Origin of the sequence: Bradyrhizobium sp. HKCCYLRH2015 (assembly GCF_051168215.1) — a bacterium.
In the GTDB taxonomy this organism is placed as follows: domain Bacteria; phylum Pseudomonadota; class Alphaproteobacteria; order Rhizobiales; family Xanthobacteraceae; genus Bradyrhizobium.
Map to the genome: position 1 here is coordinate 284,262 of NZ_JBNPUO010000010.1, position 96,964 is coordinate 381,225.

Genomic DNA, 96,964 nt, shown 5'->3' on the forward strand with positions numbered 1-96,964 from the left:
AAGGAGCCGCGATTCGGTCTTGCGGCCGCGATGGCCGATCTGCGCCTCGACCCCAAGGATCGCATTCCCTCCGACAACGCGCCCAAGAAGTCCGCTGCAAAGAAAAGGCCGGTCGAGCCGGACGACGAGGACGATGTGCCGGCGCGCGCGCCGAAAGCCACCCCACCGAAACCGAAGCCTGCCCGAGCCAAGTCACGCTGGGGGATGTCGGTCGGCCGCATGTTCTACTGGGCACTGGTCTGCGGCCTGTGGGGCGTGATCGCGCTGGTCGGCGTCGTGATCTGGGCCGGCGCGCATCTGCCGCCGATCCAGTCGCTGGAGATCCCGAAGCGGCCGCCGACGATCGAGATCGTGGGCTATGACGGCAGCATGCTGGCGCAGCGCGGCGAGATGGCGGGCGCCAATGTCGCGCTGAAGGATCTGCCGCCCTATCTGCCGAAGGCCTTCATCGCCATCGAGGACCGCCGCTTCTATCAGCATTTCGGCATCGATCCGATCGGCATCGCCCGCGCCGTGGTCGCCAACGTCCTGCATCGCGGCGTGTCGCAGGGCGGCTCGACCCTGACGCAGCAGCTCGCCAAGAACCTGTTCCTGACCCAGGAGCGTACGCTGGCGCGCAAGCTGCAGGAGGCCGAGCTGGCGCTGTGGCTGGAGCGCAAATATTCCAAGCGCGAGATCCTGGAGCTGTATCTCAACCGGGTCTATTTCGGCTCCGGCGCCTATGGCGTCGAGGCGGCGGCGCAGCGCTATTTCGGCAAGTCGGCGCGGCAGGTGACGATCGGCGAGGCCGCGATGCTCGCAGGTCTCGTCAAGTCTCCGTCGCGGCTGGCGCCGAACCGCAACCCGGAGGGCGCCGCCAAGCGCGCGCAGACCGTGCTCGCGGCGATGGCCGACGCCAAGTTCATCACCGACGCCCAGGCGCAGGCCCAGATCGCGCACCCTTCCGTCGCGGTGAAGCCGGCCGGCGCCGGCACCATCAACTACGTCGCCGACTGGATCGGCGAGGTGCTCGACGATCTCGTCGGCCAGGTCGAGGAATCGATCGTGGTGGAGACCACGATCGATCCGAAGCTGCAGAGCGTCGCCGAGGCCGCGATCATCGACGAGCTCGCGGCCAAGAGCGTCAAGTTCAACGTCAGCCAGGGCGCGCTGGTGGCGATGACGCCGGATGGCGCCGTGCGCGCCATGGTCGGCGGCCGCAACTATTCCGACAGCCAGTTCAACCGCGCCGTCACCGCCAAGCGCCAGCCCGGCTCGGCGTTCAAGCCGTTCGTCTATCTCACCGCAATCGAGCAGGGCCTGACGCCGGACACGGTCCGCCAGGACGCGCCGCTCGATCTGAAGGGCTGGAAGCCGGAGAACTACACCCGCGAATATTTCGGCCCGGTGACCTTGACCCAGGCGCTGGCGATGTCGCTCAACACGGTCGCGGTGCGCGTCGGCCTCGAGGTCGGGCCGAAGAACGTGGTGCGGACCGCGCACCGGCTCGGCATCGCCTCCAGGCTCGATCCCAACCCGTCGATCGCGCTCGGCACCTCCGAGGTGTCGATGATCGAGCTGGTCGGCGCCTATGCGCCGTTCTCGAATGGCGGCCTCGCCGTCTCGCCGCATGTGGTGACGCGGATCAGGACGCTCGACGGCAAGCTGCTCTACATGCGCCAGACCGAGCAGCCGGTGCAGGTGATCGAGCCGCGCAACGCGGCGATGATGAATCAGATGATGCAGGAGACGCTGATCTCCGGCACCGCGAAGAAGGCCGAGATCCCGGGCTGGACCGCTGCCGGCAAGACCGGCACCAGCCAGGATTTCCGCGACGCGTGGTTCATCGGCTACACCGCGCATCTCGTCACCGGCGTCTGGCTCGGCAATGACGACAACTCGCCGACCAAGAAGGCGACCGGCGGCGGCCTGCCGGTCGAGGTCTGGACGCGCTTCATGCGATCAGCGCATCAGGGCGTGCCGGTGGCGGCGCTGCCGAATGCACAGAGCCCCGGCGTGGTCCCGACACTGGCGCAGATCGCCTCACAGATCACGGCGCCGACGGCCCCTGCCCCCAATGCCGCCTACTCCGCGCGCTCGGCGCCGCCGCCAAGCCGCAACAATGTGCGGCCGGAGCCCGCCGCCGGCCTCGATGGCTGGCTGGTCGACCGGCTGTTCGGTGGTCGGCGCTGAGCTGAGCTCATCGCGTGACGACTTGCGCCACGCCCACCGTCATTCCGGGGCACCGCAGGCCTTGAACCCGGAATATCGACATTGCCTGGTGTTCTTTTCCAACAAGCTCGGAATTCCGGGTTCAATCGTCAACGCGCATGCGCGCGTTCACGATTGCCCCGGAATGACGATGGCTCGGCTGAGGATGGATGCAACCCGGCTGGCTCAGCCAGCCGCCTTGGCGATCGGAAGCGGAGCCGGATCAACCGCCCCAGAACCAGCCGTCTGCGCCAAAACGCGTCCGATCTGCCGCAGCATCAGGCTCGCGCGGTGGGCGCTGTAGTCCAGCAGCCAGCGGCTGAAGGCACTGGCGGCCATCGGCCGCGCGAACAGGAAGCCCTGCATCGCATCGCAGCCGAGCTCGGCCAGCAGCTTGCGCTGCGGCTCGGTCTCGACCCCTTCGGCGACCACGGCCACGTCGAGGCTCTGGCCGACGCGCACGACCGCGGTCACGATCGCCCGCGTGCCGCTGTCGTTCTCGAAATCGCGCATGAAGCTGCGATCGATCTTCAGCTCGTCGATCGGCAGCTGGGCCAGCCGGCTCAGGCTGGAATAGCCGGTGCCGAAATCGTCCAGCGACAGGCCGACGCCCATGTTGCGCAGCTCGTTCATGGTCGCGATCACGGTGGCGCGCTCGTTGAGGATCACCCCTTCGGTGATCTCCAGCATCAGCATCTTCGCCGGCAGGTCGTTGGCGGCCAGGATCTGCGCCACCATCGCCGCCAAGTTGACGTTCTGGAAGTTGATCGGCGACAGGTTCACCGAGATGCAGGGGATATCGAGACCGGCACGCCGCCACGACGCCATCTGCTGACAGGCCAGCTTGATCGACCACACACCGATCTGCTCGATCAGACCACATTCCTCGGCAAGCGGAATGAACTTGGCGGGCGAGACCTCGCCGAGCACCGGATCGTGCCAGCGCGCCAGCGCTTCGACGCCGTGGATCGCGCCGTCGCGGGTGCGGATCTGCGGCTGATAGTGCAGGGTCAGGGCCTCGCTGGCGATCGCCTCGCGCAGCGCGGTCGAATGCATCAGCCGCTCTTCGGCGAGCTTGTCGATGTCGGCGCTGAAGAAGCGGTAGGTCGCCCGGCCACCGCGCTTGGCCTTGTACATCGCCGCGTCGGCCTGCTTGATCAGGGTCTCGATGTCCTTGGCGTTGTCAGGATAGAGGCTGAGCCCCATGCTCGCCGACATCGGCACCTGCCGCTTGCCGATCGTCAGCGGCATGGCGAGCGCCGCGGTGATCCGCGCCGCCGCCAGCGAGGCCTCGAGCGGATCGCGGTTCTGCAGCACGATCACGAACTCGTCGCCGCCGAGCCGGCCCAGCATGTCGCCGGCGCGGATCTGCGCCCGCAGGCGGTTGGCGAAGCCGACCAGGAACTCGTCGCCGGCGGCATGGCCCAGCGTGTCGTTGACGTCCTTGAAATTGTCGGCGTCGAGGAAGGCGACGGCGACGTGTCCGCCTTCCGGACAGGCCTTGATGGCTTCGGCGATCAGCGACGGGATGCGGGCACGGTTGGGCAGGCCCGTCAGCATGTCGTGATAGGCGACCTGCGAGATCGTCGAGCGGACCTCCTGGCGCTCGATGGCGAGCGCACCGAGCTGGACGCAGGCGGCGACGATCTGCTCGTGCCAGGGGCTGGGGCCGCGGCATTCACGGAAGTAGAAGGCAAAGGTGCCGATGACGCGGCCGTCCTTGCCCTTGATGGGCGACGACCAGCAGGCGCGCAGGCCGGCGGCGAGCGGGCCGGCCTTGTAGGGCTGCCAGCGCGGATCATTGTCGATGTCGCGCGACAGCACCGGCTCGCAGAGATAGGCGGCGGTGCCGCAGGAGCCGACGTCCGGCCCGATCGGGATCCCGTCGAGGCTGGCGGAAAAATCGGCCGGCAGGCTCGGGCCGCCGAGCGGATGCACGTGCCCATCGGAATCGACGTGCAGGATCGAGCAGACGACGTCAGGGGCGAGCTCTTCGACCCGGCGGCACAGTTGATCGGCGATGGTCGTGATCGAAACGTCGGACGCCAGCGACGCCATGATCAGCTGCTGCAGCGAGCGCAGCTGCTTGGTCTCCCGGATGTCCGTGAGCAGCCCGAACAGATATCTGACCTTGCCCCGCCTGGTCCGGTGGGCCTTGACATAGGCGGTCGTCCAGATCTCGCGGCCGTCCTTGTCGTAGACCAGCACGTCCTCCTCGATGCCGCGGTCGTCCTCGAGGCATTGCCTCAGCCGGTTGACGATGGCGGGATCGGTGCAGGGGCCGGTCAGCAGTTCCTCGGCGCGGCGCCCGATCGCCTGTTCAGGCGTGTAGCCGAACAGGCTGGCAAAGGCGGCGTTGGTGTACAGGACGTTGAGATGGCGATCGGTGACGATGACGGCCCGGTTGGTCCGATCGGCGACCGATGTCAGCAGCGCATTGCGCTCGCGCATGTCGACTTCGGTGGTCACGTCACGAATGAACAGCAACGAACGGACCGGCTCATCCTCCCGGCCCGGCGGGAGCGCGCACAACGACAGGCGGAGGCGGGTCCGCCCGCCGTCGGCATGACGCATCGTCATTTCGCGGGCGTCGGACTGATCCGGCTCCTGCTGCGTGTCGGTCGCCTCGGCGCACGGGGTCGCCGCGATCAGATCCGCGGGGAGACCCAGGCTTTCGAGGTCGGCGCCGACCAGAGCGGCCGGCTCACGCCGCAGCAGCACCGACGCCGCCTGATTGGCGTGCTGGACGTGGCCCTGCGCGTCGAGAAAGAGAATCGCCTCGGAGGCACCGTCGAGCGCGGCAGAGAGCAATTGTGTGGATGCGGCCGGTTGAAACTCGCTTGCAAACATCGTTCGATTCGAGGCGCGCTGCACGTTTCGAGAGAAACGATCGGCGCTTTGGTTGCAGCGAACGGCCCGGCAGCTCGCTGGGACGTCACCTTGGGTTGATTGCGGTAAATCTGGCGAGCGCAGCGTTACAGCCACGTTAAGGCGCCGCCGATTTGGGCAATATCCTGCGACTGCAGGCGAGAAGGCTTAAGAATTCGATAGTCCGCAGGCGGGTTCTGAGTTCATCGATGCAGATTGGAACCCGACGAAGAAATGGCCCGGACCAGAAGGCCGGGCCATTGGGACTCACATCGTCGAGAGGTCTGTCGTCGAGACCTCAGTCGTCGATGCCATAGCGATGCAGATCGTTGCCGCAGGTGTCGAGCCACTTCTTGGCGCGCTCGACCGAGGCGCAGATTCTGCCGCACACCTTCCAGAACCGCGGCGAGTGGTTCATCTCGATCAGATGCGCGACCTCGTGCGCGGCGAGATAGTCGAGCACGAAGGGGGGCGCCAGGATGAGACGCCACGAGAACGACAGCGAGCCGGCCGAGGTGCACGAGCCCCAGCGGCTCGACTGGTCGCGGATCGACAGCCGCTTGACCTTGACGCCGAGCTGCTCGGCATAGCCGTCGGCGGCCTTCTGCAGGTCACGGCGCGCCTCGCGCTTGAGGAAGTCGAGCACGCGGCGTTCGGTGTGCTCGATCCCGCCGGCCACGCACAGGATCTTCTCGCCGCTGTCGCGCGTCTCGGTCCACACCGTGCCGCGCTCGCCGGCGCGATGCACGATCTTGTGCGGCACGCCGCGCAGCGGCACCAACGTGCCCGGCAGGAATGGCGCCGCCTTCGGCAGCCGGCCGAGACGCGCCGCGATCCACGCGCCGTGACGCTGCGCGAAGTCTTTCGCTTCGATGATGGTGCCGCGCGGAGGCATCGTCAGGATCGCTTCGCGATCCGACGGATGAATTCTCAGGGTATAACGTCGCGCACGACGGTGACGCCGCAATCTAATCGAGTAGATTTGCGAGCCGTGCTTGACGAGAAGACGCGAGGGTTCGGCGGGCCGCCGATAAAGTAGCGCGCGAGTGGCCATTTCTGTCAGTCCGGGGGGTAAGAACTCGCCCGGATTTTGCCATATCCACCGCCAGGGAAAGCGCTCGGCGCAAAAACAAATCATTTGCCCAACATACAGGGGTTCCGAAGGTTCCGTACCCCAGCAGTTGGGCCTCTCAGGCTCCCGAAGATATGAATTCAGATTCAAAAGCATCGCTCAAGGAGCGACGCCACATTCACTGCTTGAGTCACTCCTGAATTCCGGTTTCTACCGTCCCTTCAAAGAGTTACCGCGCAGCCGGATTCGGATGCGCGGTGAATGTGATTGTCGCTCATTCAGCCGCAATGGCGAGCAGCGACTTGGGATCGGCCGCCGACAACATGAAATCGTTGATGCGCGGCACGATCTCCGACTTGAATCGCGAGCCGTTGAACACGCCGTAATGACCGACACCTGGTTGCACGTAGTGAACCCGGCGATGATCCGGGATCGACGAGCAGAGTCCATGCGTCGCTTCGGTCTGACCGAGACCGGAGATGTCGTCCTTCTCGCCTTCGACGGTCATCAACGCCACACGCGTGACCTTCGACGGGTCGACCAGCGTGCCGCGGTGGGTCATCTCGCCCTTCGGCAGCGCGTGTCGGATGAACACCGTCTCAACCGTCTGCAAATAATATTCCGCAGCCAGGTCCATGACGGCGAGATACTCGTCGTAGAAGTCGCGGTGCTTGTCGACCTGGTCGCCGTCACCCTTCACGAGGTTGGCGAACAGCGCCTTGTGGGCGTCGACATGGCGGTCGAGGTTCATGCTGATGAAGCCGTTCAGCTGCAGGAAGCCCGGATAGACGTCGCGCATCACGCCGGGATGCGGGAACGGCACCTTGGTGATGACGTGGTTGCGGAACCAGTCGATGCCGCGCTCCTGGGCGAGATTGTTCACGCCGGTCGGATTGCGCCTGGTGTCGATCGGGCCGCCCATCAGGGTCATCGAGATCGGTGCGAACGGATCGCGCTCGGCCTCCATGACCGACACCGCGGCCAGCACCGGCACCGCCGGCTGGCACACCGCCATGACGTGCATGTTGGTGCCGAGGAAGCGCAGCATCTCGATGACGTAGTCGATGTAGTCGTCGAGGTCGAAACGGCCCTCGGCCAGCGGAACCATCCGCGCGTCGGACCAGTCGGTGATGTAGACCTCGTGGGTCGGCAGGAACGCCTCGACGGTACCGCGCAACAGCGTCGCGTAATGGCCGGACATCGGCGCCACGATCAAGAGCCGGGGCTGGGGCGCGCGCAGAGGGCGGGTCAGCTTGCGGTCGAAATAGAGCAGCCGGCAGAACGGCTTTTCCCAGATCGCGCGGACCTCGACCGGGGTCCGGATGCCGTTGACCTCGGTCTCGTCGAGACCCCATTCGGGCTTGCCGTAGCGGCGCGTGGTGCGCTCGAACAGCTCGCAAGCCGCTGCGACCGACTTGCCCATCTCGGTATGCGCCCAGGGATTGAGCGGGTTCTGAAACAGGATCTTGGTGGCATCGGTGACAGCGCGCGCCGGATTGAGCGATGCATGCGCCATTTCGTACATCCAGTACATCGGTGTCGTCAGGACCGGACTGCCTTCCGACGCCAGGGGCGGTGCACCGCCAAACTCACCTATCGGCATTCTCGTTCAACCTCTCTGCAACGCAGCATACTGCCGAATGCGTAATTAAGCGTCAATGCGGTGTTGTACGTGTCAACGCCGCAAAGCGACGAAATGAGCCCGGAAATCCACGGGAAAAGCGCAATTATTCCCCTGCCGCCAGCAGCGAGCCGGCGCGGCGCGCGCTGCGCAAAAGAGCAATGAATGCCGCAAACGACGCCAGCAGCAGGGCGGCATTGAGCCCGAGCGCGGTCAGCATCAGGTCGGACCGGAAGACGTGATCGGCCAGCAGCGCGCGCATGCCCTCGAACACGTAGGTCGGCGGCAGCGACCAGGCGACGAGCTGCAGCCAATGCGGCAGCACCTGGACGGGATAGTACACGCAGGCCAGCGGCATCAGCGCGAACATCAGGGTCCAGACGATGCTCTCAGCGCCAAGCCCGTTGCGCAGCACCAGACCCGACACGAAGATTCCGACCGCCCAGGAGGTGAAGATCAGATTGCAGAAGAACGCGATCAGCGGCAGCCCGAGGCTGTAGAAGTTGAAGTCGAAGAACCAGACCGCGATCAGGGTCATCGGGATGATGCCGATGGCCAGCCGGATCAGGCTCATCGTCATCAGCGCCAGCAGGAATTCGATCGGCGTCAGCGGGCTCATCATCAGGTTGCCGATGTTGCGCGCCCACATCTCCTCCAGGAAGGAGATCGAGAAGCCGAGCTGGCCGCGGAACAGGATGTCCCACAGGATCACTGCGCCGATCAGCGTGCCGCCAGCTTTGGCGAAGAAGCCGGCATTGGCGGTGATGTAGGTCTGCAGGAACCCCCAGGTGATGATCTGCAGGGTCGGCCAGTACATCAGCTCCAGCAACCGCGGCCAGGACGACAGCAGCAGGTACCAGTAGCGCAGGATCATCGCGCCGATCCGGTGCGGCGAGATGTGGAGGGAAAGATCGTTCATTGCGCCGCCTCCCGGTCGCGGCCGCGGGCGACGTCGAGAAACACCTCCTCGAGCGTCGAGCGGTTGTAGCGCGCCATGATCTGCGCCGGGCTGTCGTCGTCCTCGATGCGACCGCGCTTCATGATGATGACGCGGTCGCACAGACGCTCGACCTCCAGCATGTTGTGGGAGGCGAGCAGGATGGTGGCGCCGCGGCGCGCGCGATAGCGCTCGAGATGGCCGCGCACCCAGTCGGCGGTGTCGGGATCGAGCGAGGCGGTCGGCTCGTCCAGGAGCAGCAGCTCGGGATCGTTGATCAGCGCCTTCGCCAGCGCGACGCGTGTCTTCTGCCCGGCCGAGAGCTTGCCATTGGCGCGATCGATGAAGTCGGTCAGGTCGAGCTGCGACGCGAGTTCGGCGATCCGCTCCTTGAGGTGGTCCACCGCATAGAGCCGGCCGAAGATGGTGAGGTTCTGCCGCACCGTGAGACGCATCGGCATGTCGACATAGGGGCTCTCGAAGTTCATCCGCCCCAGCACGGCCGCCGCCTCGTCCGGCATGCTGTGGCCGAGCACGGCGACCTCGCCCGAGGTCGGCTGCACCAGCCCCATGATCATCGCAATCGTCGTGGTCTTGCCGGCACCGTTGCCGCCGAGCAGCCCGGTGATGCTGCCCCGGCGGATCGCAAAGGAGATGCCGTCGACGGCCGTCGTCGTCTTGTAGACCTTGGTCAGCCGCGACACGGCAATCGCGGGCGAAACCGAGCCGGAATCGGATGAGAGGGTCGGCACTGCGTCATCTTGCGTCATGGGAGGGGTTCATTGAGGCATTGTGCCGCAAACCGCAACAGGCCACCAACGGCCGCCCAGATTTGTCGCCGCGCCTGCGCGGCATTAGGTTCCCGTCATGACCGACGACGCCCTGATCATCGACACGCCCGACACCGACTATCGCCATCCGCGCCAGCGCGTCCGGCTCGACACCATCCTGCGGCTGCGCTGGCTGGCGGCGCTCGGTCAGTTGAGCGCGATCTTCATCGTGGTGCAGGGGCTGGAGTTCGACCTGCCGGTGGTGCCCTGTCTGGCCGTGATCAGCATCTCGGCGCTGCTCAATCTCGGCCTGCAGATCGCCTTCAATCCGATGCAGTTGCTGGAGCCGGCCCACGCCGGTGGCCTGCTCGCGCTCAACATCATCGAGCTGACGGTGCTGCTCTATCTCACGGGAGGGCTCGAGAATCCGTTTTCCTACATGTTCCTGGCGCCGGTGCTGATCTCGGCGACCGCGCTGCCGGTCCGCCTGACGATCATGCTCGGCCTGCTCGCCGTGGCCTGCGCCACCGCCTTGTTCTTCATGCACCTGCCGCTGCCGTGGGAAGGCGAGGAGCCGCTGATCTTCCCGCCGATCTATCTGTTCGGCGTCTGGCTTTCGATCGCGCTCGCGATCGGCGTCACCAGCCTCTATGCGTTCCAGGTGACCGAGGAGGCACGGAAGCTGTCGGACGCGCTGGCGGCCACCGAGCTGGTGCTGGCGCGCGAGCAGCACCTCACCCAGCTCGACGGTCTCGCGGCGGCCGCCGCGCACGAGCTCGGCACCCCGCTCGCGACCATCGTGCTGATCTCGCGCGAGTTGGAGCGCGCCCTGCACGACAACAGCCAGGTCACGTCCGACATCAAGACCCTGCGCGAGCAGGCGCAGCGCTGCCGCGACATTCTCGGCAAGATCACCCAGCTGTCCTCGATCGGGTCGATGTACGACCGGATGAAACTGTCGACCTTGATCGAGGAGACGGTCGCACCGCATCGCGACTTCGGCGTCGACATCAAGGTGCGCGTCGCGGTGGCCGCAGCCAAGGAACCGGTCGGCTCACGGAATCCTGCGATCCTCTATGGCGTCGGCAACATCCTGGAGAATGCCGTCGATTTCGCGCGCAACGCCGTCGAGGTGAACGCCTGGTGGAACAACGAGACGGTCGAGATCGTGGTGTCCGACGACGGCCCCGGCTTCGCACCTGATATCCTGAAGCGGATCGGCGAGCCCTATCTGTCGCGGCGGCCGAGCGTCGAGGACGGCCCGGGAGGTAACCAGGGCGGCGGACTCGGGCTCGGCGTGTTCATCGCCCGCACCCTGCTGGAGCGGACCGGGGCCAAGGTCTCGTTCAGCAATCGCACCTTCCCCGACCACGGCGCCGTGGTCCAGATCGTCTGGCCGCGGCGGCGCTTCGAGGCCAGCGAGGACGACGATGGCGAGGCGGAGCCGGAATGAAACCCGCGGGGCAGCCGCCCCTGGCGTGCTCCTGGCATACAGCGCACCCGCCCCTGCGCGGCGTCACGCCGCAGACTGCGGCAACCCGCGATCTTGGCAGCGGCGACTCGGCAGACCATATGAGGATGGACCAGATCGTCTCGCAACCATCGAGCCTTCTTCTCAAGGATATATGACCGTGGGCGCCATCGCCGAACTGACGAACCACCCGGACCGCTCTCTCCTCATCGTGGAGGACGACAAGCCGTTCCTGGAGCGCCTGTCGCGCGCCATGGAGACTCGCGGCTTCACCGTCACCTCCTGCGAAAGCGTCGCCGAAGGTATTTCACAGATCGGCAAGGCGGCGCCGGCCTTTGCCGTGGTCGACCTCCGGCTCGGCGACGGCAACGGCCTCGACGTGGTGTCGGCGCTGAAGCGCAAGCGTCCCGAAGCCCGCGCCATCGTGCTGACCGGCTACGGCAACATCGCCACCGCGGTGACCGCGGTGAAGATGGGCGCGGTCGACTATCTCGCCAAGCCGGCCGATGCCGACGACGTGGTCGCCGCGCTGCTGTCGACCACCAGCGAAAAGTCCGAGCTGCCGCAGAATCCGATGTCGGCCGACCGCGTGCGCTGGGAGCACATCCAGCGCATCTACGAGATGTGCAATCGCAACGTCTCGGAAACGGCGCGCCGCCTCAACATGCACCGCCGCACCCTGCAGCGCATCCTCGCCAAGCGCGCACCGAAGTAAGCGAGCGCTTGCTCGCTCCGGCGTCAGTGCGTCTTCACGAACGCCTGTAGCGCGTGGAAGACCGTGCGCCGCGGGTTGCGGCTGCACCAGTTGCGCATCCAGCTGTCGACCTCGGTCAGATCGAGCTTGATCTGCCGGCCCTCGTCGCCGCGGTCCGCATTGATCGCGGAGACGTAGCCCATCATCCACTGCTGATATTTTGATATGGCGTTGACGTAGGGTTCGTCGCCATTGCTGATCGCCTTGTAGGTGCCGGGCGGCTGCTCCTCGGCGGCGGCGATGAAGCGCTCGCAGGAATCGGCCCCCACGCCGAGGACGTAGAACGCCTTTTCCTCCGCGCGGACTCCAGTCGCGAAGAGCAGTGCCAACGCCAAGACCACCCGTCGCATCTGTCGTCCCTGTCCGCACCCCTGGGCTGGATACTGCTCGAACCTTAAAATTGTTCCGGCATGTTGCGCCCTATGCGGGGCAATTATCAGGCAAAGCCGGGGAAATTGCCGGGAGGCCAGACGGGTCGATGCTGTCGCCCTTGGCAACAGTCCTGAATCGGGCGCGGGTGCACGATAGGCTGATAGGCGCCACGATTCGCCGCTCGCGTCAGCTCTCCCCGGCCAGCCGGGAGAAATCGGCCAGCACGGCGGCGATCAGCTCTCGGTGCCTGGTATCCTGTTCCGCAAGACTCGCGGCGTAGAGGTTCAGCAGATAGCGCGCCTTCGCGGCAGCTTCCGGCCACGACGCAGCCGCGTGGGCGAGCAGGTGCTGCTCGAGAACCGCCTGGCGCTCGCGCAGGTCCCGTGCGTGAGTTTCGGCCTCCGCCAACGCGCGACGCAGGTCCACGGCCTTCTGCGCGCTCATCCCGCGGTGGCTGTCGAGATCGAACGGTTCGTCAGTCATCCGATGCACTCGCGTCGATACGCTGCGCGTCTGCAAGATCGGCCGAACTGATGGATACCATCTCGACGGCACCAGAGTGCGGACGGTCGGCGGGCAGCATCATCATCGTCGCAACCCGGCGGTAGGCAGCAAAGGACAGCCCCTCGATCATCTCTTCGTCCGTGACCACCTCATAGGTGCCTTCCGGCAGGAGACGCTCGATGCTTCTGATCCGGAACGGATGTCTGAAGGTGACGAATTCGCGCCGCGAGCGAATGCTCATCTGCGCCTACCTTTCGCAACAGGCCCGCTGTCGCTGTCGCAACCTCAAGGCTTCTACGAAGCATGCGCCTTGCGGCCGGCAATAGCCACCGCTTTCTCGTCAGCACGACGGATGAGCGGCTGGGCCGTCATCGCACCGTGTCGCTGCGCTTTGGTGCTCGCTATTACAGGAGCCAGGGTGTATCAATGGTGATCACCGCCATTCCGACGGCATTCACCGGTGACTGAGGGTCACGAGCGCTCCCGCCGCAAACCACGCGAGGGATAGCCAATGCCGCAGTTTCGTCTGAGCGAGTGGATCGTTCCACCCATCATCGTGCCGCTGCTGCTGATCCTTCTCGCGCTCGCAACTGCCGCGCTGCATTCGTAGGTCACACCGCCGTGCGCCCCGTCGGCGTTGGTGTACGATGGCCACCCGCCGACAAGGCAGTGGCGCCGCGCACGCAGGATCGAGACAGCGCCTTCGTTCGATGCGCTGAACCAGCTCCAACCCGAGTCGAGGAGACCGACATGGCCAAAGGTCAGCAAAAAAGCAATCGGGAAGCCAAGAAGCCCAAGAGGGAGAAGCCCAAGAGCATTGCCGCAGCGCCGAGCCAGAAGGCCGGAGCATGGCAGCCGGATTTTTCCAGCGACAAAAAGAAGCGCTAGGGGCTTTCCGGTCTCATCAGTCTGGATGGTTCTCCCGCACGCAAGGCCGCGCGCAATGCGGTGACGATGCGGCTGACCGTACTGGCAGCGCAAAGGACAGAGCATGGCGCGCGAAACGATCTATTTCGTCCAGGCGTTCAGCACCGGCCGGGGCGGACGCCCGAAAGCCGAGACGCCGATCGCCTGCAAGACGGAATCGAGCGCGCTCCGAACTGCGGAACGACTGGTGTCGAGCAAGGCAGGCGTCGTCGCCTTCTCGTCATCGGGCGATCCCGACATGGGCGACTATGACGATGAGCCGACGGTTTTCTTCCGCCACGGCGAGTTGCCGTCGGCTTTCGATTGAGATGCGCACCCGCTTTGCCGCCGGCAACCACCGCCGAGCGCCCCCTTGGATGACGTCCGCCCATCTGCGGCGCCCTCCGAACCTGATCGGACACACACATGATTGAGTTTCCAAATCACAGCCGCTCCTATGATCGCACGCGACGTGCCGTACGGTTCTGGGGCTACGACAGCGCGATCGAAGCGTCGTTCTTCGTCGACGAGGGCGCGTTGAGACGCCTTCAACCCGACACCTGTCCGGACGAGTCGGGCTTTCTGACTGCGTTCGATTCCAACCGTGAGCGCATCTGCGCCGCCGCCGCCAAGGTCTATGTCCGAGGAAGCCGGGGATCCTACGATCTCGTCGCTGCAAATTTTTGACGGCGCTGCCTGCGGATCGGCTCTCAGCGATGCGATGTCTCTCATCTCGAGAGTCGTGACCTGACGGAGCCTGCGTCACCTACCTAGGCAGGGAACCCCGTCCAGTGGAGCGCGCTTAAGGATTCTCTAGAGGTCCGCGTGGCCCTGCGGGTCGATCAGCCGGTTGATCCGTTGCGCCGCCGCGAGCCCGAAGCGCACCGTCATCAGCTTGCGCGTCGGCGCCGGCAATCTGTGCTCAGGCGCCTCGCAATGCAGGTGGGCGCCATAGGCATCGGCCACGATCAGGCCGGTGTCCTGCGGAAAGATCTCGCACGGCAGATCCTGCGTGAAGGCGAAGAACAGCCGGTCGCAATGCAGCCGATAGTCCTCCCATTTGTGATCGGCGCGCAGATCCTCCAGCGACGACTTGATCTCGACGATCCAGATCTCGCCGCGCTCGTTCAGCGCCACCAGGTCGGCGCGGCGGCCCGACGGCAGCGGCAGCTCGCTGATGGTGGCAAAGCCGAGCGAGCGCAGCAGCCGCGAGGTGCCGCGCGCGATCGAAAGCGCCGTTTCCGACTGGCGGCGGTCGACTGGGACGAGGCTGATTCTGGCGGCTGACGAGTCCATCGCTGCAGCATAGCCGATTCCAGGCGTCTCCCAAGCCCTGTTGACGCCCCGATGCGGGCCGCTGCAGCGCGGAGCCGCGGCGGAGCTCCGCACCGACAGCCGCCTTTTCACTTGGCGCATTGCGAAAAATCGGCATGCTGGCGGCATGAGCGAACAGAACCAGACCAGGGCGAAGGCCGGCGCGATGATCGTGCCCGTGACGCCGTTCGAGCAGAACTGCACCATCCTGTGGTGCGAGGCGACGAAGAAGGCGATCGTGATCGATCCCGGCGGCGACGTGCCGAACATCCAGGCGGCGATCGCGCAGGCCAAAGTCACCGTCGAGAAGATCTGGCTGACGCATGGCCATATCGATCACGTCGGCGGCGCGGCCGATCTGCGCGACCAGCTGAAGGTGCCGATCGAGGGACCGCATGTCGCCGACAAATTCCTGCTCGACAACGTCGTCGCCAGCGGTGCGCGCTTCGGCATCACAGGCGTGCGCGACGTGACGCCCGACCGCTGGCTCGAGGAAGGCGATACGGTCGAGATCGGCGAGCTCGTCTTCGACATCCTGCACTGCCCCGGCCATTCGCCGGGCAGCATCGTGTTCTTCAACAAGGACATGCGCTTCGCCCATGTCGGCGACGTCCTGTTCAACGGCTCGGTCGGCCGCACCGACCTGCCCGGCGGCAGCCACGACACGCTGATCCGCTCGATCAAGGACAAGCTGCTGCCGCTCGGCGACGACGTCGGCTTCATCTGCGGCCACGGCGCCGGCTCGAGCTTCGGCCAGGAGCGGATGACGAACCCGTTCCTGACGGGGATGGCCTGAGACGAACTACTTCAGGCCGGCCGCCTGCAGCGCGCGCTCGATCACCGCGGCCACGTCGATCACACGGCGCCGCTTCTGCGGCGGCGCCTGCGTCGGGACGGCGGTCGCGGGCTTGAGAACCGGCGGCGCGTCGGCCGGCGTCATGTCGACCGCCTTCGCGCCTGACGGCCTTGGAGCTGAAGGCTTGATTTCGACCGGCGTAACGGCCGGCTTCGCGGCCACCGCTTGCGCGACCACCGGCGCCGATGGCCTGGATCCCGGCAACTCGGTTTTCGGCTTCGCGGCCTTGCCGGAAGCAGACCGCGTCCCCTTCGCCCGCGCCGGCGGACGCGCCGGTGTCGGCTTGACCGGCGCCGCCTTGACCGGTGTCTCCGGCACGGGCTTGGCCTCGGTCGGCTCGACCGCGGCCGGCGCATCCGGCCGCCGCAGCATTTTCGTCAGGGCCGGCAGCGCCGAGATCGGCGACACCTCGGGAATGAGCTTCGTGCTCGGCGAGGTCGCGGCCGGCTTCGGCTGACGGATCCAGTCGGTCACGCCGAAGAACTTCGCGATCAGATAGGACGAGGAGATGCCGGCTTCGAGCAGGAACGGCCCGGCCTTGCCATAGCGCTTGTCGTTGGCGGCGACGCCGATCGGCGTGCCATGCGCCATGTTGGAGATGGTGAAGGATTCGACCATGGTCTCGCCATCGGCGTTCCACCACTGCTCGTGCGGATAGCCGTTGACCTCGCCTGCGGCCATCGGCGCCAGCGGCAGATGATGCAGGTCGAGCCATTGCTTGACGATCTCGCCGGCATTGTCCGGATGCACCGTGTAGTCGGCGGTGCCGTGCCACACCGACAGCTTCGGCCATTTGCCGCGATGGCTGGAGGCGCGGCGCACGAGATCGCCGAGCTCGCCGGCCGGCCGCGCCGGCGGCATCCGCATCTGCAGGATGGCGTCGCGCATGTTGCGCGCGGTGCCGAACGGCAACCCGGCGATCACGGCGCCGGCCGCGAACACCTCCGGATGCGCCGCCAGCATCGCCATGGTCATGGCGCCGCCCGCCGACAGGCCGGTGACGAAGATGCGGTTCGCATCGATGGCGTAGTCGGCCACCATGCGGGCGATCATCTCGCGGATCGAGGCGACCTCGCCCTGGCCGCGCGTGATGTCCTCGGACTGAAACCAGTTGAAGCAGCGCTGCGGATTGTTGATGCGCTGCTGCTCCGGCATCAGCAGCGCGAAGCCGAAATGCTTCGCGAGCGTCGACCAGCCGGCGCCGAGATCGTAGTCGGCGGCGCCCTGCCCGCAGCCGTGCAGCACGACGACGAGCGGCAGCAGCGGCTGACGCTGTGCCGGCACATGGGCGAACATCTTCAGACGGCCGGGATTGCTGCCGAAGCTTTCGACCTCGACCAGCGGACATTCCGGAGCGGGACCGGACTGTCGGTGGAAATCTGCGAATCCGGTGATGCCATTCAGCTCGCGCAGCCGTCGCAAATACTCAACATTTTCAGCGAGGGACAACGGCAGCTCCTTGGCAGTCACGGATCAAACCCACCATCACCCAGATGGTTGCTGCAGCGCAAAAGAAAAAGCCCGCGAGATTGCGGAGCTCGGCAATTTGATTGCGAATTTCGCTCTTGCTGCGATCTAAATGCCACGCCGACGCGGTTCTTCACGCAGCAATCACCGAAAAGCGAACCGACGAGGCGTTCGATCGCCGCGAGCGTGAAAGCGACACGCAACGCAACCCGGAAAGGCAGTGACCGCGTTCGGCATGTCGCCATTGCAGCCACAGGTCAACGAATCGACAACCCCGCGCCGAGTGTGAGCACCGATCGGTGATCAGTAAACAAACAAATGGCAGCCATGCACCGGTCGTCCCGCGCGGCAAGATGATTGCCTCGCACCGAGGCGCCAATTAGCCTGATCGGTAAGCAACAACGAATTCCGCTTGGGAGAAAACACATGGCGCGGCTCAAATTCGGCGCGTTCCTCGCTCCGCATCATCCGATCGGCGAGCATCCGATGCTGCAATTCCGCCGCGACCTCGATCTGGTCTCGCAGCTCGACGAGCTCGGCTATGACGAGTTCTGGTGCGGCGAGCATCATTCCAGCGGCTGGGAGATGATCGCTTCGCCCGAGATGTTTCTCGCCGCCGCCGGCGAGCGCACCAAGCGCATCAGGCTCGGCACCGGCGTCATCTCGCTGCCCTATCATCATCCCTACAACGTCGCGCAGCGGATGGTGCAGCTCGATCACATGACCGGCGGCCGCGCCATCTTCGGCTCGGGCCCGGGCGCGCTCGCCTCCGATGCCCACACGCTCGGCATCGATCCGATGACGCAGCGCGACCGTCAGGACGAGGCGATCGCGATCATCCGCCGCCTGTTCAACGGCGAGCGCGTCACGGCGAAGAGCGACTGGTTCACGATGAACGACGCGGCCTTGCAGATCCTGCCCTTGCAGGAGGAGATGCCGTTCGTCGTGGCGTCGCAGATCTCGCCGTCCGGCATGACGCTCGCCGGCAAATACGGCATCGGCATCATCTCGCTCGGCTCGATGTCGACCCAGGGCCTAATGGCGCTGCCGCAGCAATGGGAGTTCGCCGAGGACGCGGCGAAGAAGCACGGCACCAATGTGAGCCGCGCGAACTGGCGCGTGCTGCTGTCGTGGCACATCGCCGAGACGCGCGAGCAGGGGCGCCGCGAGGCCGGCGCCGGACTGATGCGCTGGCACAACGAATATACGGTGGGCACCCTGATGCGTCCCGGCCTGAAGCCGTTCTCCTCGCCCGATGAGGCCGTCGACAAGACCGCCTTCGTCGAGGGCGCGGCATCGACGATCGGCACGCCGGACGATCTCGTCAAGACGATCAAGAACCTGATGCAGGTGTCGGGCGGTGTCGGCCACATCATCGGCTTCGTGCACGACTGGGCCAATCCGGAGAACACGCGCCGCAGCTGGGACATGGTCGCGCGCTACGTGGTTCCGGAGATCAACGGCTACATCGACGGCCTGCGCCGGTCGCAGAAATTCGTCATCGAGAACCGCGCCATCTTCGAGCGCGCGGGACAGGCCGTGATGGCCAAGATCATGGACAACGACAAGGCCGCCGCGGCGCTGTCGCAGACCGGACCTGGCCGCGTCGCGATTCCTGCGGTGAATGCACCGGACCTGCAGGAGGCGGCGGGGAAGCAGAGGGGATGAGAAGCGTGGGGCGGAGCGGCGCAGCGTCATCCGCCACATCCGGCGCAGCCGGATTCATCAAGCCGCCGAGACGCACAATCGAGAAGGCCCGCAATCTGTCGGCGGATGACGCGGCGCCAATCCGCCATATGCGGGGTTGCTACCTGACCGCGGCCACCAGCTTCTCGCAGTCAGCAAGCGTCGCGATCTGCTTCAGCGTCTCGCGCAGCGCCGGCAGGTTGACGGGCTTCTGGAATTGCGGATAGACGACGAGCCCGAGCACGGTCGCGAGCCGGACGTGCTCGTCGCGCGTGGCGTCCTCCGCGCCGCTGATGAAGATCACCGGCGTGCGCGATTTCAGCTCGTTGAGCAGCAGCAGGATGTCGGCGCCGCAGCGGTCGCCGAGCGACAGATCCAGCGTGATGCAGTCGAAGGTCCGCCGGCGCAGCAGATCCGCCGCCGCCTCGACCGAGGTTACGCAGGTCGCCTCGTAGCCGCACTGCGCGGCGATCTTGCGCAGGATCGACAGATGCACCTCGGCATCCTCGATCACCAGCAACTGGTTGCTCATTTCCCTTGTCCTCGTTGCCTGTTGACCAGACGTCAGGTCAGGCCGTTGCTAGATGCCGCCAGTGGCCGGGTGGTAAACATTTGGCTCCGTGGATCTACGGGTGAACGGGACGCGGGGGCCGCCTGGAGCGAGGCGGGCCTGATGACGTGCGGCCAGCCCGAGCAGGCTCGCGGCGATCGTGTGGTCATGGATGCCGACTCGTCGCCATCTCGTCGAGCGCCGCCTCACCCCGGTCGACGTATCCCGCCAGCAACACCGCGACCTTTTTGATCCAGTCGATGGCGATGCAATTGCCGCGTTCGATGCAACCGGCGATGGTGCCGCAACCATGTCGAATCGACGTCGCGCGCTGGGGCAAAGCATGACGAAATCTGGAGTGGCCGGGATTGCGGCCGCGTTGGCGAGCATTGTCCTGGCGGGGTCAGCGCTGGCGGCCGACCTGCCCGTGAAGGCATCGCCGGTTGTGGCCGCGCCGTCGTGGACCGGCGTTTATGCCGGCGTGTCGATCGGCGCCCGCTGGGCCGACAATGATTGGCGGACCAGCGACATCTCGCCGAACTTCGGTGCCGGCGTGTTCGTGCCGACGGCCGGCACCGGCGGGGCCATGGACAGCGTAGCAGCCAGGATCGGGGGCTATCTCGGCGTCAACTGGCAGTTCGCCCCGTCATGGGTCGCAGGACTCGAAGCCGACTCGGGATGGGCCGACAACAAGACGACAGCAAATCCCCTGCCGGGAACCACCGGGCTGTTCTTCGGTGCTCCGCTGGTCGGCCTTCCCGCAGGCTCCGTGAAGGAGACGTGGGACGGCAGCGTGCGCGCCCGGCTCGGCTATCTGGTTGCCCCGGACACGCTGGTCTATGGCAGCGGCGGCGTGGCGTGGCAGCGCCTCGAGCTGAACGCCAACTGTACCGTCGTTCCGGGCAACGCCTTCTGCTTCGGCAATCCGCACAACGAAACCCAGGCATCGACCCGGGTTGGCTGGACCGTCGGCGGCGGCGTCGAGCACATGATCGGCGGCCACTGGCTGGTGCGCGCTGACTACCGCTACGCCGATTTCGGCACCTGGACTCAGCCCTTCTTCGTCGCGGGCGGCGTCGGGATCGGCTTCGACGACCGCTTCACGGCGCACGTCACGACGCGCACCCACACCGCGACAGTGGGAGTCGCCTACAAGTTCTGAGGCGCGGTCGGGGGTGAAGACTGCAGGGTGGCCAAAGCAGCCCCCGCAGGCGGCTGCGTGCCCATTATTGATCTAAGAGCTCCTCAGCAAGATGGTGGGCGCGGCACCACTGCAAGCGGGCCCGTGGAGCGATCGACGGATCGCCTTTGCCCCCCAGGGCGGCGTCATCCGCGGCGATATCAACCTATGACTTGCCAGCTTTTGGTCACACAGTCTGATCTCCCGGAGATGAGGCGCCAGCGACCGCATGGCGGACACCGGCGCAGGGGAGCGTCTCCAAAATTTTCTTAACCCGGACCTGCTACCTCTCGCGAGTAGGACACCTCACTGCCCGCCGTCTCGACCCGGCGGGCTTTTCCGTAGGAAAGGTCGCCAATGTCACTCTCTTCAGCCAGGAACTACGCGCTGCGCGCCGAACGGTCGCAGGATCCCAAGGAGGCCGCCGACCTCCTGGCAAAGGCGATCCTGGAGCTGGCCGCCTCGATCGAGGCAACCGACGCCAAGGTGAAGAAGATCAACAAATCGGGCGGCTGACGGTCTCGACGTCCAGATCGGAACGCGTGGCGGCTTCTGCTTGCTCGCCTCGAAAGATGATCCGCTGATCCTGCGTCGATAGACCGCCGATATCGCGGCATCACTCGCGAGCGACAGCAGGAAATAATGGCGCCCGTCCGGGCCGACGGGCAAATCGCTTCCAGCAAAGCGCCTTTGAGAACGCGAAGCCGCACCGCGACGGCCTGCCGGTCGCAGGCTCATCACCATAAGGCGATGCGCGCCGAAAAACTCATTTCACGAACCAGCTCAATCACATCACCCCTGTCCAGTCCCGCGCGCAAAAATATTCTGCTTTCGTTTTTCCGAATCTCGCATATCGTCACGTCGTCCCGTCTCGATCAGAGGGGCGCTTCGCGGTCGTCACGAACGTTGAGGCGGGATGCGGTGGGCGCGTCGATGTTGCAGCGTAGGGTGATCCCGCGCCGACGAACAGCAGAGATGCGCACGGTCAAGTCGCGTGGTCCTGGCACCCCGATGCTGGTGTCCCGCGTAACGCGCGCAAGCGCGTTGCGCGCACGGTGGCCAACAAGCCCGGCGCACCGGGGAGATCGCGAAGCAGCCGTCAAAACCATCGCGCGGGGAATGCCGGGATGCCTCGGCTGAACCTGTGGTACCTGCCGCCTGCATTTTTTTCTGCAGGCGGGCCATGGGTGCGGCCAGCGCCCGGCATTCCCCGTGCCCTCTTCCCAAGGAGGGCAGCAAGTCCAGCAGGACTCGGACGCATGAAGCGCGTCGCGAGATCGCGAACGCGTGCGATGCAGCACAACTACACCGAGACGAAATAACGCAGCGTATTGCATGATGGCTGCAACCGCCCTTCAATGATGTGCCGGCGCATCGCCGCGCCCCGCCGATCCGAAAACGGAGCCTCCTTGATGTCGATGCAAAGTGTGGCCACGCCATCGTTCCGCCTGACCTCGCCGCGGCGCAACTCGCTGACCCATATTCCGGGCGACGAAGGCTGGCCGATCATCGGCAAGACGTTCGAGACCCTCGCCGACCCCAAGGGTCACGTCGAGCGTAACGCCAGGAAGTATGGCCCCGTCTACCGCACCCACATGTTCGGCGACGTCAACGTCGTGCTGCTCGGCCCCGAAGCCAACGAGCTGGTGCTGTTCGACCAGGCCAAGCTGTTCTCCTCGGCGCATGGCTGGGGCCACATCCTCAATTTGCTGTTTCCGCGCGGCCTGATGCTGCTCGATTTCGACGAGCACCGCATGCACCGCAAGGCGCTGTCGGTCGCCTTCAAGGCCGGGCCGATGAAGTCCTATCTCGCCGGCCTCGACCGCGGCATCGCCGCGCGCATCGCGCAGTGGAAGGCAAATCCGGGCGAGATGCTGTTCTATCCGGCGATCAAGCAGCTCACGCTCGACCTCGCCGCGACGTCCTTCCTCGGCACCGAGATCGGACCGGAGGTCGACGCCATCAACCGCGCCTTCGTCGACATGGTCGCAGCCTCGGTGGCGCCGATCCGGCGGCCGCTGCCGGGCACGCAGATGGCGCGCGGCGTCAAGGGTCGCCAGCGCATCGTCGCCTATTTCTCCGAGCAGATCCCGCTGCGCCGCGCGAAAGGCGATGGCGACGACCTGTTCTCGCATCTGTGCCGCGCCACCGACGACCACGGCGCCCTGCTGTCGACACAGGACATCGTCGACCACATGAGCTTCCTGATGATGGCGGCGCACGACACGCTGACCTCGTCGCTGACCTCCTTCATCGCCCAGCTCGCCGCGCATCCGCAGTGGCAGCAGAGGCTGCGCGAGGAGGTCGCCAGCCTCGGCCTCGCCAAGGACGAACCGATGACCTCGGAGCATCTGGAAAAGATGAAGCTGACCGAGATGGCGTTCCAGGAGACCCTGCGGCTGATGCCGCCGGTGCCGTCGCTGCCGCGCCGGCCGATCCGGGATTTCACCTTCAAGGGCTACGCGATTCCCGCCGGCACCGGCGTCGGCATCAACCCGATGTACACCCATCACATGCCGGAGATCTGGCCGGAGCCGGAGCGGTTCGACCCGATGCGCTTCACCGACGAGGCCCAGCGCGGCCGCCACCGCTTCGCCTGGGTGCCGTTCGGCGGCGGCGCGCACATGTGCCTCGGCCTGCACTTCGCCTACATGCAGGTGAAGTGCTTCGCGCGGCACTTCCTCGCCAACCTCGAGGTCTCGTTCGCCCCCGGCTATCAGCCGAACTGGCAGGTCTGGCCGATCCCGAAGCCGCGCGACGGTCTGAAGGTGATGTTGAAGGCGGTGTGATCGGTCCGCATAGATGCAGCAAACGCGCCAAGGATCTCGGTTTGTCGCGGACTCGTTCCTCCTCGTCATGGCCGGGCTTGTCCCGGCCATCCATCCTGCTGCAATCCGCGGACGGAGAGACGTGGATGCCCGGGCCTTCGCCGCGCCGAAGCGGCTTCGGCCGCGCAGGCGGGCCAGGCCCGGGCATGACGAAGTGTATACTTCACCATCCCCTACTCCACTGCGTCCCCGAGCAGCTTGCGCATCGCCTGATAGCCTTGCTGCTGCTGGCTCCAGTTGCGGCCGCCGGTGATGGCGCCGTCGATGACGAGATCATGGCCGTTGATGAAGCTGGATTCGTCGCTGGCGAGAAACACCGCGGCATGCGCGATGTCGTCGGGCAGGCCAGCGCGCGGGATCGGCTGCGCCGTGGCATAGGCGTTGCGGATCGTCTCCGGCGTCTTCTCGGCCGCCTCGGTCGACAGTCCGAGCGCCTTGCCGAAGATGCCGGTCGCGATCAGTCCGGGCGAGATCGAGTTGACGCGCACGCCGGATTCGCCAAGCTCCATCGCCACGCATTTCGTCAGATGGATCACCGCCGCCTTCGCCGTGCTGTAGACCACCGAGGTGGAGAAGCCGGCGAGCCGGCCGGCGATCGAGCCGTTGTTGATGATGCTGCCGGCACCCTGCCGCTTCATGTGGGGCGCGGCGTATTTCATGCCCAGCATGACGCTGCGCACCAGTACCGCCATGGCCTGGTCGAAGCGATCGGCGTCGAGGCCTTCGATGCCGCCGGTCTGCGCCGGACCGCCGGCATTGTTGAATACGCAATCGAGCCGGCCGAAGCGCTCGACCGCGCCATCGATCAATGCCCGCATCTGCGCGTCGACCGTGACGTCGGTCTGCCGGAACACACAGCTCGCTCCGAGCCGGCTCGCCAGCGCCTCGCCCTCCGCGCTGCGCCGGCCCGCGACGACGACCTTCGCACCCTCGGCCACGAAGATTTCCGCCGTGCGCAGGCCGATGCCGCTGGTCGCGCCCGTGATCACGGCGACCTTGCCCTCCAACCGTTCCATTCCCTACTCCTTGCGTTGCTGCTACGTGCTCGTTCTTGGCGGCGGAATAATAAGCGCCCGAGTTCCGCCGCGGAACCGTCATCGTGCGCGCCAAACGGCAACACACGCAAGACGGCTTCCATCAACCGGACAAATTACCGCCACGTCGGCCTTAATTTGGTTGCGCAGTTGAGGCTCATGGATGTCCATGACGCGACTCATCGACGACATCAAGCGGATCTGGCGCGGCGAGCAGCAGCCTTCCCTGACATGGAGCTGCATGTTTGCCGCGATGTGCCTGCTCGCAGCCACGGCGATCCGCTACGGCATGGCGCATCTGCGGCCCGACGTGTTCTTCACGCCCTACATGCCGGCCGTCTTCTTCGCCACCGCGATGGGCGGATCGGGCGTCGGCCTGGCAACGGCGATCGCAGGCGCAGCGCTCGGCCTGACGCTCGATTTTGGCGGCGGTCCGGCGGATGGCGCCCGGCTCGCGCTGATGGCGATGTATATGGTCGTGGCGCTGCTGGTGATCTGGGGCGTCGATCACTACCGGCGGCTGGCCGGCAAGCAGCGCGAGATCGCCCGGCGGCTCACCGAGGAGGAGCAGTATCGCAAGCTCCTGGTCGAGGAGCTGCATCACCGCCTCAAGAACAAGACCTCGACCATTCACGCCGTGCTGCATCAGGTGCTGTACGACCAACCGCAGGTGTGGAGCCGCATCGACCAGCGCATCCGCGCGCTCGCGACCGCCGACGATTTGGTCGCGCGCGCCGAAGGACAGGGCTGCGACCTCAAGGACCTGCTGGTGTCGGAGCTCGGGCCTTATGGCCAGGTCCGCTTCGAGCTCCACGGCCCGCCGCTGTTCCTGCCCGCCAAGCTGGCCGTCAGCCTCGCTTTGATCTTCCACGAGTTGGCGACCAATGCCGGCAAATACGGCGCCTTCGCCTCGCCGCGCGGCTTCCTTCAGGTGTCATGGACGATGCAGGAGGACCGGCTCCATCTGACCTGGGACGAGGCCGCGGGTCCGCCGATCGGTCCGGTCGGCATGCCCGGTTTCGGGAGCAAATTGCTCAAGGCCGCGTTGTCGTCGTTCGACGGCAGGACCGAGACCAGCTTTCTCGAATCCGGCCTTCACTGCACCTTGCAGTGTCGCGTGCCACCGAATTGAATTGGCCGCCGGGCGGCCATTCCTGCCTGCGACTTTCGCCGCATGGGTCCGGTCGCGTCGTTCTTCCGATTCAGGAACGGTTAATGACGCCGCGGCACAAAGCTCCGTTCTTTCCAAGACTTGGCGCGCACGTTCCGGGTTTCTACGTAGCGCTTAACTAAAATGAAGCGGGAACTTTGCACAATCGGCGCATGTACAGCAGCGACCGATTCAACTTTTCTCCCGGACCGAACGAGGGGCTGGGCTCGACCGAGGCCGAGTTGCGCTTCCTGCGCACCGTCCTCAGCCAGCTTCCCTCGGGCGTCACGGTCCAGGACGAGCACGGTCGCTTTCTGCTGGTCAACGATACGGCCGCCGTCCAGCTCGGCGCCGCCGCCAACAGCATCGACGGCCTCTCGGCGCCGCATCTCCACAACAGGCGCACGGCCTGCCGCGAGATCCTTGGCCGGGGACGAACGGTGATCGGCGAGGAAAAGGTGGCAGGCGAGCGCGGCGGGCAGACCCTGCTGACAGCGCATCGGCCGGTTCGCATCGGCGACCAGAGCGTCCTCATCTCCAGCTCGGCCGACATCAGCGAGCAGAAGGAGTTCGAGGACCAGCTGTTTCGCGCCGCCTATTATGACGAGTTGACCGGCCTGCCGATGCGCCGCGTGGTCGAGCATCGCGCCGACCTCCTGGTCCGGCGCGGCCGCGTCGACGGACGCTTCGCGCTCGCCTTTCTCGACCTCGATAATTTCAAGTACATCAACGACTATTACGGTCACGCCACCGGCGATGCGCTGCTGGTCGAGCTCGCCAAGCGCATCAGCCGCGACCTGCGCGAGTCGGACCTGCTGTCGCGCATCAGCGGTGACGAGTTCCTGCTGCTGCTGCATCCGATCGAGCGTGCCGAGGAGGTCGCCGAATTCCTGCACGACATGCTGGACCGCCTGAACGCGCCCTTCTTCATCGACGGCGCGGAGGTGTTCGCCTCCGCGTCCGTCGGAGTCAGCCTGTTTCCCGAGCATGGCGCAAGCTACGACGTGCTGCGCCAGAACGCGGATCTGGCGATGTACCGCGTCAAGAACAGCGGCAAGGGCACGCTGGCCTTCTTCTCCAGCGCGATGGAGCACGAGGCGCTGGCGCGCATGAAGGTCGAGCAGTCGCTGCGGCTCGCGATCCTGGAAAAGCGCTTCTGCTGCGCGTTCCAGGCCAAGGTCGACATCCGCACCGAGGAGATCAAGGGCATCGAGGCGCTGGTACGGCTGCGCGACAATGAAGGCGTGATCCAGGCGCCAGGCTCCTTCATCAATCTCGCTGTCGAGCTCGGCCTGATCGACGAGCTCGCCCATCTCGTGCTGGACGAGATCGTCAAATCGATCGATCTGATCAACGACGCGTTTGGACCGGACGCGACGATCAGCATCAACGTCGCGGCAAAACAGGCGTCGAATCCGGAATTCATGCAGCCGTTCGCCCTGGCGATCGCGGCGACCGGCTTTCCCAAGCGGTTCATGATCGAGGTCACCGAGGACGCGTTCGTGACCCGCAGCCATTTCCAGGATGAGATCGTGCCGCTGCTGCGCGGGATCGGCGTCGGCATCTCGATCGACGATTTCGGCATCGGCTATTCGTCGCTATCGGCGCTCGCCGACATTACGGCGGACGAGATCAAGATCGACCGCTCCTTCATCACCGACATTCATAAGCGGCCGCGCAGCCAGGGCATCCTGCGCGCGATCGAATCCCTGAGCGAGGCGCTGGGCATGACGGTGATCGCGGAGGGCATCGAGTCGTTCGAGGAGCTCGCCTATCTGCAGGCCGCGACCAAGATCCGCTATGCGCAGGGCTACTACTTCTCGCGTCCGATCTTCCTGGAAGAGCTGAAGCCGGCGGCCCCGCTTGCAAGCGAAGCGCGCATCAGTCTCGCCAGTCGCCCTGTGCAGGAAAATCGCCAGGCCTATGCGCGCAGCAGCCGCTATCGGCGTTGACCTCTCGGAGGACGGAGCCCTTCAGCACAAAATATGAGCGTCACCGGCTGCCGCTGAAAGCGCCTTGACCCAGGCTGAGCCTGCACACTATCAGTTGCAGGCAACAGCCGCCGGTAGCTGGGAGGAAGGCTCGTGAAGACGTCACATATTCTCAAAGGTATTGTTTCATCATTGACTGCCGCCCTGCTGGCCACCGCCGCCCAGGCCGACGATCTGAAAATCGCTCTCATCTACGGCAAGACCGGCCCGCTCGAGGCCTACGCCAAGCAGACCGAAGCGGGTCTCCGCCTCGGCTTCGAATATGCCACCAAGGGCACCAACATGATCGACGGTCGCAAGATCGTCATCATCACCAAGGACGACCAGGGCAAGCCCGATTTGTCGAAGGCCGCACTGTCCGAAGCCTATCAGGATGACGGCGCCGACATCGCGATCGGCACGACCTCCTCCGCCGCGGCGCTCGCGGACTTGCCGGTCGCCGAGGAGAACAAGAAGATCCTGATCGTCGAGCCGGCGGTCGCCGACCAGATCACGGGCGAGAAGTGGAACCGCTACATCTTCCGCACCGGCCGCAACTCGTCGCAGGATGCGATCTCCAACGCGGTCGCGATCGGCAAGCCGGGCGTCACGGTCGCCACGCTGGCGCAGGACTATGCCTTCGGCCGCGACGGCGTCGCTGCCTTCAAGGAGGCGCTGGCCAAGACCGGCGCGACGCTGGGGGCCGAGGAATATGTGCCGACCAGCACCACCGACTTCACTGCCGTCGGCCAGCGCCTGTTCGATGCGCTGAAGGACAAGCCCGGCAAGAAGATCATCTGGGTGATCTGGGCCGGCGTTGGCGATCCACTGACAAAGCTGCAGGACATGGATCCGAAGCGCTACGGCATCGAGCTGTCGACCGGCGGCAACATCCTGCCGGCGCTTGCCGCCTACAAGCGGCTGCCGGGCATGGAAGGCGCCACCTATTACTATTATGACATTCCCAAGAACCCCGTGAACGACTGGCTGGTGGCCGAGCACCAGAAGCGCTTCAACGCGCCGCCGGACTTCTTCACCGCTGGCGGCTTCTCGGCCGCGATGGCCGTCGTCACCGCCGTCACCAAGGCCAAGTCGACCGACACCGAGAAGCTGATCGCGGCGATGGAGGGCATGGAGTTCGATACGCCGAAGGGCAAGATGATCTTCCGGAAAGAAGATCACCAGGCGCTGCAAAGCATGTATCACTTCCGCGTCAAGGTCGATCCGAACCTCGCCTGGGCCGTCAACGAGCCGGTGCGAGAGATCAAGATCGACGAGATGGCGGTGCCAATCCGCAACAAGCGGTGAGATGATGAATTGCGTGCCCGGCCCTCGCGCCGGGCACGTTCTTACTGGCACTGACAAGCTGGCGACATGGCCCTTACCCTCGAAACCCGCGACCTCACCATCCGTTTCGGCGGTCATGTCGCGGTCAACAGCGTCAGCTGCAGCTTCAGGCCGGGTGAGCTGACCGCCATCGTCGGCCCCAACGGAGCCGGCAAGACCACCTATTTCAACCTGATCTCCGGCCAGCTGACGGCCTCCTCGGGCTCCATCCTGTTCGACGGCCGCGACATCACCAGTCTCTCGGCACCCCTGCGCACCCGCGCCGGCTTGGGACGCGCGTTCCAGCTCACCAACCTCTTTCCCAATCTCAGCGTCGAGGAGAACGTGCGGCTCGCTGTGCAGGCACAGAGCGGCGTGCACTATGACCTGCTCCGCCCCTGGATGGCACGACGCGACCTGATTGCGCGAGCGGACGCGATCCTCGACCAGGTCGCGCTCGGCGGCCGCCGCAGCGTCACCGCAACGACGCTGTCGCATGGCGACCAGCGCAAGCTCGAAGTCGCGCTGATGATGGCGCTGGAGCCGAAGGTTTTCATGTTCGACGAGCCGACGGCGGGCATGAGCATCGACGAGGTGCCGGTCGTGCTCGACCTGATCGGCAGGCTCAAGCAGGACAAGAGCAAGATCATCCTGCTCGTCGAGCACAAGATGGACGTCGTGCGCTCGCTCGCCGACCGCATCATCGTGCTGCATAACGGCCAGCTGGTGGCCGACGGAAAGCCCGCGGAGGTGATCGCCTCGCCGATCGTGCAGGAAGCCTATCTGGGCGTCGCCCCGCGGAGCGCGGCATGAGCAAGCTACTGACGCTGTCTGCCGTCGAGACCTATATCGGGCGTTATCACATCCTGCAGGGCGTGGATTTCGAAGTGCCGGAGGGGCAGACCACGATGCTGCTCGGCCGCAATGGCGCGGGCAAGACCACGACGCTGCGCACCATCATGGGGCTGTGGCAGGCTAGGAATGGAACGATCGCGCTGGCCGGCGAACCGATCGAAAAACTGGCGACGCCCGACATCGCCCAGCGCGGCGTCGGCTACGTACCCGAGAGCATGGCGGTGTTCTCGGACCTCACCGTCAAGGAGAACCTGGTGCTCGCGGCGCGCAACGGCCCGCTCGACGATGCCCAGCTCGCCTGGATCTTCGGCTTCTTCCCTGCCCTGAAGAAGTTCTGGCTGTCTCGTGCAGGCAGCCTGTCCGGCGGCCAGAAGCAAATGCTGTCGATTGCGCGCGCGATCGTCGAGCCGCGCAAGCTGCTGCTGATCGACGAGCCGACCAAGGGCCTGGCGCCGGCGATCGTGGTGTCGCTGATCGAATGCCTCAAGGAGATCAAGCGCCGTGGCGCCACGATCCTGCTGGTCGAGCAGAATTTCCACGCCGCGCGCGAGCTCGGCGACCAGGTACTGGTGATGGACAACGGCACCATCGTCCATCGCGGCGAGATGGCCGCGCTCGCGGCCGACGTGCCGCTGCAGGAGCGCCTGCTCGGCCTCAGCCTGGAGGCGCATCAATGAGCGAGATCGCGGCGACCGAGGCACTGCCGAAACCGAAGCGCGACGTCGCGCCGCTGCTGCTGCCGGTGGTGCTGGCGCTGCTGATGATCCCGCTGGTCGGGTCGGCGAGTTCCTGGGTGACCCTGACGGTTGCGAGCCTCGCGATGGGCATGATGATCTTCATCATGGCCTCCGGCCTGACGCTCGTCTTCGGCCTGATGGACGTGCTCAATTTCGGCCACGGTGCCTTCATCGCCGTCGGCGCCTATGTCGCGACGCTGGTGCTGCTGCCGCTGGCGAGCTGGGCCCAGTCCGACTCGCTGCTGACCAACCTTGCCGTCCTCGTTCCGGCGGCGCTGCTGTCGATGGGCGTGACCGGCGCGCTCGGCCTCGTCGTCGAGCGCGTGCTGGTGCTGCCGGTCTACGGCCAGCACCTCAAGCAGATCCTGATGACCACCGGCGGGCTCATCGTCGCCGAGCAGACGCTGTATGCGCTGTTCGGTCCGCAGATCATTCCGCTGCCGCTACCCAACGCATTCCGTGGCTCCTTCATCATCGGCGACGTCGCGATCTCGAAATACCGGCTGCTGGCCATGCTGGTCGGCCTGGCGATCTTCGTCGCCATCGAGCTGGTGCTGAACCGCACCAAGCTCGGTCTCCTGATCCGCGCCGGCGTCGAGAACCGCGAGATGGTCGAGGCGCTCGGCTATCGCATCCGTCGCCTGTTCCTCGGCGTCTTCATGACGGGATCGGCGCTGGCCGGACTCGGCGGCGTGATGTGGGGGCTGTATCGCGAGCAGGTGCACGCCTCGCTCGGCGACGAGCTCACCGTGCTGGTGTTCATCGTCGTGATCATCGGCGGGCTCGGCTCGATCACCGGCTGCTTCATCGGCGCGATCCTGGTTGCGATGGTCGCCAACTATGGCGGCTTCCTGGTGCCCAAGCTCGCCCTCGTCTCCAACATCCTGCTGATGGTCGCTGTGCTGATGTGGCGGCCGCGCGGTCTCTATGCGGTGACCAGCCGATGATGATCCTGTCCGGCGATCCGCCCCGCAGCCGTGCGCTGTCGATCCTGCTCGTCGTCATCATTCTGGCGCTGCTGGCGACGCCCTTCATCTTCCCCGGCGCCAAGGCGCTCAACGTCGCCGCCAAGATCTGCATCTTCGCGGCGCTGGTCGCGTCCTACGATCTCCTGCTCGGCTATACAGGCTCGGTCTCGTTCGCGCATACGATGTTCTACGGCATCGGCTCCTACGCGATCGCCATCGCGCTCTACGGCCTCGGCCCAAACTGGACCTCGGTGGCGGTCGCCGTCGCCGCCGGGCTGCCGCTCGCTTTGCTGCTCGCGCTCGCGATCGGGCTGTTCTCGCTGCGCGTCGAGGCGATCTTCTTTGCGATGATCACGCTCGCCATCGCTTCCGCGTTCCTGGTACTGGCGTCGCAATTGTCGTGGCTGACGGGCGGAGAGGACGGCCGCAGCTTCCAGCTGCCCGAGCTGTTGCGCCCGAGCACCGTGTTCATCGGCAAGGACTGGTTCGGCTTTCCGATCAACGGCCGCATTCTGACCTATTACCTGGTGCTGTCGGCCTGCGCGCTGATGATCCTGGCGCTGCTGCGCGTCGTCAACTCGCCATTCGGCCGCGTGCTGCAGGCGATCCGCGAGAACCGTTTCCGCGCCGAGGCGCTCGGCTATCGTACCGTCTTCCATCTCACCTACGCCAACTGCATCGCCGCGGTGATCGCCGCCTGCGCCGGCATGTTGAACGCGCTGTGGCTGCGCTATGCCGGGCCCGACACGTCGCTGGCGTTCTCGATCATGCTCGACATCCTGCTGATGGTCGTGATCGGCGGCATGGGCACCATCTACGGCGCCATCATTGGAGCTGCGATCTTCATCCTGGCGCAGAATTACCTGCAGGCCCTGATGGGGATCGCTTCGACCGCGGCTGCGGACGCCGGAGTGCCGCTGCTGCCCGGCCTGCTGCACCCCGACCGCTGGCTGCTGTGGCTCGGCCTCTTGTTCATCGCCAGCGTCTATTTCTTTCCGACCGGCGTCGTCGGCCGCCTTCGCAACAAACCGGGTGCGGCGCGCTGAGCTGCAAGTACCCTTAAAATTCTGCGCAACGGCGCCGCCGCAGCCTCTGCCGCACGGTATTCGCATGCAGAAATTATCGTTTGCCGCGAAGTTTCGGCGCGCGCCTTAAGCGACGGCTAACCGCATTTCCTAACCGGTCCGGCACCAGTGCCTTGTTATCAAGCTGGCTTGCAACAAGTCATTTCCTCCCGGGTCGATCAAGGCATGCAAGGCGCAGCAGATACGTCAGGGACCGGTAGCGAGCCGGAACGGATTGGCACGTCCCTCTGGCGCGGTCCGGTGCCATGGCTGATTGCGTGCGGAGCGCTTCTCATCGCAGCCATCGTCATCGGGACGATCGTCATGGCCAGCGGCTTTCGGGCGCGTGCGATCGCCAACAACGAGCGCGAACTCGAGAACACCGTGCTGCTGTTGAGCCGGCATTTCGCGCAGCAGTTCGAAGATGCGGAGACCGCGGTATCGCACGCGATCGGCCGCATGCAGCTCGCGTCGATCGCTTCGCCGGAGGCATTCCGGGCCGAGATGGCAAAGCCCGAGATCAGCGAGATGCTGCGCTCTCAGGTCAATGGCCTGTCCTATATGGGTGACCTCACGATCGTCGACGTCGACGGCAATTTCGTGAACTGGTCGTCCAACGACCCGCTGCCGGCCATCAACGTCGCGGACCGCTCCTACTTCAAGGACCTGCAATCGACATCGCGGCCGGACAGCTTCGTGATCCTGCCGGTCATGAGCCGCGTCACCGGCGGCTGGGCGACCATCGTCGCGCATCGCCTGAACGGCGCGAACGGGGAATTCCTCGGCTTGCTGACCCGCCGGGTGGATCCGCACACTTACGAGACGTTCCTGGAATCGATGGCCCTCGGGAAGGGCTCTTCGATCATGCTGGTCCATTCCGACGGCGCCGTGCTGGCGCACTACCCGCACGCCGAATCCCTGATGGGCGCCAGGATCGGGAACGACGAGTTGCTGAAGGGCGTCGCCGAGAGTGGCCTGCGCACGACCCTGCTCACGAGCTCCGTCGACAACCTGGAGACGATCGCGTCGGCTTCCAGGATCGGGCGCTTCCCGCTCGTCATCTCGGCCAACAGGCCGGTCGACGCCGCGCTCGCGGACTGGCGATCGCAGATGGTGCTGCTCGTGGGTGCGGCGGTGCTTGCGATCGCGGTCATCGCCGTGACGTTCAGCCTGATGATCCAGCAGATCGTGCGGCAGGGGCGTGCGGCAACGCGTCAGCTGGAGACCGAGAAGGAAAGGGTCGAGACTGCGCTGGACAACATGACGCAGGGGCTGATCTCATTCGACGCGAATGCATGCGTCGTGATGTTCAATCAGCGCTTCATCGACCTGCTCGGCCTGTCCACGGACGTGATCAGGCCCGGCGCCCATCTCAGCGAAGTCATCGCGCACTGCAAGGCGCGCGGATCCTTCAACGGCGACGTGACCGACCTCTGCGCCGACATCATCGACAGAGCCGCGGCAGGCGGCACGTCGCAGATGATCGCGGAGGGCGGAGCCGGCCGCTTCTTCAACATCATCGACAAGCCGCTGGCCTCGGGCGGATGGGTCACGACGATCGAGGACATCAGTGAACATCGCAGGCTCGAGCAGGAGCGCGACCGCAACTACGCATTCCTGCGCGAGATCATCGACCACATCCCGTCGCACATCATGGTCAAGGACGTCCGCGATCGCCGCTATGTCCTGGTCAACCAGTCGACCGAGCAGCGCTTCGGCGTGCCGCGCGAGGAGATCGTCGGCAAGACGGCGTTCGACCTGCTGCCGCGATCGGTCGCGGAAAAGGTGACCGCGGACGACGACCGGGCTCTGGAGCAGTCGGACGGGCTGTTTCTCGCCGAACATCCCTGGCAGAGTCCGGGGCTGGGATTGCGTTACATCACGTCGCGGCGCATCGCCGTCGCCGACGATGCGCGCGAGCCGCGCTATCTGATCAATGTGATCGAGGACACCACGGAGCGGCGGCTGGCCGACGAGAAGATCGCCCATCTCGCACATTTCGACGCATTGACCGAGCTGCCGAACCGCGTGCTGTTCCGGGAGCGCATCGACGAAGAGCTGGAGCGCGCGCGTCACGGCACCTTCTTCGCGCTGCTCTACATCGATGTCGACGAATTCAAGGGCATCAACGATTCGCTCGGCCATCATGTCGGGGACGAGCTGTTGAAGACGATCGCGCGCCGCATCGAGGGCTGCCTCGCGCCGGAGGATATGGTCGCCCGGCTCGGCGGCGACGAATTCGCGGTGCTGCTGACCACCGTTGCGGACCGGGACGCGGTCATCGTGGCCGTGAAGGAGATCCTCGAGGCCATCCGCAAGCCCTATCGCTGCCTGGGCCACCAATTGTCGACCGATGCCAGCATCGGCATCGCGCTGGCGCCGCAGGACGGCATCGAGCGCGACCAGCTGACCAAGAATGCCGATCTCGCCATGTATGCCGCCAAGGCCGGCGGCCGCCGCACTTTCCGGTTCTTCGAGCCGTCGATGGACGAAAACGCGCGCGCGCGGCTGCAGTTGCAGCAGGACCTGCGCCGGGCGATCACGGAAGGCCAGTTCGAGCTGCACTACCAGCCGCTGCTCGGCTTCAGCGAGAACGTCATGACCGGCTGCGAGGCGCTGCTGCGCTGGCGTCATCCGGAGCGAGGGATGGTGCCACCGCTCGACTTCATTCCGCTCGCCGAGGACACCGGGCTCATCAACGAGATCGGCGACTGGGTGTTGCGCACCGCCTGCGCCGAGGCCGCGCATTGGCCCGCCGGCATCCGCATCGCCGTGAACGTCTCGCCCGTGCAGCTCAAATCGCCGACCCTGGCGCTGCGGATCGCAGGCGCGCTGTCGGCGGCCGGTCTTGCGCCCGAACGGCTCGAGGTCGAGATCACCGAGGCGGTGCTGATCAGCGACGACGACGTTGCGCTCGGCATCCTGCATCAGTTGCACGACATGGGCGTGCGGATCGCGCTCGACGATTTCGGCACCGGCTATTCGTCACTGAGCTATCTGAAGCGGTTTCCGTTCGACAAGATCAAGATCGACCGCTGCTTCGTCAGCGACATCGGCGCCGGCAGTTCGTCGGCGATCGTCCAGGCGGTGGTCAGCATCGCCGCCGCCAGCAACATGACGACCACGGCGGAGGGCGTCGAGACCGGCGCGCAGCAGACGGCGCTGCGGCAGCTTGGCTGCACCGAGATGCAGGGCTATCTGTTCAGCGCGCCGAAGCCGGCCGCCGAGCTGCGCAAGCTGTTCGCTCCAACGGCGGCAGGGAGCCTGCAGGCCGCCGGCTGAGCCGGCTTTCCGGCGTCCTCAACGCCTGGCCGCCCCGGCCGCGGCTGCGGCGGGAGGCCACGCAGATTTCGACGACCGCCCGCTACCGGCCTTGGCGTCGCGTTCCTATATCCGGAGCGGCAACAACGGAGTTGGCAGGTCGTCATGCAGCCGGTTTCCATGCTTCTGAACATCCTCTGGATCCTGTGCGGCGGCGCCTACATGGCGTTCGGCTGGCTGGTCGCCGCGGTCGTGATGGCGATCACGATCGTCGGCCTGCCCTGGTCCCGCGCCGCCTTCAACATCGCCGCCTACACGCTGCTGCCGTTCGGCTCGCGCGCGGTTCGCCGTGACGAGGTGACGGGCATGGAGGACGTCGGAACCGGCGTTCTCGGCGTGCTCGGCAACATCATCTGGTTCGTGCTGGCCGGCTGGTGGCTGGCGCTCGGCCACCTCCTGACCGCAATCGTGCTCGCGGTGAGCATCATCGGCCTGCCCTTCGCCTGGGCCCATCTGAAGCTCGCCGGGCTGGCATTGTGGCCGATCGGCAAGACCATCGTGCCGGCGTAATGCGGGGCGGCAGGAGCGGCCGGGCCGCGCAACCCGGCCGAACTGCCCGCCCGCCTCGCGGCGCGTGCGGCCGTCCGCCCGGTCCGGGAGCATCCAAGGCCGTTGCCGTCGCTCAGGCAATCGGCTAAACGATTTGCCGTACGCACCCGTAGCTCAGCTGGATAGAGCGTTGCCCTCCGAAGGCAAAGGTCACACGTTCGAATCGTGTCGGGTGCGCCATTAAAATCAACTGCTTAAGCTTTTCTTCCTTGCTCAGTACCGCCATCGAAGTACGGCGCTAGCAGTGGGAATTATGACGGATCGATTTCGAGGTCGGAGCGCGAGAGACGATCGATGATTCGGCGCGGGACCGCTATCGGCTTCTCCCGCCAGGCCGCGCCCGGCCGTACCGAGCCGCTCCGCGTGACAGTCCTGATGGATGACGGCGCCGAGTACGAGGCCGTCATGAAGATCTCAACAGGGATGGAGTTGGGAACCGAAGCCCTAATGAACGAGATGCTCGGATCTCTGATTGCAGCCGATCTTGGATTGGCAGTGCAAGAGCCGTTCTTCGTTGAACTATCGGCAGAATTCTGTGCATCAATCCCGCTCCCATCAATCCGAGCTCGCCTGGCGACATCGTGCCCCTTAGCCTTCGCCTGCCTTGATGCCGGCAAGCAATGGAGAGGCTGGAACGCAACCGACCGCATATCGTCAGCGCAGGAAGCTACTGCGGTCTCCATAATGGCTTTTGACGCCTTTACTGGGAACAGCGATCGAAGGCCGGGCAATCCAAATCTCCTGGTTAAAGATCAGGAGTGGCGTCTAATCGATCACGAGAATAGCTTCTCCTATCGGCTGCGGTTGTTTCCTCGGTGTCAGCCGTGGGTAGTAGGAAACGTAGCCGGCATGATCGCCTCGGGAGCGCCTAGCGAGCACATATTTGCGAGCCATTTGATCGGCAGGGAGACGTTAAGCCTCGCTCCAATCAAAGCTAGCTGGCTCGCGCTCTCAGACGCCCGTTTGGCCCAATACGACGCTATACTGCCAGTCGAATGGGACGCTACTCGACCGTACCTTCTCGAAGCGCTACAGCACATCAGGAGAGTACGCGAGACAATTGATCCGTGCTTGACTGAACTTGAGCGGATACTGCTATGAAACGACATCGATATACGTACAGCATCCTCCGATATCGTCACGATCCGGTGGCCGGCGAGCAATTAAACGTGGGCGTGATCCTGTATTCGCCTGAAAGTGCTTTCCTTGGTGCGCGCTTCCGAAAGAACTACGGCCGACTCTCGAAGGTGTTTCCAGATGTGGACGGATCCACCCTCCGACAGGACCTGACCCGCATCGAAAAGGCCTTTGAGCGGCTAGCGAAGACGGAAAGCCGCGACCTATTTTCTCTCGAAAGCAACGCAGCTTCGTTCGCCACCAAAATTGTCGGACCAGATGACGGCTCGTTGATTTGGAGCGACTTGGGGTCCGGGACCACAGAAAGCCCTGAGGCTACGTTGGATAAGCTGTTCATCCGTCTAGTCACTCAGTACGAAGACGCGACCGCTCCTCGAAGGACTGACGCCGATATCTGGCGCCCCATTCGCGATAAACTGATGGAACTAAAAGTGGCTTCCGTTCTGGAGAAGAAGACCATCGCTTCATCGAAAGATGAGGTAGAATTTGAGCACGCTTGGAAGAATGGCCAATGGCATTGCTATCAGCCGTTGTCGTTCGACCTCGCAACTGTGGACAGCATTCAGGAGAAGGCCGCGCGCTGGGTAGGCCACATGGTGGGCCTCTCCTCTGCAACCGAGAGATTTCGTCCCTATTTCATCGTTGGAAGCCCCTCTGAGCCAACTCTCCAATCTGCTTATCGGCGCGCGGTCGCCTTTATTGCTGATGCACCTCTTCATCCAACCATTGTCCCGGAAGAAGAAGTTGAAACATTCGCCAAAGAATTAGCTGACCGCGTACATTCGCACGAGCAAAAATAGAACGTTAGCGCTACTACTCAAGCTCTGCACATCAGCAAGAGACAAAGTATCTAACAACGTCTCGGTTCGTCTACGGTGATCAGAGGCGGCCGGGCCCTGCCCGCGCCTTCAGGAATTCGCGCGCGACGATCAGCTTCTGCACTTCGGTCGCGCCTTCGTAGATGCGCAACGCGCGGATCTCGCGGTAGAGGCTCTCCACGATCTCGCCTTTGCGCACGCCGCGGCCGCCGAACATCTGCAGGGCGCGGTCGATGACGTGTTGCGCGGTCTCGGTGGCGGTGAGCTTGGCCATCGCGGCCTCGCGGGTGGTCGGCAGGTTCTGGACGTCGCGGCGCCAGGCCGCGCGATAGGTCAGCAGCGCCGCGGCGTCGGTATCGGTCGCCATCTCGCCGAACGCGGCCTGCGTCATCTGCAGGTCGGCCAGCGCGCCGCCGAACATCTGCCGGCTCGAGGCGTGCGCCTGCGCCTCGTCGAGCGCGCGGCGGCCGAAGCCGAGGGCGGCAGCCGCCACCGAGGCGCGGAAGATGTCGAGCGTCTGCATCGCCAGCTTGAAGCCGCCGCCAGGCGCGCCGAGCCGGCGGCTGGCCTGGATGCGGCAATTCTGCAGGCGGAGCGTCGCCAGCGGGTGCGGTGCGATCACCTCGATGCGCTCGGCGACGGAGAAACCGGGATCATCGGGAAACACGACGAAGGCGGAGATGCCGCGCGCGCCGGGCGCCTCGCCGGTGCGGGCGAACAGCGTGTAGACGTCGGCGATGCCGCCGTTGGAGATCCAGGTCTTCTCGCCATCGAGCACGTAGGTATCGCCGTCCAGCCGCGCCGCGCAGGCCATCGCGGCGACGTCGGAGCCCGCCTCCTTCTCGGACAACGCGAAAGCGGCGAGCCATTCGCCGGCGCGCACCTTCGGCAAGACACTGGCGCGCAGCTCCGGCGAGCCGCCGAGCGCGATGGCGCCGGAGCCGAGGCCCTGCATGGCGAAGGCGAAATCGGCCAGACCGTCGGCATAAGCGAGCGTCTCGCGCGACAGGCAGATCGCGCGCGAGTCGATCGCGCCGGCATCCGCATCGGGCGCCACGACGGCGCTGTCGAGCAAGCCTGCGGCACCAAGCGCGCGCACGATCTTGCGGCAGGCGGTGTCGACATCGCCGTGATCGACGTCGTCGAGAGCGCCCGAGCCGACGAAGCGGTCGAGCTGGTCGCACAGGGCGCGGTGACGCGGCTCGAAGAACGGCCAGTCGAGCCAGTCGCGGGGGATCACCTTCGCCGATGCACTCATCACAAGACCCGTCCGTCAATTATTTTAAGTATAAAATAATTGGCCGACGATCGATCTGTCAAGCTTGCGGCGGCCGCGCCCGCCGCCCGCATTCGCTCACTCCGCCGCCCTGCCGAGCTTGCCGAAGGCGCGCGTCGGGGCCGGGAAGCCGCAGGAGGTGCCGTCGGTGACCTTGACCTGATCCTCCCACGGCAGCCGGTAGGTGCCGGCGACCATGTCGTGCATGAAGGTGTAAGGGCAGTCCATCGCGCCGCCCTTCACCGCGACATAACCGCGATGCCAGAGCTGATAGATGTTGTTCTCGACGCCCCAGTTGATGCGTGCCTCGCGCACGAGATCGGGACGCACCTCGGCGGTGATGATCTCGTCGGCGCGCCCCGTCGTGCCGTGCGCGATGACGCTGCCGTCGAAGTTGACGATCATGCCCTCGCCCATCGAATCGAATGAACCGTCGGAGCCGCACATGCAGACATTGGCCGTCACCATCAGGTTCTGGAACGCGTTGGCCTGGTTGGTGAAGCGCCAGCTGTCGCGGATCGGCGCGGTGTAGCCGGCCGTGCGGATCATGATCTCGGCGCCCTTGTAGGCGCATTCCCGCGCCATCTCCGGGAACATGCCGTCATGGCAGATGATCAGCGCGATCTTGGCGCCGCGCGGTCCCTCGATCACGGGGATGCCGAGATCGCCGGGCTCCCACGGCTCGACCGGAATCCATGGATGCAGCTTGCGGTAATACAGCTTGATGTCGCCGTGATCGTCGATGATCAGGCCGGAATTATAGGGATTGCCGTCGGGGTTGTGTTCCATGATCGAGAAGCAGCCCCAGATCTTGTTGTCGATGCAGGCCTGCTTGAACGCGGCGACCTCCGGCCCGTCGAGCCGGCACATGATCTCGGGATTGGTGTCCATCGACAGCCCGTGCAGCGAATATTCCGGGAACACCACGAGATCCATGGTGCCGAGATTCCGCCGGGCCTTGCCGACCATCCAGACGATCTTCTCGGTCTGCCGCGCAAGGTCGTCCTTGGTCACGACGACCGGAAGCTGCAGCTGCACCAGGCCGATGACCACGCCGTTGTCGGATTTATTGAGACCGCCTAACCCGTTCATGCCGGACCTCCCTGGTGTCGCCGCTGCTCGAGACGTCGCCCAAGACAACCACGATTTCACGAGAGCCGCGCGCCGATATTTCAGCCCGCCATTTGCCGCTTGCGGAGGCAGCGGCCGCCGGCGTTTCGAGAGTCAGACGACGGAAGATCGTTGCAGGCGCGCTTGGAACCGCATCAGCGCGCGGCCGAAAACGGCCGCCTCACCGGTTGCCCGCGCCAGCACCAGTGCACCCTGGATGCCGAGCACCACCTCCTCGGCGCCGTCGGCGGCCTGTGCCGCCGGCCAGCCGTCGCGGATCAGCGCATCGCGCAAGGCCTCGATCCAGCGCGTGAAGTAGCTGGCGATGGCGGCGGCGAAGCGATCCCGCGTCTCGTCGAGCGCGAACGCCCCGACCAGGCAGACGCGGCGGCCGGAACGGAAGTAGTCGTCGACGCCGCGCCACATCCGCGCGATCGACTGCTCCGGCGGATCATCGCGCAGCGGCGCATAGATCTCGCGCTCGAACCAGGCGTCGACATGCGCCAGCACCGCGCGCGCCATCTCGTCCTTTCCGCCTGGAAAGAAGTGATAGAGGCTGCCTTTGCCCAGTCCCGTCGTCTCGGTGATCCGGCTGAGCGAGGTGCCCTCGAAGCCGAATTCGCGGAACACCTCGGCAATCAGCGGGACGACGTCGGCGCGCTCGTTGAGCGTCCGCATGGCTCTCCCTGCTTCAAAGTCCCAATTCGGTCAGGCCGGGATGATCGTCCGGCCGGCGCCCGAGAGGCCAGTGGAATTTGCGATCGGCCGCCTTGATCGGCAGGTCATTGATGCAGGCGTAGCGACGCTGCATCAGCCCCTGCGCGTCGAACTCCCAGTTCTCGTTGCCGTAGGAGCGAAACCAGTTGCCGCTGTCGTCGTGCCACTCATAGGCGAAGCGCACCGCGATCCGGTCGTCGCTGTGGGCCCAGATCTCCTTGATCAGGCGGTAGTCGAGCTCCTTGGCCCATTTGCGGGTGAGGAAGGCGACGATCTCGGCGCGGCCGGTGATGAACTCTGCGCGATTCCGCCACCGGCTGTCGGGCGTGTAGACCAGCGACACCCGCTCGGGGTCGCGGCTGTTCCAGCCATCCTCGGCCATGCGCACCTTCTGGGTGGCCGTCTGCAACGTGAACGGCGGGGCAAGAACGCTCATCTGACATCTCCATTTGTACCAATCGGAATGTATTGTACCGAATGTTACACGACGTCAAGCCAGCTGCGTTGAGCAATGTGCTGCAGAGCCACAGGGCGGATGACCGCTCGGGTTCGGAATGCCAGATGCCTGCGGTGCCAATCTACCGATATGCGCATCGCGACAGTCAGTACCCTTGTGTGCTCAACGGAAATTCGATGATCTGCTAAGGGAACCGACCGAGCCGCGGGGGCGACACGGTCCGTCGGCTACACGTTTTGGGGAATCGGACATGTCGATGCTCACGCCGCATGGCGAGTGCCTGCTGTGGACACCTGAGCTGATCTGGGTCAACGCGATCTCCGATATCCTCATCTCCTTTGCCTTCTTCACGATTGCGTTCGTACTCGCCTTCATCGTCTACCGCCGCCGCGACTTTCAGTTCAGCTACATTTTCTGGGCCTTCGCGCTGTGGGTGTCCGTCTGCGGGATGACACGGCTGATCGAGGTCCTCACCATCTGGGTTCCGGCCTACAGCCTGGAGGCGGCCACCAAGGGCTTCCTGGCCTTCATGTCCGTCGGCATCGCCGCGGCGCTGCTGGTGATGCTGCCGCGGGTCCTGACCATGCCGTCGCGGGCCGAGCTGCGGAACGCCTATGCGCAGCTCGAGGAGGAGACGCGGCAGCGGCGCAGCGCGGAAGCCATGGTCAGGCGCTTCCAGGAGATCGAGGCCACCGAGGCGCAGGTGCGGCAGGCGCAGAAGATGGAGGCGATCGGCCAGCTCACCGGTGGCGTCGCGCACGACTTCAACAACATCCTCACCGTGATCACGGGCACCATCGAGATCCTGGCCGAGGCGGTGAAGGACAGTCCGCAGCTGGTGCAGATCACCAGCCTGATCAACTCGGCCGCAGCGCGCGGTGCCGACCTGACCAAACACCTGCTGGCCTTCGCCCGCCGCCAGCCGCTGCAGCCGCGCAGCGTCGACATCAACGGCATGGTCGTCGACACCGCGCGCCTGCTGCGCCGGACGCTGGGCGAGCAGATCGAGATCGAATCCATGCTGGCGCACGATTCGGCGCCGGCCATGATCGACCCCAGCCAGCTGTCGACCGCGATCCTGAACCTCGCGCTCAACGCGCGAGACGCCATGCCGAACGGCGGCAAGCTGACCCTGGAAACCAAGAACGTCCTGCTCGACGCCGCCTATGCGCGCATGAACCCTGAGGTGATCCCCGGCAACTACGTGATGATCGCGGTCAGCGACACCGGCGAAGGCATTCCCGCCAATCTGCTCGACAAGGTTTTCGAGCCGTTCTTCACCACCAAGGACGTCGGCAAGGGCGTCGGCCTCGGCCTCAGCATGGTCTACGGCTTCGTCAAGCAATCCAACGGGCACATCAAGATCTACAGCGAGCCGGGGCACGGCACCTCGGTCAAGCTGTACCTGCCGCAGGCCAATGCCGACGCCGACGCGGCACTGTCGACCATCAGCGCCGAGGGCATGGAGCGCGGCGACGAGACGATCCTGATCGTGGAAGACGATTCGCTGGTGCGCGAATATGTCATCGCCCAGATCAAGCGGCTCGGCTACACGACGCTCGCCGCCAGCAAGGCCGACGAGGCGCTGGCGCTGATCGACCGTCACCCCCGCATCGACCTGCTGTTCACCGACATCATCATGCCCGGCGGCATGAATGGTCGCCAGCTCGCGATCGAGGCGCTGAAGCGGCGCCCGAACCTCAAGGTGCTCTACACGTCGGGCTATACGGAGAACGCCATCGTCCATCACGGCCGCCTCGATGCCGGCGTGCTGCTGCTCACCAAGCCCTATCAGAGCGCCGACCTTGCCCGCATGATCCGCACCGCGTTGAACGCGTGACCAGCCTCCATTCCCGAGGCGAATGATCCGCCTCGAACGTGGGCGCGTTTGAAGGCCGAGGCGCGCGCGACGGCCTGCAGAATTGAGGGACTTGAATGGGCAAGACGTTCGGACGCTGGCTGGCCGCCGTGCAGGCCTATGCATCGGCCGATGATGCGCGCTCCGACATTGCCGCCAAAGTGGCGCTCGTCATCGTCTCCAACCAGCCGTTCTACCCGCTGTATCTCCACGCCATTGTAGGCCGGGCGGCCTGGCCGGCCTGGCTGACGCTGCTCACGACGCCGTTGTTCGCGACCGTGCCTGTGCTCGCGAAGCGCCAGCCGTTCGCCGGCCGCGCCCTGATGGTGCTCGCCGGAACTGCCAACACCGTGTTCTGCGTCAAGCTGTTCGGCGCCCAGAGCGGCGTCGAGCTGTTTCTCATTCCCTGCGTGTTGCTGGCCGCGCTGCTGTTCGCACCCACGGAGCGCCTGCGGTCCTTGCCGCTGCTCGCGTTGCCGTTCGTTTGCTATCTGCTGATCGATTCCCGGCTCGGCGAGCCGGTGATGAGCGTCGTGGATCTCAACTACGCCTCGCTGATCGCAATCAACGCGATGAGCGTGGGCGCGCTGTCCGCCCTGATCGGCGTGCTCGCTGCAGCGCGCATGGCACCGGAGTGAGATGCAGCATAAGGCGCCATCCGGATGAGCGCAGCGAAAAAACGGTGCCGTGATCTGGCGCTACGCCGCGGCCATCTGCCGGTGCGACGACCTGTAGGAGGCCCCATGATGGCTGATATTGAAGTTCAAGTTCGCCGGCGGTTGTGACGGTGCATGGCGGGCGAGGAAGTAATCCTCGAGTTCGGCGACCGCGCGGCTTTCCCATTCGGCAGCCTGCGCCAGCAGTGACTCGCGCTGATGCGGACGGAACGCCGCGGTCTGGCGGTACAAGGAGGCGATGGTACGATAGCGCCGCACGTTCTCGAGAACCGCTTCCCCATTCATCATCATGATGCTCTCCCCTCTCCGTCCCCCAGGACGTGCCGAAGGTGCACGCATGCACTTTGCGAAATCGTTAGCGGGCGCGATGGAGCGTGCGGATGGTTGGCGAATCGTTGACTAACGCGGTGCGTCGAATTGTCCGGATCGTCGATCGACGACGGTATCGATCGACCGCCTCCCCGCCGCACGCTCGAATTTACAATGACTTAAGGTTAAGGACGCACTCGCATAAAGTGACGTCGTCACAGATACTTACGCTCACGAGTGTTGTAGTTGAACTACAGCCTAATAGGCCGAATTGTGAGAAATCCTTGTCTCAATGTTGCTGATATTCATTGAGGATTGTGACCGATGAAAACCCTTGCCTCCGCCGTCTCTTTGCTCCTCGCCAGCTCGCTCGGCGCATTCGCCGCGGATCTGCCGGCCCGCTACACCAAGGCGCCTCCCCCGGCCGTGATCTACAATTGGACCGGCTTCTACTTCGGCGGCAGCGTCGGCTATGGCTGGGGCCGGTCGAACTTGAACACGACGCTGGACCAGACCAGCAGCTGGGCGGTCGAGGGCGCCGCCTTCCAGAATCAGTTCGTCAACATCAGCAACAACCGGCTCAATCCGGCTGGCGTGCTCGGCGGTCTGCAGGCCGGCTACAACTGGCAGAGCGGCGCCGGCGTCTTCGGCATCGAGGCCGACATCAACGGATCTGACCTCAACAAGCGGACGGTCTACACGGCGGCCAACCCGCCCACGACCCGCACCTTCAACGAGAGCATCCGGAACGACTGGTTCATGACCCTGCGCGGCCGCGCCGGTTACGCGGTCGATACGACGCTGTTCTACGTCACTGGCGGTCTCGCCGTCGGCAATGTCAAGGGCAGCTGGGATCTGACCTCGGCGAATGGCTACACAAAGACCGCCTCTGCCAACGAGACGCGGGTCGGCTGGACGGTCGGCGCCGGCGTCGAGCATGCGTTCGCGCCGAACTGGACGGTCAAGGCGGAATATCTCTACACCGACCTCGGCAGCATCAACTACACCTCGGCCTACGTCCCGGGCAGCACATTCGCCCCGCCCGGCTCGAACTACGTCGAGCGCCTGTCGCAGGACTTCTCATTCCACACGGTCCGGGTCGGCGTGAACTACAAGTTTGGTGGCCCGGCGGCCGCGCGCTACTGATCGCCGTCATCCATACCGACGCCATTCAAGGGAAAGCCTCGGCCGCAGTGCCGAGGCTTTTTTGTTGGGGTCGAGGGCGGGCTCAGGCCGCCGCGATCGCCGCCCGGAAGCGGCGCAAGGTCAACGCCAGGACCACCGCGCCGATGGCCGCCACCGCGACGAATTGCGGCCACACCACATCGAGGCCGGCACCGCGGTAGAGGATCGACTGGGCGAACGACACGAAATGGGTCGATGGCGACGCCTTCATGATGGTGGCAAGCCACACCGGCTGGCTTTCCACCGGCGTCATCCCGCCCGACAACAGGTTCATCGGCACGGCGACGAGGATATAGAGCAGGCCAAGCTGCGGCATCGATCGCGCGATGGTGCCGAGAAACAACCCGACGGCGGTCGCGAAGAACAGATAGAGCACGGTGCCCACCATGAACAGCGGGATCGAGCCCATGATCGGCACGCGCAGATACCAGCGCACGACGGCGTAGAGCGCGATGGCGACGGCGACGGCGATCACCAGCGCATTGGCCCAGATCTTCGACATCGCGATCTCCAATGGCGACAGCGGCATGACCAGAAGATGGTCCATGGTGCCATGCTCGCGCTCGCGCACCAGCGCCGCGCCGGCCAGGATGATCGCGAGCATGGTGACGCTGTTGATGATGCCCATCACGCCTTCGAACCAGGCGGTGGTGACGTTGGGATTGAACGCGATCCGCGTCACCAGGTTGACCGGCGAGGACGAGGACGTCTCCGAGCGGGCCACGAACCAGGCAACCTCGGTGTTGATGATCTGCAGCGCATAGCCGGAGCCGATCCCCGCCTGGATCATCGCGGTCGCGTCGACGTTCACTTGCACCGAGGGCTTGCGGCCCGCCAGGACGTCGCGCTGGAAATTCGGCGGGATGTCGAGCACGAAGGTGAAGCGGCCGTTGTTCATCAGCCGCTCCACCTCGCTCTGGCTGATGTAGACCGGCGGCTGGAAGTAAGGCAGCTGGAATACGCTGGCGATCCGACGCGACAGCTCGGAGCTGTCCTCGTCGACGACGGCGATCGAGGCGCGATGCAGCTCCTGCGAGCTGCTCTGCGCCTGGCTGATCACCGCCACCGTAAACGAATAGATCACGAGCCCGATCAGCACGGCGTCGCCGAACAGGCTGCGCAGCTCCTTGGTTCCGAGCCAGAACACGTTGGAGAGCGAGCGCATCATCGCTCAGGCCTCTTGCTTCGGCAGCATCGCCAGGCTGAACCCTGTCAGGACGGGAATGAAGATCAAGAGGATCAGGATATCGGCGCCGACATCGGCGAAGCCAAGTCCCTTGGTGAAGGTGCCGACCGCAATCGGGCGGTAGTAGGTCATCGGGAACACCATGCCGATCAGCTTGGCCACGCCGGACAGCGACGACACCGGGACCAGCATGCCCGAGAACTGCGTCGCCGGCAGCACGGTGAGGATCGCGGTGCCGAACAGCGCCGCGATCTGGGTCCGGCAAAAGGTCGAGATCAGCATGCCGAAGCCGGTCGTGGTGACGACATAGACCAAGGTGCCGACCATCAGCGGTAGAAACGCGCCCTTGAGCGGGACGCGGAACAAGACCATCGCCATCACATACATCAGCACGAAGTTCACCAGCGCGACGGCGATGTACGGCAGCTGCTTGCCGAGCAGGAATTCAAGCCGCGTCACCGGCGTGACATAGAGATTGGTGATCGACCCCAGCTCCTTCTCGCGGACCACCGCGAGTGCCATCAGGATCGCCGGAAACAGCGCGAGCAGCAGCGCGATCGTGCTCGGAGCCATGGCGTAGATGCTGTCGAACGCCTGGTTGTACTTGAACCTGATCTCGACATTGACCGGCGAGGCCGGCAATGGCTGCGTCGTCTTGACGGCGGGATCGGAGAGATAGAGCTGATGCGTGCCTTCGAGATAGCCCCGGATGGTCTCGGCGCGGAACGGCATCGCGCCGTCGATCCAGGCCGACACGAACGCCGGCCGGCCGCGCTTGATGTCGACGCCGAAGTTCGGCGGGATTTCGATCGAGGCCTTGATGTCGCCGCTCTTCATCCGCCGCTCGAGCTCGGCGTAGTCGGCGAGCGGCGGCCGCTCGACGAAGTAGCGCGAGCCTCTGAGCTCCGCGAGATAGGCGCGGCTCTCGGGCGACTGGTCTCGGTCGAGCGCGGCGAAGGTCAGGTTGTTGACGTCCGTGGAGATGCCGAAGCCGATCACGATCATCAGGAACGCCGTTCCGAACAGCGCGAACATCAGACGGATCGGGTCACGGATCAGCTCGAGACCTTCGCGGATCGTATAGGCCAACAGCCGCCGCAGGCTGACGGCGCCCCGCCGTCGCTCCTCGCGCGGCCGGTCGGCGGGCTTTGGATCGGGCCTCGCCTGGGTCAGCGTGACCGGCGGATCGGCGACACCAGCGTCCTGCTCGAGGAAGGCGATGAAGGCCTGCTCCAGCGTCTGCGCGCCCTTGGCGCGGATCAGGCCGTCCGGCGTGTCGGTCGCCAGCACCCGCCCCTCATGCATCAGCGACAGCCGGTCGCAGCGCGCCGCCTCGTTCATGAAATGCGTCGAGACGAAGATCGTCATCTCGTCCCGGCGGGACAGCTCGATCAGCAGGCGCCAGAACTGATTGCGCGCCACCGGATCGACGCCCGACGTCGGCTCGTCGAGGATCAGAAGATCCGGCCTGTGGACGATCGCCACCGCGAGCGACAAGCGCTGGCGGATGCCGAGCGGAAGATCGGCCGCGAGGCCGTCGATGTGATAGGTCAGGTCGCAGCGCTCGACCAGCTCGGCAATGCGCTTCTCGGCGGCGTCGCGCGGCAGATGAAACAACCGCGCATGCAGCACCAGGTTCTGCCGCACCGTGAGCTCGCCATACAGCGAGAACGCCTGCGACATGTAGCCGACCCGGCTGCGTGATTCATGATTGCCGGCCTCCATGGAGCGGCCGAAGATCAGCGCCTCGCCTTCGGTCGGCGGCAGCAGCCCGGTCAGCATCTTCATCGTCGTGGTCTTGCCGCAGCCGTTGGAGCCGACGAAGCCGAAGATCTCGCCCTTGCGGATCTGGAAGTTGACGCCGTCGACCGCGGTGAAATCGCCGAAGCGGCAGGTCAGGTCGCGCGCGACGATCACGGTCTCGTGGCTGCCGTCGAGCCCGGTCTTGGCCGGCATCTCGGCGCGGTCGCGCGCCGAGCGGTCGGGCAGCAGCGCGACGAACGCATCCTCGATCGAGGCGGCCTGCGTCTGCGCCTTGAGCTCGGCCGGCGTACCGGTCGCGAGGATGCGCCCGTCGTTCATCGCGATCAGCCAGTCGAAACGCTCGGCCTCCTCCATATAGGCGGTGGCGACGATCACGCTCATGCCCGCCGCGCTGCGCGCGCGCAGGCGGTCGATCAGGTCCCAGAACTGCCGCCGCGACAGCGGATCGACGCCGGTAGTCGGCTCGTCGAGGATGAGAAGATCGGGATCATGGATCAGCGAGCAGCACAGGCCGAGCTTCTGCTTCATGCCGCCGGACAGCTTTTTCGCCGGCCGGTCGGCGAAATCGGACAGCGCCGTCGCCTCCATCAGTTCGGCGATGCGCCAGTCGCGCTCGGACCGCGACTGGCCGAACAGCCGGGCGAAGAACGCGATATTCTCGCGCACGCTGAGATCGGGGTAGAGATTCTTGCCGAGGCCCTGCGGCATGTAGGCGATCCGCGGACACACTTGCGTGCGGGCGCGCCGGTCGGCCATGTCGGCCCCAAGCACGCGCGCCTGTCCGGCCTGGATCGCACGCGCGCCAGCCAGGATCGACAGCAGCGACGACTTGCCGACGCCGTCCGGGCCGATGAGACCGACCACGCGGCCTGCGGGAATGTCGATCGAGACGTTGTCGAGCGCGACCACGTCGCGATAGCGCTGCGAGACGTCCCTGACCATCGCGACCGGAGACGCATCGCCGATCATGTCGGCCATCATGGCGCTGCTTGCAGGCGCGCCGGCCATGCGACGTCGGAATTCCACCTGACATACGCCACGCCCGGCAATCCGCTCCTCACGGCATCGGCATGCGCGGCCAGCCTGTCCGGATCGACGCGCACGCGGATGCGAAACATCAGCTTGTCGCGCTCGCTGCGGGTCTCGACGGTCTTCGGCGTGAACTGCGCCTGGCTCGCCACGAACGACACTTTCGCCGGGATCGGACGATCCGGATAGGCATCGAGCACGATCCGCGCGTCGGTGCCGATCTTGACCTTGCCGACCTCCTCGGTCGGCAGGAACACGTCCATGTAGACATAACCGATGTCGAGCATGGTGAAGATCTTGCCGCCCGCGGCGAGGACTTCGCCGACATTGGCGAGACGATATTGAATGCGGCCGGGCTTTGGCGCGATCAGTGAGTTGTCGGCGATCTGAACGGTGTAGAGCGCGACGTCGTGACGGACCGCTTCGAGCCCGCGTTCGGCTTCGAAAATCCGCGCCTGCGCGCCGGCAAGGCCGGCGGTCGCAGTGTCGAGCGCCTGCTGGCGCTGATCGGCCAGCTCCCGTGTGGTCCAGCCGCTCTGCAGCAGGCTGCGGGTGCGCTCCATCTCCTGCTCGGCGAGCGTCTTCTGCGCCTGCAGTTGCGCGAGATTGGCACGGGCCTGATCGACCACGTGCTGCGCCTGCTCGGCCTGGGCCTGCGCCTTCGACAGCGACTGCTGCAGCTCCTTCGTGTCCATCCGCGCCACGATCTGCCCGGCCTCGACGCGATCGCCGATATCGGCGCGCAGCTCGGCGACACGGCCGGCATATTTGGTCGCGATGTCGATCTCGTCAGCCTCGATGCGGCCATTGCTGACGCTGATGCCGAGGGGCAGCGGCGGATGCAGCCGCTGCCACCAGACGTAGCCGCCACCACCGGCCGCCCCGACGGCAAGGAGGAGCACGAGAAGCGGCCACACTGCCCACCTGCGCCGCGGCTGATGGGACACAGGAACCGGCATCGCCGGCGTGGGAACGACGGCTGCGGTTTCAGCACGGACGCGCTGAACGGGCCGTTCGTCGCCGGCGAGTTGCGTGTCCTGTGGATCCATTCCGAAAAACCTTCTCCGCTGAAGCATGGCGCTCGTTTGCCATAGGCGCGGGAGAATCCGTTGACACAGCTCAACCAGCCCCGCGCATGCCGCCGAAGCCTGTGATCACGTTTGGGTTACGGCGCGGAATCCGACGTCGCGATGGCATGGATCAGCAGCAGACTGCTGAAGATGACGAACAAGGCGAACGCCTGGAATTCGCGTGGCGACATATCGAGCAGGACGAGCATCCACTCGATCGGCAGACCGGCGAGCATGAGCAGGAGAAGGCCGGTTGCCGCGACGAAGATGCCATCGAGGATCCTCAACACGATCGTCTTGGACGTCATGGCGTGCTCCCCGTTAAGGACACGCGCGCGGTCGGCTGCCCGCGGCTGCCTCCGCAATCGCCCCGGACCTCCCGCGGGGTCAGCCCGTACTGGCGTCGGAACGAGCGATTGAAGTGCGAGAGATCGCCGAAGCCGACATCATAGGCGATGCTGGCAATCGCAAGCTGGCCATGGGCCGGGTCGCAGAGCATGCGATGCGCGTTCGCAAGCCGCACGCCGGACAGGAACGCGGAGAAGGTGGTGCCGTCGATCTCGAACAGGCGCTGCACGTAGCGTGGCGTGACGTTCAATTTCGCCGCGATCGTCGCCACCGACATGTCGCGGCGCCGGCTGTTGGCGATGAGGAACGATTTTGCGAGCTTCAGCCGCGCCGCGCGCAATCCTCTCGCGCGCATCGTCTCGGCCAGGTCGGCGGCCGGCCCGATCGACAGCGCGAGCAGGTCCTGGACGTGGCGTACCGACAGATTGAGCAGTTGCGCATCGATCGCGCCGCTGCTGGCCATGAGCCAGCCCGCATAGTGGTCGAGCAGCTGCAATGCGCCGCGATCGACCGGCATCGGCCGCATCAAGGCATCCGCGATGCTGACATCCGCGGCTTCGACCATCACGCGCGGCATCAGCAGCGTGAACGATCGACCATTGCTGGTGCGATGGAACGCGCTCGCATCGGCGCCGCTGAGGATCGCCGCCTCGCCTTCGCGCAGCTCGCGGATCTGCCCGGCGGACTCGACGAACGCTGTTCCCTGGCGATTGATCGCGAGGATCACATTGTCCGCACCGTCGGCAAGATAGCGGCCGGACCGCGAGATGCGCGCCGGCGTGGCCCAGGCATCGAGCAGTTGCAGCCCCGGCAGGGTCAGGGCCCGATTGCGCGCCTTGAACGCGAGATCCGGCGCGGGCTCGAAATCGACACGCAGCATGACCTGGCCGTAGTGCTCGCGCCAGAACGCCGCGCGCTCCGGTTCCGGAATGTTGTCGGTCGAGAATTCGACGATGCGCGAATTGAAACCTGACATGCGATCACCCGAGACAATCCGAAACTGAAACCTGGAGCCGCGCGCTCCATCCAAGGCGGAATCGATAGCGTCATCGCCGCAAACGCGGCGTCCTCCGATCAGAGGATGTCGCCTGTCGGAGGATGGCCGAATGTGAACTGGGTCACGCGCGGTCGTGCCAGCCCTGCCGATCGTCGCCGCGCGCCAAGACACAGGGCTTCGGGAGTGATGCCGTCTGCGGCCTTACAACCAACGAGGACGAGGATGACACTCACTGGACGATGTTTTTGCGGAGCGGTCGAAGTCGAGGTGTCCGGGGCGCCAGAGGCGATGGGCTATTGTCACTGCCGGTCGTGCCGCTCGTGGTCGGGCGGCCCTGTCAACGCCTTCAGCCTGTGGAAGCCGGACGCGGTCAGGATCGCAGCCGGCACCGAGCACGTGGCGATGTTCCAGAAGACGCCGTTGAGCCAGCGGCAGTACTGCGCCAAATGCGGTGGACATTTGATGACCACTCATCCGCCGCTCGGGCTGGTCGACGTGTTCGCGGCAACGCTTCCGGATCTCGATTTCAAGCCGGCCGTGCACGTGAACTATGCCGAGACCGTGCTGCCGATGCGCGACGGCCTGCCGAAGCTGAAGGACTTTCCGCGCGAGTTCGGGGGCTCGGGCGAAGCCGTCGCTGAGTAGCCTGGCGATGCCGAGCCCCGGAGCATGACAGGCTCCGGGGCTCGGCCGGCGTCCTTCTCATATCTCATCAGTCGAGCAGATGCCGATGATCGTGGATCAATCGGCGCGCGGTGCGCAACCGCGACTCCTGAAGCGCGGCGAGCACGGCCCGCGCCATCCGGCGCATCCGACGTCGAATTCTGTGCGACTGTCGCCGCACGCGCGGCACAGGGATCCTCATCACTCATCTCCGGCCAAGTGAAGCTCCGATCGTGCGCCACTCCTCAGCCGACGGCCTGGGCAGGCCTGCCAATCTCGCGGCTTCGCGCGACCGTCGCGCGATGAACCTCACGCGCCGCATGCCGACCCATGAAGGGGAATATCGTCCACGCGCCCGGGTTGATTATTCAGACCGGCGCACCCTTTCCCGGTCATGGCAGCGAGGTCACCGTGCAGAGCGAGTTCTATTCGCGGGCGTTGGACGCCATCTATCAGGGCTTTGCGGAACCGGATGGCATCACGGACGCACTGGATTGCGTCCGGGAACTGACGAGGTCCGAGGGTGCCACCTTCGAGGTCATCGACCCGATCGTCCGGCAGCCCCTGACCTTTCACAGCAGCGGTGTTGCTGCGGCCGAGGGCGACGACTACCTCACCTACTTCGCGCCCCGCAATCCGCGCCTGCGCATGGCGCTGAACCAACAGCGCGGCGAACTGGCCTGGGACTATCAGGTCATGGACGAGAGCGCCATGAACCGCGATCCGTTCTATGCAGAGTTCCTGCCGCGCGCCGGGCTTCGCTATTTCCTCTCAGCGGTGCTGGAGCGGTCGCCGCAGCGGATGGTCGCCCTGACCCTGCAGCGAACGCCGCGGCAGGGCCATGTCGGCAAGGCCGACATCGCCCTGATGCACCGCCTCACGCCCCATCTGCAGCGCGCACTTAGAATGCGAAACAGCCTCGTCACAGCCTATGGCAACGATATCGGCACGACCGCACTCGATGTGCTGAAGGACGGCGTCGCACTGCTCGATCCGAGAGGCGAGATCGTCTACCTCAATCCGAGCCTGCAAGCCATCTCGGCAGACGGCGCCATGTTCCGGATCGAGAGGCGCGGCATCGTCTTCGCCTCGGCCGATCTGCGCAATCGCTATGCGCGCGCGCTCAGCGCGGCGACGCGTACCGACGGCCTGATCGGCAAGGATGCCGCGCTCGATTTCCTGGCGCCGCGTCCAGGCGGCTTGCCGCCTTGCACGATATCGCTGCGCTCCCTGCACAAACGACACCCTCGTTCGGATTGGCCCGCTGCGATGGTGGTGATGCTGGTGCGTGATCCGATGCGGGACAGCCCGGCGGCGCATCTGCTTCAGGACCTTCATGGTCTGACCAGGGCGGAGGCGCAACTGGCCTGTGCGCTGAGTACCGGCATGACTGCGGTCGAATATGCCGCGCATCGCGGCATCAAGGTCACGACGGTCTACACGCATCTCAAGCGCACCCGGGAGAAGACGGGATGGCGCAGCGTCGCCGAGCTGACGCGGCGCATCCACGAGATATCGATCGGTCTGCTGAATGCCGATCCTTAAGTCGCGGAAAACGCCGCGACCTGCTGCGCCAGCGCATCGCGCACGCGCACGACGACGTCGGCATAGTCACGTCGCGCGTCCTGGCGGAACAGCCGCACGCTCGGATACCAGGGACTGTCGTCACGGCCGAGCAGCCAGCGATAGTCCGGCGTGAAGGGCAGCATGATCCAGGTCGGCTTGCCAAGCGCGCCGGCCAGATGCGCCACGCTGGTATCGACGGTGAGGACGAGGTCGAGACTGTCGATCAGCGCAGCCGTGTCGACGAAGTCACGGATGTCGGCGGTGAGATCGAGAATGTCGTCGCGCGCGGCGAGCGCGGCCTTGTCGGACGGCCGCGGCTCCTTCTGCAGACTGACGAACCGCGCCCCAATCTTGAGCAGCGGCGCGAGCGCCAGCAGCGGAATCGAACGGTTGTGATCGTTGAGATGCGAGGGGTTGCCGGACCAGACGAGCCCGACCCGCAAGCGGTCATGCGGACCTAATCGCTGCTCCCAGATCGCCCGGCGCGCCTCGGGAGGGCGCGGCAGATAGCACGGCGCGGCAGGGATGGTGTCGAGCCGGGTGGCGAAGGCGAGCGGCAGGCTCGACAGCGGGCAGTGATAGTCGATGGAAGGCAGCGCATCGATGCCGCGGGCAAGGCACTGCGCCACGCCATCCAGGCCGGACAACAGCGGCTGCAGCGGCGCGTCGACCTCGAGCACCACGCGCGCGCCCTGCGCCGCCACCAGGGTGGCGTAGCGCGAAAACTGGATGGTGTCGCCGAGCCCCTCGTCGCTGTGCAGCAGGATCGTTTTGCCGGCCAGCGGCGCATCGGCAAGCCACAGCGGCGCCTCGAAGCTGCGCTCGACGAAGCCGACGGCACGACATTTGCGTCCCCATTCGCGCGCCGCCCAGCCACGGGCGAAGTCGCCGGTCAGCAGCCGGAACAGCGCCGCGTTCCAATGCGCATCGGCGAGGTCCGGCTTCAGCGCGACGGCGCGATCGAAGCTGTCGAACGCCTCGGCGAAACGATGCAGCTCGGCCAGCGACGTGCCGCGATGATTATGGAAATCCGCGGTCTGCGGCCGGAGCGCGATCGCCTTGTCGAACATGGCGACGGCGTCATCGTGACGGCCGAGGTTCTGCAGGATGCAGCCATAGCCATTGGCGACGTCGGGATCGTCAGGCGCCAGCGCCTGCGCACGGCGGCCGAACGTCTCGGCTTCCTGGTAGCGGCGCAGCCGCCGCAGCGCGATTCCCGTCAGATACAGCACGCCCGCCTGATCGGGCATCAGCCCCAGCGACTGCCCAAAGCGCGTGATGGCCTGCTCATAGTGACCGGCATCGAAATGCAGTGCGCCGGCCTTGTTGGCCGCCTCGAGGTGGTCAGGCCTGAGCTGCGCCACCTGATCGAAGGCCAGGGCCGCCTCGTCGCGCCGCCCCTGCGCTTCCAGCACCTCGCCGAGACGAAACCACGTCGCGGCGCGATCGGGCGCGAGCTGCAGCAGCCGATCGCAGGCCAGCGCCGCCTCGGCGTGCCGTTGCTTCGCCTGCAGCAGTTCGCCGAGCGCATCCCAGCTCTCGACCGCATCCGGCTGCAGTTGCAGCGCGCGATCGTAAGCCTTGATCGCTTCATCGGTGCGGCCGGCGAGCCGCAGCGCCTGCGCCAAGCCGACGAAGGACTCCGCGGCCGACATGTCCTGCCGAACGGCGCGGGCGAACCACTCAATCGCATCATCGGCGCGCTTGAGCGCCAAGCAGACCTGTCCCATCGCACGCAGCGCGTCGAGCGAGGCTGCGTCCAGCGTCAGCGCGCGGCGGCACGCATCCTCGGCCTGCGCGAACTGTCCGGCGCGCAGCAGCCGCAAGGCCGCGGCACACAGCGCATCAGGCGTATCGCTGTGGCCCATCGATCCGGATTTGGCCGGGGGCTTGCCGGCGGACCGGCGCGGCTTGTGCTTCATCAGGGGATCTCTGCGCTCGTGCTGCAAGCGGTAGATGATTCCCCGATGCGCGGAAAGATTGCGCCGTCGTCAGGCGACCGGCGCCGGTGCCAGCGGCGCCGCCTCGAGGCCGCCGAAGCGGCGCTCGCGGCCGCGGAAGGAGGCGAGCGCCTGGGCCAGATCGGCGGCATCGAAATCGGGCCACATGCGCTGGGTGAAGTGCAGCTCGGCATAGGCACCTTCCCAGAGCAGGAAGTCCGACAGGCGCTGCTCGCCGGAGGTGCGGATGATCAGGTCGACGTCGCGCAAGCCGGCTTGGCCGGTCACGAGGTCGGAGAACGCCGCACGCGTCAGGCCGTCGATGTCGCGGGCCTTCGCCGCCGCCGCGAGGATGGCGTCGCGCGCCGAATAGTCGACGGCGATGCGCAGATGCAGGGTGCTGCCGTCGCGGGTCGCCGCTTCGGCCCGGCCGATCGCGTCGGCGATGCCGCCGGGCAGCCGGTCGCGGCGGCCAATCACGGTGAGGCGGACGCCGTTGCGCACCAGCGCCTCCACCTCGCTGGCGAGATAGATCCGCAGCAGCGCCATCAGCGCTGCGACCTCGGCCCGCGGGCGTCGCCAATTGTCGCTGGAGAACGCATACAGCGTCAGCGTGCCGATGCCCTGGTCGGGCGCGGCTTCGACGACGCGCCGAATCGCCTCGACGCCCGCCTCGTGCCCGCGCAGCCGCGACAGGCCCTTGCGCGTCGCCCAGCGGCCATTGCCATCCATGATGATGCCAACATGCAGGCCATCCACCACAGCAGGCGATTGAGGTTGCAGACTACTTTGCATTGCAAAGCTCCAGGTCAAAAATAAACGCGATGCGAGAGTCAGACGCGGCCCGGGATCAGGCCGGCCGACGATGGCGTGTGCTCCTTGCCGGCAGCGGCCGCGGCGTCGCGGACGAGGCGCTCGAGCACGGCGAGATAGTCGAGGAAGCGGCGGCGTCCCGCCTTCGTCAGCCGGCAGGTGGTATGCGGGCGATTACCCTCATAGCCCTTGGTGACCTCGACGAGACCGGCCTCCTGCAGCACCTGCAGATGCCGCGACAGATTGCCGTCGGTCAGCCCACAGAGCTGCTTGAGGTCGGCAAAGGCGAGACCCTTCGGGTGCGCCATCAGCGAGGTGAGCAGGCCGAGCCTTGCCTTCTCGTGGATGACGCGATCGAGGCCGTCATAGGAGAACGGCGCGCTGCCATCAGTCTTCGACATCGGACTCTCCGGTCGCAAAATACAGAATGCCCGCCATCAGCCCCTGTCCGATCGCGAACGGAAGCCCCATCGTCCACGGCGACAGCGCATGCGTGGCGCTGCCGACCAGCAACACGGCGAAGCCGGCCATGAAATAGAACGCCCCGGCAAGCGCTACCGTGCGCGGCAGCGAGCGCACCGACGCGAACACGCCGAGCGACATCAGGATCTGCCACAGGCCCGGCAGCATCCACAGCGCCTCCGGCGCGAACTTCCACAACAGCACCGCGAGCAGCACGCCGGCGATGCCCGCTGGCAGGAACTGCTCGACCGCCTGATGGATCATCGCGTCTGCAAGGCCGGAATGATGCCGGCGCGATCGCGCCCGCATCTCGAACCAGATCATGGTCAGCGACACGCAGGCTGCCGCCGCCCATCCGAGCAGGAACGTCCACGCGTCGGCCGTCGGGTCGCGCAGAAACAGCTGCTGAAGCAGCGCAGTGACCAGCGCGACGGCCGAGGTCGCGGCCATCGTCGCCGGCCCGTAGCCGCGAAATGCCGTGCCCGCCGCAAGCTGGCTGCGGATCGCGATGATGTCCGCCAGCGCCTTATCGAGATCGCGCATGTCTCACCTGAAGCCGGTGACCGGCTCTTTTAACTTTGCGGTACAAAGTATATACGAACGCAAAGTCGATGCAAGCCCGCGCGATCCCGGAAGCGCGCCTGCGTCAGCCGATCGGTCGCGCACGCCGACCCGCTCGGTCGAGGGTGTCAGTAATACTGATAGCGGTGCACGCGGCGCGGCGGCGGCATGTCGACATAGACCGAGGGGCGGCGGCGGGCAGGATCGAACGCGACGCGCGGATTGATGCCGCAGCCTGCATTGCGCCCGGAGGCACTCGCCCGGCATTGCTCGAAGGTCTGGTAGTAGCAGTCACCGGGGTAACCGACGCCTCGGCCCTGCACACACCAGGGATAGTCGTAACCGCCTGCGGAGGCCGGCGCGATACCGCCACCAAGTGCAACGCCGACGAGGCCGGCTGCCATCATCATAACCTTGCGCATGATCTGTTCCTCTTCTGGCCGGAGGGTTGCACCACACCGGCATGGTCAAAAAACGACAAATCGGCGGAACGGATCACCAACCAAGGCAGTGACGTGTCGCCTGCGCGGCACGTCACCTTCAGCCCTCGACACCCGTCTGGCGGGCTGGCGCCTCATCGAAGACCTGCCGCGGCGCGCGGCCCGGCGATCGCGGCGTCGCCTACTCGTCTCATTCGACCTTCAGGCCGGCGAACTCGACGACCTTCTTCCACTTCTCGGTCTCGGCGACGATCTGGGCGCCGAACTGCTCCGGCGACTGGATCAGCGGCTCGCCGCCGAGATCGACGAGACGGGTCTTGATCTCGGGCTCGGCCAGGATGGTGTTGACCTGCTTGTTGAGCTTCTCGATGATCTCCTTCGGCGTGTTCTTCGGCGCGCCGATACCGAACAGCGCGCTCGCCTCGTAACCGGGTACGGTCTCGGCGACGGCCTGGACGTCCGGCAATTGCGTTGAGCGCTGCTGGGTGGTGACGCCGAGCGCCCGCAACGAGCCGGAGCGGATGTGCTGGATGATGGAGGGCATGTTGTCGAAGATGACCTGCACCTGGCCGCCGAGCATGTCGGTGATCGCCGGCGCCGCGCCGCGATAGGGCACGTGCTGCATCTTGGTTCCGGTCATCGCCATGAACATCTCGCCCGACAGATGCACCGAGGTGCCGTTGCCGGACGAGGCCATGTTCACCTTGCCGGGGTTCGCCTTGAGATAGGCGATGAACTCGGCGACGGTCTTGGCCTCGATGTCCTTGTTGACGGTCATCACGTTGGGGACGCGGTTGAACGAGGCCACCGGCGCGATATCGCGGACGAAGTTGAATTTGAGATTGGTGTAGAGGCTGGCATTGATGTAGTTGGCCGGATTGACCAGCAACACGGTGTAGCCGTCCGCCGCCGCGTTCACCACGGCATCGGTGCCGATATTGTTGCCGGCTCCCGGCTTGTTCTCGACGATGAACTGCTGACCGAGCGTCTCGGACAGCCGCTGGCCGATCAGCCGCGCCAGGATGTCGGTCGCGCCGCCCGGAGGATACCCCACCACGAAGCGGACGGGACGGGTGGGATAGTCGGCCGCGGAGGCGTTGCGAACAGCAGCGATGGACGGGACGGCGGAGGCGATCAGACCAAGCGCGGTACGACGTGAAATCATGCGTTTCCTCAGGCATTATCGTTGGGCGGCGGTCAACGAGCCGCCAGGATCTATTGTAACATCGATTGTAACAGAGTGCCGCGATGGCGGCGAGATCGATGTCCCATCAGGAGGGAAGAGCCCATGCCGGTCAAGGTCGATGCGCTCGATCATCTGGTCATCAATGTCGCCGACGTCGAGCGCACGACGGCGTGGTATCAAGCAGTGCTGGGCATGACGGTCCAGGTGTTTGATCCCGGACAAGGCAAGGCGAGGCGCACGTCGCTGCTGTTCGGGAACCAGAAGATCAACGTGCGACCGAAGGACGCGGACAAGGTCGACTGGTTCACGGCCGACCACGTCGTGGCCGGCAGCGACGACCTCTGCTTCCTCACCACCAGCACCCCCGACGAGGTTGTGGCGCATCTCAGGGCGCTCGGCGTCGCCATCGAGGAAGGCCCGGTCGCCAAGCAGGGCGCGCGCGGCACCCTGCGCTCGGTGTATTGCCGCGACCCCGACGGCAGCCTGATCGAGATCTCGTCGTATCAGGATTGAGCCGGGGCCACGCCGAGGTCATTGCCTCGCGGTCTCGCCGCTCTTCTCCATTTTGGCGGCGATCTCGCTGCGCGACCATCCGGTCAGTTGCGCGAGATCCGTCGCCTCCCTGGCGAAGCGTGCGGCGAGATTGTCCTGGTAGGTCTTCGCCGCTGGACAGGACGCCTCGCCCCGCCAGGGGTGGTGCTGGACATAGCGGCCCTGGAAATTGCTGCGGTCCTTGGTCTCGATGAACACGATGTCCTCGGGGAACGTCTTGGCATCGTAGCGCACGTGCAGCCGGGTCGCGTAGGCATCGGAGCCGCCACGGCGCGTGGTGCGGAACGAGGCGTCGTCGTCGCTGCCGATCCAGCGCGCGCCGAGCTCGACCAGCTCCCTGTTGCTCATCGGATCGGCGGCGCAGGTGTCGCACCATCCCATGTCCCAGGCATATTCGACGAACACCGCCTGCATGTTCTCACGCGCGACGGCGCGCTCGAACAGCGCCTTGTAGAACGGCCCGAACTCGTCCTTCACATAGAGCGGGACATCGATGTCGGATGGGATCTTCACCGTGCGATAATTGGCCGCCTCGATGCGGCCGCTCCTCGTCAGGGTATAGATGATGAGGTCCTGCGGTCCCCTGGCATTGACCGTGCCGAGCCGCAGCGGCACCATGAACTTGGCGCTCCGGTAGCGTACCTGCAGGGGCCGGAGCTGACCGTTCCCCAGTCCCTTCATCCGCTCGACATTGACCTTGGCGACGAAGAACCGCATGCCCTGCCTGATGTAGCTGCCGAGCACGGACTCCGCGCCCGCCGGGATGCGATAGTCGTTGTCGGTCAGCCAGCGGGTCAGGCCGTCGCTCTCCTGCGCCGACAGGATCAGCACGTCGTATTCAGCGACGTCGTAGCTGGCCTCGACGGTGACGCCATAGTTCCGCCGGGCCATCTCGTAGACGGCGCCTGCCATCATTGGAGCCGCGGACATGGCCCGCGCCGCAACGACGACCGGCGCGCAAGGGTCGGCATCATGATATTCAACCAGCCGCGGCGCGGTGTATTTGTCGAGATGATCGATCGTCTTCGGCTCGACCACACCGATCTGCTTGCGCTCGATGAAGGTCGGCACGGGAACGACGACCGCGAACTCCTTCACGTCGCCCTCGAAGTCGCTGGCCATCGTGATCGCGGTCTGCTCGCCGTCGCGGGCCAGCACGACCTTCGACGACTGGTTGAACAGTTTTGCATCCGCCTGGGCGACATAGAAGCCGCAGAAGGCATTCGCCGGCGCCATCGCCGCGTTGGCCAGGATCGCGGTAGCCGCGACGCCGGTGCGGAAGAGCTTGTTGTCACGCGGGGTCATGTCGACACTCCTTCGGGAACGGATGAACGCCAGGAAAAGCGGGTCTCAGGGACGAGCCGATCGAGCAGCAGCGTCAGCGGCGACAGCGCGATCAGCGCCACATAGAGCGCCGGCCGCATCTGCAGGGCGAAGGTGAGGTAGTGCGCCGCGACCGCAACGCTCAGCGCGAACAGCAGCCGGCCGACGCGCGAGTCCGGCGAGGTGCGCGGGTCGGAGATCATGAAGAAGGTGAAGATCAGCAGCGAGCCGCTCTGCAGCTGATGCAGCGGAATCGCCAGGGGATCGCCGAGCCAGGCGGCGCGCAGCAGCAGGAGCGCGGCGTGACTTGCGAAGAAATACAGCGCGATATCCACCCGGCGGGACGCGCTGAGCACGAGGATCGCGAAGAAGCCGGCGAGGCTCGCGAACCAGATCTCCGTACCCCATTGGCCCGGCGAGATCCACACGCTCTTGGAGCCGAGCAGCAGCCCCACGATCGCGAGCCCGGCCGGGTTGAACATGTGCCTGCCGTCGATGCGCAGCACGAATTTGGAGCCGATCGCGATCATGGCCGCCGCCGCATGCAGCCACAGCGCATCGGCGCGCAACAGCAGGCTGAGCGAGAGGCCGGTGATCAGCGGCGATTTGAGATCGAGCGGCATGCCGGCGATGCGGCAGCAGGCCACCTGCGTGAGCAGCGCCATGGTGACCGCGATCACGCTCGCTGCGGGACGCGCGCCGAAATCGATCGCGGCGAAATTGATCGCCAGCAGCGTCGCCAATGCCGCGATCTGGAAATAGCGCGCATCGGGCAGCCGCCATGGTCGTGGCTCGGCCTGCATGCAAACCTCCGGGCGTGTCTTGCCGCGCCATTGGTCGCCCGCAGACGGAGACGGGTTCAATCCCGATTTGATCGCGGCGGCGCGAGGTGGCAAAAGACGACGACAAGAACGAAGCGGCCGGAGACAGGCCGTACTCAAGAATGGCGGGAGCGAAGATGAACGGAACGACGATGGCAGCGGGCACGGTGACGCCGTTCGACGGCATGGACGTGCCCTGGCTGTTGAAGCTGCGCAGCGAGACCCGGCGCGACCATCCGTTCCTGATCTCCGCCCCGTTCGATGCGCCGGCGCGCCGCTGGACCTATGGCGCCTTTCACGACCGTGTCGGCGCCTTGGCCGCAGGGCTGGTCAAGCGCGGCGTCCGGCCTGGCGATGCCGTGCTGATCCATCTCGACAATTGCGTCGAGGCGATGCTCGCCTGGTTCGCCTGTGTCGAACTCGGCGCATTCGCCGTCACGACCAACACGCGCTCGGCAGCCGCCGAAATGAGCTACTTCGCCGAGCACTGTCGCGCGGTGGCGGCGATCACCCAGCCGGCCTATGCCGAGATGATCGCAGCGCATTGCCGCGGTCTCAAGTGGATGGCCGTGATCTCGCACGATCCCGGTCAGGCGGAGGCGCCGGCCGTCGGACGCGGCGAGCGCTTCGAAGCGCTGTTTGCCGACAGTGCCGACCGGCCGCGGCGGCCGGCCGACCCGCTGGCGCCTTGCAGCGTGCAATACACCTCGGGCACGACGTCGCGGCCGAAGGCGGTGCTGTGGACGCATGCCAACGCGCTATGGGGCGCCAAGGTCAATGCCGTGCACGAGGACCTTCATCAAGGCGACGTGCACCAGACCTATCTGCCGCTGTTCCACACCAACGCGCTGGCCTATTCGATGCTGGCCACGCTCTGGGTCGGCGCGACCTGCGTGATCCAGCCGCGCTTCTCCGCGAGCCGCTTCTGGAGCGTCGCGCTCGAGCATGGCTGCACCTGGACCTCGACCATCCCGTTCTGCATGAAGGCGCTGCTCGACCAGGAGGTGCCGAAGCATCACAAGTTCCGGCTGTGGGGTACGGCGGTATCCGAGCCGCCTGCGTTTGCCAGGTTCGGCATCAAGATCATCGGCTGGTGGGGCATGACCGAGACCATCACCCACGGCATCGTCGGCGAGATCGACCAGCCCAACGCGCCGATGTCGATCGGCCGGGCCGCACCGGAATACACCATCCGCATCACCGACGATGACGGCCGGCCCACCGAGGTCGGCGCCACCGGCAACCTCGCCATCAAGGGCGTGCCCGGCCTGTCGTTGTTCGCCGAGTATCTCTACAACGCCGAAGCGACCCGCACGAGCTACGATGCCGACGGCTTCTTCCTCACCGGCGACCGCGTCACGCGCCTGGCCGACGGCTTCATCAAGTTCGGCGATCGCACCAAGGACATGCTCAAGGTCGGCGGCGAGAACGTCGCGGCGTCCGAGATCGAGCAGGTGATCATCACCGTGCCCGGCGTGCGCGAGACCGCCGTCGTCGCCAGGAAGCATCCGATGCTGGACGAGGTGCCGGTCGCATTCGTGATCCCGCAGCCCGGGATCGCGCGCGACGAACTTCCCGGGAAGGTGCTGGCCGCCTGCCGCGCCGGCCTCGCCGACTTCAAGGTGCCGCGCGAGGTGAAGCTCGTCGACGAGATGCCGCGCTCGACCCTGGAGAAGGTCGCAAAGGCCGAGCTGCGCAAGCTGCTGGATTGAGGAGGATCGAGCGGCTCGACCTCAAGACATCTCCACGCGGATCGGCAGCTTCTTCGGCCCGTTGACGAAAGTCGCCTGCGTCATCTTCACCGGGCCCGCCGGCGACAGCGACGCGAGGCGCGGCAGCAACTCCTCGAACAGGATGCGCATCTCGAGCCTGGCGAGATGCTGGCCGAGGCAAAGATGCGCGCCATAGCCGAAGGCGACGTGCCGGTTCGGCTTGCGGTCGCAACGAAACGTGTCGGGCTCGTCGAACACGGCTTCGTCGCGATTGCCTGACGCGTAGCACAGCATGAGCCAATCGCCCTTCGCGATATGGCGGCCGCCGAGCTCGGTGTCGGCGGTGGCGCTGCGCATGAAGTGCTTGACCGGCGTCATCCAGCGGATCGCCTCGTCGACGAGTCCGGCGATTAGCGCGGGATCGGCCTTGACGCGCGCGAATTGTTCGGGGTCTTCCGCCAGCGCCCAGATCGCGCCGGCGGTCGACGACGACGTCGTGTCGTGGCCTGCGGTCGCAACGATCATGTAGTAGCTGGTGCGGTCATGCAGCGGCATGTCCTCGCCGTTGATCCTGGCATTGGCGATGACGGTGGCGAGATCGTCGCGCGGATTGGCCCTGCGGTCGTCGGTGATGCGCTGGAAGTAGGCGGCGAAATCCGCGACCACGGCCTGCAGCATGGCCGCGAACACCTCCGCCGACAGCGCCTCGCGCACCCGCGCGGTGTCCGGATCCTGCGGGCCGAACAGCTCCTGCGTCAGCTTGAGCATGCGCGGCTCATCTTCTTCCGGCACGCCGAGGATCTCCATGATCACATGCAGCGGATAGCCGAGCGCGACGTCCGCGACGAAATCGCAGACGCCGCCATTGGCCGCGGCCTTCGCCGCCATGCGGTCGACGGTCGCACGCGCGATCTGGCGAATGCGCGGCTCGAATTTGGCGATGTTGGCCGGCATGAACCAGCCCTGCGTCAGCGCGCGATATTTCGGATGGTCCGGCGCATCCATCTGCACCAGCGAACGCACGAGATTGGGCTGGCCGGTGATCTTGTGAACGCGCTCCAGCACCGCCTTGTTGGTCAGGGTGGTCGCACGGTCGGCATTGTGGAACAGATCGTTCTGACGGCTGATGGCGAGAATGTCAGCGTGCCGCGTCACCACCCAGAACGGATCGAACGCATCGAGCTCGGCCCGCCCGAGCGGGTTGTTGGCGCGCAGCCAGCGATAGGCATCATGGATGCGGTGGTCGGCGTAGCAGGCCGGATCGACCAGCGCGGCGGCGATGGGCCCGGGAATGACCTCGCCGGCCTGTTCGGCTGCGCCCATGCTGCTCCTCCCGCCTTTCATCGATTGGCGGGTAGGATAGTGCGCCTCCGCCGAGATGCACTTGCGTCGAGCAGCTACCGCCGGGCGATGGATGCGCTCTCAGGCGATCGCGTCAATGCGCGCCCATCGCGACCGGGCGGAACGCCTGCAGCAGTTGCTGGTCGAGCTTCGGGCCCATGTTCTCCATGATCTGGAACGCACGGGCATGGGTGAAGGCCGGCCGATAGGCGCGGTGCTCGATCAGCGCGGCGTAGATGTCGACGATCGTGGTGAGGCGCACGATGTCGCTGATCTGCTCGTTGTGCAGCCCGTCAGGGTAGCCGGAGCCGTCGAGGAACTCGTGGTGATGCAGGATCACGTCGAGCATCTCCGGCGGGAAGCCGCCCTGCCGCCACAGCGCCTCGTAGCCGCGGCGCGGATGCTGGCGCAGCAGCGCGATCTCCTCCGCCGTCAGCTTGCCCTGCTTGTCGAGGATCGCGACCGGAATGAACGCCTTGCCGACGTCGTGCAGCAGCGCCGCGCGGACCAGCCGGCGCTGATCGTCGTCGCGCATGCCCAGATGAATCGAGAAGCCGACCGCAAGCCCGGTCACGAACAGGCAATGCCGGTAGGTGTCGTTGTGGTGACAGCCGACCACGGTCATCCATTCGCGCAAGGACGAGTGCTTGATCGCCTTCAGGATCTTGTTCTCGGCCGCGACGATGTCCTCCATCGTCAGATGCGCGCCGGTGGGCAGCTTCTCGAAGATCTTGACCATGATGGCCTGCGCGGCCTCGACGCCGCGATTGAGCAGCTTACCGCGATCGGTCTCATCATAGCCGTCGTCGGCGGGGAGCGCCGAGCGGATGCGCTGCAGCACATCGGCGGGGCTGAACGGCCGCGCGATGGTGTCGGTGGCGCCGAGCGCCCACGCCTGCATGGTGGCGTGGTGCAGCGCCTCGGCCAGCACGAACAGCCGGGGCACCTCGCTATAGGCGCGCGACGACAGCTTCTTGCGCACCCGCTGCACGCTCTCCGGCGAGCGCAGGTTGATGTCGACGATCACGCCGGAGAAGCGGTTGCCGGGGTTCTCGGGGATTTCGGTGGTCGGCATCATGTCGACGTCGCCGACCGAGCGCAGGATGCGCGCCAGCTCGCTGCTCTGGTCACCGCGATCCGACGCGAGCAGGAGATGGCGCCTGTTCGCGGTCTGGGTCACGGTCTGCTTGGCTGTCGCGCTCATACGGGCTCGCCCCCTGCGGTTTGCTGCTCATGCAAGTTACCGGGATACGGGTTCGTCGCGGCTTAAGCCGATCATTCAAGCTGTATCGTTTCAGGTGAGCGAGAGGTTAAGGGAATTGGTCAAATCGTCCGGCGCGGAGACCTGACCGCAGCGCAAAAAGCAACCGCCGGAGACTGGCTCCGGCGGTTCCCAGATACGGCGCTGGCCGCGCGACGACGCTAGGCCTTCATCGCCGCCTTGACCGCCGCCGACGTGATCGGCAGCGAGCGCAGCCGCGCGCCGCAGGCGTTGTAGATGGCGTTGCCGAGCGCCGGCGCGACCACGGTCACCGCGGGCTCGCCGACGCCGGTCGCCTTTTCGCCATTGGCGATGACGGCGATCGCAACCTCCGGCACCTGGCTCATGCGCAGCGGCGTGTAGCTGTCGAAGTTGGTCTGCTCGATGCCGCCGTCCTTCAACGTCGCCTTCTCGTACATCGCCAGCGACAGCCCCCACAGCGCCGCGCCCTCGACCTGGGCGCGGATGTTGTCGGGATGCACCTGGGTGCCGACGTCGGTCGCCACGGTGAGCTTCTTCACCGTGACCGCGCCGTCGTCAGCCACCGCGACATGGGCGACGCACGCCGTCCAGCTCGCGGTCGCCCGCTCCTGCGACGACACGCAGGACACGCCCATGCCCTCGCCCTTCGGCAGCTTCTTCGCGCCGTAGCCGGACAGGCCCATCGCCGCCAGCAGCGTGTTACGCAGCCGCTGTGCGCCGCCGTCGTTCTTGCCCTTGCCGTCGAGCAGCGCGATGCGGAACTGCGCCGGGTCCTGTCCCGAGGCCACCGCGATCTCGTCGATCATGCTCTCGACCGCCCAGAACGTCCAACCCGGCGCCACCGAGCGCAATTGCCCGGACGGCGTCGCATTGTGCGCGAGCTCGTTCTTGATCGCGCGCACATGGTGGTTGGGCACGGTGTAGAAGAAGTCGGCGCCGTTGACCGTGAACGAGTCGAGCGGGCCCTTCTTGTCGACCGAGGGCGACAGGAAGTCCGGGATGCCCCAGCGCGCCGTCGGCCAGGCCGAGACGACGTCGTGGCTGAGCGCGATCAGCTTGCCGTTGCTGTCGAGCCCGGCCTTGACCTTCTGGTAGGTGAGCGGCCGCGAGTAGTCCATCGTCATGTCGTTCTCGCGGGAGTAGATCACCTTGACCGGCTTGCCCACGGCCTTGGCCGCCTGCACCGCCGGCACCATCATGTCGGCGTCGAGCCTGCGGCCGAAGCCGCCGCCGAGCCAGGCCTGGTGCATCACGACATATTTCGGATCGATCCCGGCAGCACCCGCCGCGATCGCGCCGGAGCGGGTCGCGAACTGATTGCCGGAGTAGATGTGCAGGATATCGCCCTTGAACTCGGCGGTCGCGTTCATCGGCTCCAGCGGCGCATGGATGTTGATGCTGGTGGTGTACTCCGCCTCCAGCACCTTGGCCGCGCCCGATAGCGCTGCAATGGGATCGCCATCCTTGACGAAGAACTGCCCGGCATCGTCCTGCGCCTGCAGCCGCATCGCCTCGGTGATGATGGTGTCGGTGCTGACATTGGCGTAGGGGCCTTTGTCGTAGCTGATCTTGAGCGCGTCCGCCGCCTTCCTGGCGTTGGCATAGGTGTTGGCGACCGCCACCACCCAGCCCGAGGTCGAACCGGTCTTGTCGTCGAGCGTCACCGCCTTGATGAAGCCCGGCACCTTCTTGGCCTCGGAATCGTCGACCGCCGTGACCGTGGCGCCGAAACGCACCGGCGGCGTGACGACCTTGCCGTAGACCATGCCCGGCAGCATCGTATCGATGCCATATTTGGCCGTGCCGTTGGTCTTGGAGGGAATGTCGAGCTGCGGCACCGAGACGCCGATCATGGTGTAATGATCGGGCGTCTTGAGCGTCAGCGCCTTCAATTCGTCAGGCGTGAAGCTCTTGGTGATCTTGCCGCTCTTGACGATCTCGGCATAGGTCATCTGCTTCTTCGACTTCGGATGCATGACGACGGAGTCGCGCACCACGAGCTCCTTCGCCGGCACGCCCATCGCGGTCGCAGCCGCCTCGGTGAGCGCGATGCGGCCGGCTGCGCCGGCGCGGCTCATGGCATCGAAGTTCATCATCGTGCTCCAGCTGCCGCCGGTGATCTGGGCGCCGAGCACGGGATCGTTGAACTTCGGATCGTTGGAGGCGAGCTGGACCCGCATGTCCTTCCAGGCGGCGCCGAGCTCCTCGCAAACGATCTGCGCCATGGTGGACGCAATGTGCTGGCCCATGTCGGCCTTGCCGCAGGTCACGGTCACGATGCCGTCCGGCGCAATCGCGTACCACACGCTGGGCTCGAAGTTTGCAGGCGCCGCGGCGGCGAGTGCGCTGTCGGCGAGGCCGGCGTAACCGAGCACGAGGCCGGTCGCGGCGGTGCCGACCAGGAACGAGCGGCGGCTGAGATCGGGGGCCATCGAAGGCGCTGCTTTCACGTGCTGGTTCATGTCGCCCTCCGGTCGCTGGTGTTCGACGCGGTGCGCATCTCGGACGCGGCGCGCTGGATCGCCTTCTGGATCCGCGAATAGGTCATGCAGCGGCAGAGATTGCCGTCCATATGTGCGACGATCTCCTCCTTGGTCGGGCTCGTGGTCTTGGCGAGCAGCGAGGCCGCCTGCATGATCTGGCCGGACTGGCAGTAGCCGCATTGCGGCACCTGCTCGGCGATCCACGCCTTCTGCAGGGGATGATCGCCCTTCTGCGACAGCCCCTCGATGGTGGTGATCTTCTTGTTCGCGACGTCGCCGACCATGGTCTGGCACGAGCGCACGGCCTCGCCGTTGACATGCACGGTGCAGGCGCCGCACAGCCCGGCGCCGCAGCCGAACTTGGTGCCGGTCATCTGCAACTGCTCGCGGATGACCCATAGCAGCGGCGTATCGTGCGCCGCGTCGACGGACATGGTCCGCCCGTTGATGGTGAGATTGGGCATGTGGTTTCTTCCCCGCCCGGCGTGCGACTTCGCTTACGGCGAAGTTCGGTTTTATCGATTCGCTGGAACCCACCGGATAGATGCCAGCCATCATAAGAATGATCGCGTTGCCACGGCGACGCAACGGGATTTGAGCGCCGGCTTGCGAAATGAAACGGCATTTGCGTTGTGCAGCGCGAACGATGCTGGGCTCGTGACGCCGCGCACGCTAAGAAGAGATGCAGCCAACGCCGACAGCGAGAAGAGATTTCGGCCCATGAGACCATCCGTACGCATGACGCGGTGCCTGGCTGCGGCCATGCTGCCGAGCCTGTCGGCCGTAACCCCTGCTGCGGCAGGGCAGACGCCCGGCGTCGCTGACGCGCCTTTCACAGCGACGTTATTCAATGTCACGCCGCTTGCCTTCGGCATGGATGTCGGTGAGACATCGCGCGTGCTGGAGCAGCCGTTGATCTATCTGAACGGCACGCCCGGCAACGAGACCTTTCTGGCACTGCGCAATCTCGGCGGCAGCGGACTGGTCCCGCACCATCACCGCCTCTACCTGAAATTCCGCAGGGGACGGCTGACAGGCTGGAAAGAGGACTACGGCACCAACTGGATGTGGCGCTGACAGGCGCCTGACGACCGCAAAGAGGACAGAACGTGGGACAGGACATCAAGCTGACGGCATCGGACGGGTTCCAGCTCGGCGCCTATCGCGTCGATCCGACGGGAACTGCAAAGGGCGCGCTGGTCGTCATCCAGGAGATCTTCGGCGTCAACCATCACATCCGCAACGTCTGCGACCGCCTCGCCGCCGAAGGTTACGTTGCCATCGCGCCGGCGATCTTCGACCGCGTCGAGCCCGGCTTCACCTCGGGCTATTCGCCTGACGAGATCGCGGTCGCGCGCAAGTTCGTCGCCAATCCGGATTGGGCGGCCTTTTTGCGCGACACCCAGGCCGCAATCGACGGCGTGAGGAATGTCGGGCCGGTCGGCATCATCGGTTTCTGCCTCGGCGGCAGCATCGCCTATGCGGCTGCGACCAAGCTCACCGGGCTGAAGGCCGCGGTCGGCTACTACGGCGGCGCCATCGTCCGCTTCGCCGACGACAAGCCGACGGTGCCGACGCAGCTCCATTTCGGCGAGAAGGACGCGGGCATCCCCCTGAGCGACGTCGAGACCATCAAGGCCAAGCGGCCGGACGTCGAGATCTTCGTCTATCCCGGCGCACAGCACGGCTTCGGCTGCGACGAGCGTGCGAGCTACGACAAGCCGAGCGCGGATCTGGCGTGGACCCGTAGCCTCGCGTTCCTCGGAACGCATTTGCGCTGAACCTCACCACCGTCATTGCGAGGAGCGAAGCGACGAAGCAATCCAGAGTCGCGCGTGACGCTCTGGATTGCTTCGCGGAGCCTGTCATCGGGCCGCGCATGTGCGCGGACCCGTTGGCTCGCAATGACGGCGGATGGAGCAGCGCGCCACTCGGCGGCAATGTATCCCTGTAGCCGGGCGAGACGTGCTGATATCAGAACCAGCGCTCGCCGACCTGGATCGTATCTCCCGGCTTGAGCGAGGTCCCGAGCGGAACCTCGTAGCGCGCGACTCCGGACGCATCGGTATGCGTCAGGGTGACGATGTCGCGCCGCGCCCGAGGCGAGAAGCCGCCGGCGATCGCGATTGCGCTCTCCACCGTCATGTTGGGCACGTAAGGGTATTGGCCGGGCGCCTGCACCTCGCCGAGGATGAAGAACGGGCGATAGGCCTCGATCTCGACCGCCACCGATGGCTCGCGGATGTAGCCGTTGCGGAGCTTGGCGGTGATCTCGGCGGCGAGGCCGGCGGTGGTGCGGCCACGCGCCGGCACGCTGCCGATCAGCGGCATCGTGATCGATCCGGACGCGTCGATCGCATAGGTGTTGGTCAGGCCCTCCTGGCCGTAGACGACGACGCGCAGCTTGTCGCCGGCGTCGAGATGATAGGCGGAGTCGCGCCGCGCCGGCACGTAGCCGGCGGGAACGACATAGGCGCCCGCGCGGGTGGCGGCAGCGAACGAGTTGCGCAGCGCCGGGATCGCCCCGCCCTGCCCGGTGGCGGCAACCGGGCCGGAGGAAGGCGTTCCATAGGCCATCGCGTCGAGATCGCTCTGCGGCTGGACGGCAGCGACGGGGGAGATCGTCTGCATGCAGCCCGACAACAGGATCGCGGACAGGACGGCAATGACCGGAACAAACAACGCGCGCACTCGAACAATCCTTGAATGAGGATGTGCGTTAGTCATGCGCGGCTAAGGTTAACAAACCGTTGGCGCGTGCAGTCCGTGCATCCGCAAGCGCGCCGCGGTGAAGGCGGTTCGAAAAAAATCCCCCTCCCACCGCGTGGGAGAGGGACCCGAGAATATTCGGCGCGATCCGGCGCGCGGCTGGCCTAGGCGCTCACGCCGACTCCGATCGGGCACGCGACCCCGGTGCCGCCGAGGCCGCAATAGCCGGCCGGATTCTTCGCGAGGTACTGCTGATGATAATCCTCGGCGAAATAGAATGGCCCCGCCGGAGCAATCTCGGTCGTGATCGCGCCGAGCCCCTTGGCACGCAGCGCCGACTCATAGGCCGTCTTCGACGCCTCGGCCGCCTCTCGCTGCGCGTCGCTGAACGTGTAGATCGCCGAGCGATATTGCGTGCCGACGTCGTTGCCCTGGCGCATGCCCTGGGTCGGGTCGTGGCTCTCCCAGAACGTCTTCAAGAGCCGCTCGTAGGACATGACCTTCGGATCGAACACCACCAGCACGACCTCGGTATGCGCCGTCTGGCCCGAGCACACCTCCTCATAGGTCGGATTCGGCGTATGGCCGCCGGCATAGCCGACGGCGGTGACGTCGATGCCGTCGCCGAGCTGCCAGAACTTGCGCTCCGCGCCCCAGAAGCAGCCGAGCCCGAACACGGCCTGCTCGAGACCGTCCGGATAGGGTGGCAGCAGGCGGCGACCGTTGACGAAATGCGTCGCGGCGGTCGGGATCGGCTGAGCGCGGCCGGGCAGCGCCTCGGCGGCAGACGGCATGACAGGGGCTTTGCGCATGAAGAACATGGGATGTCTCCGCTCATGGCCATCGCCCGCGGGACGGCCCACGGCGCGATGACCTCTCGTCAGGGGGAATATATAGGGCTCTACGGGTCCAGCAGTAGCGCTGTTACGCCGCGCCAGCGGTTCCCGCGGCATGCTGCCAGCATACAGCTGCCGGTGCAGCGAGACGAACCGCCGCGCTCAGTCGCGTCCATAGCCGATCAGCGGCTTGCGCGGCCGGAACAGCAGCATCAGCAGGATTCCAAGCAGTCCAAGCACCGCAAACACCGGCTGGTCCAAAAACCCCTTGACGATCCACTCCCACAAGAACGGGGCCTTGGCCTCGATCCAGGCCTTGAAGGCGGCCTGGCTCGCCTGGTGGACGTCGTTCCAGAGCTGGCCGAAACGGGTGAACTGCAGGGTCTGGTCGGCCACCCAGCGCGCGCCGTCATAGACCAGGAAGATGAAGCTTCCGGCCAGCAGCAACAGCCCTACCAGACGGAAAAAACCGCGGATCATGCCTCACCTGCCCTCTCTCGCACGCCCTTGCGGGCAGCAAGGCCATAGCGGGGCCCCCGCAGAAATTCAACCTCGTCAGGGGCTTAGAACCGGGTTTTGGTCGATTCCGGCCGCCGCGGGCGCTCCGAGACCGTTGACGCTCGGCAGGCCTGCCCCTATAAGGTCGCCATTGGCGGTGGGCGCAATCCCGCCGCCGCTGTTCTTTGAGCAGCGCCGATCCGCCGAGCATCCGCTCCGGTCATGGCATTCTCAGAGAGGCGTCCGAACAACCCACCGCGTCGATGGGGCCGCGTCAAGCGGGCCGCGCGCGTACCCGCAAGAGCGGCGACTGCTCGCCGCCGAAGGATATTTGAGAGCATGGCCAACACGACCTCCGCGAAGAAAGCGACGCGCAAGATTGCCCGCCGCACCATCATCAACAAGTCGCGCCGCACCCAGATGCGCGGCGCCGTTCGCTCAGTCGAGGACGCGATCAAGAAGGGCGACCGCGAGGCTGCGCTGAAGGCGATGGCCAACGCCGAGCCGCAGCTGATGCGCGCCGCGCAGCGCAACATCATTCACAAGAACAACGCGAGCCGCAAAGTGTCGCGCCTCACGCATCAGATCGCCAAGCTCGCGAAGTAACGCGACCGCGCCACTGGCGAACTATCAAGATGCGAACAGCCCGGCTCGCGCCGGGCTTTTCTTTTTGCGCATTGCGCCGGAGCACATTCGTTCCTCGCCGCGCCTTCTATTTGATGGCGATATCGCGTCGCGAATGCGATCTGCGCGTGTTGGAGGATGCGCGACGTCATACGCGCCTGACATTGTTCCGTAGTCCTACGTGACGTTCCGTAGTTTTACGCGGTGACAATATTGTCTCACCTGAAACAGCGAAGACTCTGCGCGTCGCGCTTGCGCAGCGATGTCAAGTGAGCGCGGCGCGTCGTTCACGTCACGCACCGCGCATCGCGGGAGTTACCCGCGTCCGGCAATCGCGAAAAACATCGTCTCGAAAATGACTTAAGCGCATAGCGCGACCAAGTGATTGGAAAAGCGGGTGAGGCCGGTCGAAACATAAAAAAATTATGAAGAAATTTTGGGCAGACGATGTTGTTTGTCACATCCGAGATTCCTCGCGATGATTCAAAACGTTGCTTTCTTAACGCGCAACACCGCGTCGCAACCGCTGCGAAGACTCGTCACGCGTGCTCCGATCTTATGGATTGCGAGTCCCGACGCATCGTGTATTTCTTTAATCACTCGCGGCGCCCACGATCTTGAGACCAGCGCGGTTTTAGAAACGGGGCGGACGTGCAAATCGGCGGCGGTGTGCGCGTTGGCGACGCTTTCCAAAGCGATGGCCGGATCTGTACCCATAGCAATATGGGGAACGACCGAACTTTGTCGAAATTTCTCGGGCGCAGCATCATCGTTGCGCCGCTTTGAACAAGAGAAATACGACATCGGTCGACCCGGCCGGAGCTCGTGGCGGCTTCGCTCACCGAGTGGACAAGTTGGACGGGATGTACGGCGGTGCGGCTGAATCTTGGGGTTCGGACGCGGCGGCATTGGGATGACAACTTGCCGTGAGCAATCACGGCAGGGCGGGGAGGTTGCATGCTTTACGGACAAATTGCGGGCACACACCATAAGCTGGTTCCGGATCACGCACCCTTGGCGGTCGGCACTTTGGCGGTCGGCACTGAAGTGACCGGTACGACCAGCACGGCCATCGCCAGCACGGCCATCGGCCCTCCCGCTCGTCCGAGTATGCGCTGACCTCGCGGAGTAGTTTTCTTCACCAGCATTGATCAGCCCAACGGCGCTCGCGCCGAACGGCAAGCCATGTCTGGAGTTGAGCCTCCGCTCGAGGTCTCGCTGCGGGAGACGCGTCCTTCCACGGGACGCCTGCCCGGCGATCACACGACACCACCACTCAATTCGAAAAGTTGCGACTGCCATGACAAATTCGGAACAGGAACGCTGGTCTCGCGTGAAGGGTCGGCTGCGCTCGACCGTCGGCGAGGATGTCTATACGAGCTGGTTTGCGCGGATGGACCTCGAAGCCGTCCAGGACGAAAGCGTTCATCTGTCGGTGCCGACGCGTTTCCTGAAGAGCTGGATCCAGGCGCACTACGCCGAGCGCGTGTTGTCGTGCTGGCAGGCCGAGATGCCGGAGGTGCACCGTATCGATCTGTCCGTTCGCACCGCGATGCGCTGCGCGACGCCGGTCAAGGAAGCCCCCGTCGCCGTCGAAGCCCGCCGCGCCGAGCGCAGCGACGCCAAGCCGGCGACCAGCGCCGACACGCGAACGGCGTCGGCTGCGGCTTCGCTCGCCACGAGCCATGATGCGCTCGGCGGCTCGCCGCTCGATCCGCGGCTGACCTTCGCCAGCTTCGTCGTCGGCCGCGCCAACACGCTGGCCCATGCGGCGGCGCGCCAGGTCGCCGACGGTCGCCGCGGCGATCCCGTGATGTTCAACCCGCTCTACATCCATGCCGGTGTCGGGCTGGGCAAGACGCACCTGCTCCAGGCCGTCACCTGGGCCGGCAACGCCGGCGGCGAGCGCAAGGTGCTGTACCTCACCGCCGAGAAGTTCATGTACGGCTTCGTCGCGGCGCTGAAATCGCAGACCGCGCTGGCGTTCAAGGAAGCACTGCGCGGCATCGACGTGCTGGTGATCGACGACCTGCAGTTCCTGCAGGGCAAATCCACCCAGGCGGAGTTCTGCCATACGCTGAATGCGCTGATCGACGCGGGGCGCCAGGTGGTGATCGCAGCCGACCGGCCGCCGTCCGACCTCGAAAGCCTCGATGATCGCGTCCGCTCGCGGCTTGCCGGCGGCCTCGTCGTCGAGATGGCAACTTTGGGCGAGGATCTCCGCCTCGGCATTCTCAAGTCGCGCGTCGCGGCGGCCCGCGCCCATCATGCGAGCTTCGACGTGCCGGAGCCGGTGCTCGACTATCTCGCCCGCTCCATCACCCATAACGGCCGTGATCTCGAAGGCGCGATCAACCGCCTGCTGGCGCATTCCAAGCTCAACAATCAGCCGGTCACGCTCGACATGGCCGAGCGCGAGGTGCGCGACCTGGTCCGCCCGCAGGAGCCGAAGCGGATCAAGATCGAGGACATCCAGCGCGTCGTGGCGCGGCAGTACAACGTCAGCCGCTCCGACCTGTTGTCGTCGCGCCGCACCGCCAACGTGGTGCGCCCGCGCCAGGTCGCGATGTATCTCGCCAAGACGCTGACCCTGCGCTCGCTGCCCGAGATCGGCCGCCGCTTCGGCGGGCGCGACCACACCACCGTGCTGCACGCCGTGCGCAAGATCGAGGCGCTGGTCGGCAAGGACGTCACGCTGAACGACGAAGTCGAGTCGCTGAAGCGCCAGCTGCAGGATTAGAGGGCACGCACGGCCAGGGGAGCGGACAGAAGGTTCGCCCCCAGCCGGGCCATTGTCCCGGCGGCTCGACGCTGCCCTCGGGCGTCATGCTCGGCCCCTGCCTCCGGGTCCCGGAAGAGCCTGCCGAAACATGGGAAATCGGCTCCGCATCCCTTGCGCTTGAGCCTCATCCGCGCCACTTTACGCCTCCCCCTCACGCTCCTGGACGCTGGCCAAGCGCCGTTCGGGCGCGAGGTGCCATCGGCCGCGGCGCTGCTCTAGCCCGCCGGCATTCCAGGACGAGATCAGTTGGGAACGGGCGGGTAAGTGCAATGAAGGTGACCGTCGAACGCGCGCAGCTCCTGAAGTCGCTGGGCCACGTCCATCGTGTGGTCGAGCGGCGCAACACCATCCCGATCCTGGGTAACGTGCTGGTCCGCGCCGAGAACGCCCGGCTGTCGCTGCGCGCAACCGACCTCGACCTCGAAGTGACGGAAACCCTGGCCGCCGAGACTGCCACCGCGGGCTCCACCACGGTTCCGGCGCACATGTTCTACGACATCGTGCGCAAGCTGCCAGACGGCTCGCAGATCGTGCTGGAGAGCGACGGCGAGCGCGCGGTGCTCGCGATCCGCGCCGGCCGCTCCAAGTTCACCCTGCAGACGCTGCCGGAGAGCGATTTCCCGGATCTCGCCGCGGGCGAAATGACGCACGCCTTCGGGGTTCCGGCCAAGGACATCAAGAGCCTGATCGACCGCACGCAATTCGCGATCTCGACCGAGGAGACGCGCTACTACCTCAACGGCATCTATCTGCATGCCGGCGGCACCGCCAAGCAGCCGACGCTGCGCGCCGTCGCCACCGACGGCCACCGCCTCGCCCAGGTCGACCTGCCGCAGCCGGCCGGCGCCGCCGAGATGCCGGGCGTGATCGTGCCGCGCAAGACCGTCGGCGAGGTGCAGCGGCTGATCGAGGACAATGACAGCGAGATCAGGATCGAGCTGTCGCAGGGCAAGATCCGCTTCACGCTCGGCCAAGTGGTGCTGACCTCGAAGCTGATCGACGGCACCTTCCCGGATTACGGCCGCGTCATTCCGCAGAACAACGACAAGGAGCTGGTCGTCGACAAGGCCGATTTCGCCGCCGCGGTCGACCGCGTCTCCACCATTTCCTCCGAGCGCGGCCGCGCCGTGAAGCTGGCGCTGGCGCCCGGCAAGCTGGTGCTGTCGGTGACCAATCCGGATTCCGGCAGCGCGACCGAAGAGCTCGAGGTCGAGTACGCCGCGGATGCCCTCGATATCGGCTTCAACTCGCGCTATCTGCTCGACATCGCCGCCCAGATCGAGGGTGAGGTCGCCGTGCTCCGGCTTGCCGATCCAGGCTCGCCGACGCTGATCCAGGACCGCGACAACAGGAATGCGTTGTACGTGCTGATGCCGATGCGGGTGTGAGGCGCGCTGCACGCAACGCTTGGGACGAGCCACACGACGAAAATCCCCTCTCCCCTTGCGGGAGAGGGTGCCGAGCGAAGCGAGGCGGGTGAGGGGTATGCCTCCACGATCACCGAGCCATCGGACGACATCCACACGCATCCGCGGCTTCGCCAAGACGATGCGACGTCAGCCGACCGAATCCGAAGCGGCCATGTGGCGACTGCTACGTGATCGCAGGTTTGAGAAATACAAATTCCGTCGTCAGGCGCCCATAGAGCAATTCATCCTCGATTTCGTTTGCTTCGAAAAGCGCCTGATCATCGAGATCGATGGCAGCCAGCATGCTGACAACGAGAAAGACACCGAGCGAGACGCGATCTTGAAAGCTGCAGGATTTCGCATCGTTCGCTATTGGAACAACGACGTGCTGTACAATTCGACCGCCGTTCAAGAGGACATCCTCACGAAGCTGAGCGAGCCGTGAGATACCCCTCACCCGCCGCCTTCGGCGGCACCCTCTCCCGCAAGGGGAGAGGGGATTTCGAATGTGTGGCCTAGATTTCCCATGACCCCCTCCCGCATCCACCGTCTCGCGCTGACGCATTTTCGCAGCTATCGCGCTGCCAGCGTCAGCGTGCAGGCGGACATGGTTGCGCTGGTCGGCGCCAATGGCGCCGGCAAGACCAATTGCCTGGAGGCGATCTCGTTCTTCGCGCCGGGACGCGGCCTGCGCCGCGCGACACTCGAGGATGTCGCCGACAACCAGGGCGACGGCTCCTGGGCGGTCTCGGCGGAGGTCGAGGGGGCGCTGGGGCTGACGACCTTCGGCACCGGCATCGAGCCGCCGCGCAGCGACGCCAGCACCACCAGGCGCTGCCGCATCGACCGCGAGCCGGTGGGCTCGGCAGCCGCCTTCGGCGACCACATCCGCATGGTGTGGCTGACGCCTGCGATGGACGGCCTGTTCATGGGCGCGGCCTCGGAGCGGCGGCGCTTCTTCGACCGCCTGGTGCTCGCGATCGACAGCGAGCATTCGAGCCGCGTGTCGGCGCTGGAGCGCAGCTTGCGCTCGCGCAACCGGCTGCTCGAGGTGCGCAATTTCGACGACCACTGGTGTGGCGCGATCGAGCGCGAGACTGCGGAGCTCGCGGTCGCCGTCGCCGCCAGCCGCGGCCAGACTGCGGTGAAGCTCGCCGCGATGCTGCGCCAGCGCGGACAAGCCTCGGCGTTCCCGTCCGCCGAGATCGCGCTCGACGGCTGGATGGAGAATGCGCTGCTGAGCGAGCCGGCGCTCGCCGTCGAGGACCGCTACCGCGCGATGCTGCGCGACAATCGCGCACGCGATGCCGCCGCCGGGCGCACGCTCGACGGGCCGCATCTCACCGACCTCCATGTCGTCTACGCGCCGAAGAACATGCCGGCGCGCGACGCGTCGACCGGCGAGCAGAAGGCGCTGCTGATCGGCCTCATCCTCGCGCATGCGACGCTGGTCGCCGAGACCACCGGCATCGTGCCGATGCTGCTGCTCGACGAGATCGTCGCCCATCTCGATCCCGGCCGCCGCACCGCCTTGTTCGCCGAGCTCGGCACGCTCGGTGCCCAGGTATGGCTGACCGGCGCCGACCCCGCGGCGTTTGCCGAACTACGCGAGCTCGGCGAGATCTTCGACGTCGAGGCCGGACGGATCAGCGCGCGACGGTAACGCCTTCGGCCGTTGGTCGGGATCCCCCCGGGGTCGTACCGGACTCGTGCCCTGAATCGCACGCGAAAGCGCCCCGCCGCACGCCTCAAAACCAGCCGCGGGAATGGCTTGAATCCGGCTTTCGGAGGGGACGAAAACGACCCTCGCCAGGCCTTGAAAAACCGTTAAAAAACGCTATCTCTTCAATGTCTTACGAAGGGCCACTTTGCGCTAGGCGCGTGGCTCCTTTCGTGAGAGAAAGAGCGCTCTCGGCATGCGGTCTGCGATGCCGATTCGACCACCCTTCCGAAGGCCCCACATGACCGAACCCGCCCGGCAAACCATCGCCGACACCGAGCCTGCAACCGCGAACGAGTACGGCGCAGAATCGATCCGGGTGTTGAAGGGCCTGGACGCGGTGCGCAAGCGCCCGGGCATGTATATCGGCGACACCGATGACGGCTCCGGCCTGCACCACATGGTCTACGAGGTCGTCGACAACGCGATCGACGAGGCGCTGGCCGGCCACGCCACCGCGGTGGAGGTGATCCTCAATCCGGACAACTCGGTCACCGTGCGCGACGACGGCCGCGGCATTCCCGTCGACATCCACAAGGGCGAAGGCGTGTCGGCGGCCGAGGTCATCATGACCCAGCTGCACGCCGGCGGAAAATTCGACCAGAACTCCTACAAGGTGTCCGGCGGACTGCACGGCGTCGGCGTCTCCGTCGTCAACGCGCTGTCGAGCAAGCTGCTGCTGCGGGTCTGGCGCGACGACAAGGAGCATCTCATCGAGTTCGCCCATGGCGATGCGATTGCGCCGCTGAAGGTGGTCGGCGAGGCCAAGGGCAAGCGCGGCACCGAGGTGACGTTCCTGGCCTCGACGGAGACCTTCAAGAACGTCGAATACGACTATGCGACGCTCGAGCATCGCCTGCGCGAGCTCGCCTTCCTCAACTCCGGCGTCAACATCGTGCTCTCCGACATGCGCCACGCGGTCGAGAAGCGCGAGGAGATGCATTACGACGGCGGCGTCGAGGAGTTCGTCAAATATCTCGACCGCAACAAGAAGGCGATCGTTCCGGCGCCGATCATGGTGCGCTCGGAGGTCAACGGCATCACCGTGGAAGCTGCGCTGTGGTGGAACGACAGCTATCATGAGAACGTGCTTTGCTTCACCAACAACATCCCGCAGCGTGACGGCGGCACCCATCTCGCCGGCTTCCGCGGCGCGCTGACGCGCCAGGTCAACGGCTATGCCGAGGCCAATGCGAAGAAGGAGAAGATCGCGCTGACCGGCGACGATTGTCGCGAGGGTCTCACCGCCGTTCTTTCCGTGAAGGTGCCAGATCCGAAGTTCTCGTCGCAGACCAAGGACAAGCTGGTGTCCTCGGAAGTGCGTCCCGTGGTCGAGAACGTTCTGAACGAGGCGCTCGCCGCCTGGTTCGAGGAGCATCCGGGCGAGGCCAAGACCATCGTCGGCAAGGTGATACAGGCCGCGGCGGCACGCGAGGCCGCGCGCAAGGCGCGCGAGCTGACCCGCAAGAGCCCGCTCAGCGTCTCCTCGCTGCCCGGCAAGCTCGCCGACTGCCAGGAGAAGGATCCGGCCAAGTCCGAGCTGTTCATCGTCGAGGGTGACTCGGCCGGCGGCAGCGCCAAGCAGGGCCGCAACCGCGAATTCCAGGCGGTGCTGCCGCTGCGCGGCAAGATCCTCAATGTCGAGCGCGTGCGCCCCGACAAGATGCTGTCGAGCGAGCAGATCGGCACGCTGATCACCGCGCTCGGAACCGGCATCAGTGACGAGTTCTCGATCGACAAGCTGCGCTATCACAAGATCATCGTGATGACGGACGCCGACGTCGACGGCGCCCACATCCGCACGCTGCTGCTGACCTTCTTCTACCGGCAGATGCGCGAGATCATCGACCGCGGCCATCTCTACATCGCGCAGCCGCCGCTCTACAAAGTGATGCGCGGCAAGTCCGAGCAGTATCTGAAGGACGAGCGCGCGCTGGAGGATTATCTGATCGGCACCGGGCTCGACGACTGCGTGTTCAAGACCGCCGAGGGCGAGGAGCGCAAGGGCCGCGACCTGCTGGGGCTGGTCGAGGAAGCGCGGATCGTCCGCAACATCCTGCGCAATCTGCACAGCCGCTACGATCGCAAGGTCGTCGAGCAGGCCGCGATCGCCGGCGTGCTGCGGCCGGATATCACCCGCGACTTGGCGACCGCGGACGCCGCGGCCGAGTACATCGCGAAACGGCTCGACGTGCTGGCCGACGAGGTCGAGCGCGGCTGGATCGGTCACTTCCTCGAGGGCCAGGGCTTCACCTTCGAACGCACCGTGCGCGGCGTCAAGGACGTCGCCGTCATCGACGACGCGCTGCTCGCCTCGGCGGATGCCCGCAAGCTCGACGACTATGCGGCCCGCCTGCAGGAGGCCTATGCCAAGCCCGGCACCTTGCGCCGCGGCGACGTCCAGACGGTGATCCACGGCCCGGTCGATCTGTTCGAATCCGTCATCGATGCCGGCCGCAAGGGCGTCACCCAGCAGCGCTACAAAGGTCTGGGCGAGATGAACCCGGAACAGCTCTGGGAAACCACGCTCGACACGGAGGCCCGCACGCTGCTGCAGGTCAGGGTCAAGGAGGTCGACGAGGCCGACGACATCTTCACCAAGCTGATGGGCGACGTCGTCGAGCCGCGCCGCGAATTCATCCAGGACAACTCGCTGTCGGCGAACGTCGACGTGTAGGCCCAGATGCCGGGACGCTCCAGCCGTCCGGCCTGTCCTCATCGGGCTGACGCTCGCCCCTGTCATCCGCCTCGCCGTGCCGCCGCGAACTGCGTGAACCAGTCCAGCGCCGCCGGGTTGCGGGTGGCATCCTTGCTCGCGACCTTGTCCGGAGCGTCGCCGAGCAGCAGTCGACGGACCGGCACCTCCATCTTCTTGCCGGTCAGGGTCATCGGGATTTCCGGCACGCCGATGATGACGTCGGGGACATGCCGCGGGCTGCGCTCGTGGCGCAGCCGCCGGCGGATCTCGTCCTGCAACCCGTCCGTCAGCTCGATGCCCTGGGCGAGTTGCACGAACAGCGGCATGTAGAAGCCGCCGTCCGGCTGCTCGATGCAGATGACGAGACTATCGACGATACCGGGAATCCCCTCCATCGTCCGGTAGATTTCCGCCGAGCCGATCCGCACGCCATGACGGTTCAGCGTGGCGTCGGAACGGCCCAAGACGTGGCAGCCGCCGCGCGCGTTGAAGCGGACACGATCGCCATGGCGCCAGACCCCCGGATAGACGCCGAAATAGCTGTCCGTATACCGGACGAAATCGGCATCGCCCCAGAAGCAGAGCGGCATCGAAGGCATCGGCGCGCGCACGACGAGTTCGCCGGCCTCGTCGATGATCTCGCGGCCCGCATCGTCGAACGCGACCGCGGCCACGCCGAGCGCCGGAGCCTGGATCTCGCCAGCATGCGTCGGCAGCAGCGGCGAGCCGGCCAGCAGACCGGAACAGAACTCCGTTCCGCCGGATTGCGAGGAGGCCCAGACCTCGGGCTTGACCGCCTCGTGCACCCAGCGAAACACCTCCGGTGTCGATGGCGATCCGACCAGCATCACCGACTGCAGCCGCTCCAGATTGAACTCGCGGCCCGGAACGACGCCCTGCTGCCGCACCAGCTGGATGTAGCTCGGGCTGATGCCGAGCACGGTCACGCCGGCGGCTTCCACGAGCCGCCACACCAGCCGCGCGTCCGGATGGCTCGGATGGCCGTCATAGAGCACCGAGGTGCCGTTCATCAGCGGCCCCCACATCAGCGTGTTCCAGACCATCCAGCCTGTCGTCGAGTAGAAGAACAGCGTGCCGTCCGCCTCGATCTCGAAATGAAACGCCGCCGACTTGTAGTGCTCAAGCACGATGCCGTGGTGATTGTGCACGATCGGCTTCGGCAGGCCGGTCGTTCCCGAGGTGAACAGCACCCAGAGCGGATGATCCGATGCGACGCGTGCGAACTGAAATGCGTCGCGCGCGATCGCCGGACCGTCGAGCAGGTCGGGCCACGCCCGAATGCCGCCACGAAACTCCGGCGCCTTGCGCGCGGCCGGATGATAGTCGAGCATGACCAGCATCTCGGCGCTCGGCAGCGCCGCGAGGATCGTCTCGAGATCGCCGATGCGGTCGAAATCCTTCGCTCCGTAACGATAGCCGTTGACCGCGAAGACGAGCTTCGGCGCGATCTGCGAAAATCGGTCGATCACCGTCTGCGCGCCGAATTCCGGTGCCGCCGAGGACCACACCGCGCCGATCGCCGTGGTCGCGAGCATCGCGATGACGGCTTCGGGAATGTTCGGCATGTAGGCGACGACCCGGTCGCCCTTGTCGATTCCCATCTCGCGCAGCGACGTGGCGAGCCGCCGCACGCGGCCTGCGATTTCGCCCCAGCTCGCGGCCGCCAGCGGACGCAGCTCCGAGCCGTGATGCAGCATCGCTCGATCGGGACTGCCGCTCAACTCGTGGCGCAGCACGTGCTCGGCGAAGTTCAGCCGCGTCCCCGTGAACCAGCGCGTCCGCGGCATCGGATCGCGCGAGACGACCTCGCCGATCTCGCCGTCGGCCATGACCTCGAAATAATCCCAGATCGAACGCCAGAACCCGGCGACGTCGTCGACCGACCACTGCCAGAGATCGTGATAGCCGGAGAAGCTGTGGCCGCGCGAAGCGAGCCAGTCGAGATATCGGCGGATGTTGGCGCGCGCCTGTCGCTGCGCCGAGCAGGTCCAGACGTCAGCTTGATCATCGGCCATTCCAGCGTTTCTCCATCCCTGCCGCAGCCGCGGCAGCCAACGACCATCGGCCGCGCCACACCGGCCGTCAAGAACACGGCGCGCTCCCCGGCCGCTGCCCCGCCGCCGTGGCAAAGTGGCCCGCCGCGATTTTCCGGCATTGATTCCGTTTTGGAATTGGCGTTAGGAGTCGGTCTCATGAGGACCCCGGCGGCCCGTGAACCAGGTTCGCGGTCGCCGGATTGCGGAACAGGTTGATCCCGCTGGACACCCTGTGCCCGAACGCCGTCGCGAAGCCGGCAAGGGCAGCGGCCACACGCTTCGACAACGGATCATCACCGCATGGCGCCCATTCAATACATCGTCGAGGGCGGTCACCGGCTCAAAGGCGCGATCGAGCCGTCCGGCAACAAGAATGCCGCGCTGCCTATCATCGCCGCGGCGCTCTTGACCGACCATCCGGTGACGCTCGACAACGTGCCGCGCATCCGCGACACCGAGACGCTGGTGGAGCTGGTGCGCTCGGTCGGCGCAACAGCTGAATGGCGCGGGCGGAACCGGCTCGCCATCCACGCCAAGGAGATCCGCGCCGCCGATCTCGATCCGGACCTGTGCGCGCGCATCCGCGCCTCGATCCTGCTCGCCGGTCCGCTGCTCGCGCGCTGCGGCGAGGTGGCGCTGCCGCCGCCGGGCGGCGACGTGATTGGCCGCCGCCGGCTCGACACGCATTTCCTCGCCTTCGAGCAGCTCGGCGCCAGCGTCACCGCGACCGACAAGATCGAGCTGCGCGCCTCCGGCCTGAAGGGCGCCGACGTGTTCCTCGACGAGCCCAGCGTCACCGCGACCGAGAACGCGCTAGTCGCCGCCGTCGCCGCGCACGGCACGACCTATCTGCGCAACGCGGCCTCGGAGCCGCATGTCCAGGACCTCGCGCACTTCCTCGTTGCGCTGGGCGCCAACATCGAGGGCATCGGCACCAACACGATGGTGATCCACGGCGCCAGCACGCTCGGCCAGGCGTCCTACGCGATCCAGCCCGATCACATCGAGGTCGGCTCGCTGATCGGGCTGGCCGCGGTGACGCGCTCTCCCTTGCGCATCGTGCGCGCCGGCACCGAGCATCTGCGCTCCATCCGCATGGGCTTCGAGCGGCTCGGCATCGTCTGCGAGGTCGCCGGCGACGATCTGATCGTGCCCTCGGACCAGACGCTCAGGATCAAGGACGATTTCGGCGGCCACGTGCCGAAGCTGGAGGACCAGCCCTGGCCGGCCTTCCCGGCCGACCTGATGTCGATCGCGCTCGTCACCGCCACGCAATGCGAGGGCGTGATCCTGATGTTCGAGAAGATGTTCGAGTCGCGGATGTTCTTCGTCGACAAGCTGATCTCGATGGGCGCGCGCATCGTGCTGTGCGACCCGCACCGCGCCATCGTCGCCGGCCCCAGCCGCCTGCGCGGCGCCCGCGTCGTCTCCCCCGACATCCGCGCCGGCATGGCCATGCTGCTCGCCGCGCTCTGCGCCGAAGGCACCTCGTACATCGACAACGCCGACCAGATCGAACGCGGCTATGAACGCATCGACGAGCGCCTGAACGCACTGGGCGCGAAGATCACCCGCGTGCCGGAGCGCGGGCGGTAGTTTACTACGCACATCTCTCCTCCGTCATTGCGAGCGCAGCTCGCAATGACGAAATTGAATGACCCTGGCGCAAGGCCATCGGCGCACTGGCTTCGCGGACATGCGCGTGCGATGCTGCTGCGCATGGCGCGCGAGCAACCTTGACATGTGAGGCTCATCGCTCATGACAATCAGCGAGATCACTCCCAACGTCGACGGTACCCGATGGCTGGCCGGCGCGGAGTTCGCCGATGCCTTTCGCATCACGATCAACGGCCCGCCCGTTGCTGCCCGCACCGCGGCCGAGCGCATGCTCGGTCACACGCCCTGGTGGATAGCGGCGCTCCTGAAGCTCCGCAACCTGCTGGTCAGGCCCTTCGGTCTGAAGACCTCGGGCGCGGACCCAAGCAACCCACGTCCTCTGATCGGGATTTTTCCGGTCGTCGACGAAACGCCGGCCCGGCTCGTGCTCGGCTTCGACGACAAGCATCTGGACTTTCGCGTCCTGGTCGACGTGGCCTCTCAGCACGCGACCTCGCAAGTGACAGCGACCACCTTGGTCGAGACCCACAATGCTCTCGGCCGCATCTATCTCGCCATGATCAAGCCGTTTCACCGGCTCGTCGTGAAGGCGATGCTCCGGCAGGTCGCAGCAGCCGCATGATGACACGCGAGTCTTCGGCTCGCTGTCGCACCGGCGCTCCGTGCCCAAGCCGCCAATATCGCGGCTGCCGTTTTTCCGAATTTTTTGCTTGCTATTATTCCAAGAATCAGAAATAATGTAGCCATCCCGTCCTCATGAGAGGGGCGCTTCGCGATCGTCACGGACGTTGAGGGCGGGGATGCGGTGGATGCGGCGGCTCTCAGCGCGCACTTGGGTAGCAACTCGAGGCTGGCGCGTGGACGAAGGGGCGGTCGCATACGGCGAAAGCGTATGGTCCTGGCCTCCCGACGCTGAGGTCAAGCCGGCGGGCGGTTCCGCTGACGACGGGGGCAAGAAAGCCCGGTCCCCGGGGAGAATACGTATAAGTCGTTCCAACCATCGCGCGGGGAATGCCGGGATGTCTCGGCTGAACCTGTGGTTCCTGCCGCCTGCATTTTTTTACGCAGGCGGGCCATGGGTGCGGCCAGCGCCCGGCATTCCCCGCGCCCTCTCGCTTCCGAGGGCCATCGATCAAGCAGAGCTCGGACGTGTCAGCGCCGCGAGATCGGTCAGTCATGCACGCGATCACGTCAATGCGATTGACGATGCGCCTCACGCAGCCGTCCGCATTTGGCCAGGTGGAGCTGCGCCTCCGTGCCGCACGCGGCTGCGACCGAACATGCCGCCGTGATGTGCACGACGCCGCAGGGCCTGCTATAGCCCCGACCATGACCTCCACAGCCGGAACCAACCACGCACCGCCAACGGCGGCGCCGACGCTTCCCCTCGCGCTCGAGCTCTGGGACACGATCCGGCTCGCCGCACCGATGGCGCTGACGCAGTTGTCGCAGATCGCGATGATGTCGACCGACCTCGCCTTCATCGGCCGTCTCGGCGGCGATGCCGTGGCGGCGGCCGCATTGGCGGGCACGGTGTATTTCGTCGGCTCGACCTTCGGCATGGGCCTGATGTCGGCGGTGGCGCCGCTCGCCGCGCAGGCGTTCGGAGCCGCGGATGCAGCACTGGTGCGGCGCGCGCTCCGCGTTGGACTATGGGCCGGCCTGTTCATCGCGCTGCCGATCATGATGATCGCGCTGAACGGCGAGGCCATCCTGCTCACGCTCGGACAGGCCCCCGACGTCGCGCGTCCTGCGCAGGATTATCTGCGCGGCCTCGCCTGGGGTATTGCGCCGATGCTGTGGTTCATGGCGCTGCGCAGCTTCATGGGCGCGGTCAACCGCCCCGAGCCGGTGCTCTGGATCACACTGGCCGCGATCCCGCTCAACGCGCTGCTGGTCTATCCGCTGCTCTACGGCCACTGGGGTTTTCCGCGGCTGGGCCTGACCGGCGTCGGCCTCGCCACCTCGACCGTCAACCTGGGAACGTTCCTCGCCGGGCTGTGGTTCGCAGCGTTCCGCCCGCCGTTCCGCGACTACCACGTCCTCGCGCGACTGGGCCGTATCGACTGGCGACTGATGCGACAGCTCCTCATCATCGGCGCGCCGATCTCGCTGTCGTTCCTGCTCGAATACGGCCTGTTCTCCGCGGCCGCGATCCTGATGGGACTGATCAGCACGGCCGCGCTCGCCGCGCACCAGATCGCGCTGCAGATCACCGCGATCCTGTTCATGGTGCCGTTCGGGATCAGCATGGCCGCGACCGTGCGCGTCGGCCACGCCGCCGGGCGCGATGATGCGACCGGCGTTCGCCGCGCCGGCTTGATGGCGATGTTGCTCGGCCTTTCACTCGCAGTGCTGTTCACGCTCGGCATCGTCATTGCGCGCCATGACATCGTGCAGCTGTTCCTCGGCTCCGGGATCTCCGATGCCGAAACGACAGCGGCGCTGGCCGCCACGCTGCTGCTCGTCGGCACGACGTTCTTCATCACGGACGCATTGCAGAGCATCGCGGTCGGCGCGCTGCGCGGCATCAAGGACACGCGGGTGCCGCTGCTGCTCGCCGTGCTCGGCTATTGGCTGATCGGCTTCCCCGCCTCTTATCTGCTTGGCCTCCACACCGCGCTCGGCGCGGTCGGAATCTGGATCGGCCTGTCGATCGGCACCACGATCTACGCCGCGCTGCTGGTGGTGCGCTTCCTGCGGCTGACCCGATGAAGAGTTCAGGCGCCGGCCGTATCGGACGACTCCCCGGGCTCCGGCCGATGCACCTTGCCGGCCGACGCTCCGGACCATTCGGCGACGACGCGCTCGAGGTCGATCAGGTTCTGCCGCATCTGGTCGAGCGAAAAGCCCAGAGCGAAGAAGCGCTCGGCGGCATCGCCGGGCAGCCCGCGCGTCAGCCCGTCGCTGCGGACGGCGGCGACCTGCTCGGCATAGGCTTTGACCGCAACATGGATCGGCCAGATCGGCGGTGGGCCGGAGCCGTTGCGGACGGCCGCGGCACAGCCGCGCAGATAGCTCGCGATCGCATCGCTGACGCGCGCCACCGGCGCCGACAAACGTGCCTGCAGCTCCGAGGGCAGCGGCACCACGCTGGCGCGGCCGATCATCACGACGTCATGGCGGAGGCGCAGGATCGTCCGCAGCAGCGGACCGGTGTCGGCGCCAGAGGACAGCCGCGCCGAGCGTTCGCGCTCGGCCTCCGCCCCGGTCGCGTTCAACTCGGTGAGCGCGGTGCCGATACCGTCCTGGATCCGATGCAGCGCGTCGTTGTCGCGGCCCCGCGACAGGCCGGCCAGAAGCTCGGTCATTGCTGCGGCGATCAGTTCGAGCAGGCGGCCCGCCGCGCTGCGCATCTGGACATGCGCCCGCGACGGCAGCACGACGAACGATACGGCGAGGCCGGTGAACGCGCCGACCGCAACCTCGAACACGCGGTCGATCGCCGATCCCAGCGGATCGAGATGGCCCATCGTGGGCACCAGGAGCACGATGACCGCGGTCACGGTGGCGGCGTTGAGGCTGGGATTGATCGCGGCAATGAAAGCGAGCGGGGTCACCGCCAGGATCAGCATGCCGAGCAGTTGCAGCTCGCCGGAATGCGGAATGAACACGGTGATGGCGCCGCCATAGATGGCACCGCCGATGGTGCCGAACATGTAGTCGCGCGTCGCCTTCAGCGAGCGCCCGACGCTGCCTTGCGTCACGATCAGCGAGGTCAGCACCGCCCACAGCGGCAGCTTCAGGTGGAAGGCCGTGGCAACGGCAAAAGCGAGCGTCGCCGCCACCGTGCCGCGGACGGCCAGCGACATCTGCGCCTTGCGGCCGCCCAACCTGCCGAACAGCTCCTTGAACGACGCCATCAATCATTCACCTCGAACGGACCAGCGCGTCGGCATGGCAGCCTCCCACCGGACCGGACCGGCTTGAAAGGCGGAATCAGCTTGCCTACCCTGGCTGCAACGATACGAGGAAACACGATGGCCCAGGAAACCGCAACGCTCGCCGCCTATGTCGCCGACCTGAAATATGACGATATCCCGCCCGAGGTGCTCGACCGCGCCAAGGTGCTGACGCTCGATTTTCTCGGCAGCGCCATCCGGGCGCGGCGCGAGGCGGAATCGACGCCTTCGGTCGTGAACATGCTGGCGGCACTGAAGCTCGATGCGGCGGGCGAGGCGACCGTATTCGGCGACGACAGAACCTGGACGCCGGCGGTGGCGGCGCTGCTCAACGGCACGATGGGCCACTCGCTCGACTTCGACGATACCCACGCCGATTCCTCGCTGCATCCGAGCGCGCCGGTGGTGCCGGCCGCCTTCGCCGTGGGCGAGATGGTCGGTGCCTCCGGCCGCGAGGTGCTGACCGCCGTTGTCGCCGGCTACGAGGTGTGCTGCCGGCTCGGCAATGCGCTCGATCCGACCTCGCATTACGCCCGCGGCTTCCACCCGACCGCGACCGCCGGCACCTATGGTGCCGCGGCTGCCGCAGGCAAGCTGTTCGGCCTGTCGGAGCAGCAGCTGATCTATGCGTTCGGCGTCTCCGGCAGCCAGGCGGCGGGCTCGCTGCAGTTTCTCGTCAACGGCGCCTGGAACAAGCGCTATCAGGTCGGTGCGTCCGCGATGAACGGCGTGATCGCGGCCACGCTCGCCAAGAACGACTTCGTCGGCGCGATCGAATCCGTCGAGGGCAAGCACGGCCTGCTGGTCGGCTACACCGACACGCCGCACCATGAGAAGGCCGTCGCCGGGCTCGGCTCCACCTATGAGACGATGAAGATCGGCGTGAAGCCGTATCCGAGCTGCCGCTACACCCATGCCGCGATCGACGCCATCATCGCGCTGCGCCGCGAGCACAATCTGACGCCGGACCAGGTCAAGCGCGTCGAGATCGGCCTGCATCGCAACGGCATCACCTTGACGGGCGACGCCTCGACCAAGCGGCATCCGAGCTCGATCGTCGGCGGCCAGTTCTCGATGTTCTTCACCGGCGCGCTGGCGCTCGACCAGGGCCGCTTCGGCTGGGACGACTACACGCGCCTTGGTGACGCCGCGATCAACGCGCTCGCCGACAAGTTCGACGTCGTGCAGGATGACAAATTGGAGATCGGCCGCAGCCATCCGTTCGGCGCCCGCGTGACCATCACCACCGAGGACGGCGTGCACGAGCGGCTGCACGATGATCCCTCGGGCGAGCCGACCTCGTTTCCGTCGGCGCAGGCGATGAGCGACAAGTTCATCACTTTGGCACGGCCGGTGCTGAGCAGCCGCGCGCAAAGCTTTGCCGATGCGATCCTGTCGCTGGAGCGTTTCGACCGTGTGGCGCAGGCGACGGCGTTGGGGAGAGTGTAGCGCATGCGTCATTCCCCTCTTGTCGCCGCGATCACGTCGCTCACGAGCTGCGCCACGCCGTCGGCCTCGGGCGGCCAGTTCACGGTGCGACCGAAGCGCGCGATGACGAGGCGCTCGGAGGGAACGAAGATGACGTACTGGCCGAGCGTGCCCTTGGCGAAGACCGCATCGCGCGGCCAGCCATGCGCGATGCGGTAGTTGGCGCCAAAACTGTCGCCGCGGTTGGTCCAGAAGCCGGCGCCGAGGCCGACATAGGCGTTCGGTGTGGGCGTGGCGACGTAGTCCGCCCAGCCGGCGGGCAGGATGCGCCGGCCGGCGACGACGCCGTCGTCGAGATAGAGCTGGCCGAGCCGCGCCCAGTCGCGCGCCGAGGCCAGCATCTGGCTCGATCCCTCCGGCGTGCCGGCGGCGTCGAACTCGATCGTGACGCTGGCCATGCCCAGCGGATCGAACAGCTCGCGATGCGCGAAGCGCAGCACATCCGCGGCGCTGCCGCCGGCGGCATCGCGGATGAGATGGGAAAGGATGACGGTGTTGCCGTCGTGATAGTTGCTGACCGCGCCCGGAGCCGTCTCGAGCGGCATGGATTCGGCATAGGCGGCGCGGTCGGGCTCGACGAACTTCATCCGGTTGACCGGCTCGAGCGCCGACAACAGCGAGGCCTGCAGCGAGCTGCCGAGCGCGAGACCGGCGGTGTGGCGCAGCAGATGATCGACGGTGATGGCATGGCGCGGATCGCTTTCGCTCTGCCACGCCGCCACCGGCGCGGGCGCATGCAGCGCGAGCTTGCCCTGGTGGACGAGAATGCCGATCAGGGTCGCGGTCATCGACTTGGTCGCGGAGAAGCCGAGCAGCGGGGTGTCGAGCGTGAAGCCGGGCGCGTAGCGCTCGGCGATGACCTTGCCGTCCTTCATCACCAGGACGGCATGGGTGCGCCGGAACGGCGGCGCCTCCGGCTCGGCAAAGGCGCGGTCGAGCGCCGCGGCGAGCGCCGGTGTCGCCGGCGCCACGACATGCGGCGGAGCGATGTCGGGCAGCAAGGCCGGCTGCGGCGGCGACAACCGGACGGTCGGCCAGTCGCGGCTCTCGCCATGGTCCATGTGGCAGCCGAGCCCGTCGCGATACACGGCGTGGCTCCGGCCGAGCCCGAGCAGCGTCACGCTGACGTCCTTGGCGGCGCGATCGACGCGGACGTCCATTGCCCAGCTAAGCAGGCCGGCGCCGGGCATCGCGGCCCGGGTCTCGGAGAGCGTGCGGTCCGGGTCGAGACCGGAGACGAAGGTCTCCGAGCACAGCACGCTGGCGATGAAGCCGGTTGCCACCTTCGGCACATCGCGGGCGCGGGCGCCGCCGACCGCCAGGGCGGTCAGCGCGGTGGTGGCAACGAGAGCAGGCAGCAGGCGGCGTCTGGTCATGAGGAGCTCCGGAAGTTGGATCCGCCGGACCAGACCGCGGCCACGGCCCGGACGCTCGCCGATTTCGCAAATCGCACCAGCCGGGAATGGCCGGGACCTCGCCGATTCTGGAATTCCTCCGTGATTTCAAGGCCGAACAGATCACGCTGCGGCCAGCCTCATGCGCCGGTATTCGGTCGGCGTCACCCCAGTCACCGCCTTGAACGCCCGGTTGAACGGACCGAGCGACTGGAACCCGGCATCCATGGCGATGGTGATGACCGGCACCTCGGCCTGGGCGGGATCGGCGAGCGCGGCCTTGGCCTCCTCAATGCGGTGGGCGTTGAGGAAGGTGTTGAAGTTGCGGTAGCCGAGCTCGCCATTGATCAGCCGCCGCAGCCGGTATTCAGGAATGGAGAGCCTGGTCGCCAGCATCCCGATGGTGACGTTGTCCCGCCGATAGATCCGCTCATCCGCCATCAGCCGCATCAGCGCGTCGACCAGCCTGCGGTCCGCGGCCCTGGGAGCCGTGGCCTCGGGCTCTGCGACCGGCGGTGTCTCCGGCGCGAACACATCGCCGGCACCGACCCTGAGCAGCATCAGCGCGACGGCGCCGACCACGACCAGGAACATCGCCGCATTGACCACATTGGCAAGCTCGGACGGGCCGCTGCCGGCGGACGCCATCTGCAGCAGCGCATTGACGCCACCGTAGGACAGCGCCGCGATCACGACGAAGGCCCGGATGCGCCGCCGTCCCTCGACGAGATCCGCCGACCAGGAGCGGATGGTCTGCGCCAAGGTCAGGCCAAGGAAGCCGAGCGCCAGCACATTGTTGGCGACGATCACAAGCCGGCCATGTCCGGCAGGTCCGAGCACGAGACAGCCGATCAGGCTGAAGCCGAACACAGCCAGCCAGATCAGGCCGTGCAGCCCGCGCAACGCAAAGCCGTCGTCGAACAGCGCGCGGCAGAACAGCAAGAGCACGACGATGTCGGCCGTCGCGAGCGCAATCAGCGGCGCGGAAGCGAGCGATGGCGCCGCCGTCCCGCCGATGTTGAAGGTCGCCGCATGCGCGGCCGAGCCGAGCGCCAGCGCGATCGCCAGCCGGCCGCGCCATTGACCACCGAGGTCACGTCCCAACGCGACGGCGAGCACGGCGAGCAGCGCAATGGCGGCGGCGCGAAGCACGAGATCGAGGCTGTCGAGCGTCATCGTCACGGATCCGTTGTCAGCGCCGGAACTCTAGGCCGGAGTGCCGCTCCGTTCAAATCACGCCGACGCCGCGACCTCATGCCCTGCCCTCGCCGTCGCGAAGCTGCTAGGCTCGCGTGACCACATCTCAGGAGCGTCCCATGAGCTGGCAGCCTTCGAACGATCCCGAATTCGGCGATCCCACCTCGTGCGATGCGCTGGAGCACGTCATCGTGCCGCGCACCCGTGATCTCGGCGACGGCTTTGCGGTACGCCGCGCGCTGCCGCATGGCCGCCGGCAGATGGTCGGGCCGTTCATCTTCTTCGACCATTTCGGTCCGGTGCAATTCGTCTCCGGCAAGGGCATGGACGTGCGGCCGCATCCGCATATCGGCTTGGCCACCGTCACCTATCTGTTCGACGGCGCCATCATGCATCGCGACAGCGAGGGCAACGTCCAGGAGATCCAGCCCGGCGCGATGAACCTGATGACCGCCGGCCGCGGCATCGCGCATTCCGAGCGCACGCCGGATCTGCAGCGGCAGAACGGCCAGAACATGCTGGGCCTGCAGAGCTGGATCGCGCTGCCGGTGGAATCGGAAGAGATCGCGCCGAGCTTCCAGCATTACGCGGCGGGCGCGCTGCCGACGGTCAGCGACACCGGCTTCTCCGCGCGCATCATTGCCGGCCGGGCGTTTGGAAAAGCCTCTCCGGTGACGATGGTTTCGCCCTGGTTCTATGTCGAGGTGACGGCGCAGGCCGGCACAGTGGTGCCGCTCGATCCGGACCACGAGGAGCGTGCGATCTACATCGTCGACGGCGAGGTCGAGATCGCCCGCGAGCGCCACGAGGGGCCGCGGCTGCTGATCTTCCGCCCGGGCGATGCCATCAGCGTGCGTACGGTGAAGCCGACCCGGATGATGTTCCTCGGCGGCGACGCACTGGAGGGGCCGCGCCACGTCTGGTGGAATTTCGTCTCCTCCAGCAAGGAGCGCATCGAGCAGGCCAAGCAGGACTGGAAAACCGGCCGCTTCGCCGCTGTTCCCCAGGAGCACGAGTTCATTCCGCTGCCGGAATAGGCTATGGGAGGCGATGCTCCCTTTCGAAGGCCCCGAACGATGACCACGCTTCTCGCCAGCAATCTGCCGCTCCCGAAGATCGGCCGCGGCAAGGTCCGCGACATCTATGCCGTCGGCGACGACCGCGTGCTGCTGCTGACCACCGACCGCATCTCGGCCTTCGACGTCGTGATGAACGAGACCATCCCGATGAAGGGCGCAGTGCTGACGCAGATCTCGGCCTACTGGTTCAACGCGCTGGAAGGCGTCGTGCATCACCACATGATCTCGGCCGACACCGACGAGATCATCGCCGAGGTGCCGGCGCTGCAGCCGCATCGCGAGGAGATCCTCGGGCGGGCGATGCTGTGCAAGCGCACCACCGTGTTTCCGATCGAATGCGTGATCCGCGGCTATCTCTCGGGCTCGGCCTGGAAGGAATATGCCGCCAGCGGCACGCTGGCCGGCGAGCAGCTTCCCGCCGGCCTCGTCGAGAGCCAGAAGCTCGAGCCCGCGATCTTCAGCCCGGCGACCAAGGCCGAGACTGGCCATGACGAGAACATCACCATTGCGCGGATGCGCGAGGTGGTCGGCGACGACACGGCCTATACGTTGGAGAGCATGACCCGCGCGGTCTATACGCTCGGCGAAACGCTGGCGCGTGAGCAGGGCATCATCATCGCCGACACCAAGTTCGAGTTCGGCCGCGACAAGGATGGAAACATCATCCTGATCGACGAGGTCATGACGCCGGATAGTTCGCGGTTCTGGGCCGTCGACGCCTATCAGCCGGGGAAGCCGCAGCCGAGCTTCGACAAGCAGCCGCTGCGCGACTATCTCGACGCCGAGCGCAAGGCCGGCCGCTGGAACGGCGACGCTCCACCGCCGCCGCTGCCGCAGAGCGTGGTGGACGCGACGAGCCAGCGTTATCTGGAGGCGTTCCGGCGCGTGACGGGCAGCGAGCTGAAGATCTAAGGATCGCTTTTCTGCGGTCAGCGGTTGCACGACCAGCGCTCTTGTTTGGACGTGTGAGCTGAACTCATGCCGCATCGGCAGTGCTCCCCCTCACCCCGCTGGCAGGGAGGGGAGCCGCTGATCCGGATCGCATTCGAGGCAATCCGAGCTCCCCTGGAAGGGGCAGAGCCATGGTATCTGGCGATCAGAGTCGTGCGCTCATGCGTCGCCACATCGTCATGGCCGGGCTTGTCCCGGCCATCCACGTCGTTCAGCACGCTGAGCGCCACGTGGATGCCCGGGACAAGCCCGGGCATGACGGCGTAACTAACGTCCGGGATTGTTTGTCGCCACAGCCCGTACCTCATATGAAATGGCCCTATTGCAAGCGAGGCGAGCGCCGAGCATGCATGAGCCCCGCCATCCATGTTAAGATGCGCCTGATCGGCCTCGCGGCGCAATGGCCCGAGTTCTGCTGATCGATCCCGCCCTCTGGAAATGCCGAGGGCGCAGGGAAGGCCGGGAGCTGGCTGCTCCCATGGCCCGCCTGCGGAAAAAAATGCAGGCGGCAGGTACCACAGGTTCAGCCGAGACATCCCGGCCCTCCCTGCGCGATGGGTTTACGTCTGCTCCGCGCTCTTGTGTGTTCGAAACCTGCCAGAATGTGCGAACGGGCGGTTCTGACCAACCGCCCGTCGC

87 protein-coding genes and 1 tRNA gene (1 of these 88 running past the window's edge) are annotated in these 96,964 nt (G+C 65.9%); 45 read left to right on the forward strand and 43 right to left on the reverse strand.

Annotation, left to right across the window (positions count from 1 at the left end; genetic code table 11):
* Positions 1 to 2,172 carry the 3' portion of a transglycosylase domain-containing protein gene (locus tag ACQR1H_RS26245; protein ID WP_316179421.1) on the forward strand. The gene continues 33 nt to the left of window position 1, outside the view, so only the last 2,172 of its 2,205 coding nucleotides appear in the window; its start codon lies beyond the left edge, outside the window; its stop codon occupies positions 2,170 to 2,172.
* A 204-nt stretch (positions 2,173 to 2,376) separates the two neighbouring features.
* On the opposite strand, the gene ACQR1H_RS26250 is transcribed toward ACQR1H_RS26245, so the two are convergent.
* The 5 genes from ACQR1H_RS26250 to ACQR1H_RS26270 form a co-directional block, all read right to left on the reverse strand.
* A complete protein-coding gene (locus ACQR1H_RS26250) occupies positions 2,377 to 5,040 on the reverse strand; it encodes an EAL domain-containing protein (RefSeq protein ID WP_434882843.1) in 2,664 nt (887 codons plus the stop codon).
* A 316-nt stretch (positions 5,041 to 5,356) separates the two neighbouring features.
* The gene (locus ACQR1H_RS26255) at positions 5,357 to 6,196 is read right to left on the reverse strand and encodes a M48 family metallopeptidase (RefSeq protein ID WP_315803829.1); all 840 of its coding nucleotides are present in this window, start codon (positions 6,194 to 6,196) and stop codon (positions 5,357 to 5,359) included.
* Positions 6,197 to 6,404: 208 nt separating this feature from the next.
* Positions 6,405 to 7,733, reverse strand: a complete 1,329-nt coding sequence (locus ACQR1H_RS26260) for a polyhydroxyalkanoate depolymerase (protein WP_315803830.1) — start codon at positions 7,731 to 7,733, stop codon at positions 6,405 to 6,407.
* A 124-nt stretch (positions 7,734 to 7,857) separates the two neighbouring features.
* Positions 7,858 to 8,670 (reverse strand): ABC transporter permease, encoded by an 813-nt coding sequence (locus tag ACQR1H_RS26265; protein ID WP_316238011.1) that lies wholly within the window; start codon positions 8,668 to 8,670, stop codon positions 7,858 to 7,860.
* Positions 8,667 to 9,458 (reverse strand): ABC transporter ATP-binding protein, encoded by a 792-nt coding sequence (locus ACQR1H_RS26270; RefSeq protein ID WP_434839915.1) that lies wholly within the window; start codon positions 9,456 to 9,458, stop codon positions 8,667 to 8,669. Before ACQR1H_RS26270 ends, ACQR1H_RS26265 begins: the two co-directional genes overlap by 4 nt.
* A 97-nt stretch (positions 9,459 to 9,555) precedes the next feature.
* On the opposite strand from ACQR1H_RS26270, the gene ACQR1H_RS26275 reads away from it, so the two are divergent.
* Both ACQR1H_RS26275 and ACQR1H_RS26280 read left to right on the forward strand, forming a co-directional pair.
* Positions 9,556 to 10,911, forward strand: coding sequence for an ActS/PrrB/RegB family redox-sensitive histidine kinase (locus tag ACQR1H_RS26275; RefSeq protein WP_316238009.1), 1,356 nt, complete (start codon positions 9,556 to 9,558; stop codon positions 10,909 to 10,911).
* A 178-nt stretch (positions 10,912 to 11,089) separates the two neighbouring features.
* On the forward strand, positions 11,090 to 11,644 hold the full coding sequence (locus ACQR1H_RS26280; protein ID WP_315715137.1) for an ActR/PrrA/RegA family redox response regulator transcription factor: 555 nt from the start codon (positions 11,090 to 11,092) through the stop codon (positions 11,642 to 11,644).
* A gap of 23 nt (positions 11,645 to 11,667) precedes the next feature.
* Here ACQR1H_RS26280 and ACQR1H_RS26285 read toward each other — a convergent pair whose 3' ends face one another.
* From ACQR1H_RS26285 to ACQR1H_RS26295, 3 genes are all read right to left on the reverse strand, one after another.
* Positions 11,668 to 12,033, reverse strand: a complete 366-nt coding sequence (locus ACQR1H_RS26285) for a hypothetical protein (protein WP_316238008.1) — start codon at positions 12,031 to 12,033, stop codon at positions 11,668 to 11,670.
* Positions 12,034 to 12,241: 208 nt separating this feature from the next.
* Positions 12,242 to 12,538: a hypothetical protein gene (locus tag ACQR1H_RS26290; protein ID WP_316215310.1), complete on the reverse strand. Its 297-nt coding sequence runs from the start codon at positions 12,536 to 12,538 to the stop codon at positions 12,242 to 12,244.
* Positions 12,531 to 12,800, reverse strand: a complete 270-nt coding sequence (locus ACQR1H_RS26295; RefSeq protein WP_316179156.1) for a hypothetical protein — start codon at positions 12,798 to 12,800, stop codon at positions 12,531 to 12,533. Before ACQR1H_RS26295 ends, ACQR1H_RS26290 begins: the two co-directional genes overlap by 8 nt.
* Before the next feature lie 62 nt (positions 12,801 to 12,862).
* On the opposite strand from ACQR1H_RS26295, the gene ACQR1H_RS26300 reads away from it, so the two are divergent.
* The 4 genes from ACQR1H_RS26300 to ACQR1H_RS26315 all read left to right on the forward strand — a co-directional run bounded on the left by ACQR1H_RS26300 (position 12,863) and on the right by ACQR1H_RS26315 (position 14,152).
* Positions 12,863 to 13,027 carry a hypothetical protein gene (locus ACQR1H_RS26300; RefSeq protein ID WP_315803837.1) on the forward strand — a complete coding sequence of 55 codons (165 nt, stop codon included), beginning with the start codon at positions 12,863 to 12,865 and terminating at the stop codon, positions 13,025 to 13,027.
* Between the two features lie 282 nt (positions 13,028 to 13,309).
* Positions 13,310 to 13,447: a hypothetical protein gene (locus ACQR1H_RS26305; protein ID WP_315803838.1), complete on the forward strand. Its 138-nt coding sequence runs from the start codon at positions 13,310 to 13,312 to the stop codon at positions 13,445 to 13,447.
* Positions 13,448 to 13,550: 103 nt separating this feature from the next.
* A complete protein-coding gene (locus ACQR1H_RS26310) occupies positions 13,551 to 13,793 on the forward strand; it encodes a hypothetical protein (protein WP_315803839.1) in 243 nt (80 codons plus the stop codon).
* Between the two features lie 98 nt (positions 13,794 to 13,891).
* Positions 13,892 to 14,152 carry a DUF1488 domain-containing protein gene (locus tag ACQR1H_RS26315; protein ID WP_315803840.1) on the forward strand — a complete coding sequence of 87 codons (261 nt, stop codon included), beginning with the start codon at positions 13,892 to 13,894 and terminating at the stop codon, positions 14,150 to 14,152.
* A gap of 126 nt (positions 14,153 to 14,278) precedes the next feature.
* Here ACQR1H_RS26315 and ACQR1H_RS26320 read toward each other — a convergent pair whose 3' ends face one another.
* The gene (locus tag ACQR1H_RS26320; RefSeq protein ID WP_434839916.1) at positions 14,279 to 14,761 is read right to left on the reverse strand and encodes an MmcB family DNA repair protein; all 483 of its coding nucleotides are present in this window, start codon (positions 14,759 to 14,761) and stop codon (positions 14,279 to 14,281) included.
* Positions 14,762 to 14,906: 145 nt separating this feature from the next.
* On the opposite strand from ACQR1H_RS26320, the gene ACQR1H_RS26325 reads away from it, so the two are divergent.
* The gene (locus ACQR1H_RS26325) at positions 14,907 to 15,575 is read left to right on the forward strand and encodes an MBL fold metallo-hydrolase (protein ID WP_434848385.1); all 669 of its coding nucleotides are present in this window, start codon (positions 14,907 to 14,909) and stop codon (positions 15,573 to 15,575) included.
* A gap of 6 nt (positions 15,576 to 15,581) precedes the next feature.
* On the opposite strand, the gene ACQR1H_RS26330 is transcribed toward ACQR1H_RS26325, so the two are convergent.
* Positions 15,582 to 17,084 (reverse strand): extracellular catalytic domain type 1 short-chain-length polyhydroxyalkanoate depolymerase, encoded by a 1,503-nt coding sequence (locus ACQR1H_RS26330; protein ID WP_434839917.1) that lies wholly within the window; start codon positions 17,082 to 17,084, stop codon positions 15,582 to 15,584.
* A gap of 444 nt (positions 17,085 to 17,528) precedes the next feature.
* On the opposite strand from ACQR1H_RS26330, the gene ACQR1H_RS26335 reads away from it, so the two are divergent.
* Positions 17,529 to 18,770, forward strand: coding sequence for an LLM class flavin-dependent oxidoreductase (locus ACQR1H_RS26335; RefSeq protein ID WP_434839918.1), 1,242 nt, complete (start codon positions 17,529 to 17,531; stop codon positions 18,768 to 18,770).
* 139 nt (positions 18,771 to 18,909) lie between these two features.
* Here ACQR1H_RS26335 and ACQR1H_RS26340 read toward each other — a convergent pair whose 3' ends face one another.
* Both ACQR1H_RS26340 and ACQR1H_RS26345 read right to left on the reverse strand, forming a co-directional pair.
* Positions 18,910 to 19,320 (reverse strand): response regulator, encoded by a 411-nt coding sequence (locus ACQR1H_RS26340; RefSeq protein WP_434848386.1) that lies wholly within the window; start codon positions 19,318 to 19,320, stop codon positions 18,910 to 18,912.
* A gap of 184 nt (positions 19,321 to 19,504) precedes the next feature.
* Entirely contained in the window at positions 19,505 to 19,678 is a 174-nt protein-coding gene (locus tag ACQR1H_RS26345) for a hypothetical protein (protein WP_434839920.1), read from the reverse strand.
* 3 nt (positions 19,679 to 19,681) lie between these two features.
* Between ACQR1H_RS26345 and ACQR1H_RS26350 the strand changes: the two genes are divergently transcribed.
* From ACQR1H_RS26350 to ACQR1H_RS26360, 3 genes are all read left to right on the forward strand, one after another.
* Positions 19,682 to 20,500: an outer membrane protein gene (locus ACQR1H_RS26350; protein ID WP_434848387.1), complete on the forward strand. Its 819-nt coding sequence runs from the start codon at positions 19,682 to 19,684 to the stop codon at positions 20,498 to 20,500.
* 375 nt (positions 20,501 to 20,875) lie between these two features.
* A complete protein-coding gene (locus tag ACQR1H_RS26355; protein WP_315803846.1) occupies positions 20,876 to 21,034 on the forward strand; it encodes a hypothetical protein in 159 nt (52 codons plus the stop codon).
* Between the two features lie 896 nt (positions 21,035 to 21,930).
* Positions 21,931 to 23,307, forward strand: a complete 1,377-nt coding sequence (locus ACQR1H_RS26360) for a cytochrome P450 (RefSeq protein ID WP_315803847.1) — start codon at positions 21,931 to 21,933, stop codon at positions 23,305 to 23,307.
* A 212-nt stretch (positions 23,308 to 23,519) separates the two neighbouring features.
* Here the strand turns inward: ACQR1H_RS26360 and ACQR1H_RS26365 are convergent, their stop codons facing one another.
* The gene (locus ACQR1H_RS26365) at positions 23,520 to 24,362 is read right to left on the reverse strand and encodes an SDR family NAD(P)-dependent oxidoreductase (protein WP_434908414.1); all 843 of its coding nucleotides are present in this window, start codon (positions 24,360 to 24,362) and stop codon (positions 23,520 to 23,522) included.
* 181 nt (positions 24,363 to 24,543) lie between these two features.
* Here ACQR1H_RS26365 and ACQR1H_RS26370 point away from each other — a divergent pair, with 181 nt between their 5' ends.
* The 12 genes from ACQR1H_RS26370 to ACQR1H_RS26425 all read left to right on the forward strand — a co-directional run bounded on the left by ACQR1H_RS26370 (position 24,544) and on the right by ACQR1H_RS26425 (position 38,257).
* Complete coding sequence (locus ACQR1H_RS26370; RefSeq protein ID WP_434908415.1) at positions 24,544 to 25,512, forward strand: sensor histidine kinase; 969 nt, start codon at positions 24,544 to 24,546, stop codon at positions 25,510 to 25,512.
* Positions 25,513 to 25,703: 191 nt separating this feature from the next.
* On the forward strand, positions 25,704 to 27,482 hold the full coding sequence (locus ACQR1H_RS26375) for a putative bifunctional diguanylate cyclase/phosphodiesterase (protein ID WP_315803850.1): 1,779 nt from the start codon (positions 25,704 to 25,706) through the stop codon (positions 27,480 to 27,482).
* Between the two features lie 132 nt (positions 27,483 to 27,614).
* Complete coding sequence (locus tag ACQR1H_RS26380) at positions 27,615 to 28,808, forward strand: substrate-binding domain-containing protein (RefSeq protein ID WP_434908416.1); 1,194 nt, start codon at positions 27,615 to 27,617, stop codon at positions 28,806 to 28,808.
* 66 nt (positions 28,809 to 28,874) lie between these two features.
* Complete coding sequence (locus tag ACQR1H_RS26385) at positions 28,875 to 29,639, forward strand: ABC transporter ATP-binding protein (RefSeq protein ID WP_316179140.1); 765 nt, start codon at positions 28,875 to 28,877, stop codon at positions 29,637 to 29,639.
* Entirely contained in the window at positions 29,636 to 30,358 is a 723-nt protein-coding gene (locus ACQR1H_RS26390; protein WP_316179138.1) for an ABC transporter ATP-binding protein, read from the forward strand. The genes ACQR1H_RS26385 and ACQR1H_RS26390 overlap by 4 nt, the downstream gene beginning before the upstream one ends.
* Positions 30,355 to 31,365: a branched-chain amino acid ABC transporter permease gene (locus tag ACQR1H_RS26395; RefSeq protein ID WP_434908417.1), complete on the forward strand. Its 1,011-nt coding sequence runs from the start codon at positions 30,355 to 30,357 to the stop codon at positions 31,363 to 31,365. The genes ACQR1H_RS26390 and ACQR1H_RS26395 overlap by 4 nt, the downstream gene beginning before the upstream one ends.
* Positions 31,362 to 32,432, forward strand: a complete 1,071-nt coding sequence (locus ACQR1H_RS26400; protein ID WP_316215320.1) for a branched-chain amino acid ABC transporter permease — start codon at positions 31,362 to 31,364, stop codon at positions 32,430 to 32,432. The genes ACQR1H_RS26395 and ACQR1H_RS26400 overlap by 4 nt, the downstream gene beginning before the upstream one ends.
* A gap of 204 nt (positions 32,433 to 32,636) precedes the next feature.
* On the forward strand, positions 32,637 to 35,732 hold the full coding sequence (locus tag ACQR1H_RS26405) for a bifunctional diguanylate cyclase/phosphodiesterase (RefSeq protein WP_434908418.1): 3,096 nt from the start codon (positions 32,637 to 32,639) through the stop codon (positions 35,730 to 35,732).
* A gap of 144 nt (positions 35,733 to 35,876) precedes the next feature.
* Positions 35,877 to 36,281 (forward strand): YccF domain-containing protein, encoded by a 405-nt coding sequence (locus tag ACQR1H_RS26410; RefSeq protein WP_434908419.1) that lies wholly within the window; start codon positions 35,877 to 35,879, stop codon positions 36,279 to 36,281.
* Between the two features lie 142 nt (positions 36,282 to 36,423).
* Positions 36,424 to 36,500: transfer RNA gene (locus ACQR1H_RS26415), tRNA-Arg, on the forward strand.
* Between the two features lie 183 nt (positions 36,501 to 36,683).
* On the forward strand, positions 36,684 to 37,421 hold the full coding sequence (locus tag ACQR1H_RS26420; RefSeq protein ID WP_434908420.1) for a HipA family kinase: 738 nt from the start codon (positions 36,684 to 36,686) through the stop codon (positions 37,419 to 37,421).
* A complete protein-coding gene (locus ACQR1H_RS26425; RefSeq protein WP_434889661.1) occupies positions 37,418 to 38,257 on the forward strand; it encodes a DUF3037 domain-containing protein in 840 nt (279 codons plus the stop codon). The genes ACQR1H_RS26420 and ACQR1H_RS26425 overlap by 4 nt, the downstream gene beginning before the upstream one ends.
* Before the next feature lie 79 nt (positions 38,258 to 38,336).
* Here ACQR1H_RS26425 and ACQR1H_RS26430 read toward each other — a convergent pair whose 3' ends face one another.
* The 4 genes from ACQR1H_RS26430 to ACQR1H_RS26445 form a co-directional block, all read right to left on the reverse strand.
* Entirely contained in the window at positions 38,337 to 39,533 is a 1,197-nt protein-coding gene (locus tag ACQR1H_RS26430; protein WP_434889660.1) for an acyl-CoA dehydrogenase family protein, read from the reverse strand.
* 96 nt (positions 39,534 to 39,629) lie between these two features.
* On the reverse strand, positions 39,630 to 40,643 hold the full coding sequence (locus ACQR1H_RS26435; protein ID WP_434889659.1) for a formamidase: 1,014 nt from the start codon (positions 40,641 to 40,643) through the stop codon (positions 39,630 to 39,632).
* Between the two features lie 132 nt (positions 40,644 to 40,775).
* Positions 40,776 to 41,339, reverse strand: a complete 564-nt coding sequence (locus ACQR1H_RS26440) for a TetR/AcrR family transcriptional regulator (RefSeq protein WP_315803860.1) — start codon at positions 41,337 to 41,339, stop codon at positions 40,776 to 40,778.
* A gap of 13 nt (positions 41,340 to 41,352) precedes the next feature.
* The gene (locus ACQR1H_RS26445) at positions 41,353 to 41,814 is read right to left on the reverse strand and encodes a DUF1348 family protein (RefSeq protein WP_434847456.1); all 462 of its coding nucleotides are present in this window, start codon (positions 41,812 to 41,814) and stop codon (positions 41,353 to 41,355) included.
* Between the two features lie 271 nt (positions 41,815 to 42,085).
* Between ACQR1H_RS26445 and ACQR1H_RS26450 the strand changes: the two genes are divergently transcribed.
* On the forward strand, positions 42,086 to 43,675 hold the full coding sequence (locus ACQR1H_RS26450) for an ATP-binding protein (protein WP_434908421.1): 1,590 nt from the start codon (positions 42,086 to 42,088) through the stop codon (positions 43,673 to 43,675).
* A gap of 95 nt (positions 43,676 to 43,770) precedes the next feature.
* Complete coding sequence (locus tag ACQR1H_RS26455) at positions 43,771 to 44,331, forward strand: hypothetical protein (protein ID WP_434839949.1); 561 nt, start codon at positions 43,771 to 43,773, stop codon at positions 44,329 to 44,331.
* Between the two features lie 60 nt (positions 44,332 to 44,391).
* Here ACQR1H_RS26455 and ACQR1H_RS26460 read toward each other — a convergent pair whose 3' ends face one another.
* Positions 44,392 to 44,661 carry a hypothetical protein gene (locus ACQR1H_RS26460; protein WP_434839950.1) on the reverse strand — a complete coding sequence of 90 codons (270 nt, stop codon included), beginning with the start codon at positions 44,659 to 44,661 and terminating at the stop codon, positions 44,392 to 44,394.
* 342 nt (positions 44,662 to 45,003) lie between these two features.
* Between ACQR1H_RS26460 and ACQR1H_RS26465 the strand changes: the two genes are divergently transcribed.
* Positions 45,004 to 45,825, forward strand: a complete 822-nt coding sequence (locus ACQR1H_RS26465; RefSeq protein ID WP_315803865.1) for an outer membrane protein — start codon at positions 45,004 to 45,006, stop codon at positions 45,823 to 45,825.
* An 82-nt stretch (positions 45,826 to 45,907) separates the two neighbouring features.
* Here the strand turns inward: ACQR1H_RS26465 and ACQR1H_RS26470 are convergent, their stop codons facing one another.
* The 5 genes from ACQR1H_RS26470 to ACQR1H_RS26490 all read right to left on the reverse strand — a co-directional run bounded on the left by ACQR1H_RS26470 (position 45,908) and on the right by ACQR1H_RS26490 (position 52,237).
* The gene (locus ACQR1H_RS26470; RefSeq protein WP_434839951.1) at positions 45,908 to 47,032 is read right to left on the reverse strand and encodes an ABC transporter permease; all 1,125 of its coding nucleotides are present in this window, start codon (positions 47,030 to 47,032) and stop codon (positions 45,908 to 45,910) included.
* Positions 47,033 to 47,035: 3 nt separating this feature from the next.
* Positions 47,036 to 49,783: a ribosome-associated ATPase/putative transporter RbbA gene (gene rbbA, locus ACQR1H_RS26475; RefSeq protein ID WP_434908443.1), complete on the reverse strand. Its 2,748-nt coding sequence runs from the start codon at positions 49,781 to 49,783 to the stop codon at positions 47,036 to 47,038.
* 8 nt (positions 49,784 to 49,791) lie between these two features.
* Positions 49,792 to 50,892, reverse strand: a complete 1,101-nt coding sequence (locus tag ACQR1H_RS26480) for an HlyD family secretion protein (protein ID WP_410053158.1) — start codon at positions 50,890 to 50,892, stop codon at positions 49,792 to 49,794.
* Between the two features lie 116 nt (positions 50,893 to 51,008).
* Positions 51,009 to 51,221, reverse strand: coding sequence for a hypothetical protein (locus tag ACQR1H_RS26485; protein ID WP_316179121.1), 213 nt, complete (start codon positions 51,219 to 51,221; stop codon positions 51,009 to 51,011).
* Positions 51,218 to 52,237: a helix-turn-helix domain-containing protein gene (locus tag ACQR1H_RS26490; RefSeq protein WP_316179119.1), complete on the reverse strand. Its 1,020-nt coding sequence runs from the start codon at positions 52,235 to 52,237 to the stop codon at positions 51,218 to 51,220. The genes ACQR1H_RS26485 and ACQR1H_RS26490 overlap by 4 nt, the downstream gene beginning before the upstream one ends.
* A gap of 243 nt (positions 52,238 to 52,480) precedes the next feature.
* Between ACQR1H_RS26490 and ACQR1H_RS26495 the strand changes: the two genes are divergently transcribed.
* Together ACQR1H_RS26495 and ACQR1H_RS26500 are read left to right on the forward strand one after the other, a co-directional pair.
* Positions 52,481 to 52,903, forward strand: a complete 423-nt coding sequence (locus ACQR1H_RS26495) for a GFA family protein (protein ID WP_316179117.1) — start codon at positions 52,481 to 52,483, stop codon at positions 52,901 to 52,903.
* A 348-nt stretch (positions 52,904 to 53,251) separates the two neighbouring features.
* Positions 53,252 to 54,466, forward strand: a complete 1,215-nt coding sequence (locus ACQR1H_RS26500) for a helix-turn-helix transcriptional regulator (protein ID WP_434908422.1) — start codon at positions 53,252 to 53,254, stop codon at positions 54,464 to 54,466.
* Here ACQR1H_RS26500 and ACQR1H_RS26505 read toward each other — a convergent pair.
* The 6 genes from ACQR1H_RS26505 to ACQR1H_RS26530 form a co-directional block, all read right to left on the reverse strand.
* Positions 54,463 to 56,409 carry a tetratricopeptide repeat protein gene (locus ACQR1H_RS26505; RefSeq protein ID WP_434908423.1) on the reverse strand — a complete coding sequence of 649 codons (1,947 nt, stop codon included), beginning with the start codon at positions 56,407 to 56,409 and terminating at the stop codon, positions 54,463 to 54,465. The genes ACQR1H_RS26500 and ACQR1H_RS26505 overlap by 4 nt on opposite strands.
* A gap of 69 nt (positions 56,410 to 56,478) precedes the next feature.
* Entirely contained in the window at positions 56,479 to 57,222 is a 744-nt protein-coding gene (locus ACQR1H_RS26510; protein ID WP_316179114.1) for a di-trans,poly-cis-decaprenylcistransferase, read from the reverse strand.
* A gap of 38 nt (positions 57,223 to 57,260) precedes the next feature.
* Positions 57,261 to 57,641, reverse strand: coding sequence for a winged helix-turn-helix domain-containing protein (locus ACQR1H_RS26515; RefSeq protein ID WP_315803873.1), 381 nt, complete (start codon positions 57,639 to 57,641; stop codon positions 57,261 to 57,263).
* Positions 57,628 to 58,245 (reverse strand): hypothetical protein, encoded by a 618-nt coding sequence (locus tag ACQR1H_RS26520; protein WP_315715042.1) that lies wholly within the window; start codon positions 58,243 to 58,245, stop codon positions 57,628 to 57,630. The genes ACQR1H_RS26515 and ACQR1H_RS26520 overlap by 14 nt, the downstream gene beginning before the upstream one ends.
* A gap of 146 nt (positions 58,246 to 58,391) precedes the next feature.
* On the reverse strand, positions 58,392 to 58,685 hold the full coding sequence (locus tag ACQR1H_RS26525; protein WP_434908424.1) for a DUF3551 domain-containing protein: 294 nt from the start codon (positions 58,683 to 58,685) through the stop codon (positions 58,392 to 58,394).
* A gap of 208 nt (positions 58,686 to 58,893) precedes the next feature.
* Complete coding sequence (locus ACQR1H_RS26530; RefSeq protein WP_316179112.1) at positions 58,894 to 59,868, reverse strand: Bug family tripartite tricarboxylate transporter substrate binding protein; 975 nt, start codon at positions 59,866 to 59,868, stop codon at positions 58,894 to 58,896.
* Positions 59,869 to 59,991: 123 nt separating this feature from the next.
* On the opposite strand from ACQR1H_RS26530, the gene ACQR1H_RS26535 reads away from it, so the two are divergent.
* On the forward strand, positions 59,992 to 60,402 hold the full coding sequence (locus tag ACQR1H_RS26535) for a VOC family protein (RefSeq protein ID WP_315803876.1): 411 nt from the start codon (positions 59,992 to 59,994) through the stop codon (positions 60,400 to 60,402).
* Positions 60,403 to 60,420: 18 nt separating this feature from the next.
* Here the strand turns inward: ACQR1H_RS26535 and ACQR1H_RS26540 are convergent, their stop codons facing one another.
* On the reverse strand, positions 60,421 to 61,746 hold the full coding sequence (locus tag ACQR1H_RS26540; RefSeq protein WP_434908425.1) for a DUF2330 domain-containing protein: 1,326 nt from the start codon (positions 61,744 to 61,746) through the stop codon (positions 60,421 to 60,423).
* Positions 61,743 to 62,567: an RnfABCDGE type electron transport complex subunit D gene (locus tag ACQR1H_RS26545; protein ID WP_316179108.1), complete on the reverse strand. Its 825-nt coding sequence runs from the start codon at positions 62,565 to 62,567 to the stop codon at positions 61,743 to 61,745. The genes ACQR1H_RS26540 and ACQR1H_RS26545 overlap by 4 nt, the downstream gene beginning before the upstream one ends.
* A 155-nt stretch (positions 62,568 to 62,722) precedes the next feature.
* On the opposite strand from ACQR1H_RS26545, the gene ACQR1H_RS26550 reads away from it, so the two are divergent.
* Positions 62,723 to 64,297, forward strand: coding sequence for an AMP-binding protein (locus tag ACQR1H_RS26550; RefSeq protein ID WP_434908426.1), 1,575 nt, complete (start codon positions 62,723 to 62,725; stop codon positions 64,295 to 64,297).
* A 21-nt stretch (positions 64,298 to 64,318) separates the two neighbouring features.
* On the opposite strand, the gene ACQR1H_RS26555 is transcribed toward ACQR1H_RS26550, so the two are convergent.
* The 4 genes from ACQR1H_RS26555 to ACQR1H_RS26570 all read right to left on the reverse strand — a co-directional run bounded on the left by ACQR1H_RS26555 (position 64,319) and on the right by ACQR1H_RS26570 (position 69,828).
* Positions 64,319 to 65,620 (reverse strand): cytochrome P450, encoded by a 1,302-nt coding sequence (locus tag ACQR1H_RS26555; protein ID WP_434908427.1) that lies wholly within the window; start codon positions 65,618 to 65,620, stop codon positions 64,319 to 64,321.
* Positions 65,621 to 65,732: 112 nt separating this feature from the next.
* Positions 65,733 to 66,842, reverse strand: a complete 1,110-nt coding sequence (locus ACQR1H_RS26560) for an HD-GYP domain-containing protein (RefSeq protein ID WP_315803881.1) — start codon at positions 66,840 to 66,842, stop codon at positions 65,733 to 65,735.
* 218 nt (positions 66,843 to 67,060) lie between these two features.
* Entirely contained in the window at positions 67,061 to 69,343 is a 2,283-nt protein-coding gene (locus ACQR1H_RS26565; RefSeq protein ID WP_434908428.1) for a molybdopterin cofactor-binding domain-containing protein, read from the reverse strand.
* Entirely contained in the window at positions 69,340 to 69,828 is a 489-nt protein-coding gene (locus tag ACQR1H_RS26570) for a (2Fe-2S)-binding protein (RefSeq protein ID WP_315735504.1), read from the reverse strand. The genes ACQR1H_RS26565 and ACQR1H_RS26570 overlap by 4 nt, the downstream gene beginning before the upstream one ends.
* 298 nt (positions 69,829 to 70,126) lie before the next feature.
* Between ACQR1H_RS26570 and ACQR1H_RS26575 the strand changes: the two genes are divergently transcribed.
* Together ACQR1H_RS26575 and ACQR1H_RS26580 are read left to right on the forward strand one after the other, a co-directional pair.
* Positions 70,127 to 70,441, forward strand: coding sequence for a hypothetical protein (locus ACQR1H_RS26575; RefSeq protein ID WP_409997958.1), 315 nt, complete (start codon positions 70,127 to 70,129; stop codon positions 70,439 to 70,441).
* Between the two features lie 32 nt (positions 70,442 to 70,473).
* Positions 70,474 to 71,145: a dienelactone hydrolase family protein gene (locus ACQR1H_RS26580; RefSeq protein ID WP_434888071.1), complete on the forward strand. Its 672-nt coding sequence runs from the start codon at positions 70,474 to 70,476 to the stop codon at positions 71,143 to 71,145.
* A gap of 193 nt (positions 71,146 to 71,338) precedes the next feature.
* On the opposite strand, the gene ACQR1H_RS26585 is transcribed toward ACQR1H_RS26580, so the two are convergent.
* The 3 genes from ACQR1H_RS26585 to ACQR1H_RS26595 all read right to left on the reverse strand — a co-directional run bounded on the left by ACQR1H_RS26585 (position 71,339) and on the right by ACQR1H_RS26595 (position 73,389).
* Positions 71,339 to 72,055, reverse strand: coding sequence for a polysaccharide biosynthesis/export family protein (locus ACQR1H_RS26585; protein WP_315803884.1), 717 nt, complete (start codon positions 72,053 to 72,055; stop codon positions 71,339 to 71,341).
* Positions 72,056 to 72,237: 182 nt separating this feature from the next.
* Positions 72,238 to 72,894 carry a peptide-methionine (S)-S-oxide reductase MsrA gene (msrA, locus tag ACQR1H_RS26590; protein WP_434908429.1) on the reverse strand — a complete coding sequence of 219 codons (657 nt, stop codon included), beginning with the start codon at positions 72,892 to 72,894 and terminating at the stop codon, positions 72,238 to 72,240.
* Positions 72,895 to 73,071: 177 nt separating this feature from the next.
* A complete protein-coding gene (locus tag ACQR1H_RS26595; protein WP_434908430.1) occupies positions 73,072 to 73,389 on the reverse strand; it encodes a hypothetical protein in 318 nt (105 codons plus the stop codon).
* Positions 73,390 to 73,746: 357 nt separating this feature from the next.
* Here ACQR1H_RS26595 and rpsT point away from each other — a divergent pair, with 357 nt between their 5' ends.
* Positions 73,747 to 74,013 carry a 30S ribosomal protein S20 gene (gene rpsT, locus ACQR1H_RS26600; RefSeq protein ID WP_012047584.1) on the forward strand — a complete coding sequence of 89 codons (267 nt, stop codon included), beginning with the start codon at positions 73,747 to 73,749 and terminating at the stop codon, positions 74,011 to 74,013.
* Positions 74,014 to 74,514: 501 nt separating this feature from the next.
* Here rpsT and ACQR1H_RS26605 read toward each other — a convergent pair.
* Complete coding sequence (locus tag ACQR1H_RS26605) at positions 74,515 to 74,835, reverse strand: hypothetical protein (protein ID WP_315803886.1); 321 nt, start codon at positions 74,833 to 74,835, stop codon at positions 74,515 to 74,517.
* Positions 74,836 to 75,331: 496 nt separating this feature from the next.
* On the opposite strand from ACQR1H_RS26605, the gene dnaA reads away from it, so the two are divergent.
* The 5 genes from dnaA to gyrB all read left to right on the forward strand — a co-directional run bounded on the left by dnaA (position 75,332) and on the right by gyrB (position 82,619).
* Positions 75,332 to 76,771, forward strand: coding sequence for a chromosomal replication initiator protein DnaA (gene dnaA, locus ACQR1H_RS26610; protein ID WP_315803887.1), 1,440 nt, complete (start codon positions 75,332 to 75,334; stop codon positions 76,769 to 76,771).
* Positions 76,772 to 77,082: 311 nt separating this feature from the next.
* Complete coding sequence (dnaN, locus tag ACQR1H_RS26615) at positions 77,083 to 78,201, forward strand: DNA polymerase III subunit beta (RefSeq protein ID WP_315803888.1); 1,119 nt, start codon at positions 77,083 to 77,085, stop codon at positions 78,199 to 78,201.
* Between the two features lie 97 nt (positions 78,202 to 78,298).
* Positions 78,299 to 78,667 carry an endonuclease domain-containing protein gene (locus tag ACQR1H_RS26620; protein ID WP_434908431.1) on the forward strand — a complete coding sequence of 123 codons (369 nt, stop codon included), beginning with the start codon at positions 78,299 to 78,301 and terminating at the stop codon, positions 78,665 to 78,667.
* A gap of 81 nt (positions 78,668 to 78,748) precedes the next feature.
* Positions 78,749 to 79,885 carry a DNA replication/repair protein RecF gene (recF, locus tag ACQR1H_RS26625; protein ID WP_316179095.1) on the forward strand — a complete coding sequence of 379 codons (1,137 nt, stop codon included), beginning with the start codon at positions 78,749 to 78,751 and terminating at the stop codon, positions 79,883 to 79,885.
* Positions 79,886 to 80,183: 298 nt separating this feature from the next.
* A complete protein-coding gene (gyrB, locus tag ACQR1H_RS26630) occupies positions 80,184 to 82,619 on the forward strand; it encodes a DNA topoisomerase (ATP-hydrolyzing) subunit B (protein ID WP_315803891.1) in 2,436 nt (811 codons plus the stop codon).
* Positions 82,620 to 82,681: 62 nt separating this feature from the next.
* On the opposite strand, the gene ACQR1H_RS26635 is transcribed toward gyrB, so the two are convergent.
* Entirely contained in the window at positions 82,682 to 84,676 is a 1,995-nt protein-coding gene (locus ACQR1H_RS26635) for an acetoacetate--CoA ligase (RefSeq protein ID WP_434908432.1), read from the reverse strand.
* A gap of 321 nt (positions 84,677 to 84,997) precedes the next feature.
* Here ACQR1H_RS26635 and murA point away from each other — a divergent pair, with 321 nt between their 5' ends.
* The 3 genes from murA (at position 84,998) to ACQR1H_RS26650 (ending at position 89,029) form a co-directional block, all read left to right on the forward strand.
* Positions 84,998 to 86,293, forward strand: a complete 1,296-nt coding sequence (gene murA / locus ACQR1H_RS26640; protein WP_434884998.1) for a UDP-N-acetylglucosamine 1-carboxyvinyltransferase — start codon at positions 84,998 to 85,000, stop codon at positions 86,291 to 86,293.
* 163 nt (positions 86,294 to 86,456) lie between these two features.
* Positions 86,457 to 86,936, forward strand: coding sequence for a DUF2867 domain-containing protein (locus ACQR1H_RS26645; RefSeq protein ID WP_315803894.1), 480 nt, complete (start codon positions 86,457 to 86,459; stop codon positions 86,934 to 86,936).
* Positions 86,937 to 87,643: 707 nt separating this feature from the next.
* A complete protein-coding gene (locus ACQR1H_RS26650; protein WP_434908433.1) occupies positions 87,644 to 89,029 on the forward strand; it encodes an MATE family efflux transporter in 1,386 nt (461 codons plus the stop codon).
* A gap of 5 nt (positions 89,030 to 89,034) precedes the next feature.
* Here ACQR1H_RS26650 and ACQR1H_RS26655 read toward each other — a convergent pair whose 3' ends face one another.
* A complete protein-coding gene (locus tag ACQR1H_RS26655; protein ID WP_434908434.1) occupies positions 89,035 to 90,177 on the reverse strand; it encodes an FUSC family protein in 1,143 nt (380 codons plus the stop codon).
* A gap of 117 nt (positions 90,178 to 90,294) precedes the next feature.
* On the opposite strand from ACQR1H_RS26655, the gene ACQR1H_RS26660 reads away from it, so the two are divergent.
* On the forward strand, positions 90,295 to 91,665 hold the full coding sequence (locus ACQR1H_RS26660) for an MmgE/PrpD family protein (RefSeq protein WP_434908435.1): 1,371 nt from the start codon (positions 90,295 to 90,297) through the stop codon (positions 91,663 to 91,665).
* A gap of 8 nt (positions 91,666 to 91,673) precedes the next feature.
* Here ACQR1H_RS26660 and ACQR1H_RS26665 read toward each other — a convergent pair whose 3' ends face one another.
* A complete protein-coding gene (locus ACQR1H_RS26665) occupies positions 91,674 to 93,080 on the reverse strand; it encodes a serine hydrolase domain-containing protein (protein WP_434908436.1) in 1,407 nt (468 codons plus the stop codon).
* 141 nt (positions 93,081 to 93,221) lie between these two features.
* Positions 93,222 to 94,274 carry a helix-turn-helix domain-containing protein gene (locus ACQR1H_RS26670; protein ID WP_434908437.1) on the reverse strand — a complete coding sequence of 351 codons (1,053 nt, stop codon included), beginning with the start codon at positions 94,272 to 94,274 and terminating at the stop codon, positions 93,222 to 93,224.
* A 140-nt stretch (positions 94,275 to 94,414) separates the two neighbouring features.
* Here ACQR1H_RS26670 and ACQR1H_RS26675 point away from each other — a divergent pair, with 140 nt between their 5' ends.
* Complete coding sequence (locus tag ACQR1H_RS26675; RefSeq protein ID WP_316179076.1) at positions 94,415 to 95,332, forward strand: pirin family protein; 918 nt, start codon at positions 94,415 to 94,417, stop codon at positions 95,330 to 95,332.
* Between the two features lie 39 nt (positions 95,333 to 95,371).
* A complete protein-coding gene (locus ACQR1H_RS26680; RefSeq protein WP_434839976.1) occupies positions 95,372 to 96,286 on the forward strand; it encodes a phosphoribosylaminoimidazolesuccinocarboxamide synthase in 915 nt (304 codons plus the stop codon).
* Positions 96,287 to 96,964: the final 678 nt, after the last annotated feature.

Bases quoted from the DNA above. Each gene is read 5' to 3' on its own strand.
- ACQR1H_RS26250 (WP_434882843.1), bottom strand. From the start codon at position 5,040: ATGTTTGCAAGCGAGTTTCAACCGGCCGCATCCACACAATTGCTCTCT.
- ACQR1H_RS26255 (WP_315803829.1), bottom strand. From the start codon at position 6,196: ATGATTTGTTTTTGCGCCGAGCGCTTTCCCTGGCGGTGGATATGGCAA.
- ACQR1H_RS26260 (WP_315803830.1), bottom strand. From the start codon at position 7,733: ATGCCGATAGGTGAGTTTGGCGGTGCACCGCCCCTGGCGTCGGAAGGC.
- ACQR1H_RS26265 (WP_316238011.1), bottom strand. From the start codon at position 8,670: ATGAACGATCTTTCCCTCCACATCTCGCCGCACCGGATCGGCGCGATG.
- ACQR1H_RS26270 (WP_434839915.1), bottom strand. From the start codon at position 9,458: ATGACGCAAGATGACGCAGTGCCGACCCTCTCATCCGATTCCGGCTCG.
- ACQR1H_RS26275 (WP_316238009.1), top strand. From the start codon at position 9,556: ATGACCGACGACGCCCTGATCATCGACACGCCCGACACCGACTATCGC.
- ACQR1H_RS26285 (WP_316238008.1), bottom strand. From the start codon at position 12,033: ATGCGACGGGTGGTCTTGGCGTTGGCACTGCTCTTCGCGACTGGAGTC.
- ACQR1H_RS26290 (WP_316215310.1), bottom strand. From the start codon at position 12,538: ATGACTGACGAACCGTTCGATCTCGACAGCCACCGCGGGATGAGCGCG.
- ACQR1H_RS26295 (WP_316179156.1), bottom strand. From the start codon at position 12,800: ATGAGCATTCGCTCGCGGCGCGAATTCGTCACCTTCAGACATCCGTTC.
- ACQR1H_RS26300 (WP_315803837.1), top strand. From the start codon at position 12,863: ATGCGCCTTGCGGCCGGCAATAGCCACCGCTTTCTCGTCAGCACGACG.
- ACQR1H_RS26305 (WP_315803838.1), top strand. From the start codon at position 13,310: ATGGCCAAAGGTCAGCAAAAAAGCAATCGGGAAGCCAAGAAGCCCAAG.
- ACQR1H_RS26310 (WP_315803839.1), top strand. From the start codon at position 13,551: ATGGCGCGCGAAACGATCTATTTCGTCCAGGCGTTCAGCACCGGCCGG.
- ACQR1H_RS26315 (WP_315803840.1), top strand. From the start codon at position 13,892: ATGATTGAGTTTCCAAATCACAGCCGCTCCTATGATCGCACGCGACGT.
- ACQR1H_RS26320 (WP_434839916.1), bottom strand. From the start codon at position 14,761: ATGGACTCGTCAGCCGCCAGAATCAGCCTCGTCCCAGTCGACCGCCGC.
- ACQR1H_RS26325 (WP_434848385.1), top strand. From the start codon at position 14,907: ATGAGCGAACAGAACCAGACCAGGGCGAAGGCCGGCGCGATGATCGTG.
- ACQR1H_RS26335 (WP_434839918.1), top strand. From the start codon at position 17,529: ATGGCGCGGCTCAAATTCGGCGCGTTCCTCGCTCCGCATCATCCGATC.
- ACQR1H_RS26340 (WP_434848386.1), bottom strand. From the start codon at position 19,320: ATGAGCAACCAGTTGCTGGTGATCGAGGATGCCGAGGTGCATCTGTCG.
- ACQR1H_RS26350 (WP_434848387.1), top strand. From the start codon at position 19,682: ATGACGAAATCTGGAGTGGCCGGGATTGCGGCCGCGTTGGCGAGCATT.
- ACQR1H_RS26355 (WP_315803846.1), top strand. From the start codon at position 20,876: ATGTCACTCTCTTCAGCCAGGAACTACGCGCTGCGCGCCGAACGGTCG.
- ACQR1H_RS26360 (WP_315803847.1), top strand. From the start codon at position 21,931: ATGTCGATGCAAAGTGTGGCCACGCCATCGTTCCGCCTGACCTCGCCG.
- ACQR1H_RS26365 (WP_434908414.1), bottom strand. From the start codon at position 24,362: ATGGAACGGTTGGAGGGCAAGGTCGCCGTGATCACGGGCGCGACCAGC.
- ACQR1H_RS26370 (WP_434908415.1), top strand. From the start codon at position 24,544: ATGTCCATGACGCGACTCATCGACGACATCAAGCGGATCTGGCGCGGC.
- ACQR1H_RS26375 (WP_315803850.1), top strand. From the start codon at position 25,704: ATGTACAGCAGCGACCGATTCAACTTTTCTCCCGGACCGAACGAGGGG.
- ACQR1H_RS26385 (WP_316179140.1), top strand. From the start codon at position 28,875: ATGGCCCTTACCCTCGAAACCCGCGACCTCACCATCCGTTTCGGCGGT.
- ACQR1H_RS26390 (WP_316179138.1), top strand. From the start codon at position 29,636: ATGAGCAAGCTACTGACGCTGTCTGCCGTCGAGACCTATATCGGGCGT.
- ACQR1H_RS26395 (WP_434908417.1), top strand. From the start codon at position 30,355: ATGAGCGAGATCGCGGCGACCGAGGCACTGCCGAAACCGAAGCGCGAC.
- ACQR1H_RS26400 (WP_316215320.1), top strand. From the start codon at position 31,362: ATGATGATCCTGTCCGGCGATCCGCCCCGCAGCCGTGCGCTGTCGATC.
- ACQR1H_RS26405 (WP_434908418.1), top strand. From the start codon at position 32,637: ATGCAAGGCGCAGCAGATACGTCAGGGACCGGTAGCGAGCCGGAACGG.
- ACQR1H_RS26410 (WP_434908419.1), top strand. From the start codon at position 35,877: ATGCAGCCGGTTTCCATGCTTCTGAACATCCTCTGGATCCTGTGCGGC.
- ACQR1H_RS26425 (WP_434889661.1), top strand. From the start codon at position 37,418: ATGAAACGACATCGATATACGTACAGCATCCTCCGATATCGTCACGAT.
- ACQR1H_RS26430 (WP_434889660.1), bottom strand. From the start codon at position 39,533: ATGAGTGCATCGGCGAAGGTGATCCCCCGCGACTGGCTCGACTGGCCG.
- ACQR1H_RS26435 (WP_434889659.1), bottom strand. From the start codon at position 40,643: ATGAACGGGTTAGGCGGTCTCAATAAATCCGACAACGGCGTGGTCATC.
- ACQR1H_RS26440 (WP_315803860.1), bottom strand. From the start codon at position 41,339: ATGCGGACGCTCAACGAGCGCGCCGACGTCGTCCCGCTGATTGCCGAG.
- ACQR1H_RS26445 (WP_434847456.1), bottom strand. From the start codon at position 41,814: ATGAGCGTTCTTGCCCCGCCGTTCACGTTGCAGACGGCCACCCAGAAG.
- ACQR1H_RS26450 (WP_434908421.1), top strand. From the start codon at position 42,086: ATGTCGATGCTCACGCCGCATGGCGAGTGCCTGCTGTGGACACCTGAG.
- ACQR1H_RS26455 (WP_434839949.1), top strand. From the start codon at position 43,771: ATGGGCAAGACGTTCGGACGCTGGCTGGCCGCCGTGCAGGCCTATGCA.
- ACQR1H_RS26460 (WP_434839950.1), bottom strand. From the start codon at position 44,661: ATGATGATGAATGGGGAAGCGGTTCTCGAGAACGTGCGGCGCTATCGT.
- ACQR1H_RS26465 (WP_315803865.1), top strand. From the start codon at position 45,004: ATGAAAACCCTTGCCTCCGCCGTCTCTTTGCTCCTCGCCAGCTCGCTC.
- ACQR1H_RS26470 (WP_434839951.1), bottom strand. From the start codon at position 47,032: ATGATGCGCTCGCTCTCCAACGTGTTCTGGCTCGGAACCAAGGAGCTG.
- rbbA (WP_434908443.1), bottom strand. From the start codon at position 49,783: ATGATCGGCGATGCGTCTCCGGTCGCGATGGTCAGGGACGTCTCGCAG.
- ACQR1H_RS26480 (WP_410053158.1), bottom strand. From the start codon at position 50,892: ATGGATCCACAGGACACGCAACTCGCCGGCGACGAACGGCCCGTTCAG.
- ACQR1H_RS26485 (WP_316179121.1), bottom strand. From the start codon at position 51,221: ATGACGTCCAAGACGATCGTGTTGAGGATCCTCGATGGCATCTTCGTC.
- ACQR1H_RS26490 (WP_316179119.1), bottom strand. From the start codon at position 52,237: ATGTCAGGTTTCAATTCGCGCATCGTCGAATTCTCGACCGACAACATT.
- ACQR1H_RS26495 (WP_316179117.1), top strand. From the start codon at position 52,481: ATGACACTCACTGGACGATGTTTTTGCGGAGCGGTCGAAGTCGAGGTG.
- ACQR1H_RS26500 (WP_434908422.1), top strand. From the start codon at position 53,252: ATGAAGGGGAATATCGTCCACGCGCCCGGGTTGATTATTCAGACCGGC.
- ACQR1H_RS26505 (WP_434908423.1), bottom strand. From the start codon at position 56,409: ATGAAGCACAAGCCGCGCCGGTCCGCCGGCAAGCCCCCGGCCAAATCC.
- ACQR1H_RS26510 (WP_316179114.1), bottom strand. From the start codon at position 57,222: ATGCAAAGTAGTCTGCAACCTCAATCGCCTGCTGTGGTGGATGGCCTG.
- ACQR1H_RS26515 (WP_315803873.1), bottom strand. From the start codon at position 57,641: ATGTCGAAGACTGATGGCAGCGCGCCGTTCTCCTATGACGGCCTCGAT.
- ACQR1H_RS26520 (WP_315715042.1), bottom strand. From the start codon at position 58,245: ATGCGCGATCTCGATAAGGCGCTGGCGGACATCATCGCGATCCGCAGC.
- ACQR1H_RS26525 (WP_434908424.1), bottom strand. From the start codon at position 58,685: ATGCGCAAGGTTATGATGATGGCAGCCGGCCTCGTCGGCGTTGCACTT.
- ACQR1H_RS26530 (WP_316179112.1), bottom strand. From the start codon at position 59,868: ATGATTTCACGTCGTACCGCGCTTGGTCTGATCGCCTCCGCCGTCCCG.
- ACQR1H_RS26535 (WP_315803876.1), top strand. From the start codon at position 59,992: ATGCCGGTCAAGGTCGATGCGCTCGATCATCTGGTCATCAATGTCGCC.
- ACQR1H_RS26540 (WP_434908425.1), bottom strand. From the start codon at position 61,746: ATGACCCCGCGTGACAACAAGCTCTTCCGCACCGGCGTCGCGGCTACC.
- ACQR1H_RS26545 (WP_316179108.1), bottom strand. From the start codon at position 62,567: ATGCAGGCCGAGCCACGACCATGGCGGCTGCCCGATGCGCGCTATTTC.
- ACQR1H_RS26550 (WP_434908426.1), top strand. From the start codon at position 62,723: ATGAACGGAACGACGATGGCAGCGGGCACGGTGACGCCGTTCGACGGC.
- ACQR1H_RS26555 (WP_434908427.1), bottom strand. From the start codon at position 65,620: ATGGGCGCAGCCGAACAGGCCGGCGAGGTCATTCCCGGGCCCATCGCC.
- ACQR1H_RS26560 (WP_315803881.1), bottom strand. From the start codon at position 66,842: ATGAGCGCGACAGCCAAGCAGACCGTGACCCAGACCGCGAACAGGCGC.
- ACQR1H_RS26565 (WP_434908428.1), bottom strand. From the start codon at position 69,343: ATGAACCAGCACGTGAAAGCAGCGCCTTCGATGGCCCCCGATCTCAGC.
- ACQR1H_RS26570 (WP_315735504.1), bottom strand. From the start codon at position 69,828: ATGCCCAATCTCACCATCAACGGGCGGACCATGTCCGTCGACGCGGCG.
- ACQR1H_RS26575 (WP_409997958.1), top strand. From the start codon at position 70,127: ATGCTGCCGAGCCTGTCGGCCGTAACCCCTGCTGCGGCAGGGCAGACG.
- msrA (WP_434908429.1), bottom strand. From the start codon at position 72,894: ATGTTCTTCATGCGCAAAGCCCCTGTCATGCCGTCTGCCGCCGAGGCG.
- ACQR1H_RS26595 (WP_434908430.1), bottom strand. From the start codon at position 73,389: ATGATCCGCGGTTTTTTCCGTCTGGTAGGGCTGTTGCTGCTGGCCGGA.
- rpsT (WP_012047584.1), top strand. From the start codon at position 73,747: ATGGCCAACACGACCTCCGCGAAGAAAGCGACGCGCAAGATTGCCCGC.
- ACQR1H_RS26605 (WP_315803886.1), bottom strand. From the start codon at position 74,835: ATGTCGTATTTCTCTTGTTCAAAGCGGCGCAACGATGATGCTGCGCCC.
- dnaA (WP_315803887.1), top strand. From the start codon at position 75,332: ATGACAAATTCGGAACAGGAACGCTGGTCTCGCGTGAAGGGTCGGCTG.
- dnaN (WP_315803888.1), top strand. From the start codon at position 77,083: ATGAAGGTGACCGTCGAACGCGCGCAGCTCCTGAAGTCGCTGGGCCAC.
- ACQR1H_RS26620 (WP_434908431.1), top strand. From the start codon at position 78,299: ATGCCTCCACGATCACCGAGCCATCGGACGACATCCACACGCATCCGC.
- recF (WP_316179095.1), top strand. From the start codon at position 78,749: ATGACCCCCTCCCGCATCCACCGTCTCGCGCTGACGCATTTTCGCAGC.
- gyrB (WP_315803891.1), top strand. From the start codon at position 80,184: ATGACCGAACCCGCCCGGCAAACCATCGCCGACACCGAGCCTGCAACC.
- ACQR1H_RS26635 (WP_434908432.1), bottom strand. From the start codon at position 84,676: ATGGCCGATGATCAAGCTGACGTCTGGACCTGCTCGGCGCAGCGACAG.
- murA (WP_434884998.1), top strand. From the start codon at position 84,998: ATGGCGCCCATTCAATACATCGTCGAGGGCGGTCACCGGCTCAAAGGC.
- ACQR1H_RS26645 (WP_315803894.1), top strand. From the start codon at position 86,457: ATGACAATCAGCGAGATCACTCCCAACGTCGACGGTACCCGATGGCTG.
- ACQR1H_RS26650 (WP_434908433.1), top strand. From the start codon at position 87,644: ATGACCTCCACAGCCGGAACCAACCACGCACCGCCAACGGCGGCGCCG.
- ACQR1H_RS26655 (WP_434908434.1), bottom strand. From the start codon at position 90,177: ATGGCGTCGTTCAAGGAGCTGTTCGGCAGGTTGGGCGGCCGCAAGGCG.
- ACQR1H_RS26660 (WP_434908435.1), top strand. From the start codon at position 90,295: ATGGCCCAGGAAACCGCAACGCTCGCCGCCTATGTCGCCGACCTGAAA.
- ACQR1H_RS26665 (WP_434908436.1), bottom strand. From the start codon at position 93,080: ATGACCAGACGCCGCCTGCTGCCTGCTCTCGTTGCCACCACCGCGCTG.
- ACQR1H_RS26670 (WP_434908437.1), bottom strand. From the start codon at position 94,274: ATGACGCTCGACAGCCTCGATCTCGTGCTTCGCGCCGCCGCCATTGCG.
- ACQR1H_RS26675 (WP_316179076.1), top strand. From the start codon at position 94,415: ATGAGCTGGCAGCCTTCGAACGATCCCGAATTCGGCGATCCCACCTCG.
- ACQR1H_RS26680 (WP_434839976.1), top strand. From the start codon at position 95,372: ATGACCACGCTTCTCGCCAGCAATCTGCCGCTCCCGAAGATCGGCCGC.